The organism is Aeribacillus sp. FSL k6-2211, from assembly GCF_037966125.1.
Lineage (GTDB): Bacteria > Bacillota > Bacilli > Bacillales > Aeribacillaceae > Aeribacillus > Aeribacillus composti.
In genome coordinates, this window is record NZ_CP150190.1 from 2,579,522 (window position 1) to 2,694,864 (window position 115,343).

General features: G+C 39.6%; 111 protein-coding genes, 2 pseudogenes and 2 riboswitches (1 of these 115 cut by a window edge). Of the genes and pseudogenes, 18 read left to right on the plus strand and 95 right to left on the minus strand.

Features of this window, described 5'->3' with window-relative positions; translation table 11 throughout:
* Positions 1–158: 158 nt before the first annotated feature.
* From NSU19_RS12415 to NSU19_RS12450, 8 genes are all read right to left on the minus strand, one after another.
* On the minus strand, positions 159–1,127 hold the full coding sequence (locus NSU19_RS12415) for a YpdA family putative bacillithiol disulfide reductase (RefSeq protein ID WP_066247690.1): 969 nt from the start codon (positions 1,125–1,127) through the stop codon (positions 159–161).
* A gap of 90 nt (positions 1,128–1,217) precedes the next feature.
* Positions 1,218–2,474, minus strand: a complete 1,257-nt coding sequence (locus NSU19_RS12420; RefSeq protein ID WP_063388611.1) for a Glu/Leu/Phe/Val dehydrogenase — start codon at positions 2,472–2,474, stop codon at positions 1,218–1,220.
* 236 nt (positions 2,475–2,710) lie between these two features.
* The gene (locus NSU19_RS12425; RefSeq protein ID WP_063388612.1) at positions 2,711–3,292 is read right to left on the minus strand and encodes a genetic competence negative regulator; all 582 of its coding nucleotides are present in this window, start codon (positions 3,290–3,292) and stop codon (positions 2,711–2,713) included.
* 130 nt (positions 3,293–3,422) lie between these two features.
* Entirely contained in the window at positions 3,423–3,875 is a 453-nt protein-coding gene (locus tag NSU19_RS12430; protein ID WP_063388613.1) for a DUF2663 family protein, read from the minus strand.
* A gap of 70 nt (positions 3,876–3,945) precedes the next feature.
* Positions 3,946–4,596 carry a LysM peptidoglycan-binding domain-containing protein gene (locus tag NSU19_RS12435; protein WP_157728008.1) on the minus strand — a complete coding sequence of 217 codons (651 nt, stop codon included), beginning with the start codon at positions 4,594–4,596 and terminating at the stop codon, positions 3,946–3,948.
* Complete coding sequence (locus NSU19_RS12440) at positions 4,571–5,194, minus strand: CPBP family intramembrane glutamic endopeptidase (RefSeq protein ID WP_063388615.1); 624 nt, start codon at positions 5,192–5,194, stop codon at positions 4,571–4,573. Before NSU19_RS12440 ends, NSU19_RS12435 begins: the two co-directional genes overlap by 26 nt.
* Before the next feature lie 4 nt (positions 5,195–5,198).
* A complete protein-coding gene (locus NSU19_RS12445; protein WP_339196744.1) occupies positions 5,199–6,695 on the minus strand; it encodes an ATP-dependent DNA helicase RecQ in 1,497 nt (498 codons plus the stop codon).
* Positions 6,692–7,753, minus strand: coding sequence for a helix-turn-helix domain-containing protein (locus NSU19_RS12450; RefSeq protein WP_339196747.1), 1,062 nt, complete (start codon positions 7,751–7,753; stop codon positions 6,692–6,694). Before NSU19_RS12450 ends, NSU19_RS12445 begins: the two co-directional genes overlap by 4 nt.
* A gap of 274 nt (positions 7,754–8,027) precedes the next feature.
* Here NSU19_RS12450 and NSU19_RS12455 point away from each other — a divergent pair, with 274 nt between their 5' ends.
* Positions 8,028–8,276 (plus strand): ferredoxin, encoded by a 249-nt coding sequence (locus tag NSU19_RS12455; RefSeq protein ID WP_063388618.1) that lies wholly within the window; start codon positions 8,028–8,030, stop codon positions 8,274–8,276.
* A gap of 139 nt (positions 8,277–8,415) precedes the next feature.
* On the opposite strand, the gene NSU19_RS12460 is transcribed toward NSU19_RS12455, so the two are convergent.
* On the minus strand, positions 8,416–8,958 hold the full coding sequence (locus tag NSU19_RS12460; RefSeq protein ID WP_232515771.1) for an ECF transporter S component: 543 nt from the start codon (positions 8,956–8,958) through the stop codon (positions 8,416–8,418).
* Positions 8,959–9,154: 196 nt separating this feature from the next.
* Positions 9,155–9,306: riboswitch (FMN riboswitch) on the minus strand.
* Between the two features lie 141 nt (positions 9,307–9,447).
* Between NSU19_RS12460 and NSU19_RS12465 the strand changes: the two genes are divergently transcribed.
* A complete protein-coding gene (locus tag NSU19_RS12465; RefSeq protein WP_339196749.1) occupies positions 9,448–9,945 on the plus strand; it encodes an inorganic diphosphatase in 498 nt (165 codons plus the stop codon).
* A 170-nt stretch (positions 9,946–10,115) separates the two neighbouring features.
* Positions 10,116–11,687, plus strand: coding sequence for a phosphoglycerate dehydrogenase (gene serA / locus NSU19_RS12470; RefSeq protein WP_066247685.1), 1,572 nt, complete (start codon positions 10,116–10,118; stop codon positions 11,685–11,687).
* Here serA and NSU19_RS12475 read toward each other — a convergent pair.
* The 15 genes from NSU19_RS12475 to NSU19_RS12545 form a co-directional block, all read right to left on the minus strand.
* On the minus strand, positions 11,678–11,812 hold the full coding sequence (locus NSU19_RS12475; protein WP_261308724.1) for a hypothetical protein: 135 nt from the start codon (positions 11,810–11,812) through the stop codon (positions 11,678–11,680). The two genes, serA and NSU19_RS12475, sit on opposite strands and share 10 nt — an antisense overlap.
* Positions 11,813–11,896: 84 nt before the next feature.
* The gene (locus NSU19_RS12480) at positions 11,897–13,009 is read right to left on the minus strand and encodes a GerMN domain-containing protein (protein ID WP_339196752.1); all 1,113 of its coding nucleotides are present in this window, start codon (positions 13,007–13,009) and stop codon (positions 11,897–11,899) included.
* Positions 12,984–13,574: an RNA polymerase sigma factor SigX gene (gene sigX, locus NSU19_RS12485; protein WP_094246152.1), complete on the minus strand. Its 591-nt coding sequence runs from the start codon at positions 13,572–13,574 to the stop codon at positions 12,984–12,986. Before sigX ends, NSU19_RS12480 begins: the two co-directional genes overlap by 26 nt.
* Before the next feature lie 92 nt (positions 13,575–13,666).
* Positions 13,667–14,251, minus strand: coding sequence for a cob(I)yrinic acid a,c-diamide adenosyltransferase (locus NSU19_RS12490; RefSeq protein ID WP_339196754.1), 585 nt, complete (start codon positions 14,249–14,251; stop codon positions 13,667–13,669).
* Positions 14,252–14,301: 50 nt separating this feature from the next.
* Positions 14,302–16,068, minus strand: a complete 1,767-nt coding sequence (locus NSU19_RS12495; protein ID WP_339196757.1) for an ATP-binding protein — start codon at positions 16,066–16,068, stop codon at positions 14,302–14,304.
* On the minus strand, positions 16,065–16,787 hold the full coding sequence (locus tag NSU19_RS12500) for a response regulator transcription factor (RefSeq protein WP_066247683.1): 723 nt from the start codon (positions 16,785–16,787) through the stop codon (positions 16,065–16,067). The genes NSU19_RS12495 and NSU19_RS12500 overlap by 4 nt, the downstream gene beginning before the upstream one ends.
* Positions 16,788–16,878: 91 nt before the next feature.
* Positions 16,879–18,054 carry a c-type cytochrome biogenesis protein CcsB gene (gene ccsB / locus NSU19_RS12505; RefSeq protein WP_063388626.1) on the minus strand — a complete coding sequence of 392 codons (1,176 nt, stop codon included), beginning with the start codon at positions 18,052–18,054 and terminating at the stop codon, positions 16,879–16,881.
* Between the two features lie 24 nt (positions 18,055–18,078).
* Entirely contained in the window at positions 18,079–19,710 is a 1,632-nt protein-coding gene (locus NSU19_RS12510; protein WP_130157473.1) for a cytochrome c biogenesis protein ResB, read from the minus strand.
* 16 nt (positions 19,711–19,726) lie between these two features.
* A complete protein-coding gene (locus NSU19_RS12515) occupies positions 19,727–20,248 on the minus strand; it encodes a thiol-disulfide oxidoreductase ResA (RefSeq protein WP_063388628.1) in 522 nt (173 codons plus the stop codon).
* A gap of 171 nt (positions 20,249–20,419) precedes the next feature.
* Positions 20,420–21,157, minus strand: coding sequence for a pseudouridine synthase (locus NSU19_RS12520; protein WP_339196760.1), 738 nt, complete (start codon positions 21,155–21,157; stop codon positions 20,420–20,422).
* A gap of 99 nt (positions 21,158–21,256) precedes the next feature.
* Positions 21,257–21,787, minus strand: coding sequence for a spore maturation protein (locus NSU19_RS12525; RefSeq protein ID WP_063388630.1), 531 nt, complete (start codon positions 21,785–21,787; stop codon positions 21,257–21,259).
* A 2-nt stretch (positions 21,788–21,789) separates the two neighbouring features.
* On the minus strand, positions 21,790–22,380 hold the full coding sequence (locus NSU19_RS12530) for a nucleoside recognition domain-containing protein (RefSeq protein ID WP_063388631.1): 591 nt from the start codon (positions 22,378–22,380) through the stop codon (positions 21,790–21,792).
* A complete protein-coding gene (locus NSU19_RS12535; RefSeq protein ID WP_066247679.1) occupies positions 22,377–23,507 on the minus strand; it encodes a D-alanyl-D-alanine carboxypeptidase family protein in 1,131 nt (376 codons plus the stop codon). Before NSU19_RS12535 ends, NSU19_RS12530 begins: the two co-directional genes overlap by 4 nt.
* Before the next feature lie 124 nt (positions 23,508–23,631).
* On the minus strand, positions 23,632–24,216 hold the full coding sequence (gene scpB / locus NSU19_RS12540; RefSeq protein ID WP_327848146.1) for an SMC-Scp complex subunit ScpB: 585 nt from the start codon (positions 24,214–24,216) through the stop codon (positions 23,632–23,634).
* Positions 24,197–24,961, minus strand: a complete 765-nt coding sequence (locus NSU19_RS12545) for a segregation/condensation protein A (protein WP_063388634.1) — start codon at positions 24,959–24,961, stop codon at positions 24,197–24,199. Before NSU19_RS12545 ends, scpB begins: the two co-directional genes overlap by 20 nt.
* 184 nt (positions 24,962–25,145) lie before the next feature.
* On the opposite strand from NSU19_RS12545, the gene NSU19_RS12550 reads away from it, so the two are divergent.
* Positions 25,146–25,670, plus strand: coding sequence for a DUF309 domain-containing protein (locus NSU19_RS12550; RefSeq protein ID WP_311066290.1), 525 nt, complete (start codon positions 25,146–25,148; stop codon positions 25,668–25,670).
* Here the strand turns inward: NSU19_RS12550 and NSU19_RS12555 are convergent, their stop codons facing one another.
* The 6 genes from NSU19_RS12555 to NSU19_RS12580 all read right to left on the minus strand — a co-directional run bounded on the left by NSU19_RS12555 (position 25,671) and on the right by NSU19_RS12580 (position 30,732).
* Complete coding sequence (locus NSU19_RS12555; protein ID WP_063388636.1) at positions 25,671–26,039, minus strand: GNAT family N-acetyltransferase; 369 nt, start codon at positions 26,037–26,039, stop codon at positions 25,671–25,673.
* Between the two features lie 127 nt (positions 26,040–26,166).
* Positions 26,167–26,637, minus strand: coding sequence for a 6,7-dimethyl-8-ribityllumazine synthase (ribE, locus tag NSU19_RS12560; RefSeq protein ID WP_063388660.1), 471 nt, complete (start codon positions 26,635–26,637; stop codon positions 26,167–26,169).
* Positions 26,638–26,658: 21 nt separating this feature from the next.
* Complete coding sequence (locus NSU19_RS12565) at positions 26,659–27,852, minus strand: bifunctional 3,4-dihydroxy-2-butanone-4-phosphate synthase/GTP cyclohydrolase II (RefSeq protein WP_063388637.1); 1,194 nt, start codon at positions 27,850–27,852, stop codon at positions 26,659–26,661.
* 13 nt (positions 27,853–27,865) lie between these two features.
* The gene (gene ribE, locus NSU19_RS12570) at positions 27,866–28,510 is read right to left on the minus strand and encodes a riboflavin synthase (RefSeq protein WP_063388638.1); all 645 of its coding nucleotides are present in this window, start codon (positions 28,508–28,510) and stop codon (positions 27,866–27,868) included.
* Positions 28,483–29,598, minus strand: a complete 1,116-nt coding sequence (gene ribD / locus NSU19_RS12575) for a bifunctional diaminohydroxyphosphoribosylaminopyrimidine deaminase/5-amino-6-(5-phosphoribosylamino)uracil reductase RibD (protein ID WP_066247677.1) — start codon at positions 29,596–29,598, stop codon at positions 28,483–28,485. Before ribD ends, ribE (NSU19_RS12570) begins: the two co-directional genes overlap by 28 nt.
* Positions 29,599–29,750: 152 nt before the next feature.
* A riboswitch (FMN riboswitch) is annotated at positions 29,751–29,902 on the minus strand.
* A 392-nt stretch (positions 29,903–30,294) separates the two neighbouring features.
* A complete protein-coding gene (locus tag NSU19_RS12580; protein ID WP_063388640.1) occupies positions 30,295–30,732 on the minus strand; it encodes a peptidylprolyl isomerase in 438 nt (145 codons plus the stop codon).
* A 163-nt stretch (positions 30,733–30,895) separates the two neighbouring features.
* Here NSU19_RS12580 and NSU19_RS12585 point away from each other — a divergent pair, with 163 nt between their 5' ends.
* Positions 30,896–31,762, plus strand: coding sequence for a DUF1002 domain-containing protein (locus tag NSU19_RS12585; RefSeq protein ID WP_066247675.1), 867 nt, complete (start codon positions 30,896–30,898; stop codon positions 31,760–31,762).
* A gap of 43 nt (positions 31,763–31,805) precedes the next feature.
* Here the strand turns inward: NSU19_RS12585 and lysA are convergent, their stop codons facing one another.
* The 18 genes from lysA to NSU19_RS12675 form a co-directional block, all read right to left on the minus strand.
* The gene (gene lysA, locus NSU19_RS12590; protein ID WP_063388642.1) at positions 31,806–33,128 is read right to left on the minus strand and encodes a diaminopimelate decarboxylase; all 1,323 of its coding nucleotides are present in this window, start codon (positions 33,126–33,128) and stop codon (positions 31,806–31,808) included.
* A 74-nt stretch (positions 33,129–33,202) separates the two neighbouring features.
* A complete protein-coding gene (locus tag NSU19_RS12595) occupies positions 33,203–34,678 on the minus strand; it encodes a spore germination protein (protein WP_327855896.1) in 1,476 nt (491 codons plus the stop codon).
* 55 nt (positions 34,679–34,733) lie between these two features.
* The gene (spoVAD, locus tag NSU19_RS12600) at positions 34,734–35,741 is read right to left on the minus strand and encodes a stage V sporulation protein AD (RefSeq protein WP_066247704.1); all 1,008 of its coding nucleotides are present in this window, start codon (positions 35,739–35,741) and stop codon (positions 34,734–34,736) included.
* Positions 35,742–35,778: 37 nt separating this feature from the next.
* Positions 35,779–36,204 (minus strand): stage V sporulation protein AB, encoded by a 426-nt coding sequence (locus NSU19_RS12605; RefSeq protein WP_094246162.1) that lies wholly within the window; start codon positions 36,202–36,204, stop codon positions 35,779–35,781.
* On the minus strand, positions 36,191–36,808 hold the full coding sequence (locus NSU19_RS12610) for a stage V sporulation protein AA (RefSeq protein ID WP_063388643.1): 618 nt from the start codon (positions 36,806–36,808) through the stop codon (positions 36,191–36,193). The genes NSU19_RS12605 and NSU19_RS12610 overlap by 14 nt, the downstream gene beginning before the upstream one ends.
* Positions 36,809–36,909: 101 nt before the next feature.
* Entirely contained in the window at positions 36,910–37,668 is a 759-nt protein-coding gene (sigF, locus tag NSU19_RS12615) for an RNA polymerase sporulation sigma factor SigF (protein WP_063388329.1), read from the minus strand.
* A gap of 12 nt (positions 37,669–37,680) precedes the next feature.
* Positions 37,681–38,121 (minus strand): anti-sigma F factor, encoded by a 441-nt coding sequence (gene spoIIAB, locus NSU19_RS12620; RefSeq protein ID WP_063388330.1) that lies wholly within the window; start codon positions 38,119–38,121, stop codon positions 37,681–37,683.
* A complete protein-coding gene (spoIIAA, locus tag NSU19_RS12625; RefSeq protein ID WP_063388331.1) occupies positions 38,118–38,471 on the minus strand; it encodes an anti-sigma F factor antagonist in 354 nt (117 codons plus the stop codon). Before spoIIAA ends, spoIIAB begins: the two co-directional genes overlap by 4 nt.
* A 97-nt stretch (positions 38,472–38,568) precedes the next feature.
* Positions 38,569–39,735 (minus strand): D-alanyl-D-alanine carboxypeptidase family protein, encoded by a 1,167-nt coding sequence (locus NSU19_RS12630; RefSeq protein ID WP_063388332.1) that lies wholly within the window; start codon positions 39,733–39,735, stop codon positions 38,569–38,571.
* A gap of 181 nt (positions 39,736–39,916) precedes the next feature.
* Positions 39,917–41,221 carry a pyrimidine-nucleoside phosphorylase gene (locus NSU19_RS12635; RefSeq protein ID WP_339196766.1) on the minus strand — a complete coding sequence of 435 codons (1,305 nt, stop codon included), beginning with the start codon at positions 41,219–41,221 and terminating at the stop codon, positions 39,917–39,919.
* 15 nt (positions 41,222–41,236) lie between these two features.
* Positions 41,237–42,055, minus strand: a complete 819-nt coding sequence (locus tag NSU19_RS12640) for a purine-nucleoside phosphorylase (protein WP_339196768.1) — start codon at positions 42,053–42,055, stop codon at positions 41,237–41,239.
* A gap of 3 nt (positions 42,056–42,058) precedes the next feature.
* A complete protein-coding gene (gene deoB / locus NSU19_RS12645; protein WP_311066295.1) occupies positions 42,059–43,249 on the minus strand; it encodes a phosphopentomutase in 1,191 nt (396 codons plus the stop codon).
* A 99-nt stretch (positions 43,250–43,348) separates the two neighbouring features.
* Positions 43,349–44,242 (minus strand): site-specific tyrosine recombinase XerD, encoded by an 894-nt coding sequence (gene xerD, locus NSU19_RS12650; RefSeq protein ID WP_063388336.1) that lies wholly within the window; start codon positions 44,240–44,242, stop codon positions 43,349–43,351.
* Positions 44,243–44,248: 6 nt separating this feature from the next.
* Positions 44,249–44,476: a YqzK family protein gene (locus NSU19_RS12655; RefSeq protein WP_063388337.1), complete on the minus strand. Its 228-nt coding sequence runs from the start codon at positions 44,474–44,476 to the stop codon at positions 44,249–44,251.
* Between the two features lie 107 nt (positions 44,477–44,583).
* The gene (locus tag NSU19_RS12660) at positions 44,584–45,048 is read right to left on the minus strand and encodes a Fur family transcriptional regulator (protein ID WP_063388338.1); all 465 of its coding nucleotides are present in this window, start codon (positions 45,046–45,048) and stop codon (positions 44,584–44,586) included.
* A 111-nt stretch (positions 45,049–45,159) separates the two neighbouring features.
* Positions 45,160–45,798 (minus strand): stage II sporulation protein M, encoded by a 639-nt coding sequence (spoIIM, locus tag NSU19_RS12665; protein WP_066247667.1) that lies wholly within the window; start codon positions 45,796–45,798, stop codon positions 45,160–45,162.
* A gap of 96 nt (positions 45,799–45,894) precedes the next feature.
* Positions 45,895–47,064, minus strand: a complete 1,170-nt coding sequence (locus tag NSU19_RS12670; RefSeq protein ID WP_094246167.1) for a TIGR00375 family protein — start codon at positions 47,062–47,064, stop codon at positions 45,895–45,897.
* On the minus strand, positions 47,061–47,615 hold the full coding sequence (locus NSU19_RS12675) for an NUDIX hydrolase (RefSeq protein ID WP_063388341.1): 555 nt from the start codon (positions 47,613–47,615) through the stop codon (positions 47,061–47,063). Before NSU19_RS12675 ends, NSU19_RS12670 begins: the two co-directional genes overlap by 4 nt.
* A 78-nt stretch (positions 47,616–47,693) precedes the next feature.
* On the opposite strand from NSU19_RS12675, the gene mciZ reads away from it, so the two are divergent.
* Positions 47,694–47,873 carry a Z-ring formation inhibitor MciZ gene (gene mciZ / locus NSU19_RS12680; RefSeq protein WP_145976098.1) on the plus strand — a complete coding sequence of 60 codons (180 nt, stop codon included), beginning with the start codon at positions 47,694–47,696 and terminating at the stop codon, positions 47,871–47,873.
* A 5-nt stretch (positions 47,874–47,878) separates the two neighbouring features.
* Positions 47,879–48,799 (plus strand): aldo/keto reductase, encoded by a 921-nt coding sequence (locus NSU19_RS12685; protein WP_094246527.1) that lies wholly within the window; start codon positions 47,879–47,881, stop codon positions 48,797–48,799.
* A 264-nt stretch (positions 48,800–49,063) separates the two neighbouring features.
* On the opposite strand, the gene NSU19_RS12690 is transcribed toward NSU19_RS12685, so the two are convergent.
* Positions 49,064–49,669 (minus strand): TetR/AcrR family transcriptional regulator, encoded by a 606-nt coding sequence (locus NSU19_RS12690; RefSeq protein ID WP_066247661.1) that lies wholly within the window; start codon positions 49,667–49,669, stop codon positions 49,064–49,066.
* A 170-nt stretch (positions 49,670–49,839) separates the two neighbouring features.
* Here NSU19_RS12690 and cyoE point away from each other — a divergent pair, with 170 nt between their 5' ends.
* On the plus strand, positions 49,840–50,757 hold the full coding sequence (cyoE, locus tag NSU19_RS12695) for a heme o synthase (protein ID WP_063388344.1): 918 nt from the start codon (positions 49,840–49,842) through the stop codon (positions 50,755–50,757).
* Positions 50,758–51,115: 358 nt separating this feature from the next.
* Here cyoE and NSU19_RS12700 read toward each other — a convergent pair whose 3' ends face one another.
* The 4 genes and pseudogenes from NSU19_RS12700 to NSU19_RS12715 form a co-directional block, all read right to left on the minus strand.
* Positions 51,116–51,325, minus strand: a complete 210-nt coding sequence (locus NSU19_RS12700; RefSeq protein ID WP_130157802.1) for a DUF3886 domain-containing protein — start codon at positions 51,323–51,325, stop codon at positions 51,116–51,118.
* A 36-nt stretch (positions 51,326–51,361) separates the two neighbouring features.
* Complete coding sequence (locus NSU19_RS12705) at positions 51,362–51,604, minus strand: DUF2552 family protein (protein ID WP_063388346.1); 243 nt, start codon at positions 51,602–51,604, stop codon at positions 51,362–51,364.
* Between the two features lie 10 nt (positions 51,605–51,614).
* Positions 51,615–51,938 (minus strand): iron-sulfur cluster biosynthesis family protein, encoded by a 324-nt coding sequence (locus tag NSU19_RS12710; RefSeq protein ID WP_066247658.1) that lies wholly within the window; start codon positions 51,936–51,938, stop codon positions 51,615–51,617.
* Positions 51,939–52,147: 209 nt separating this feature from the next.
* A pseudogene (locus NSU19_RS12715) lies at positions 52,148–52,928 on the minus strand (class I SAM-dependent methyltransferase).
* A gap of 400 nt (positions 52,929–53,328) precedes the next feature.
* On the opposite strand from NSU19_RS12715, the gene NSU19_RS12720 reads away from it, so the two are divergent.
* Positions 53,329–53,700 carry an iron chaperone gene (locus NSU19_RS12720; RefSeq protein ID WP_130157796.1) on the plus strand — a complete coding sequence of 124 codons (372 nt, stop codon included), beginning with the start codon at positions 53,329–53,331 and terminating at the stop codon, positions 53,698–53,700.
* Between the two features lie 456 nt (positions 53,701–54,156).
* A protein-coding gene (locus NSU19_RS12725) for an IS3 family transposase (RefSeq protein ID WP_339196770.1) occupies positions 54,157–55,303 on the plus strand; the annotation gives its coding sequence in 2 pieces (ribosomal slippage) (positions 54,157–54,426 and positions 54,428–55,303; 1,146 coding nt in all).
* A 315-nt stretch (positions 55,304–55,618) separates the two neighbouring features.
* Here NSU19_RS12725 and NSU19_RS12730 read toward each other — a convergent pair.
* From NSU19_RS12730 to NSU19_RS12745, 4 genes are all read right to left on the minus strand, one after another.
* A complete protein-coding gene (locus NSU19_RS12730) occupies positions 55,619–55,948 on the minus strand; it encodes a YolD-like family protein (protein WP_066247653.1) in 330 nt (109 codons plus the stop codon).
* A 38-nt stretch (positions 55,949–55,986) separates the two neighbouring features.
* Positions 55,987–57,243, minus strand: coding sequence for a UV damage repair protein UvrX (locus tag NSU19_RS12735; protein WP_063388352.1), 1,257 nt, complete (start codon positions 57,241–57,243; stop codon positions 55,987–55,989).
* 339 nt (positions 57,244–57,582) lie between these two features.
* On the minus strand, positions 57,583–58,377 hold the full coding sequence (locus NSU19_RS12740) for an SDR family oxidoreductase (RefSeq protein ID WP_094246172.1): 795 nt from the start codon (positions 58,375–58,377) through the stop codon (positions 57,583–57,585).
* Positions 58,378–59,346: an MBL fold metallo-hydrolase gene (locus tag NSU19_RS12745; RefSeq protein ID WP_339193020.1), complete on the minus strand. Its 969-nt coding sequence runs from the start codon at positions 59,344–59,346 to the stop codon at positions 58,378–58,380.
* A gap of 325 nt (positions 59,347–59,671) precedes the next feature.
* Here NSU19_RS12745 and proC point away from each other — a divergent pair, with 325 nt between their 5' ends.
* Both proC and namA read left to right on the plus strand, forming a co-directional pair.
* Positions 59,672–60,508 carry a pyrroline-5-carboxylate reductase gene (gene proC, locus NSU19_RS12750; RefSeq protein ID WP_094246174.1) on the plus strand — a complete coding sequence of 279 codons (837 nt, stop codon included), beginning with the start codon at positions 59,672–59,674 and terminating at the stop codon, positions 60,506–60,508.
* Between the two features lie 129 nt (positions 60,509–60,637).
* Positions 60,638–61,663 carry an NADPH dehydrogenase NamA gene (gene namA, locus NSU19_RS12755; protein ID WP_339196772.1) on the plus strand — a complete coding sequence of 342 codons (1,026 nt, stop codon included), beginning with the start codon at positions 60,638–60,640 and terminating at the stop codon, positions 61,661–61,663.
* Positions 61,664–62,566: 903 nt separating this feature from the next.
* Here namA and rnz read toward each other — a convergent pair.
* Positions 62,567–63,496 carry a ribonuclease Z gene (rnz, locus tag NSU19_RS12760; RefSeq protein ID WP_130157788.1) on the minus strand — a complete coding sequence of 310 codons (930 nt, stop codon included), beginning with the start codon at positions 63,494–63,496 and terminating at the stop codon, positions 62,567–62,569.
* A gap of 177 nt (positions 63,497–63,673) precedes the next feature.
* Here rnz and zwf point away from each other — a divergent pair, with 177 nt between their 5' ends.
* Positions 63,674–65,149: a glucose-6-phosphate dehydrogenase gene (gene zwf, locus NSU19_RS12765; RefSeq protein WP_339193021.1), complete on the plus strand. Its 1,476-nt coding sequence runs from the start codon at positions 63,674–63,676 to the stop codon at positions 65,147–65,149.
* 85 nt (positions 65,150–65,234) lie between these two features.
* Here zwf and NSU19_RS12770 read toward each other — a convergent pair whose 3' ends face one another.
* The 8 genes from NSU19_RS12770 to shc form a co-directional block, all read right to left on the minus strand.
* Positions 65,235–65,507: an acylphosphatase gene (locus tag NSU19_RS12770; protein ID WP_094246179.1), complete on the minus strand. Its 273-nt coding sequence runs from the start codon at positions 65,505–65,507 to the stop codon at positions 65,235–65,237.
* 813 nt (positions 65,508–66,320) lie between these two features.
* A complete protein-coding gene (locus NSU19_RS12775) occupies positions 66,321–67,499 on the minus strand; it encodes a sugar ABC transporter permease (protein ID WP_327874122.1) in 1,179 nt (392 codons plus the stop codon).
* Entirely contained in the window at positions 67,500–68,999 is a 1,500-nt protein-coding gene (locus tag NSU19_RS12780) for a xylose ABC transporter ATP-binding protein (RefSeq protein WP_130157813.1), read from the minus strand. It lies immediately after the preceding gene.
* A 91-nt stretch (positions 69,000–69,090) separates the two neighbouring features.
* Entirely contained in the window at positions 69,091–70,179 is a 1,089-nt protein-coding gene (gene xylF / locus NSU19_RS12785; protein WP_066247637.1) for a D-xylose ABC transporter substrate-binding protein, read from the minus strand.
* Between the two features lie 221 nt (positions 70,180–70,400).
* A complete protein-coding gene (locus tag NSU19_RS12790) occupies positions 70,401–71,675 on the minus strand; it encodes a response regulator (RefSeq protein WP_066247636.1) in 1,275 nt (424 codons plus the stop codon).
* Positions 71,668–73,101, minus strand: coding sequence for a sensor histidine kinase (locus NSU19_RS12795; protein ID WP_144596820.1), 1,434 nt, complete (start codon positions 73,099–73,101; stop codon positions 71,668–71,670). Before NSU19_RS12795 ends, NSU19_RS12790 begins: the two co-directional genes overlap by 8 nt.
* A complete protein-coding gene (locus NSU19_RS12800; RefSeq protein WP_339196776.1) occupies positions 73,098–74,213 on the minus strand; it encodes a sugar-binding protein in 1,116 nt (371 codons plus the stop codon). The genes NSU19_RS12795 and NSU19_RS12800 overlap by 4 nt, the downstream gene beginning before the upstream one ends.
* A gap of 215 nt (positions 74,214–74,428) precedes the next feature.
* Positions 74,429–76,291 carry a squalene--hopene cyclase gene (gene shc / locus NSU19_RS12805; RefSeq protein WP_339196779.1) on the minus strand — a complete coding sequence of 621 codons (1,863 nt, stop codon included), beginning with the start codon at positions 76,289–76,291 and terminating at the stop codon, positions 74,429–74,431.
* 192 nt (positions 76,292–76,483) lie between these two features.
* Between shc and NSU19_RS12810 the strand changes: the two are divergent.
* Positions 76,484–77,532, plus strand: a pseudogene (locus tag NSU19_RS12810) (DUF2515 family protein).
* On the plus strand, positions 77,453–77,920 hold the full coding sequence (locus NSU19_RS12815; RefSeq protein ID WP_338420485.1) for a CBO0543 family protein: 468 nt from the start codon (positions 77,453–77,455) through the stop codon (positions 77,918–77,920). Before NSU19_RS12810 ends, NSU19_RS12815 begins: the two are co-directional and overlap by 80 nt.
* Positions 77,921–78,114: 194 nt before the next feature.
* On the opposite strand, the gene NSU19_RS12820 is transcribed toward NSU19_RS12815, so the two are convergent.
* The 7 genes from NSU19_RS12820 to gltB all read right to left on the minus strand — a co-directional run bounded on the left by NSU19_RS12820 (position 78,115) and on the right by gltB (position 90,627).
* Positions 78,115–78,786 (minus strand): ABC transporter ATP-binding protein, encoded by a 672-nt coding sequence (locus NSU19_RS12820; RefSeq protein ID WP_339196782.1) that lies wholly within the window; start codon positions 78,784–78,786, stop codon positions 78,115–78,117.
* A 297-nt stretch (positions 78,787–79,083) separates the two neighbouring features.
* Complete coding sequence (locus tag NSU19_RS12825) at positions 79,084–80,586, minus strand: hypothetical protein (protein ID WP_339196784.1); 1,503 nt, start codon at positions 80,584–80,586, stop codon at positions 79,084–79,086.
* Between the two features lie 161 nt (positions 80,587–80,747).
* Complete coding sequence (locus tag NSU19_RS12830) at positions 80,748–81,299, minus strand: hypothetical protein (protein WP_094246183.1); 552 nt, start codon at positions 81,297–81,299, stop codon at positions 80,748–80,750.
* 228 nt (positions 81,300–81,527) lie between these two features.
* Positions 81,528–82,940, minus strand: a complete 1,413-nt coding sequence (gene gndA, locus NSU19_RS12835) for an NADP-dependent phosphogluconate dehydrogenase (RefSeq protein ID WP_063388147.1) — start codon at positions 82,938–82,940, stop codon at positions 81,528–81,530.
* A gap of 110 nt (positions 82,941–83,050) precedes the next feature.
* Positions 83,051–84,274 carry a DNA polymerase IV gene (locus tag NSU19_RS12840; RefSeq protein ID WP_242009269.1) on the minus strand — a complete coding sequence of 408 codons (1,224 nt, stop codon included), beginning with the start codon at positions 84,272–84,274 and terminating at the stop codon, positions 83,051–83,053.
* A gap of 266 nt (positions 84,275–84,540) precedes the next feature.
* Complete coding sequence (locus NSU19_RS12845) at positions 84,541–86,022, minus strand: glutamate synthase subunit beta (RefSeq protein ID WP_144596811.1); 1,482 nt, start codon at positions 86,020–86,022, stop codon at positions 84,541–84,543.
* 45 nt (positions 86,023–86,067) lie between these two features.
* Positions 86,068–90,627: a glutamate synthase large subunit gene (gene gltB, locus NSU19_RS12850; protein ID WP_063388145.1), complete on the minus strand. Its 4,560-nt coding sequence runs from the start codon at positions 90,625–90,627 to the stop codon at positions 86,068–86,070.
* 128 nt (positions 90,628–90,755) lie between these two features.
* Here gltB and NSU19_RS12855 point away from each other — a divergent pair, with 128 nt between their 5' ends.
* Positions 90,756–91,658 carry a LysR family transcriptional regulator gene (locus NSU19_RS12855; protein ID WP_063388144.1) on the plus strand — a complete coding sequence of 301 codons (903 nt, stop codon included), beginning with the start codon at positions 90,756–90,758 and terminating at the stop codon, positions 91,656–91,658.
* Between the two features lie 194 nt (positions 91,659–91,852).
* Here the strand turns inward: NSU19_RS12855 and NSU19_RS12860 are convergent, their stop codons facing one another.
* Positions 91,853–92,974 (minus strand): tripeptidase T, encoded by a 1,122-nt coding sequence (locus NSU19_RS12860; RefSeq protein ID WP_339196787.1) that lies wholly within the window; start codon positions 92,972–92,974, stop codon positions 91,853–91,855.
* Between the two features lie 150 nt (positions 92,975–93,124).
* Between NSU19_RS12860 and prli42 the strand changes: the two genes are divergently transcribed.
* Complete coding sequence (gene prli42 / locus NSU19_RS12865) at positions 93,125–93,220, plus strand: stressosome-associated protein Prli42 (protein ID WP_153028099.1); 96 nt, start codon at positions 93,125–93,127, stop codon at positions 93,218–93,220.
* Positions 93,221–93,645: 425 nt separating this feature from the next.
* Here prli42 and NSU19_RS12870 read toward each other — a convergent pair whose 3' ends face one another.
* From NSU19_RS12870 to lpdA, 6 genes are all read right to left on the minus strand, one after another.
* A complete protein-coding gene (locus NSU19_RS12870; RefSeq protein WP_339196790.1) occupies positions 93,646–94,623 on the minus strand; it encodes an aromatic acid exporter family protein in 978 nt (325 codons plus the stop codon).
* A gap of 77 nt (positions 94,624–94,700) precedes the next feature.
* Positions 94,701–95,138 (minus strand): BrxA/BrxB family bacilliredoxin, encoded by a 438-nt coding sequence (locus tag NSU19_RS12875; RefSeq protein WP_063388141.1) that lies wholly within the window; start codon positions 95,136–95,138, stop codon positions 94,701–94,703.
* Positions 95,139–95,255: 117 nt separating this feature from the next.
* A complete protein-coding gene (locus tag NSU19_RS12880) occupies positions 95,256–96,491 on the minus strand; it encodes a dihydrolipoamide acetyltransferase family protein (protein ID WP_063388140.1) in 1,236 nt (411 codons plus the stop codon).
* A gap of 30 nt (positions 96,492–96,521) precedes the next feature.
* A complete protein-coding gene (locus NSU19_RS12885) occupies positions 96,522–97,505 on the minus strand; it encodes an alpha-ketoacid dehydrogenase subunit beta (RefSeq protein ID WP_063388139.1) in 984 nt (327 codons plus the stop codon).
* Positions 97,506–97,518: 13 nt separating this feature from the next.
* The gene (locus NSU19_RS12890) at positions 97,519–98,511 is read right to left on the minus strand and encodes a thiamine pyrophosphate-dependent dehydrogenase E1 component subunit alpha (protein WP_339196793.1); all 993 of its coding nucleotides are present in this window, start codon (positions 98,509–98,511) and stop codon (positions 97,519–97,521) included.
* Between the two features lie 17 nt (positions 98,512–98,528).
* A complete protein-coding gene (gene lpdA, locus NSU19_RS12895; RefSeq protein WP_339196796.1) occupies positions 98,529–99,950 on the minus strand; it encodes a dihydrolipoyl dehydrogenase in 1,422 nt (473 codons plus the stop codon).
* A gap of 211 nt (positions 99,951–100,161) precedes the next feature.
* Between lpdA and NSU19_RS12900 the strand changes: the two genes are divergently transcribed.
* Positions 100,162–100,410: a DUF2627 domain-containing protein gene (locus NSU19_RS12900; RefSeq protein WP_063388136.1), complete on the plus strand. Its 249-nt coding sequence runs from the start codon at positions 100,162–100,164 to the stop codon at positions 100,408–100,410.
* A 20-nt stretch (positions 100,411–100,430) separates the two neighbouring features.
* On the opposite strand, the gene spo0A is transcribed toward NSU19_RS12900, so the two are convergent.
* The 15 genes from spo0A to accB form a co-directional block, all read right to left on the minus strand.
* Positions 100,431–101,225, minus strand: a complete 795-nt coding sequence (spo0A, locus tag NSU19_RS12905) for a sporulation transcription factor Spo0A (protein ID WP_063388135.1) — start codon at positions 101,223–101,225, stop codon at positions 100,431–100,433.
* A gap of 382 nt (positions 101,226–101,607) precedes the next feature.
* Positions 101,608–102,897, minus strand: coding sequence for a SpoIVB peptidase (spoIVB, locus tag NSU19_RS12910; RefSeq protein WP_339196799.1), 1,290 nt, complete (start codon positions 102,895–102,897; stop codon positions 101,608–101,610).
* 115 nt (positions 102,898–103,012) lie between these two features.
* Positions 103,013–104,737 carry a DNA repair protein RecN gene (gene recN / locus NSU19_RS12915; RefSeq protein WP_339196802.1) on the minus strand — a complete coding sequence of 575 codons (1,725 nt, stop codon included), beginning with the start codon at positions 104,735–104,737 and terminating at the stop codon, positions 103,013–103,015.
* Positions 104,738–104,758: 21 nt separating this feature from the next.
* On the minus strand, positions 104,759–105,208 hold the full coding sequence (argR, locus tag NSU19_RS12920; protein WP_063388132.1) for a transcriptional regulator ArgR: 450 nt from the start codon (positions 105,206–105,208) through the stop codon (positions 104,759–104,761).
* A gap of 67 nt (positions 105,209–105,275) precedes the next feature.
* Positions 105,276–106,109, minus strand: coding sequence for a TlyA family RNA methyltransferase (locus tag NSU19_RS12925; protein ID WP_063388131.1), 834 nt, complete (start codon positions 106,107–106,109; stop codon positions 105,276–105,278).
* Positions 106,102–108,003 carry a 1-deoxy-D-xylulose-5-phosphate synthase gene (gene dxs, locus NSU19_RS12930; protein WP_339196806.1) on the minus strand — a complete coding sequence of 634 codons (1,902 nt, stop codon included), beginning with the start codon at positions 108,001–108,003 and terminating at the stop codon, positions 106,102–106,104. Before dxs ends, NSU19_RS12925 begins: the two co-directional genes overlap by 8 nt.
* Positions 108,004–108,013: 10 nt before the next feature.
* Positions 108,014–108,634, minus strand: coding sequence for a hypothetical protein (locus NSU19_RS12935; RefSeq protein ID WP_066247695.1), 621 nt, complete (start codon positions 108,632–108,634; stop codon positions 108,014–108,016).
* 763 nt (positions 108,635–109,397) lie between these two features.
* Positions 109,398–110,276 carry a polyprenyl synthetase family protein gene (locus tag NSU19_RS12940; protein WP_063388129.1) on the minus strand — a complete coding sequence of 293 codons (879 nt, stop codon included), beginning with the start codon at positions 110,274–110,276 and terminating at the stop codon, positions 109,398–109,400.
* The gene (locus tag NSU19_RS12945; protein WP_063388128.1) at positions 110,276–110,515 is read right to left on the minus strand and encodes an exodeoxyribonuclease VII small subunit; all 240 of its coding nucleotides are present in this window, start codon (positions 110,513–110,515) and stop codon (positions 110,276–110,278) included. Before NSU19_RS12945 ends, NSU19_RS12940 begins: the two co-directional genes overlap by 1 nt.
* Positions 110,512–111,858: an exodeoxyribonuclease VII large subunit gene (xseA, locus tag NSU19_RS12950; RefSeq protein ID WP_339196808.1), complete on the minus strand. Its 1,347-nt coding sequence runs from the start codon at positions 111,856–111,858 to the stop codon at positions 110,512–110,514. Before xseA ends, NSU19_RS12945 begins: the two co-directional genes overlap by 4 nt.
* A 22-nt stretch (positions 111,859–111,880) precedes the next feature.
* Positions 111,881–112,735: a bifunctional methylenetetrahydrofolate dehydrogenase/methenyltetrahydrofolate cyclohydrolase FolD gene (gene folD, locus NSU19_RS12955; RefSeq protein ID WP_339196811.1), complete on the minus strand. Its 855-nt coding sequence runs from the start codon at positions 112,733–112,735 to the stop codon at positions 111,881–111,883.
* A 10-nt stretch (positions 112,736–112,745) separates the two neighbouring features.
* Positions 112,746–113,144 (minus strand): transcription antitermination factor NusB, encoded by a 399-nt coding sequence (gene nusB / locus NSU19_RS12960; protein WP_063388125.1) that lies wholly within the window; start codon positions 113,142–113,144, stop codon positions 112,746–112,748.
* Positions 113,145–113,302: 158 nt separating this feature from the next.
* Complete coding sequence (locus NSU19_RS12965; RefSeq protein ID WP_063388124.1) at positions 113,303–113,704, minus strand: Asp23/Gls24 family envelope stress response protein; 402 nt, start codon at positions 113,702–113,704, stop codon at positions 113,303–113,305.
* Positions 113,705–113,721: 17 nt separating this feature from the next.
* Positions 113,722–115,071: an acetyl-CoA carboxylase biotin carboxylase subunit gene (accC, locus tag NSU19_RS12970; RefSeq protein WP_063388123.1), complete on the minus strand. Its 1,350-nt coding sequence runs from the start codon at positions 115,069–115,071 to the stop codon at positions 113,722–113,724.
* 10 nt (positions 115,072–115,081) lie between these two features.
* Positions 115,082–115,343 carry the 3' portion of an acetyl-CoA carboxylase biotin carboxyl carrier protein gene (gene accB, locus NSU19_RS12975; RefSeq protein WP_094246189.1) on the minus strand. Its footprint extends 230 nt past the window's final position, so the window shows 262 of its 492 coding nt (coding positions 231–492); its start codon lies off the right edge, out of view — the gene reads right to left on this strand; the stop codon is at positions 115,082–115,084.

Here is a 115,343-nt window from a genome sequence, read left to right on the forward strand (position 1 = left end):
CCATTAATGTGTTAGAAACGTTGATATATCGGTGTTTATGATTTTTTGTTTTCAATGGCGATTTGATTTCTGGACGGCCCCACAACTTATGAAAGCAACAAAATCAAGTAGAGAAAAACGGATTGTTTTTCTCTACTTGATTATTTTCGGGACATCCCCTATACTCTTTTGATAATTTCTTCTGCGATCAATTCCCCGTGAAATCTGCCGTTTTCGATAAAAATTTCATTCGCATCATTTCCAGCTGCGATGACACCGGCTATAAAAATCCCGTTTACATTCGTTTCCATTGTATCGGGATTGTAGTAAGGTCTGCCTGTCTGCTCATCAATAAGTACACCCATTTTTTTCAAAAAGTTATGATCTGGATGATAGCCAGTCATGGCAAAGACAAAATCACAAGGAATAGTTTTTTCTTCTGTTCCGTTCACAATATAACTAATAGAGTCATTTTTAATTTCTTTTACATCTGCCCGAAATTCCATTTTTATATAGCCTTTTTTGATAAGAGAATCAAATTCCGGCAATATCCAAGGCTTAATGCTTGAAGAATACCCGCTTCCTCGGTACAATACAGTTACTCTAGCCCCGGCTTTATAAAGCTCAAGCGCGGCATCAACACTTGAGTTTTTCCCGCCGATCACAACGACATCTTTATCAAAATATGGGTGAGCTTCTTTAAAATAATGGAAAACGTGGGGCAGATTTTCGCCTGGAACATTCATGTAATTTGGATTATCATAATAACCTGTAGCAATCACAACAAATGACGCACGATATTTTCCTTTTTCCGTCGTTACCATGAACGTTCCGTCCTGCTGCTTTTCTACCTTCTCTACTTTTTCATATGTATGAATGCGCAAATTTTTTCGCTTCACAACTTCCCGGTAGTAAGCAAGCGCTTGATTGCGGACAGGCTTTCGGTTTTCTGTGATAAATGGGACTCCGCCAATTTCAAGCCTGTCTGCTGTGCTGAAAAAGGTTTGATGTGTTGGAAAGCGATAAATGGAATCAACAATATTTCCTTTTTCAATAACTAAAGGATTTATTCCTTTTTCCTTCAATTCGATCGCAGCCGATAGTCCACATGGACCTCCGCCGACAATGATCACTTTTTCTTCTTGCATCATGATCACTCCTATAGCATTAAGCGGCTGGTGACAAAAGAAAAACTTCCCCTACATTATCATAGGGGAAACTGCAAAACGATGCAAATATTATACCCATCCGCGATATCTGCATGCTTCTGCCATTTTTCTTACGCCTACCATATATGCAGCAAGCCGCATATCTACTCTTCTGTTTTGCGCCGTTTCATATACAGTGTTAAATGCTTTCACCATCATTTTTTCCAATTTTTCTTCCACTTCTTCTTCAGACCAATAGTAGCCCTGATTATTTTGAACCCATTCGAAATAAGAAACCGTTACTCCTCCCGCGCTTGCCAATACGTCAGGCACGAGTAAAATTCCCCGGTCCGTTAAAATTTGAGTGGCTTCAACAGTTGTCGGACCGTTGGCTGCTTCTACGACAATTTGAGCCCGAATATTATGGGCATTTTCTTCTGTAATTTGGTTTTCAATCGCCGCAGGAACTAAAATTTCGCAATCAAGTTCTAACAATTCTTTATTAGTGATCGTATCATTAAACAATTTCGTAACAGTTCCGAAGCTGTCGCGCCGGTCTAATAAATAATCGATGTCTAGTCCGTCTGGATCGTACAGACCGCCGTATGCATCGGAAATACCTACAACTTTTGCTCCGGCATCATGCATAAATTTTGCTAAATAACCGCCTGCATTTCCAAATCCTTGGACAACGACCCTAGCCCCTTGTAAAGAAATTCCACGCTTCTTCGCTGCTTCGCGAATGCAAATGGTCACGCCTTTTGCCGTTGCCGATTCACGGCCATGTGAACCGCCGAGAACGAGAGGCTTGCCGGTAATAAATCCTGGCGAATTAAATTCATCAATCCGGCTGTATTCATCCATCATCCAAGCCATGATTTGCGAGTTCGTAAATACATCAGGTGCAGGTATATCTTTTGTAGGGCCAACAATTTGACTAATTGCCCGAACATATCCTCTGCTTAATCTTTCTAATTCCCTGAACGACATATCTCTTGGATCACAAACAATTCCACCTTTTCCACCACCGTAAGGCAAATCAATAATTCCGCATTTTAGACTCATCCAAATTGAAAGCGCTTTTACCTCGTTTTCAGTTACATTTGGATGGAAGCGAACGCCTCCTTTTGTAGGTCCTACAGAATCATTATGCTGCGCCCGGTAGCCAGTAAATATTTTAACAGAACCGTCATCCATGCGAACAGGTATTTTCACTGTCAGCATGCGAATCGGCTCTTTTAATAATTCATACACCTCTTCTGGATAACCTAGTTTTCCTAACGCTTTATGTATTACCTTTTGCGTAGCTTTTAGCACATCATGCTTGTCATTGCCTTCGGCTACCATAATAAGTAAACCTCCTATATGTTCTTTAATAATGAAAAGGAAAAGTCCACCTTTCATGACTTAGTATACACCTTCTATAAATTAATTCAATCATTAATTCATAGAAAATAAAGGGATACTGAATTTCTTGTTAAAAAAAGAAAGCGGCAAACCGCTTTGTTTTTTATCAAATAAAATACTAAATCTACGCAAAAAAAGCTGATAAAACATCGCTGAAAGGCGATGTTTTGTCAGCCTCAGGAAAAATAGTCATTCAAAAGACGAACAGCGTGATCCTTTATCAATAATTTTCCATATTCATGCAGTCTATGAGTTGTCATATGTGTCGGCGTTCCATATTCCGCTAAAATTGCAACAAGATGCTCCGTTTCAATCTTAGAGATGTCATCAAACAGCAGGTAGTATCGTCCCTGATATGAATATAGCGCGCCTTCTGTTATTTCGAAACGTTGAAGAACTTTTGCAAGATCGAGGACATCTTCGAAATTCAAAAACTCATACAATATATCTTGATGTTCATCCACTTTTACTTGCATTTCAATATAATCATCTAAAAATTCATCTTCAAGTTCTTCATCATTATTTTTGGAAACAATGATCACCATTCCCTGTGCTTTTAGTGAATAAACCTCGACCGCAATCGAACCGTTTGCATGAAAATCGAGTTCTTCACTTGCCTCATTGATCATTTCCCGGAAAAGCTGATGAACTTTTAAAGAGTTGTTCCATAGATCTTCTTTTGTTAAGCCGCGATCCGACAAATCATCTAGAGTCAGGAAAATTTTAATTTTATTATGATTAAGACGCTCGAGCCGCATCTTCTTCCCTCCTGCCGTCAATACATCATACGATATTGTATGTTGATTCTAAAAGATGGTTCTTTAGTTAGTAAACAGTTTACAATTACGAGGGGGTGAAGACAAGCATTTTTACTCACAAATCACATTTTTATTTCGTTTTATAATAGAGATTAATATCAAATTCTTTTTTCATAACAGAAAAAACCTTGTCGCGATTCATCCACTCTTCTTCGCTTTTCCAAAAATCAGTGCTTTTATCAATAATTTCCCATCTAAGCTCATGATATTCTTTTTCCGCTTTTTCTTCTTTCTTTTTAAAATAAACGGCTGTTGAATAGCTGAATGCAATCAGCAAAACGGCGAATAAGTGTGATGATTGAAAAAAATAGAATAAAACAAACAAAAGATCTGTTTCCAATCGTTGATATACGTTGAAATAAATAAACACTATAAAAATGATCACTTCCACAAATGTAATTATTTGCCAAACCAAACATTTCTGTTTATATGTTTCGAATTCTCTTTTACGCTCAATGAGCCCTTGCAGCATATGCTTGGTAGGTTGATCTGTATAGGGCAGATCTTTAATTTGCCTTTCCATTCGTTTAAAATCCCCCAAAGTTTTTTGTACAAGTTATGCATGATCTTTTTCAAATATGAAAATTTTTTAGTTATTGGGGATTATCTAAAGGGATTTTTAAAACTTGTCCGACATAAATGTTGGAATCTTGAAGATGATTCCATTCTCGAATAAGCTCTTCGCCATTTCGGCTTTTATAATACTTCATCGAGATTTTATACAGCGTTTCGTTCGGCTGGACAACATGAGTAATGATGCGTCTGTTCTCTTCCATGTTTCCATCGCTTTCATTTCCAGAAATTTCTTTTCGGGTTTCGTCTCTTGTGCTGTTGGAAGAGGATTGTTCTTCAGTCGTTGGAGAAGCTTCCTGTTCATTCTGATTTCCTTCTTCTTTGTCTGAGTTAGAGGAATTATTTTCTTCCACTCTCTCTTCTTGAACAGACTTCCCGCTATTATTTTTAATAATTACAGAGTCAAAATCTGAAAGATTTTCCCCGCTGCGGTTTGATTGATTTCGTTCTAAATAAGAAGTTAAAAATAAAACAACGACTGGCACTAATATAAAAAGAAAGACGAGAATACGCAAAAGCGGATAGTTCATTTTCTTTTTTTTCTTCCGCCTTTTTTTATGCACTTCACTCCGAGACGGATATGTCCCCGTTCTCTCTTTTATTTCATCAATCATTTTTTCCCTTAAACGCTCAGCTTGGTCATGTTCATACGGACTTGTCATCTTCTTCATCGTCCCTCCCATCGCCTTTACTATTTTTCAAATATTGAAAGCGAATTTGCACTGCCGATACAAAGTCGATAAGAAAATGAGCGAAAATTGTTGTTAAAATATTCTCAGTCAGTTCAAATATCACTCCGAGAAAAAAACTGACGAACAAAACCGTTGCAAATAACAGCCATTTTGAAAGATAACGAAAATGCATGAAGGCAAAGATCAAACTGGCGATAAACAGTCCGAAATGGGTTTGCAGAACCCCGCGAAACAATATTTCTTCCGCAAAAGCAACGATAAGGGTCATCCAAAAAATTTCCGGCAAGCTTCTGTTTTGAAACAGTTTTTCATTGATTCCTCCATCATCGTACCAGCTTTTTGGCGCCCATTTCATAATTACCAAATCAATGAGCAGAACGATAACTGTTGCAAGCAAGCCAACAGCTATCGTTTCCCAACTCAATTCCCATAATTGAAAAAAATCCTCCGCACGGTCAAAAAAAATGAACCCTAAAATAATCGATATAAGAAGAAATAGCGACTGAGTGACCATGAGATGAAATAAAAGCTCTCGATCGGTCATGTTCTTTATCAATTCTTCTTGTCTTTTAATCACGCCTTCACCCACTTTGACGAAACAGCCTTTTTAATTCTTGCTTCCAATCCCACTTTATCATTGGCTGGGATGAATGAATTTTTTTTCGGATAAAAAAACGATCGTTTATTCCGCAATTGTCGCAGCAAATCGAAACCTTTGTTGAAGGTTTTTCCTGAAAATAGCTTAAAATCATGTTCCGCCTGCATGCTTTTGCTCGTAAAAATGCTTCCATGTCGGCTAATTTTTTAAATTTCATTTTCATTCGATCTTCAATCTTGCTCCATACATAATTTACGATCTGATCAGTCGTCCAATGATACATGTTTTCATCCAACATTTGGAAATTATATTGTAAAAATCTCCTCTGTACATCAGACAAGCCGAAGCTGCTCCACTCTTCTTCTGTTAAATCAAAGCTTCCCTTTAACCGAATCGTTTTTACAATCAACTCAATCTCTTTTTTTTCAGGAAATTCAGAACGTATTATCGACCGGGGAAACTCCTCGTCACCCTTTGGTACAAGTGCAATTGCAATGCTTTGGTTTCCATCTCTTCCTGCCCGGCCTATTTCTTGTACGTATGATTCCATGTCAGCAGGATAATGGAAATGGATGACAAATCGAACGTCTTTTTTGTTTATTCCCATTCCAAAAGCATTTGTCGCCGTTATAACCGAAAGTTCGTCATTTAAAAATTGCTGTTGAATCAACATTCTATCTTCATATTCCATTCCGCCATGATAATAAGCCGCATTTGTCATTCCCTTTTGTTCAATCCATCTGGCAAGCTCTTCCGCCCACTTTCTTGTGGAGCAATAAATGATACCCGGCCCTTCTAACATTTTCAGCCATTCGGCTAATCGCTCCAATTTTTCCTCTTGGCTGCTTACGGCTTCAACATTAATGGCAACGTTTTGCCTGTCAATAGAATGAATATGAAATGTTGCATCGGTTAAATGCAAGCATTTCGCGATATCGTTCAGCACTTCTTTAGTGGCTGTGGCGGTCATCGCCAAACAAGGGGGAGAACCGATCATCTCCCTTACCTTTCCGAGCTTTAAATAGTCAGGCCGAAAATCATGTCCCCACTGTGAAATGCAATGCGCTTCATCGACGACAAATAAAGATATTTGGATTTGCGCCAATGCATCCAATAGCCTTTTTGATTTAAACATTTCAGGCGATAAAAATATAAATTTGTAACGGTGCAATTGCCGGAAAGCTTTTTCTTTTTCATATCGGGTTAAAAAGCTGTTTAATGCAATGACTCTTTTTTCTCCAAACATTTTCATCTGCTGTTCCTGGTCTTGCATGAGCGACAATAGCGGAGACACTATTAATACAGCACCTTGTAAACAATAGCCAGAAAGCTGATAGCACAATGATTTTCCACCGCCTGTCTGAAGCATGGCAACTACGTCATGTCCGCTAATAACATCTTCAATTATTTCCTTTTGGCCTGTTTTAAAGCTTGAATAACCGAATTTTTCCTTCAGCAAAGTAAAAAGATCTTTCGTCATTGCCATCTCCTTATTGCAGCCATTGCCAGCCGAATTTGAAAATAGCTGTATTGATCTTGAAGATATTCTTTAACTTTTTTCAGCTTGTTTGTTTGCAGCTTTTCAATCGCTTGCCCGATTTTGACCACATCTTCTTTGCTTACATAAGGTTCGAAGGCAAAATCGTGCATGTTTAAAGCAATCTCAACAATATGGTCCTCAATCGTATTTCTTTTAAGCTTTCGGACTGCTGCAATTTCATCAATGCCCAACCCCTCCGCCAACAAGCGGTACGTTTTTTCCGCCGATGCGGTTAGCGGGTGTTTTTTTATCAAATCTCTTAAAAGACCGAATAATATCGGATATTGATCAGAACGTTTTTGCAATTCGTTCACCATTTGAATGACGGCAGCTTGAAACATAAGCTTCAAATAAAAAGGATCTTCATTCGCAGCTGCTGCAAGCTGTTCAAAGGTGATTCCATTTTTTTTAAAGCCGGACAAACGATTGACAACTAAGATAGCTCCCTTTTCATCTAAACATTCAAGCAAACGGTTCATTTCCAAAAACGTTCGATTTCCGATATTTTTCTTTGTCTCTTTCATCTGTAATATGTATGTTTTGACAAAATGCAACAGCTGACCATTATTTGTTATAGGTAAAAATTTCGAATGGTTATAAACTAGATGGGAAACCGTTTGAACAAATAAAGATAAACGCTGCCAAAAAATTTTTCCTATATCATTGTAGGTGGCCCCATCCAGCTTATCAGGAAACGGTTTTTCTGACAAAAATTCTTGCAGCACCCGTTCGCCGTTCATTGTGACCATATAAAACTCGCCTTTTACTTGTTTGACATATGACAGCTGAACCAATCTGTTTAACAAGTGATTATATTCTTCAAGCTCGAGCTCACGGCAAATGCCAAATAAGTTCGATAAATGAAAAATAATGCTATCTTGAATCGTTTGAGAAGATTTTTTTCCTTTTAATAAATGAAAAACAGCTGCTTTCGATCGCTCGCATTTGAGCTGTTGAAAACAATAAAGGATGATTCCTTCCAAATAAGAGAGAGGCATTTGATCACCTTAAAAATTGAAACCTTCTGTTCAATCCTTATTTTATCAAAATTTATCCAATAATTGTCGAAAAATATATAATGAATGATTTGATTTAAGTAAGTTTATCGAAATACTATGACATTTCATCTTTTTTTATTGAAATGTTTAATATTCCATCTTACAATAATTATGTGGTATTCTGATTATTATATAAAACATTCTGAAGTGGAAGATAAATGTTTCTTTCTCTTTTATGACTTCTACTCATTTCATTTATACAGGAGGTTAGACAATGCCAAAATATACAATCGTTGACAAAGAAACATGCATTGCATGTGGTGCATGTGGGGCAGCAGCGCCAGATATTTATGATTATGACGACGAAGGAATCGCATACGTTATTCTAGATGATAACCAAGGGACGGTTGAAGTTCCAGAAGTTTTAGAAGATGATTTAATGGATGCTTTTGAAGGTTGCCCAACAGATTCCATTAAAATTGCCGATGAACCCTTTGACGGCGATCCTTTAAAATTTGAATAGCTGTTTCATCAGCTTTAAAAGAACAACCCCCACGGAAAAACGAATTTCTGTGGGGGTTTTGTGTATCATAATTCGGAGCACCGTGATGATGCGAAAACATCATAACGGCTGATCTCCGCTTTTTTGCTCGCATATAAATTTATGCATTTTGCACGTTAAATTTATGTTGAAGCCATTCTTTGATTCTGCCGTAAATCATTAAAAAGACAATGGCAATAATTGTTCCTTTAATGAGGTTAAAAGGCAAAATCCCGGCAATAATGACTTGCTTCACTTCTGCAATCGACATTTGCGGCATATTTAAAAACAGTGTATATGCCGGCAAAATGAAATAATAGTTCAATAAGCTCATGGCTACTGACATCGAAATGGTCCCGGCAGCTAAACCGAAAAGAACCCCTTTCATCGAACGAATTTTTTGAAACACGAATGCAAACGGCAAAAGGAAAAACAATCCAGCCAAGAAATTTGCCAACTGATCAATCGGAACTCCTGTCGCGCTTCCTTGAATGATGTAATGAAGCGTATTTTTAATCGCTTCTACAGCCAATCCTGCAATCGGCCCTAATAAAATCGTCGCCAGCATAGCAGGAATTTCGCTGAAATCAATTTTTAAAAATGCCGGAAGTCCCGGAAGCGGAAAGTTAAGAGCCATAAGCAAGTAGGAAATCCCGCTCAACATTCCTACAAAAACAAGTTTAAATGCCTTTGTTTTTAACACAGTCCTTCTCTCCTTTTCTTTCTGTGATCCATCTTGAAAAGAAGGAAGGGTCCATCTCCTGCTTCAATAAAAAAACCCTCTACATTGACGCAGAGGGAGAATTGTAAGCAGGTCAAAATAAACGTTTCAATGATCATATTTTTTGAAACGCCTGAACCCTCATCTTCTCCCATCCAGACTATACTGTCGGCTCTGGATTCTCACCAGATCCACCGTAAAGGAAAAACACCTTTACGGGTCACGGGCTAAAAAAGCTTAAAAGCTTTTATCACCGCCGGTCGGGAATTTCACCCTGCCCCGAAGATGAATCCATATTTTTTTATCTTCATTATATACAATAATAAAAAAAAAAGAAACTTATTTTATTTCATTGTCTTTTTTCTACAATTGCCAATATTTTTTACATCCTCTATAATAAAAAGGCATACATAATAAAGGAGGATTTTGTCGATGGCAAACAATAAAGTTGTCGAAGCTTTTATTGAAATTCCGACAGGAAGCCAAAACAAATATGAATATGACAAGGAAAAAGGCGTTTTTAAACTAGACCGAGTTCTTTATTCGCCTATGTTTTACCCTGCAGAGTACGGTTATTTAGAAAATACTTTAGCACTTGACGGAGATCCTCTTGACATTCTCGTAATCGTCACCAATCCGACTTTCCCTGGATGCGTCATAGAATCGCGTGTCATTGGCTATTTAAACATGATCGACAACGGTGAAGAAGATGCAAAATTAATCGGCGTTCCTGTAGATGATCCTCGTTTTGATCATGTTCAATCGATTGAAGATCTGCCGGAGCACAAATTAAAAGAAATTGCCCATTTCTTTGAACGTTACAAAGATTTGGAAGGAAAACGAACAGAGATCGGCAGCTGGGAAGGACCTGAAGCAGCGGCAAAACTAATTGACGAATGTATCGCACGATACAATGAATCTAACAATTAAACAAAAAAGAGAGCTGTTTCTTCAGAAGCAACTCTCTTTTTCCCTTTTTACACACAGTAAACGTTTTCAAACTGTAAAGTTTTGAACCTTGACAACATAGACCAGTTAAGATAAAATAATCAGAAATTTTGTTTTCATTTTTAATTCGTTCACTAGGGGGATCTTAGAAAATGTTTCATGTTCTTGTTTCTGACTCAATATCAAGCGATGGATTAGCACCATTATTGAACGATGAAAACATCAATGTCGTTCAGAAAAAAGTAAGTGAAGTTGACGACCTGGAAAAATATGATGCTCTGCTCGTCCGCAGTGCAACGAAAGTAACAGAAGAACTGCTTCAAAAAATGACAAATTTAAAAATTGTTGCAAGAGCAGGCGTCGGAGTCGATAATATCGATGTTGAAGCAGCGACAAAATACGGAGTTGTCGTGATTAATGCACCTGACGGAAATACGATTTCAACTGCCGAGCATACATTTGCCATGATGGCATCGCTTGTTCGTCATATTCCACAAGCAAATGTTTCCGTTAAATCAGGTGAATGGAACCGCTCCGCCTTTCTCGGTACTGAGCTATACGGCAAAAGCTTAGGAATCATCGGTTTAGGACGAATCGGCAGCGAAATTGCCAAAAGAGCAAAAGCTTTTGGAATGAACGTCTTAGTGTTTGATCCATTTTTAACAAAAGACCGGGCGCAAAAATTGGGAGTAAACAGCTGCAAGCTCGATGAAGTTTTAGCGCAAGCTGATATCATTACTGTTCATACACCATTGACAAAAGAAACAAGAGGTTTATTAGGAAAGGAAAATATCGGAAAAACGAAAAAAGGAGTTTATTTATTAAACTGCGCCCGGGGCGGCATCATCGATGAAGAAGCATTAATTCATTATTTAGAAATTGGACATGTGAAAGGCGTTGCTCTTGATGTATTTGAAGTCGAGCCTCCAGTAAATCGGAAGCTGCTTGATTTTGAACAGGTCATTGCTACACCGCATCTTGGAGCATCAACGAAAGAGGCCCAATTAAACGTTGCCTCTCAAGTTGCTGAAGAAGTATTAAAATTTTTAAATGGAAAACCTGTTACAAATTCTATTAATCTACCAACATTAACAAAAGATATATTTGACAAAATACAGCCGTTTTATAAATTGGCCAAAAAATTGGGTCAGCTTGCTTCTCAATACATGAAAGAACCTGTTCAACATATCGGAATCGTTTACGAAGGAACGGTTGCTGAACTCGAAACATCTTTTATTACGAAAGCATTTCTTGCTGGATTTTTAGGAGAACGGGTTGATTCAACTGTTAACGAAGTGAATGCTGGCCTCATCGCCAAAGAACGCGGCATCAGCTTCAGCGAAAAAATTGCTTCAAACGGTTCTGGATATGCAAATTGCATCGCTGTTCAAGTAGATGGAGATCATCGGACTTTTTCCGTAAAAGCAACGTATATTCCAAACTACGGTGAACGAATTGTTGATTTAAACGGTTTCGATATCGATTTTTACCCGGCAGGGGAAGTATTATATGTAGAACACATCGATAAACCAGGTGTTATTGGACGCGTCGGAAAAGTACTGGGCGACCATGGCGTAAACATCGCAACAATGCAGGTTGGACGTAAAAACATCGGCGGCGAAGCAATCATGGTTTTAACTTGTGATAAACTGATTGATGATCAGCTTATTGAAGCGTTAGTCCAGTTCGATGACATCGTTTCTGCCAAAACTATTCATTTATAATATTTAAAGGTGCTGGGAGGGCTTATCTCTCCTGGCTCCTCTGTTTTTAATCCTCCCAAAAACAAAAGACCGATGAAAAGCCCCATAATTAGGGCAATACCCAGCCTCCGCATTAAATCCAGCATCCGTTCATCCTCCTTTCCTCCTTTCGTACATTCTCAATATTTATGATGGTGTCTTTATGTTTAGACCTATTTCCGTTCCTTTTGCTATGCATCAACTTTCAGGTCAATAAAATTAGGCGAAAAAGGCACTTCCACCGGTTTTGAAATATCAATATTTCCGATTTTTTTCGCATCAAAGCCTTCGAACTTCACTTTCTTAAAGCCGAATTCTTTCGCTGTCATTAAAATCGCTTCCAGCATAACTTCAGTATGCTCTGTGTTTTTCATTTTTGAAGCATTTTCAAAAGTGACCGTAAGCAGCTCATCATCCTTTTTCAATTGCTTAATTTTAACGGAATTATTAATGGAAGGTTCAAGCCCGTCTTCCTTACCTTTTTGCATGGCATTCATTGCCTCTTCAATTGTTTCATATTCATTTTTTGATGGAACGAGCAAAGGATTGCTGCTATTTTTAGGAAAAAACAAGAAATAGGCTTTTTTCAGCAGCTTCTTTATTTGAAATTCGGAAACAAAATGCTCAGAAGGAACATGCTGCTTTTCATTTGTAAATAAGCGCACCTTTTTATAATTTTGCCACCGAAATGTTTCTTTTAATACTTCTTTAAAATTTTGTTCATTATGGAAACGGTCTTTTATATTCAATTTTTCAAAATTTATGATCACCTCGTCACTTCGGCTTTTGCTTTCATAAATGTCTGCATCTTGAAAGGCAAAAGCTGAAAGATTGAAACGTTTCACATCGATCTTGTTTAAGACGTCATTTATTTGCTTGACGGCAGGCTCGAATTGATTTCCTTTAAAGCTTAGAGGAACGACATGCTGTTTGCTTTCATCTAAAAGCCCTACTGTGATAATTTGTTCAGTTGAAGAATTTGGAACTATGGAACGATACTTCGGCGAAGCCTCCATCGTTTGACTTTCGGTTAAATGACTGTTTCCTGCGTTTTCGGCCTTTTTGTTGTATGAATATTGGGTTTGTTCATTTTTGCTGTTGCTTAGCGGAAAAACTACAAAAGTGACGGCTGCTGTCAAAGCAACAATCGAAGCTGATGGAACAATGAATTTCAATATTGTTCTTTTTCTTTTTTTCTCGGTAATATTGTTCCAAATCTCGAATGAACTGCGGGAATCTTCTACTTTTGGAAACTCGCTTATCCATTTTTTGATTTGTTCATCGCTCCACAGAGAGTTTTTCACTTGAAACTACCTCCTGTTCTGTCATAGCTCCCTGATCTTTCGTGACACCTTGTTCTTTCATAGCTTTATCTATATAATTTTTTAACACTTTTAAAGCCCGATGCTGGGTTGTTTTGACTTTGCTTTCCGTCCACCCCAACACCTCGGCTGTTTCTGCAACAGATAATTCTTTTATAAACCGTAAAATTAAAACGGTTCTTTGATTCACATTACAGTCATTCATTGCTTTGTATAGCATCTGTATTTCTTCTCGTTGTAAAGCTATTTCTTCCGGGAGGGGCTCTTGATCCGCAATTTGTGCTTGATCTAAATCAAATTTTTCCATTATTCGCTGACGGAGAGTTTTTTGCTTTCGAAAAAAATCAATCGCTACATGCCGAGCAATGGAAAATAACCATGTTTTTTCACTGCTTCGTCCTTCAAAGCTCGAGTATGATTTTAAAACTTTTATATACACTTCATGCACCAAATCTTCCGCTTGTTCCCGATCCTTCACCAAATAATATAAAAACTGAAAAATATCTTGATGATACTTTTCGTATAATCTTTGAAACGATTCATCCATGCACATACCCTCCGTTTAAAATATTTGTCGAAAGAGACGCATGACATGTTACAAACAAAAAAGAAAGGGTCTTATAAAAGAGACCCTCGGTGTCAATTTTTTTTGCTATTATTTGTCCGGAACACCTTCCCGCTTCGTTCGTATTCGACATCCTTCACGTTTAGGCGGTAATTTACAACCCGAGCAGCAGCAAATAAATAATCAGACAGACGGTTCATGTAAATGAGGACCGGATGATGAATTTTAACCTCTTTCATTAAAGAAACGATTAAACGCTCTGCTCTTCTGGCAACTGTTCTCGCAATATGTAAAACGCTGGCCGCCTCCGTTCCTCCGGGCAAAATAAATTTTTCTAATGCAGGAGCTTCTTCCACATAATGATCGATTCGTTCCTCTAAAAAACGGATCATATCCTCCGTCGTTTTAAACGGATGTTTTTGCTTTTCGTACACAACCGCTATGTCAGATCCGCAATCAAACAAATGATGCTGAATTTTTTCAAGCTCTTCGTAAATATCTTGAAACGCTTTATCTGTTAAAAACGTCCTTGCATAGCCTATGTAAGCGTTCAATTCATCAATCGTTCCGTAAGCTTCCACCCTTGGATCATCTTTATCGACGCGCGCACAAATAACGTTCGTCTGTCCTTGATCCCCTGTACGCGTATATAAATTCATTGCCAAACCTCCCTTCTGTTACGTGTGAAACAATAAAGATCGGCAAATTTTTACGATGTTTGCGGCAATAATACGGTAAATGTCGTTCCAACATTTAATTTGCTGTGAACTTGTATTACCCCTTTATGGGCATCAACAATATTTTTCGCAATGGCAAGCCCCAGACCCGTACCTGCTCTTCCACGCGTTCTCGCTTTGTCAGCTTTATAAAAGCGTTCAAACACAAACGGCAGATCTTCTTCACTGATTCCGCTTCCTGAGTCCTGAACATCTATTTTTAAACCATTGCTTTCTGAAATAATTACTTTTACAAATCCTTGTGCACTCGTATGGCGGATAGCATTGTCAATTAAATTGGTCAGTACTTGCTCAATGCGGTCCGGATCAAACGAAAAGGAATCCGTTTGAACATTCAGCAAATATTCGAGGTGAATCTGTTTTTCTTTTGCAATGCCTTGAAATTTGCGAATAATTTTTTCAATAAAAGGCTTCAATTTGACATCTTGTATATTTAAGGAAATATGTCCTGCCTCCATTCTGGCCAAATCCAATAAATCATTCACCAATCGGCCCATTCGCAATGATTCGTCATAAATAACCTGAACAATCTCCTTCCGCTCCTTTTCGCTTCCTGCAATGTCATCGCGAAGAGCTTCGCTGTATCCTTGCAGCATGGCAATAGGCGTCCGCAGCTCATGGGACACATTGGCAATAAAATCAATTCTTAATTTGTCGAGACGTCTTTCCTCCGTTATATCGCGCAAAACAACGACCGCTCCTCGAACACGATTTTGATTATAAAGAGAGCTCATGATCACTCCCCATGTTCTGCCTTGCAAAGTAATCTCTGTAACCTGCTCGCGGTGAGTCGTCGTCACTCGTTTAAACAGCTCTTCAATAGCCGGCGGAAGCTCATGTTCCTTTTTCGGATTCATCCCGTTTTCATAATACCATGCCTGCAAAAAACGTTCAGCAGGAGGATTTGTGACTAAAATCGTTCCATCGATATTTAACGTAATGACACCGTCGGCCATGCTGCTTAAAATGTTTGAAAGCTGTTCTTTTTCTTGCCGCAAAGCGTTAATATGAAATTTCACCTGCCGGCCCATTTGGTTAAAGGCAACAGCTAATTCACCAATTTCATCGCTTGTCAGCTTCGGAACTTTCGTATCAAATTTTCCATTCGCCACTTCAATTGCGACTTCTCTCATTTTTCGGAGCGGATAGGTAATGCGGGTTGATAAAAAAAATGCAAAAACGGTCGTTAATATAATAGCTATAAATGCTGCCATAAAAATATATTTAGTTGTTTGTTTTGTTGTTTCATTAATGGCAGACAAAGATTGTACGACAAATATCGCTCCAGATTGATAAGGCACTCCGACGATCATCATTTCATTGTTGAATTTATTGTGATCAATCGTTTGCGGAAAGCTTTTTACAAGGCTGATTTTTTCTTGATCTTCCAATACTTTTGACAGTTCTTTCTCACTGATGATTTCATTTAATGAATATTGAGCGACACCCGCCCCGTCATTTTGCTTTTGCCAATATGTTTTTCCACCATCAACGATATACACACTTGTTAGTTTATCAGAAAGTTCAGTTGCGATGGAGCCGGCTAATGGTGTATTTTGATGATTTTCCATAATAATGGCTGCTTTATTGGCAAGCTGGGTCAATTTTTGCTCGGCATCTTTTATATGATAATTTTCCATAAACTCGAGCAGCAAAATGGTTAAAATCGACAGAACCACTATCACAAGAAATAAAATGGTCATCCAAAGCTTGCCAACAACGCTTCTCCAAAATTTCATTCTTCAACGACCTCGAATTTATAGCCGACACCCCAAACAGTCACGATCATTTTGGCGGCTTCAGGCGAAACTTTGTTTAATTTTTCCCTAAGTCTTTTCACATGAGTGTCAACTGTTCGTAAATCTCCAAAAAATTCGTAATGCCATACTTCCTTCAGCAGCTTTTCCCGGTCGTATACTTTATCAGGAGTTTTTGCCAAAAAATAAAGCAGCTCGTACTCTTTCGGGGTTAAGTTGACTTCCTTGCCGTCGGCCGTCACGCGATGAGCATCATGATCGATTGTTAAGTGCGGGAAAACGATCACATTTTTCGCCGACGAATCGGTTTTTAAATAGCTTGTTTGTGACGCCCTTCTTAAAATCGCTTTCACACGCAAAACAACCTCTCTCGGGCTGAACGGTTTTACAATATAATCGTCCGCACCGACCTCAAACCCTTGAACACGGTTTACCTCCTCTCCTTTTGCTGTCAGCATAATGACAGGAGTGGCTTTCTTTTCTCTCAGCTGCTTGCATACTTCGATTCCGTCAATTCCGGGCATCATAATATCCAGAATAATCAAATCATAATCGGCACAAAGAGCCTTTTCAAGCGCTTCATCACCATTTTCCGCCTCATCTATTTGATAATTTTCCCTTTCTAAGTACATTTTCAAAAGCCTGCGAATTCTTTCTTCATCATCTACCACTAAAATCGTTACATCCTGGTTCTCTGACATATTTTATTCCTCCCTTGATCAGGTTAAAAAAGAGCTGACTCAAATGATAATGATCCAAATTCCAGCATGTATCATGAGTCAGCCAATCCGTTTATGCATATGAATGTAAACCAGCTATCACAAGGTTTACAAAAATTAAATTAAACATGATGATCGCAAATCCGATAACCGCAAGCCATGCTGATTTTTCTCCATGCCATCCTCTCGAAAGCCGTAAGTGAAGATATGCCGCGTAAAACAGCCAAGTGATCAATGCCCAAACCTCTTTCGGATCCCAGCCCCAAAATCGGGTCCAAGCGATCTGCGCCCAAATCATGGCAAATATTAAAGCACCTAGCGTAAATACTGGGAATCCAATCGCTACTGAACGGTAGCCAATTTCATCCACCACATCCAAATTTAAATTTTTCACTAAAGGCTGCAACGCTGCAGAAATACGCTTTCTCAATATTAGGCGGATCACTCCGTATAAAATCAGTCCTACAAATGTGGACCATAAAACAGTGTTCACCTTTCTGGCCGATAAAATCGCCGGCAATTCCACAAAGCCTGCAAGCCGATCTTTTGTCAACAATTCTCCTTCGTGCGGCGCAACGAGAGCAGGCAAATGAAATTCCATTTCCGCCTCTTGTCCATTTTTATCGATCCATTTAAACACTGATTCATAATCCATTGCTCGGAACACGGTTGTGACAATGACAAATGCAAGTGTTGTGACTAATACAAACATGACAAATTCAAGCCAAAACGTCTTTTTTGTTGCTTTTGATTGATCCACAACCTTTGTTAAATACAGGACTCCGGCTACAAAGCTGATCGCCAAAATAGCTTGTCCGGCAGCAGCTGTTGTTACATGGATTTTCAGCCAATCGCTTTGAAGAGCTGGTATTAAAGGGCTGATTTCTGTCGGAAACATGCTGGCATATGCAATCAATAAAAGTGCAACTGGCAATGTAAATAAGCCAAGTGCAGACAGCTTATAAATAAAATAAATAATGATAAATGCTCCTACTAGCATCATACCAAAGAATGTCGTGAATTCAAATAAGTTCGAAACCGGGGCATGTCCAGCAGCGATCCATCTCGTAACGAAGTATCCCAGTTGAGACAAAAAACCGAGGATCGCCGCCGCAATGCCTAATCGCGCCCATCTATTCGGTTTTTCATCCTTTCCTCTTTTGTCACGGATGGAACCGCCAAAAAAGAATGTTCCTATTAAATACAAAATAAACGCAATGTATAATAAAGTGCTGCTAAGTTCAGCCACAAACTTCCCCTCCTTCATGAGGTTCTATTCTTTTAATTGTTTTTGGTCAACAGGCTTTTGAATTTCAGTATCGCGCAAAATGATGTCCAATTCATTTTTTAATCCAAACCAGTTTTTGTTTGTATGCCCCGCCAGCATGATTTTGTCGTTATCCGCTTTCAGCCATATGCGGCGATGCTGCCAGTACAATCCTTGAATTAAGCCTATCATAAAAATGGCTCCGCCGACACCGAGCACCCATAAAGTTAAATCTTTTCTTACAACTAGACCCGTTAAGTTTTTCGTTTCAATTCCTGAAAATTTCATTTTGTATTTGTTATTCTCGTTAGGTTCAATCGTTTGCTGGATGGCAACGAAACTCGTTTCTCCCTTCGGTCTGTCAGGTGCAATCATTTTAAAAACAAATGCCGGGTTGTTTGGCACTCTCGACCGCGTGGCTGGATTGCCTTCGTCATCAAAATAAAAATCTGGAAGATAGCTAGCAATTTCAACAGCATAGCCGTTTCCTAAATCATATTTCTTTTCTGGATTTAAGAGGTCAATGACAACTTTCCCGAAGCTTTTCCCCGATTTTTTATCGATAAGATCAAACGTCATTTTATTTAACTCATTCAGCTTGTAATTCACTTGATAGACAGCATAAGAATCAAATTTCAACGGTTCGTTGACGCGAATGCTGAAGTCTTTTACCTCTTTTAATTTTGGTTCTTCACCCGGCAGGCTGTCTCCCTGCTTTTTATAAAGCGTCACATTTGATTGGAAGTTTTTAGCTACGCTTCCATCGCCGACACGGTCAATCGCTTCCTGAAACACATCTTTTTCTTTTTCCTTTTGATAAGTTTCCAAAATGAATTGATGATGCTTCAAATAATACTCGCCATTTGTCCCGGGTATTTCTTTCGTTTCCCCTTCTCTTAACCAGAGAACCTCATCCACATACATCCCCGGGAAAAAGCGGAGCATGGCTCCAATTAAAAAAATAATCAAACCGATATGATTGACATACGGACCCCATCTGGAAAATCGATTTTTCTCTGCCAAAATGTTTCCATTTTCTTCTCGAATGCGATAACGGCGCGCTGTTAAATTTTTTTTAACTTGTTCTACATTTTTTTCAATATTGTCCACATATGATTCGCTAAAAAGGCGCTGTCTTTTCAAAAAAGACTCGTGCCGAGACACACCTTGATTTTTCAAGGCACGATAAAGTGGAATAACCCGGTCAAGCGAGCAAATCACAAGCGATATTCCAATCGATGCGATCAAGGTCATATACCACCAAGAACCGTATAGGCGGTGGAAGCCTAATTGATAATAAAGCTGGCCTAAAATTCCATATTCATCTTTATAAAATTGCTCTGGCGTTACGTTGGAAGGTATGTACAATTCTTGCGGAAAAATCGTTCCGATTGCTGATGCGATCAGCGTTATCACAATCAGCCAGACTCCAACTTTAACAGAAGAGAAAAAATTCCATACTTTATCGACGATCGTTTTATTATATGTTTGAGAACGTCTGGCGCTTCCGTCATAACGCATATCATGAAGTTTTTCCGAATTGCCTTCGCCCTCTGCTGCCAAGGCCCGTCCGCAATTTTCACACAGCACAGTACCGAACGGATTTACATGACCGCATTCACATTTCACATGATTCATGTTGAAAACTCCCTAACTATGGTTTTATCATTTCCATGTAATCTCGAACTTCCCGTTCCGTCATTGGTGCAGTAATGATTTTGACAACCTTCCCGTTCTTATCGATGAGAAACGTAGTAGGCAGCGGATCTACATCATATGCATGAAGCACCTGCTGATTTTTGTCAATGACAATCGGGAAATTGAGTCCGTATTTTTCCGCAAATTTTTCCACTACTAATTTTGATTCGCCAACGTTGACAGCTAAAACTTCCACGCCTAAATTTTTATAGTGCTGATATTGTCTTTCAATGTAAGGCATTTCACGTTCACAAGGTTTGCACCACGTTCCCCAGAAATTGAGAAATACCCCTTTTCCTCTATAATCGGAAAATTGATGCTTTTTTCCTTCTAAATCAGTAAGAACAAAATCAGGCGCAGCTGATCCGACTTTCACTTTTTCTTTGCTCATAAAAAAATTTGAATAGAGTGTATATCCAAGAGCACCTAATAAAATAACAAGAATAATCGAGCGAGTAATGAGTCGCCTTTTTTTCATCGTGTGTACTCCCTTTGTTTTTCATTCGCTTGTTATTATATCATTGAATTTCCGTTCATTCAGAAAAATAATTTTGACGTTTATGTGACATAAAAACGTGTAAGCCCCTAAAGCAGTACATTGTTTGCAACGTTTTGTCGGTATAAATGCGAAAGCTTAACCGATTTTAGGCTAAACTCTCGCATGCTTGCCGTGCTGGGCCAGCGCCCGCAATCTCTTCACCTCGTGGGGAGTAATTTCGCGGAACGCACCCGGATGGAGCCCTTTTAAATCTAAAAATGCGTACCGTTCTCTTTTCAGCTTCAGCACAGGATAGCCGATTTTATCAAACATTCTTCTAATTTGCCGGTTTCTTCCTTCATGAATGGTAATTTCGATTATACACGTTTTTTTTCTTTTATCTAAAGAAAGCATTTTGACTTTTGCTGGTTTTGTCATTCCATCCTCCAGCATGATCCCTTGCTCCAGTTGTTTTAATTCTTTCCTTCCTGGAATTCCTTTAACTTTCGCTACATACACTTTATCAATTTCATATCGTGGATGCATTAACAAATTAGCAAAATCGCCATCGTTTGTCAGGATTAGAAGGCCTGAAGTATCATAATCAAGTCTGCCGACCGGAAAGATGCGCTGCTCAAAATCTCGAAAGTAATCGGTGACGACTTTTCTCCCTTTTTCATCTTTCACGCTCGAAATAACTCCCCTAGGCTTATAAAACAAAATATAAATCGGTTCTTCCCTTTCTACCGGAATCCCGTTTACCTCCACCTTGTCCTCGTCAGATACTTTTGTTCCGAGCTCTGTTACAACTTGTCCATTTACAGTAACTTTTCCGTCCAAAATTAATTGCTCCGCTTTTCTTCTTGAAGCAATTCCCGAACGCGCTATCACCTTTTGCAAACGTTCCATTGATCTCACCTCTCTAAAAATATTACCTTCTTTCGGTCTGGTTACACAAGATGAACGCATTTATTTTTTTGCAAATAAAAAAGCTAAGCTCATTAAAGCTTAACCGAAAAGGAGCGTAACAATTATTATGGAAGAAAGGATGGCTGCAAAATCCGCCAGCAGCCCAACCTTTATCGCATCGCCCATTCGCTTGATCCCAACAGCACCGAAATATACTGTAATGATATACAAAGTCGTGTCTGTGCTCCCTTGCATGGTGGCTGCCAGTCGGCCGATCAACGAATCCGCTCCATGCATTGAAATTAAATCGCTCATAATTCCTAACGAAGCTGTTCCAGAGATGGGCCGAATTAACGCTAGCGGAACAATTTCCGCCGGGACGTGGATAGCTTGAAACATCGGTTTTAACAGGTCCATAAAAAAATCGAGAGCCCCTGAAGCGCGAAAAACAGACACTGCCACGAGCATGCCGACAAGATACGGAATAATGGAAAAAGAAATTTCGATTCCTTCTTTTCCACCTTCAACAAACGCTTCATAAGTTGGAATGCGTTTAAAAGTCCCGTACAACAAAATAAAACCGATGATCAATGGGATCAGCCATATCGAAACAGCACTAATGAACACCATCGTTATTCTCCTTTTCTTTTTCGTAAATAGTAAAAATAGCGGTCAATCATAATAGCGGCTATGGTAGCAAAGAAAGTCGACAGAAGCGTTGGCACGACAATATCAGTCGGATTATGCGAACCGTATGTCATTCGTATAGAAATTACAGTTGTTGGAACAAGAGTCAATCCAGTTGTATTTAATGCTAGAAAGGTGATCATGCTTCTGGACGCCTGGTCTTTATTTTTGTTCAATTTTTTCAACTGCTCCATCGCCTTAATTCCCAACGGTGTAGCTGCGTTTCCTAGCCCAAACATATTGGCGAGCAAGTTTGACAGCATGTAGCCCATCGCAGGATGCTCAGGGGGAACATCAGGAAAAATTCTCCTCATCAGCGGTTTGAACAGATTCCCTAGCTTTTCTAACAGACCGCTTTTCTCAGCAATATTCATTAAGCCTAACCAAAATACAAGCACGCTGATGAAGCCAAAGGCAATGGTGACACCCTCTTTTGCACCTGAAAAGACGGCTTTATTCACTTCCTCCATTGTTCCGTTGAACATTGCAAATACGACGCCGATCAAAGTTAAGGCAACCCAAATAATATGAATCATGCGGAAACACCCAGCATATCAAAAAATAGATCGATCATCTTTCCAAACCAGCCATGCGGAGGCTCTACATCACCGTTTTCAAAATAGATCGGCACTTCTTCAATCGTTTCGCCATCGAGCAACACTCTCAATGTTCCTACTTTTTCTGGAACCTTTTCAGGATGGTTCTTCCACGAAGCCTTCGGTTTTGCTAGGAATAAACGGATGTTTATTTTGTTTTTTTCTTCCTCCATCAGCGGATAAACAATGTCGCGATTAATGAAGATGCGGTCTTTGTAAAACTTGTTGTCAATGGCAAGGTATCCTTCTTTTTTGATCGTCACTTGATCATATTCGCTGAACGCGCTGTTAAACATGGACATATGGTCGTTCCAATCATCGGGAGCATTTAGCGTAACAGCAATTAAATGTAAATCATCTTTTTCCGCAGTGGAGACTAATGTTCTATTTGCCCTCTTTGTGTACCCGGTTTTACCGCCTGTACAATATTCATATAAATTTAAAAGTTTGTTTTTATTTTTCCACTGAAATCCGTCTTTTTTATAAACTTTTGTTCCAAATATTTTGCGGAACGTTTCATTCTCCATGGCGTATTTCGTTAAAAGAGCCATATCATATGCGGTAGAATAGTGGTTTTCGTGATCATCCAAACCGTGCGGGTTGGCAAATTCAGTATTTGTCATGCCGATTTCCTTCGCCTTTTCGTTCATCATAAATACGAAACCATCTAAACTGCCTCCGACAAATTCAGCAATCGCCACCGCAGCGTCATTTCCGGACCTTAGCATAAGACCATAAACCAAATCTTCCAGCTTCACCTTTTGCTTTTGCTTAAGATATATGGAAGACCCTTCAGTTCGGACAGCGCGGTCACTGACAGTCACATTTTGATCCATTTTTCCTGATTCAATTGCTAAAATCGCCGTCATGATTTTCGTAATGCTTGCAATGCGCATTTTTTTATGTGGGTTTTTTTCAAAAAGGATCCGGCCGCTCTCCTGATCCATTAATATGGCGCTTTCTGCACTAACTTCAATCGTATGAGTTGCATGAGCTGTCGGGATAAAAAAATGGCCTATCAATATAAAAAGAATGAATACATTAATACGTGATGTCCATTTGTTCATTAATGCTTTCACGTCCCTTTATTCGATTCGTTTTGTACAAGTTTATGCAAAGAAGACAACCGTATGAACGGAATTTGAAAGAATGTGAAATAAAAATAAGTCTCAGACTGCCGCCTGAGACGACTTACAAGTTATTTAATTTTTCAAAGAATAAATCTGCCTCTTCTTGAATAAAATGCTCTTCATTCTCGATCTCTGTCAATGAAGGCAATTCTTCGATCGTTTTTAATCCGAAATATTCAAGAAACTCTTTTGTCGTTCCGTATAAAATAGCTCTTCCCGCTCCCTCTTCTCTGCCGACTTCTTGAATAAGCCCTTTCGCTGAAAGGGTCCGGATCGGCCTTTCTGACTTTACCCCTCTAATTTCTTCTATTTCAATCCGGGTAATCGGCTGTTTATAAGCGATAATGGCCAATGTTTCAAGCGCAGCCTGAGAGAGTGATTGGTTCATAGGAGTTTCCATCAGCCGCTTTAAATATGGTGCATGCTCCTTTTTGGTTGTGAGCTGGTAAACCCCTGCTACTTCTACAAGGTCGATCCCCCGTTCTTTTTTTTGGTATTCCTCTTTTAAATCTTCAATAATGCTTAAAACCGTTGCTTCGTCAATTTCAAGAACGGAAGTTAATTGCTTGATGGAAAGGCCTTCGTCCCCAGCCGCAAATAAGAGCCCTTCCAAAATGGATTTCCATTCAATAATCCCTAAACTCATGCAGCTTTTCACTCCCGTAAATATAAATTTCTGAAAAATTATGTTCTTGTTCTACATGAACGTATTCATTTTTCATCAGCTGAAGCAAAGCTAAAAAAGTCACGACCATATAATCCTTCCTGTCAGCTGGAAAGAAATCGTGAAACTCCTTTTTCTTTTTCGATGCCTTCAGCTCCATGATCATTTCCTTCATTCGTTTTTCGATCGGGATTTCTTCTTTTGCTACGGTTCGTTCGATTGGCTTTTCAATTTTTTTTCGTTTTAGCATTTTTTGAAAGGCAGCGATCATATCATAAACCGTTACGTTTCCTTTTTGCAAAATCGGCTCTTTTTCCTCCAAATATTCGCTCAAGTCGCTTGGAGGCTTCGTATAGACAAGCGCCCGTTCACTTTCCAGTTCTTTCAGCTTTACTGCCGCTTCTTTATATTTCTTGTATTCAATTAAACGGGTAACAAGCTCATCTCTCGGATCGGACTGCTCTTCTTCGATGATTTCCTCGTCTGACCACTCTTCCTCCTGTCTTGGAAGGAGCATTTTGCTTTTAATCGACAATAATGTGGCTGCCATCACTAAATATTCACTGGCAACATCCAGCTCAAGCTCCTGCATCGTGTGAATATATTCCATATACTGTTCTGTTATTTCGCTGACAGGGATATCATATATATCAATTTCTAAACGATGAATTAAATGCAAAAGCAAATCTAACGGACCTTCAAAAGCTTCTAACTTTACTAGATACATTATCTGATCATCACCCTCGATAAATGGCTAATTTTTAGTATAGACCAATAGAAAAATACATCCAATACTCTTTTTCAACAAAGCTCATTTTTGTTTATTTTTAAATCAGGCATGAATACTTTCTTTTTTGCAGCCATTTTCATAAACTATAACATATATAGTAGAAAAAAGGAGTTTTCTCAATATGTACCCACCTGAATATATTGAGTTTTTATATCATTTTCATTGTGACCGGGATTATTTTGAATGTCATGAAATTTTAGAAGAATTGTGGAAAAAAGATCCTAAAGAAGAGAGAAAACAAATCTGGGTCGGGCTTATACAAATTGCCGTTAGCTTTTATCATTACAGGAGAAAAAATTTCAATGGTGCTGAGCGGATGATGAAAAATGCTATTCGCATTTTAAAAAATGAAACGGCGTCTCTTAACAAACTCGGTTTGGATGATGAACAGCTCTTACATATTTTACAAGACACTTTTGGTCGAATTCAAAAAAGAGAACCATATAAAAGCATTCAGCTGCCGATTTTTGATCAAAACCTTTACGAAATTTGCTTAACAACGGCAAAGGAACGAGGAAAAACGTTCGGTGAGCCTAGCGATATTTCAAACGTTTTTTTAATACATAAACATAAAACAAGGGATCGAACGGACATCATTGAGGAGAGATTGAAAAATTGGCATAAAAAAAGAAAAAGAAGAGAGTGATCAGCTCTCTTCTTTTTCCAATTGTTCATGGTCGCATTTTTCAAAAAAGGATTGAATTTGTTCGCTAGGAATAACATGTTTATCTTTATATAGCTCTTTTACGGCATTGATCATTTTTTTGCCGATTCCTTCATGACGATGGGACGGGTTTACGCAAATATGCTGAATTTCCACTATTCCTTTATCTTTCAATTCAACTCCGATCACTCCGATAACATCTTCTTCCTTCCATAAGAAAAGCTGCCAATTTTCGTCATTTTCATACGTTTTCATCGTTTGCTGGAGCTGCTTTAAATCCTTTTCACTCGGCATAAAGGAAAGAAGCCCCATCGCAATTTTTTCAAAAGCTTTCTTATATCGAACTAACATGCTGGATCCCTCGTTAATATATAACATTCTTTCAAGAAAGATTTTATGGGCAACTGGTGTTGAATCCCATTTATCATATTGCTCTTAACATTATATACATTTTCTTATGAATTTTAAACTGTTTTCTTTAAAGTTGGGCGAGGGATTTGATTAAATTTGCCATTTCAATTGCCGATAGTGCTGCGTCCCAGCCTTTATTGCCCGCTTTCGTTCCTGCTCGTTCAATCGCTTGCTCGATATTTTCCGTCGTGACGACGCCAAATATTACCGGCACTCCTGTTTGCAGAGAAGCGTTCGCAATCCCTTTTGCCGCTTCATTGCATACGTAATCGTAATGCGTAGTAGATCCACGGATAACTGTTCCTAAGGCAATGACCGCATCGTATTTTTTGGACTCAGCCAGTTTTTTGGATACAAGCGGGATTTCAAAAGCCCCCGGAACCCATGCAACATCAATGTCGCTTTCCGAAACGCCGTGGCGGATGAGGGCATCGATTGCTCCGCTTAACAGCTTGCTTGTAATAAATTCATTAAATCTTGATACGACAATTCCGATTTTCAAATCTTTTCCGACTAAATGTCCTTCAATTTTGTTTATGCTCATTAGTATAACCTCCCGCTAAATATGAAGTAGATGTCCTAGTTTCGATTTTTTTGTTTTCAAATATTTTTCATTATCCTTGTTTGCCGGTATTTCAATTGGAACCCGCTCCAATATTTCAAGTCCGTATTCTTGCATTTCTTTCATTTTTCTCGGATTGTTTGTCATTAAACGAATAGACTTGGCTCCAATATCCTTCAGCATCTGTGCTGCAACAGCATATTCTCTTTGATCCGGCTGAAAGCCGAGCTCCTCATTTGCTTCGACCGTATCATAACCTTTTTCTTGAAGCTTATATGCTTTCAATTTATTTATTAGCCCGATCCCCCTGCCTTCTTGGCGCAAATAGAGCAAAATTCCGCTTCCTTCTTTTTCAATTTCACTCAATGCAGAATGAAGCTGCGGGCCGCAGTCGCATCTGTGAGAATGAAAGACGTCTCCTGTCAGGCATTCTGAATGGATTCTAACTAAAACGGGATGCTCCGGCTTAATTTCACCCTTCACCAGCGCAATATGCTCTTTTCCATCATACAAGCTGGTATAACCGATGGCTTTAAAACGGCCAAAACCTGTCGGAAGCTCGATTTCCACTTCTTTTTTGATTAATTCCTCCCGTTTTCTGCGGTATTGAATTAAATCTTGAATCGTGATCATTTTTAAATTGTATTGTTCCGCTATTTCTTTTAATTGAGGAACCCGAGCCATTGTTCCGTCTTCATTAATAATTTCGCAAATGACGCCAGCTGGAAAGCATCCTGCCAGCTTTGCCAAATCAACGGCTGCTTCCGTGTGGCCGGCTCTTTTTAATACTCCTTCGTTCTTTGCAATTAACGGGAAAACATGTCCGGGTCTTTTAAAATCCTCCGCCCTTGCATCCGGCTGAATGAGCGACTGAATCGTTTTAGCTCGCTCATATGCGCTGATTCCCGTCGTTGTTGTTTGATGATCGATGCTGACAGTAAACGCGGTTTGGTGCAAATCTGTATTTTCCGCTACCATAGGGTGAAGCTGCAAACGGTGCGCTAACGATTCCGTGATCGGCACACAGACGAGACCTTTTCCTTTTGAAATCATAAAATTGATCATTTCAGGGGTGGAAAACTCAGCTAGACCGACAAAATCTCCTTCGTTTTCCCGATTCTCATCATCCACGACAATGATCACTTTCCCCTGTTTTAAATCTGCGATGGCATCCTCAATGGAATGAAACATTATTCTATCACCTCTATTCACTGTAAAAACCGTGCTTTTGCAAAAAATCAACGGTAATTCCGGTTGGCGCCTCTTTGCGGACAAACTTTTCTAAATATTTCCCGATCAAATCACATTCAATATTGACCTTATCGCCAATCTCCTTTTCCCCAATAATTGTTTCTGAATATGTGTGAGGAATAATCGAAATCGTAAAGGTTTGTTCTGTTAAGCCAAAAATGGTTAAACTCGTTCCATCAACTGCAACTGAACCTTTTAATATCATGTAATAAAGCAAATCTTTAGGAGCTTTAATTTGATAATAAACAGCATTTTCCTTTCTTTCTTTTTTGACGATCGTGCCAACGCCATCAACATGTCCTGAAACGATGTGGCCGCCAAATCGGTCGCCAACAGCCATTGCCCTTTCCAAATTCACCTTTGATCCGGTTTTTAATGTACCTAATGTCGTTGCCGCCATCGTCTCAGGCATGACATCCACAGAAAAATAATTCGATTCAAAGTCGGTGACCGTTAAACAGACTCCGTTGACGGCAATGCTGTCGCCTATTTTTACATCTTGCAAAATGTTTTTTGCATAAATTTCTAAAATTACTGCTTGATTCGTTCCTTTTACTGATTTGATTTCCCCTATTTCTTCAATGATTCCAGTAAACAATCTTGTCCACCTCTTTTCGGAACGGAGACAATTTTCACATCTTCTCCTATTTTCGTAACGGACTGAATTTCAAATGAATGTGCCATCCTCATCTTTAATGCTTCATCGCCCATGACGGCTGATATTCCTTCAGGGTCTCCCAATATTTTGGGTGCAAAATACACGATTAATTCATTCACTGCTTCCGCTTTTAAAAATGAAGCATGGACTCTTGCTCCTCCTTCAACGAACAGGGAGGTGATGCCTCGCTCGCCTAATATTTTTAAAATATTTGGGATATTCCATTGATCATGTAAAGTCAACACTTCTATTCCTAATTTTTTCAGTTCCGCTTTTTTATTGAGATCCCCATCTTGGCAAATGACCCAAGTTTCTGCTTCCTTGTCAGTTATCACATTGGCATCCATCGGAATTCGCAGATGGGTATCTAAAATAATCCGTATCGGTGTTCGTTTGCGATCCGGCAGCCGACAAGTCAGACTTGGATTGTCTTTTATAATTGTATTAACACCCACTAAAATGCCGTCGTGTATTTCTCTGTAACGGTGCACATCCTGTCTTGCTTCCTCTCCGGTAATCCACTTGCTGTCACCTATTTTTGTAGCAATTTTCCCATCGAATGTTGCGGCATATTTTAATGTGACAAACGGAGTGTTTGTTTGAATGTAATGAAAGAAAACTTTGTTAAGTTCATGTCCATTTTTTTGCAATATCCCGGCTTCCACATCGATTCCAGCATCTTGCAAAGCTTTCACACCGCGTCCACTTACGAGAGGATTCGGATCCAAAGCAGCTACAACGACCCGTTTAATCCCTCTTTTGATAATAAGCTCAGAGCAGGGAGGAGTTTTGCCAAAATGGCTGCAAGGTTCAAGCGTGACGTACAGCGTTGCACCTTTTGCCTTTTCCCCAGCCATATTTAAAGCATGAACTTCCGCATGGGGTTCCCCAGCCTTTAAATGCGCTCCAAACCCGATCAGTTCCCCATCCTTCACAACGACCGCTCCCACCAACGGGTTAGGGCTCGTTTGGCCGATTGCTTGTTTCGCTAGCTGAAAGGCAAATTCCATCCATTTTTCGTCATTCATGAAGGACACACCTCCCTTTTGTTGATTTCAAAACAAAAGCCCCGGGTTTGTTCCCCCAGGGCTTGATGATCACTTTAACGAAAAGAAGGTATACTCAAATAAGAGTATAAAATCTGTTCTTTTTGAACAGTTTATACTCCTCACCTTCAAAAGTGATCCTTCTCCCATCCAGACTATACTGTCGGCTCTGGATTTTCACCAGATCCACCGCAAAGGCGTTCCGCCAATGCGGGTCACGGGCTAAAAAAGCTTAAAAGCTTTTATCACCGCCGGTCGGGAATTTCACCCTGCCCCGAAGGATGCATCATTCATTTTATGTTATTTTCAATGGGAAAAACGGCTGCTTCCTCTTGCTTCCCACCTTCCATTTTGAAGCATTCACGAGTTTTTGAAAAAGAAACAAAGCTGAAGAAAACAGCCAATTATTTTACTATTATCTCCCTTCAAACGGTCTTCTGTCAAGAAAGCAATCTTTGAACAATATGAAAAAGTGCCTTTTTATCGATTATTTCTCTCCTACACTTGACCGCATCTACAAAAATTATATTATCAACTAAAGCTGAGCGGTATTCAGCTAGTCAGCAATGAACATCCAATAGACGAGTCCCCAAATAATGCTCAATACAACAAGAACAATAAATAATATCCAGTTTTTCATTCTCATTTTGTACATCCCTTTCTATTTGAAAGAGGAATTTAATTTTCATACACTTCTACTTTTTTCATTACATCTCCGTTTTTCATGCTCAACACAGTTTCCATGCCTGAAGTTACTTGGCCAAAAACAGTATGAACTCCATCCAAGTGAGGCTGAGGTTCATGAACGATAAAAAATTGACAAGAGCCTGTATCCCTGCCTGCGTGAGCCATAGAAATGGCGCCGGTTACATGTTTATGTGGATTGCCATCTGTTTCGCATTTGATCGTATATCCTGCATTACCAGTGCCGTTGCCATTCGGACATCCGCCTTGGCTTACAAACCCTGGAATAACACGATGAAAAGTCAAACCGTCATAAAAGCCTGAATTCGCAAGTTTTTCAAAGTTCTTCACTGTATTTGGAGCTTCATTCGGAAAAAGCTCAAATTCAATTTTTTCTCCGTTTTCCATTAAAATGTAGCCTTTTTTGCTCATAAAACAGCTCCCTTTCATGAAAAAATTTTCTCTTTATTTTATCATAGAGTAAAACATAAAATACAGATGAAACGTTTTAGTATATATATACGTCTTAAATGGTTGAAAGTTTTTGCACTCTATATCATATATTCGAAGTCATGTTCGCTTAGGAGGTTAAGTGATGAAAAAAATCGTTTTATCCATATTACTTGCTATTGGGTTGGCAACACCAACTACTAGTTTTGCTGATTCTGTTGTTGGAGATGTTATTGTCACGTTAGGCAGCGATTTAACGGAGCAGCAAAAGCAGGATCTCTTAAAGGAAATGGGCGTACCAGATAACGTGCAAACGGTCACCGTGACAAACGAAGAGGAGCACAAATATTTGGGGGATTATATTCCGAAAGCGCAAATCGGTTCAAAAGCGATTTCTTCTTCCAAAATACAAATTGAGAAAAAGGGATCTGGTTTAGAAGTCCAAACAAACAACATAAACTGGGTCACGGATGAAATGTACTTAAATGCGCTCATGACAGCTGGTGTCAAAGATGCAAATGTTTATGTCACCGCGCCTTTTGAAGTTTCCGGAACAGCCGCTTTAACAGGGTTGATAAAAGCTTATGAAGTTTCGACTGATAAAGCGATCCCTGAAGACGTGAAACAGGTCGCCAACCAAGAGCTGGTGGAAACAGCAAAGCTTGGAGATAAGATTGGTGACGAAAATGCTTCGGCATTAATTGCAAAAGTAAAAGAACAGATGTCCGAAAACGGCGTTCCGAAAAATGACCAAGAGCTAAGAGAAATGATTGAACAAGCAGCAAAAGATTTGCAAATAAATCTTTCCGAAGATGATATAAACAATTTAATCCTCTTATTTAACAATATGATTAACGTCAATATCAATTGGGATGAAGTCGGAAACCAGCTTGACAAAGCAAAAGACAAAATTTCTAAATTTCTCGAATCCGAAGAAGGACAAAGCTTTTTGCAAAAATTGAAAGAATTCTTTTCTTCGATCATTGATGCCATCGCATCGTTTTTCCAATAATGAAAACGGCGTCTTCAACTAATGTTGAGACGCCGTTTTTCGTTTACGGTTGACCGACTTCCGCTTTTAAAGGCAAATCGAGACTAACTAAATCCTCGTATGTTTCCCTTTTGACGACAAGTCTCGCTTCGCCGTTTTCAACAAATACAACAGCAGGCCGAGCGATCCGGTTATAATTATTTGCCATAGAATATCCGTAAGCTCCCGTGCAAAAAACAGCTAATATATCGCCTGCTTTTACGGTAGGAAGGGATAAATCCCAAATGAGCATGTCCCCGCTTTCGCAGCATTTTCCTGCAATCGATACAGTCTCAGAACATTCGTCATTCATCCGGTTGGCAAGAGCCCCCTCGTATTTTGCCTGGTACAAAGCAGGCCGGATGTTGTCGCTCATGCCTCCGTCCACCGCAACATATTTGCGAATGTTAGGGACGACCTTTTGAGATCCTATCGAGTACAAGGTTGTTCCTGCATCCCCGACGAGAGAGCGTCCTGGCTCAATCCATATTTCAGGGAGAGGAATTTGAAGCTTCTCAGAGTGTCCTTTCACAACTTCCACCATTTTTTCAACATATACATTCATTGGCAGAGGATCGTCCTCTTTCGTATATCGAATTCCGAATCCTCCCCCTAAGTTTACAACTTTCGGAACAAACTGAAACTTTTCTTTCCAAATAGAAATTTTCCCAAAAATCTTTCCTGCTGCTAAAACAAATCCTTCAGTGCCAAAAATTTGCGAACCGATATGGCAATGGATTCCTAATAGCTGTAAATGCGATTGATTCTTTACAAGCTCAATCGCTTTTTCGATTTGACCATTATGAAGGTCGAATCCAAATTTCGAATCTTCCTGCCCGGTTGTAATGTAATCATGTGTATGTGCCTCGACGCCTGGTGTAACGCGAAGCAACACCGCAACTTTTTTATTCATTTGCCGGCAAAGAGAAGATAAAACATCAATTTCATAAAAATTATCAATCACAATGCAACCGATATTTGCCTCCAGAGCCATTGCAAGCTCGTCGATGCTTTTATTGTTTCCATGAAAATGAATTTTTTCCGGAGGAAATCCTGCTTTTAATGCCGTATACAGTTCACCGCCTGAAACGACATCAAGAGAAAGCCCTTCCTCATTTGCAAGCTGCACCATTGCAATGGAAGAAAAGGCTTTGCTTGCATAAGCAACTTGATATGGAACTCCTAATGATTCAAATGTATTTTTAAAAGAACGGGCTCGTTCGCGAATGAGTGCGACATCGTATACATATAACGGTGTCCCATACTGTTTGGCAAGTTCAACTGTATCGACACCGCCGATTTCTAAATGCCCTAACTGGTTGATTTTACTTGTTCCCTGTAAATACAAAGACTAGCCCCCGCTTTCGTGAACGTAAAAGTTAAAAATACATTACCATAAAACATTTTCTCTTTCAAATTTTTTTAAGGCTGCTTTTTTACGTTCTGCGGATGAACAATGCTTGGCCTTACTTTTATATGAGGCACCGACGACCTGACGATGATCTGCCAAAAGGCTTGAGGATTAAAAGGGATAAACGGCCATAAATAAGGCGTATTTAACGATCGAATGCTGGCAAGGAAAAGGATGAACAGTGTGCAGCCGATCACTAATCCGGGCACTTTAAAGATCACTACTAATAGCAGCAATACAAAACGAACGATTTTATTGGCTACGCTCAATTCATAGCTCGGGGTTGCAAAAGTACCGACCGCCGCAATGGAAACGTACAAAATAACTTCCGGCGAAAACAAACCGACATCGATGGCAATTTGTCCTATGAGAACTGCTGCAATTAAACCCATCGCCACTGAAAGAGCTGTCGGTGTATGAATGGCTGCCATTCTTAAAAGCTCAATCCCTATGTCAGCAAGAAAAATTTGAACAACAATCGGAATATTTTTTTCTTTGTTTGGTCCGATGTAAGATATAGCCTCCGGCAGTAAAGACGGCTGCACTACATACAGCATCCAAAGAGGAAGCAAATAAATAGAAGCTAGCATGCCAAAAAAGCGCACCCATCTGACAAACGTTCCGGCCGCTGGCGCCTGACGGTATTCTTCGGCGTGCTGAACATGGTGAAAAAAAGTAGTTGGCGTAATAATGACACTCGGGGACGTGTCAACAAGAATAATGACATGTCCTTCCAGCAAATGAACTGCAGCTACATCCGCTCTTTCTGTATAGCGGACAAGCGGAAACGGATTAAAGCCTTGCTTTACTAAAAATTCTTCAATTGTTTTATCTGCCATTGGAAGCCCGTCAATCTTTATCGTTTTTAACTCCTTTTTGATCACTTCAATTAATCCTGGATCCGCCACATCTTCCAAATACGCGATCGCAATGTCGGTTTTTGATCGCTCGCCGATTTTCATGATTTCATATCTCAGACGTTCGTCCCTTATTCTTCTCCGAATCAGTCCCGTGTTGACAACGATATTTTCCACAAAACCGTCACGTGCGCCGCGGATCACTTTTTCCGTATCCGGCTCTTCCGGCTGTCTTCCAGGATAGTTGCGGACATCGACAACAAAAGCAAAATCGCTGTCTTCGACAAAAAAAACGACTAAGCCTGACAACACTTGATCGACTGCTTCATCAAGCGTTTGAACCAATGTTACTTGCTGATGAACGAGACGGTTTTTGACAATTTCCTTTAAACGATTGGCTTCCGTTTCATGATCATTGATTTTCAAAAGCTCCTTGATCAGTTCGATGACATAAAGTGAATCGCAAAGTCCTGTCACATAATATAAATGCACTTGTTTTCCGAGAAGCATAAATTTGCGCACGCCTAAATCAAAGCTTGTTCCTAAGCCAATATGATCTCGAAAAAATTTTTCGGTATCTTGCAGTTTGGGAGAGATTTGACTTTTTTCTTGATCGGTTAATTTCGTCATGCTATCGAATCCTTTCTCTTCATCATTCATGTTCAGCTCACCTTTTCCCGCCTTTCTATCTCTGTCTTTCAAAAACTACTCCGTGAGCTATGGCCGGGATCGATTCGTTCAGCTTGATCATCGTTTTACTTAACAGAGCCCCGGTTGCCACCATCAATACTCGTTTTAAATTTCCTTTTTTCATTTCTTGGAATATGTGGCCGTAAGTTACAACTGCTGAACAAGCACATCCGCTCCCGCCGGCAAATGCTCTTTGTGCTGGATGAAAAATTAACAGCCCGCAATCTGAATGGTTGCCTCGGATGTCGTACCCATCCTCAAGCAATAATTCCTTCAGCTTCGGACTGCCGACTCCCGAAAGATCGCCGGTAAGAATTAAATCGTAGTCAGAAGGAGTCCGATTTAAATCACGAAAGTGCTGCTTAATTGTATCTGCAGCTGCCGGCGCCATTGCGGACCCCATATCATAAGGGTTTTTCCTGCCAACATCGATCACCTTGCCGATCGTTGCAGCCGTTATGGCAATCTCACTTTCGTCTTTGCTGATTAATACAGCACCTGCCCCTGTTACGGTTGTCGTCGCTGTTTCTGGTTTTTGTCCGCCGAAATTCGTTGGATGCCGAAACTGCTTTTCAGCTGCGCCATAATGGCTGCTTGTGGCAGCGATAATTTTGTTCGCGAACCCCCCATCGATCAGCGCGCATGCCGTAGCGACTGTTTCCATTGAAGTCGAACAGGCCCCGTACATACATAACAGCGGAATATTGAGCATTCTAGCTGTATAGTTCGATGTAGCATTTTGGTTCAATAAATCCCCCGCCAAAAACAAATCAATATCCTCTTCCTTTAATTCAGCTTTTTTTAAACAGCGGCTGATCGCCTGCTCCATTAAATTCCGCTCGGCCAATTCCCAAGACGGCGCACCGCAGTACATATCATCAAAATGAGCATCAAATGTTTCCTTAAGCGGTCCTTTCGCTTCCTTCGGCCCAACGACAGTTGCCGTTTTATTGACAAACAATTTATGCTGAAACACCCATGTTTGCTTTCCCGTTAACCGCATCATGCTATGTTTCCTCCGATCATATGACAAATTGCCTTTACAGACCAGCAAAATAAAGCCAATGAAACAAAGAGCCGCAAATTTTTCCTAAAACGATCGCCATCATCAACATAACGATTTTGTCATCAATGCCGATCCTTTTCGCTAATATCGGAAATACATTCAGCACTTCTGTTAATGCTGCTGCAAGCATTCCGACAAATATTCCGTAAAGGAGACCGATCGGGATAAACCAATAATGCGAAGCATGCAAATAGACGGGAGAGAGGCTGAACCAACCGCCGGACACGGCGCCAAGAATAACAGCCCATTCATACAAACGAATCCATTTTATTGTCTTCGTCAGCTGCATGAGTCTTGGAATGATTCCGAGAACAGATAAAAACGCAACAAATCCACACCCGACAGCCAAGCCCCCTGCAAACCCCGTAAACAAAAGCATGAACCATTTAATCATCATCATTTTTCACGCTTTCTTTGTTTTCGTTTATGGCGATGTATTGGTCGAGATCCATTTGATAATTAAAAATCTCGACTTCCAACGGACTCGGCTCTTCATTAAATTTCTTTTTAAAAACGTGATTAAAAAACAGAACCATTCCCAGCCCCAAACCGATGGAGTAGGGGATTTGCAAAATTAACGGCTTATCGATCTTATTGCCAGTGAAAAACTGATACAAATTGCGATGCATCCGCTGCATGCTGACATCTTCATGAAAGTTCATAATCGTTAAAGCCGATCCGACAAATAATAACAGCCATACAAGAAAAAAAAGGACGGGAGCAAATTTTTTTCGATGATTTTGAATTTCAACAATTGTTTGCGTCGGCCCAACAGGTTGGACATCAAGGGAAGGATCAATGGATTGGATTTTTTCTATGACGTTGATGACATCAATGACAACATATGTTTTATCTTTTGATTGAATTTGATGAATGATTTGATCCCCCATTTTGCTGATTAACGCTTCGTCTGCAATTATTTTCGCGATTTTGTTAAGCGTGATCCTTTCGTTCGGTTTTGCCTGAATACGATGCTTTAGACGCACATAAACCGTTTTATTCACGCCCTGTCACATCCTACTTTTTTCTAATAGTATGAAACGTTCGCCACTCCCTCATGCAAAATGATCAAGACCATTTATTTCCACAAAAAAAGACCAAAGAGCTATCCGCTCATTCGGTCTTTCATTTGCTTTAATATTTTCTTTTCCAGTCTGGACACCTGAACTTGTGAGATTCCTAACCGTTTTGCGACTTCCGACTGTGTTTGATCTTTATAATACCGCAAATAAACGATCAGCCGCTCCCGCTCGCCTAAATCGTTCATAGCATCTTTTAATGCTATTTGATCAAACCATTTTTGCTCATTTTGATCTGCAATTTGATCCAGCAATGTAATCGGATCGCCATCATTTTCATAAACCGTTTCATGGATGGAGGAAGGTGCACGTACAGCTTCTTGTGCAAGAACGATATCTTCAGGTGAAATATCTAAGTAGTCAGCGATCTCCCCTACTGTTGGCACCTTGCCAAGTGTTTTGGACAGTTCCTCTCTAGCCCGTCTAATTTTATTTCCGAGCTCTTTTAATGAACGGCTCACTTTTACTGTTCCGTCATCCCGGATGAATCGTTGAATTTCTCCTATAATCATCGGAACAGCATAAGTGGAAAATTTAACATCATACGACAAATCAAACTTATCGACCGATTTCACTAAGCCAATGCAGCCGATTTGAAATAGATCATCCGCCTCATAGCCTCGGTTTAAAAATCGCTGCACAACTGACCAAACGAGCCGCATGTTTTTTTGGATAAGCAAATCGCGGGCTGCCTGATCGCCTTGCTGGCTTCTTTTAATCAAATCCCTGACTTCCTGATCCTTCAATTGTCCATTCGAATGTTCGTTCTTGACCTCCACATCCATAAGCTAATCTCCTTAATTACATAAAGCTTTGCTTTTTGTAAGATGTTTTGTTAATCGAATGATTGTGCCTTTATTTTTTTCCGATTCTATTTTCACTTCATCCATAAAATTTTCCATGATGGTAAATCCCATTCCTGAACGCTCCAGCTCAGGCTTTGTTGTAAAAAGCGGCTGTCTAGCTTCTTCAATGTTGTCAATTCCTACCCCTTCATCTCGAATCGTCAAATGAACGATATGGTCCTCTAGCGTGCAGGAAATATACACAATACCGTCAGGATTATTTTCATAACCGTGAATGATCGCATTTGTCACAGCTTCGGAAACTACTGTTTTGATTTCGGTTAGTTCATCGATCGTCGGATCCAGCTGTGCGATAAAGGAAGCTACAGCTACTCTTGCAAATGATTCATTTTGACTTACAGCGGAAAATTGAAGCTTCATTTCGTTTTTCATGACGCCACCCCCAACGTTTGCAAAGCCGCTTTCTCTGTCTCGGCCAGATGAATAATTTTAAATAAACCTGACATGTCAAAAAGACGCTTTACACTCGGGGAGATGGCGCAAACAATCATTTCACCGCCGAGATGTTTTATTTGCTTATAACGCCCGAGAATCACTCCAAGTCCAGAGCTATCCATAAAAGTTAATTGTTCTAAATTTAATAAAATATGTTGAATAGAGTTATTTTCGATGGCATCATTGACTTTTTGCCGAAGTTCCTCTGCTGTATGGTGGTCGAGCTCCCCTGACAGACGTATCAATAACACGTTTTCTTTTACTTCAAGGTCAACCGCTAGACTCAAGATCATATTCCTCCTTCAACTATGATATTGAATCTTTCGAGTTGACCTTTCATATTTCCTGCCTGAAGACAAAACTAGTGGAATTTCGCCAAAAATATCATTTTTCGGCCTTCGTCCATTCGCCTAGAACCCTTTTGAACAGCTTCCACCAGCTCGCAACGCGAACATCTTGTTTAGCCACAAGCTTGCTTTCAGCAAAAACCTTTCCATTCTTTTTCAGCACGAGGGTTCCAAGCTCATCTCCTTTTTTCACTGGCGCTACCAGGTGGTTTTTAAACATAATTTCTTGTTTAATATCATCAATGCTTTCGCCCTTTTTGGTTATAATGGAAACAGGCTCCGAAGTAATCAGCTGTACATCTTTATCGCTTCCTTTGCTCAGTTTTGCTTTTGTCACCACTTCGTTTCGTTTAAACAGAGGATGGGTTTCATACTGGGAAAAGGCATAGTCTAACAGCTTCGTGATTTGAGCATTTCGATCTTTTGGCGTTTTAGCTCCAAATACAACAGCAATCACCCGCATATTCCCTTTTTTGGCTGTTGCCGTTAAACAGTATTTCGCTTCGTTTGTATAACCTGTTTTTACACCGTCAACTCCGTCGTAAAATTTCACAAGCCGATTTGTATTGACCAACCAAAATTTTTTGTCTGTTCCTTCTCGTAAATAATCCTCATATGTTCCCGTAAATTTCGTAATTTCTTCATATTTTAATAGCTCTTTGGCAATAACCGCCATGTCCTTTGCCGACGAATAATGTCCTTTTGCAGGTAATCCGGTCGAATTTTTAAAATGCGTATTTTTCAGTCCGAGCTCTTTCGCTTTTTGATTCATCATGGATACAAACTGTTCTTCTGATCCTGCAATTCTCTCCGCCATCGCGACAGACGCATCATTGCCGGAAGCAATCGCAATTCCTTTTAATAAATCTTCCACTGTCATTTCTTCCCCAGGCTCCAAAAAGATTTGCGATCCCCCCATGGATGCTGCATATTCGCTCGCTCTTACTTTTTCATCCATTTGAATCTTTCCTTTATCAAGAGCTTCCATAATAAGAAGAAGCGTCATGATTTTCGTCATACTGGCGGGCGGCAGCGGTGTATCTGAATTTTCTTCATATAGTACTTGACCTGTATCCCGCTCAATCAATATAGCCGATTTCACTCCATCTACTAGTTTGACATTTTTTTCTTCTGCCCACGCAGCCGTTGAAACCCCAAAAAAAAGAACAAATGTTGCCATGACAGACAGTAGTAATTGTTTCATCTCCACATCCTCCATTCCTCATATGTAACTGCAATCTAATCTAATGAAATGTAAAAGACTCTAAAAATGAAATGAGAATGAATTTTTACTGGTAAAATTATCTGTATAAAACCCATTTTTTCCAATTATTAAAAAGTTATACAAAAAAAGAATCGGGATTACCCGATTCTTTTTTTCTTTCCTAATTTGTTATTGTTTCATAAATAAGGACAGGCTTTTTTGTTTTGTTTTTCGAAATTTTAATGCTGTAGTATAAAGTTTGTTTTACCTTTTCAATATCTTGTTGATTGCTGTAAATTGTAACGAATGTTTCTCCCTTTTTTACGTAATCGCCTATTTTTTTATGGAGGATGAGGCCGACTGCCAAATCAATTGCAGCATCTTTCGTCGCTCTTCCGGCACCAAGCCACATGGCGGCAGTCCCGACTGCATCAGCTGCAATTTCGTTTACATAGCCTTCTTCTTTCGCCTTTAATTCGAATGTATACGAAGAATGCGGCAATTTTGATGGATCGTCCACAATTGAGGCATCTCCCCCTTGGGCAGAGACAAATGTTTTAAAAGTCTCTAAAGCTTTTCCTGAAGCAATGGATTGCTCGAGCAGTTTACGCGCTTTTTCTAAACTGTCTGCTTTTTCCGCCATATACACCATATAGCTGCCAAGCGTTAAACATAGTTCAGTTAAATCTTCAGGACCTTCACCTTTTAATGTATCAATCGCTTCTTGGACTTCAAGAGCGTTTCCGATGGCAAACCCTAACGGCTGACTCATATCGGAGATCACGGCAATCGTTTTTTTGCCGACGTTTTCCCCTATTTTCACCATCGCTTTTGCCAGTTTTTTTGATTCTTCTATATTTTTCATAAAAGCGCCCGATCCGGTTTTAACATCTAAAACAATGGCATCCGCTCCGGCAGCGATTTTTTTGCTCATGATGGAGCTGGCAATAAGAGGAATACTGTTAACCGTCGCTGTCACATCTCTTAATGCGTACAGTTTTTTATCAGCGGGAGTTAAATTCCCCGTTTGTCCAACGACTGCAATTTTATTTTGATTGACTAAACGGACAAACTGTCGATTGTCTATTTCAACATGAAACCCCGGGATCGATTCTAGTTTATCAATCGTTCCGCCGGTATGGCCAAGACCTCTTCCGCTCATCTTGGCAACAGGAACACCAGCTGAAGCCACAAGCGGCGCAAGCACCAACGTAGTTTTATCGCCAACTCCTCCGGTCGAATGCTTATCCACTTTTATTCCTTTAATTTCACTAAGATCGATCTTTTCTCCAGAATCAACCATCGCCATTGTGAGCTCCGCCATTTCCTCTTCCGTCATCCCTCTAAAAAAAACGGCCATGGCGAAAGCGCTCATTTGATAGTCCGGAATCTCCCCGGCCGTATATCCTTCAATGATATAACGGATTTCTTTTTTTGTGAGCGCTTTCCCATCCCGCTTCTTCTCTATTAAATCGACCATTCGCATGCAAATCACCTTTTTCTACATTTTGGCTACGATGGATTTTACTAGCGCTATAAAATCAGCCCGAACCATTTCCGCCGTTTTCATGACTTCTTCATGCGTCAAAGGCTGTTTTAAAATACCAGCCGCCATGTTCGTAATACATGAAATGCCAAGCACTTTCATTTTGACTTGATTCGCCACAATCACTTCTGGAACTGTTGACATGCCAACTGCGTCTCCCCCGATCGCTCTTAACATCCGTATTTCAGCCGGCGTTTCATAGGACGGTCCAGTATTGGCAACATAAACCCCCTCTTTTATTTCGATGCCAAGCTCTTTCGCTGCTTCTTTTGCCAGCTGGATTAGTCTGCTATCGTACGCTTCCGACATATCGGGAAAACGGTCGCCAAGCTCAGGGCTATGTTCGCCAATTAAAGGGTTTTGTCCCATGTTGTTAATATGATCGGTAATCAGCATTAAATCACCTGGCTGATATGACTGATTGATCCCTCCGGCTGCATTTGTCACAATTAAGGAATGAATACCCAGCGCCTTCATGACTCGCACAGGAAATGTCACTTGTTTTACACTATACCCTTCGTAAAAATGGAATCTGCCTTGCATGATCGCTACTGTTTTTCCATTTAGCTCCCCAATTACGAATTGGCCTTTATGCCCTTCAACAGTGGAAACCGGAAAATAAGGAATGCCGCTGTATGGAATGGTTACAGCATCCTCCACTTCTTCAGCGAGAACTCCTAAACCTGATCCTAGAACGAGACCGATCTCTGGAGTTTGTTTGCATTTATCTTTTAAAAATTGAGAGGCCCTTTCAACTTCTTCCACAATTGACATTGATCAATCCCCCTGCTTCAATTCTGTTAAAAAGCTTGTTCCGTAATTTGGCATTTGCACGCCGAAATTTTCTGCAATGGTTGCGCCTACATCTGCAAATGTTTCTCTGATTGGCAGTTCTTTTCCTTTTGTATAGGTTGAATTATAAACTAACAGCGGAACATATTCTCTAGTATGATCTGTACCGTGATGAAGAGGGTCGTTTCCATGGTCTGCTGTGATGATGAGCAGGTCTTCTTCCTTCATTTTTTCGAACACTTCAGGAAGACGAGCATCGAATTCCTCAAGCGCTTGTCCATACCCTTCAGGATCTCTTCTATGGCCGAATTTTGCATCAAAATCGACAAGGTTCAAAAAGGAAAGACCTGTAAAATCCCGGTCGAATGTTTGGATCAATTTGTCCAATCCATCCATATTCGACTTTGTCCGGATTGCATCTGTAATGCCTTCGCCGTCATAAATATCGGAAATTTTCCCAAGGGCAATTACATCAAATCCTCCGTCCTTCAACTCGTTCATAACTGTTCGGCCGAAAGGCTTTAAAGCATAGTCATGCCGGTTGGCAGTCCGTTCAAAATTCCCCGGCTCCCCGACAAACGGACGAGCTATAACGCGCCCAACCATGTACTTTTCATCCAAAGTCAGTTCGCGGGCAATTTGACAAATTTGATATAATTCGTTCAGAGGAATGACTTTTTCATGTGCAGCAATCTGTAAAACAGAGTCTGCCGACGTATAGACAATGATGGCTCCTGTTTTCATATGTTCTTTTCCAAGCTCTTCTATAATTGCCGTACCGCTTGCCGGCTTATTGCCAAGCACTTTTCGCCCGGTTCTTTTTTCAAGCTCCTCTATCAGTTCTTCTGGGAAGCCGTCTGGAAATACTTGAAAAGGAGAATCGATTTTTAACCCCATCAGCTCCCAATGACCAGTCATCGTATCTTTTCCTGCTGAAGCTTCTTTCATTTTTGTATAGAAGGCGAGCGGCTTGTCTGTCTTTGGAACACCTTTTATTTCACGTATATTCCCCAATCCGAGCTTCGCTAAATTCGGCAAATGCAAACCGCCGAGATGTTCAGCGATATGGCCAAGCGTGTCAGCACCTTTGTCGTTATAAAGCTCTGCATCCGGTGCTTCGCCGATTCCAACTGAATCCATTACAATTAAAAAGACGCGTTTATATGTATGCTGCATGTTAAATTCCTCCTGCCATTTTATAGCGGTGATGATTATATTTTTTCCTAATGCTTGCCGAAACAGACGAGCAACTTGATTTTTAGCATGACGATGGCATTAAGCACGGGGGTGGTACATTTTATATACATCTTTTAAACGTGTTTTTGTTACATGAGTATAAATTTGCGTGGTTGAAATATCAGCATGACCTAGCATTTCTTGCACCGCTCTTAGATCAGCGCCGTTTTCAAGCAGATGGGTGGCAAAGGAATGTCGCAATGTATGAGGAGTCAATTCTTTTTGTATTCCTGCTTTAACCGCAATCGATTTTAAATTTTTCCAAAATCCTTGGCGGGAAATTCTTTTTCCATGATGGTTTAAAAATAAGGCATCCGTTTTATGCTTCTGTCTTACAAGCTTTGGCCGGCCCTTTTCCAAATATTCCTCCAGCGCTTTTGTTGCTTTTTCTCCAATCGGAACGAGCCGTTCTTTTTTCCCTTTTCCGTAGCAGCGGATAAATCCCATAATCAAATGGACGTCTGAAAGATTCAAATGAACCATTTCACTCACCCGAATACCTGTCGCATATAAAAGTTCAAGCATTGCTTTATCTCTATATCCAATCGGTGAGGTCAGCTCAGGCGTTTCAAGAAGCCGCTCCACTTCCTCAAGAGACAGCACTTTCGGAAGCTTCCGTTCAATCTGCGGTGTTTCAATATGGACGGACGGGTCTTCATCCGCAGCTTTTTCCCTTAACAAAAATTGATGGAAAGCGCGGATTGAGGCGATATGCCGGGCGATTGTCTTGCTGGATTTCCCTTGATCTTTCAAAAAATGCAAATATTGCAAAATATGATAGCGTTGAATATTTTGCACTTCTTGAATATTCAGTTTTTCGTTCAAAAATTGCTTGTACGATTTCAAGTCTCGCTCATATGAAACGATCGTATTGTTCGCAAGTCCTCTCTCAACGGTCAAATAATGAATAAAATCTTGGATATGATCGTTCAATCTTCTCTACTCCCCGTTTAAATAAAAGAATATTAAGCGATTCAGCCAATTATCGTTCTGTTCTTCCACAACGCTTGTCACCTTTACGGCAGATCCTTCAGGCTCGTCATAGCGATGGTAATCTTGATATTCCAAGTTAACCCATATAATAGCATAGTAGAACAAAATCGTAAATCCTGTAAACAAGATAAAAATTTTAAGCATATTCTTTACGGTTTTCGTCCATTTTTCCATGTTCGTCCTCCACAAGGCCATATTTTCTTATATTTAAAGATATGACCGTCTGGACAATCTTTATACGTATATAATATAAAAAAACCTTTCCCCTCGCGGAAAAGGCTTTATTCTTTCTTGTTATCTTCTTTTTCTTTTTCCTGACAGCGGTGGCATATGCCGTGAAAAGTTAGACGATGATCTTTAATTTTAAACTTCCAATCTCGTTCGACAATTTTTTCAACATCTTCTAATAAATCTTCCTGAATCTCATCAACGGAACCGCATTCCATACATACGAGATGATGGTGAAAATGAGCGGCTCCTTCCCTGCGCAAATCATATCTGGAAACCCCGTCTCCAAAGTTTATTTTATCAACAATTTTCAGCTCAGTTAACAATTCCAGCGTTCTGTACACTGTTGCGAGCCCGATCTCAGGCGATTTTTCCTTAACGAGGAGGTAAACATCTTCGGCACTTAAATGATCCTCTTCATGTTCAAGCAAAACACGAACGGTTGCTTCCCTTTGCGGGGTTAATTTATAGCTTGAAGAATGCAACTGCTTTTTTATACGCTCTATGCGGTTTTCCATGACACTTTCCCTCCCTCGCCGCATTCCTCATATATTATAACAAAATAAAAGAAAGTGTCCAACTGAAATAATTTTAAATTAAAAAATAAAATTTATATTAAATAATAATTATTATTTATAAATAAAATCGATCGTCCCTCTCATCAGGATCGGGGAAACATATGCTTCTAACATTGCAGCGAGCAATATAACGGCGATCAAGCAAGAAAATGTGACTGCATAGCCTGCAAACATTCTAAACGGCTGATCGTGGAACTTTTTTACAAAAAGCTGTCTAATGAGCTTGAAGGAAAAAGAAATTGCCGATGCGCTCATAATAAGAAACACAGGTATCAGCAGCAAATTTTGCGGCAAAACGGAAACGAATGACAGCAAAAATCCGCCCCATTTCATTTGATTTACTAAAAATCCGACTGTAAATCCAACGACCATTCCTTTTAAAAATAACATGATAAAAATAATCGGCAGACCAATGATCGAAATGCCTAGAAGCCACATAAGCCCTACATATTTTGTATTGTGGAAAAAACTTTGCTTGAACATTTCAAACGAGCTGGCAAGTTTTCCGTCCGATACTTGTCCAAAAAACAGGTTTAAATAATAATACAGATCTTCTTTTTGCGTAATGCTCATGCTGTTTACGATGATTGCGCCAAAAATTACTCCCATTATGAACAATATAAGCACAAATAAATAGACGGTTGATTGATCTTTCAATTGTTTTAGTAAAAAACGCTGAATATTCTGCATATCCTATCCTCTCCTGTCTTTCTTTACTAGATTGTATGAGAGAACGGATGGTACATATTCGTATTTTTACTAGAAAAAAAGAAAAGGCGCGAAAATTTACGCACCTTCCACTTTTCCGTATTTTCCTCCTCCCCCTGATTGCACATAAAGGGTGCCTTCTCTTGCCGAGATGATGGAAGCGGCGATTTTTTCCGGAACCACTTCGACAAGATCGGCGTACGGAACTTTGTGTAAAATATTCATTTCCGTTCCAAAATAATGCTTTAATTTTTTTAATGTTTTAGGGCCAATGCCAGGCAGAAAAGCTAGCGGGACTTGATGAATATAAGGGGGCCTTTTCGGCGCATGATTTGTTTTATCCCCCAGTTCTTCAACCCGCTGTTTTACACCTTTTGTAATTTTTACTCCTCCGCATATTTGACAGCATCCCTCATCTGTCAAGCCTACTGTTTTTTGGCACGCTTCACAAAACGTTTCGTAATACTTTCCAAGTTTCGGGTTTAATCCGTAATTCGCCTCAATTTTTCTGTCGTTTTCTTTTTTGATCGCCATCACCAATTCCTGAAACGTCGGCGCTTTTAACAACAACTTCTGATATTCCCGCCCGATTTTTGGCAATGAATGGGCGTCTGAGTTCGTTAAAAATGGATAGGAAGCTAGTTCACGAATACGGCTTGCCATGTTAGTATCGCTGCTCAAACCGAGCTCGACCGCATCGATGAGTGTTTGATCAAAAACTTCTGTCAAGCTTCGCTGAACCCCTTTTCCGTACAAGCTTTTAAAAGGAGTAAAAATATGCGCCGGAATGAACAATCCGCCCAAGCTCTTCACTTTATGCTGAAGTCTTTTCCCTTCAACATATACCCGTTGAGAGCTTAAATGAATATTTTTTAAATGGGAGCTGAGCCAATGGGAAAATTCCTTCATCTTTTCTAAAGTCGGCATAAAGCATAGAACATGAATCGGCCCATTGCAATGTTCATCAAATATTTCAAGCTCCGTACCTAAAATAAGTGTCGAATTTTGATAGCGGACTCCCCCTTCCATTAATTCCTCATACTTTCCTCTTCTGATGCCATCTTCAATTTCCTTGATTACTTCGGGAACATGGCAATCAATGATGCCAATTATATCCATACCTTTGCTCTCAACTGCTTCAATAAAAATATTTTCAAGCGTCAGCGACTTGGCCCCCGTAATCTTTACCGGTTTTCCTGTATTTGTTCTGCCGATATGAATGTGCAAATCTGCGAAAAAAGCGTTCATATCTCCTCACTCAATTGTTTTAATGTTAAATATTGAACTGCATAAGCTGTTTTTGCATCGTAAATTTCTTTTTCTTCTATCAATTTTCTCGCTTCCTCAAGGGTTACTTCCAGCACCTCGACAAACTCGTCTTCATCCAAACTCGCTTTATTTTCCAGCTTTATCAATCCTTCAGCTAAATAAAGATGAACGAGTTCATCAGCAAAGCCCGGTGAAGTATAAAACGAAATGACATGTTTTAATGATTCACATCCATAGCCCGTTTCTTCTTCCAACTCTCTTCTTGCTGTGATTTCAGGTGACTCCCCTTTTTCAAGCTTGCCGGCAGGAATTTCCACAAGCTGGCGTTCTAAAGCTTTGCGATATTGTCTCACCATGACAATTTTCCCTTCATTTGTAATAGGGATCACGGCAACTGCACCAGGATGCTTCACGACTTCACGTTTCGCATTTTCCCCGTTTGGGAGACGGACATCTTCCACATATACATCAATAATCTTCCCTGAAAAAATTTTTTCCTTCGCAATCGTTTCCTCGTTTAAACGGTTCATATATTCAACTCCTGTTCTATTATCCAATCATTCTTCATACATTCTACCATAATTAAAAAGGAGGCGGAGCGATTGCTCATGTATCGGAATTATAACCGGGTCGTGATGATTGGAAAGCCGAAGGAAATTGCTTACAGCTTAAAGGAAGCCGCAAAACGATATAAAACAGTCTATGAATGGCTTCATCATGAATATGAAACATTTGCTTTTTCAAAAAGTTTATACTACTTTCAAATTAGAAGAGAAAAAGAGAGGTGATCTTTTTGAAAAAGCGCAGATTAGGAACATCCGAGCTGTATGTGAGCGAAATCGGTCTTGGATGCATGTCGCTTGGCCGCGACGAAAAGCATGCGCGTTCGCTGATTGACCAAGCGCTTGAATTGGGGATTAATTTTTTTGATACAGCAGATCTTTATGATCAAGGCCTGAATGAAGAATTTGTCGGAAGGGCTCTTAAATCGCGTCGAAACGATATCATTTTAGCAACAAAAGTAGGAAACCGGTTTGAAGTTGGCAAAGACGGATGGTGGTGGGATCCATCCAAGAAATACATAAAGGAAGAAGTGAAAGAAAGCCTCAGACGGCTGGGTACAGATTATATCGACTTATATCAGCTTCACGGAGGAACAATCGACGACCCGATCGATGAAACGATTGAAGCGTTCGAAGAGTTAAAGCAGGAAGGCGTCATCCGCTACTACGGCATTTCTTCGATTCGGCCGAACGTTATGAAAGAATGGTTGAAACGCTCCAATATCGTTTCAATCATGATGCAATACAGCCTTCTTGACCGGCGCCCAGAAGAATGGTTTCCTTTGATTCAGGAGCATAACGTTTCTGTTATTGCCAGAGGGCCGTTGGCTCAAGGCCTCTTGACAGAGCGCCCGCTCGAAAAAGCCTCTGAGCGCGTCAAGAACAATGGATATTTAGACTACACGTTCGATGAATTAAAAGAAGCTTTGCACAGCATCGATTCAGCATGCCCGGATCGCACTCGGACGGAAACAGCCGTAAAATATGTTCTTCATCAGCGTGTTGTAGCCTCCTGCATTGCCGGAGCGAGCAAGCAAGAGCAGCTGCTTGAAAATGTCCAAGCAGCGAAAGCAAAAGATCTGCTGGAAGAAGAGTACGAAGCGCTTATAAACGCAACAAAACAGTCTCTTTATACAATCCATCGCGATTAAAACAGGCGGGGACGATCCCCGCTTATTTATTTTCGGAATTCACATGACTGTTGAAAATTCAATTTAGCTATCCAGTTGATGTTCCTGCCGAAACGGATGGGATTCGCATGATCATGTTGCAATCTCAATGGCTAAACGATTGTTCATAGCACATAAACCGGATTTACAACTATATGTATCGGTTCATTGAACAGCGCCGTCCATTCCTATCTTGAAAAATTTTGGACTAATATATTTTGAAATCCGTTTAAGCTTGAATATTTTCTAATGAGGGGATCGAAGCAAATTTTGCAGTGCTTTTCCATATAAATGAAGAGGCACACGGTCTTCGCTAATATAATAAAATATCGCTAAACCGTTTTCTAACGAAAGAATAGTCCATGCTATTTCATCCGCAGATAGAGCAGAATCGTTATTCTCTTTCGACTTCAATTTTTCAATCGCCTTGGAAATTTGTTGTACCGCTTCCGTTATCATGTCAGACCATTTTCGGCGTACCGATTCTTCACGCATCGCATAAAGAAAAAATTCCATGTTAAGCATGCTCCACGTTCGATTTTTCTGCCTAACTGACAGGAAATATTCATCCATCGTTTCGATAAAATGTGAAAGCGAATGCTGTCCGTCTATGACTTGAAGAATGTTGTCCACATGCAATTGCATTTGTTGCTCCAAAATAGCTAAAAAGAGCTCTTCTTTGGAACGAAAATGGGCATATACCGCCCCTTTGCTAAATCCGGCATGTTCTGCAATTTTATCAACAGAAGCGCCGTGAAAGCCGAATCGAGCAAAGATTTCAACAGCTGACTCTAAAAGTAATTGCCGCGTTTCTTTTTTTCGCTCCTCTTGGGTTAATCTTCGTCTGACCAATTTGCTATCCTCCCTCTCTCTTGACAATCATACCATATAGCATTAACATACCAGATAGTATATAAATTCTAATCAGTATACAAATTATAATTTCTCATTATGCTGGACGCAACTATCAACAATGTCCTCCTAGATTTATAGATCATGAGTGAAAAAGGAAGAGGGGAAGAATGCGAAAAGAAGAAAGCCTTACTACACAGAAACCAACTTTGCCCCAAATTTTGGCTGAAACTTGTAAAATTGGAATTATTCAATCAAATCTCGTTCCGATGTTGGCTGGATTGACATTGGCATTGTATACGTATCAGATCAGCCTGTTTGAGAAATTGCCGGAAATGTTATTTGCTTTGATTGGATCGATTTTCGTAATGGGTGCAGCTGGAGCTTTTAACAACTTATATGACCGAGATATAGATTCTATCATGGAAAGGACGAAAAACAGACCGACTGTGACAGGAGCAATAAAGCCTAAAACAGTATTATGGCTTGGAATCTGTATGTCTATTTTAGGAATTGCAGCTCTTGCATTAACAACTCCTCTAGCAGCATTCCTAGGGTTTCTAGGTTTGTTTTTTTATGTTGTCCCATATACGATGTGGAGCAAGAGAAGAACAATTTATAATACGGAAATTGGCAGTATTTCTGGAGCAATGCCCCCTCTCATCGGATGGGCTGCTGTTCATCCGGACGTGACACATCCAGCCATTCTTGGTTTGTTTGTGATTTCAATTATTTGGCAAATGCCTCATTTTTATGCTATAGCTATTCGCAAGCACGATGAGTATAAGGCTGCGAAGGTTCCTATGCTCCCAGTTGTCAAAGGTGTTAAAAGAGCATATATACAAACGAATATTTATTTAATTATTTTAATTGCAGCAAGCTTTCTTTTTGGGCCTTTAAGCCTCGGTCTTATGCTAGTAGCCCTTCTTTTAAGCGTTCTGTGGCTTATGTTAAGCATTTTCGGCTATAAAAAAATGGATTCAGAGAAATGGGCAAAATCAATGTTTCTTTATTCTCTGTTTCATATGACAATCTTATTTTCAACTGTCATTATCTATTCTCTTGTGGGAATTCTTTTTCATTTATAAAAGAAAGTGTTTCTAAACAAATTCATGGCGGCATAATAAATGTTGGGAATTAAGGGGCTGTCCGATGAGTTCCTAAAATGAAGGATCGGGGAAAAATACTACTGTGAAGGACAAAAATAATCGAATAAAATTTGTAAATGTCCTTCATAGAGGCAATGAAGTCCAACAAGAAGCAATTGTATATGCTGAATGTCCGTCATACAACTTTTGAAGAACCTAATGAAGAAAAGTCCTTCATAAGACTTCTGGAGGATATAAACAAGACAGGAAAAATGGTCTATCCGATAAGTCCCTAAAATGAAGGGGCTCCAAAAAGTCAGTGAACCCTGACTTTTTGGACAGCCTCCTTTCCAGCTTTTTATTTAAAATCTTCCCATTTCAAGTCGCTTTCTGCGAGCAATTCAGCAAAGCTTTTCTGTTTTTCCCGCTTTTGTTCCTCTTTTCTTTTACGCTCCAATTCCAGTTTTTTTAATTTCTCCTTTTCTTCTTCAATTTGTTTTTTCATATCTATAAGCTTTTTCGCTTTTTCTTCGCCGATCTGATCTTTGAGATTCCATGCATCTTTCATGTTTTTTCCCTTCCTTTGACCAATGCATGCTCTTTTTTATCCTAATACATCGTGAATATTCTGCATGTTTTTTTCCATCCATGCAATTGCTTCATCGATCGTGGCAAACTCTTCCGCTTCAAACGTCATTTCATCTTGAATCAGCCACACATCCTTTTTTTCATATCCCATTCCTCCTACAGACCAATGCAGAAGGGTGTACGGATGATTGTCATGGAGAAAGGACACCCATGTTTTATTTAAAGCAATGTTCTTTAAAGAAGCTAGACGTTCCTTCAATTTTGTTCCCTCATTTCACAATGCAGCTCATTCTTGGATTGTAAATTTGCATTGGACTTTTGAGCATGAATATTTGTTTTTGCCCGTGATAATCGATTTGCAATTCATCATCTAAAAAAACAAGCTTTGATCGCTCCACGTACACCGGGACAAAATTTGTATCAATTTTCATATCATCCTCATCAAGATCTTTCACAAGCCAAAGAACAGTAACACCGCTCATGACACAGCCGCAGCCATCTGTATCATATTTCAGCTTTATATAGCGGTTTTCGTTCATTTCCAATATCTCTTTAAGCTTTGCTTTCGCTGCGTTTGTAAACGAAATGTTCATAGGCTAAAATCATCCTTTTTTAATTTTGCCTCCATTCTATCATATTTTAGCTCTCTCCGCTTATTGAAGCAGAATGAACATAACCGATTAACGTTTTTTAAACATTTATAGAGAAATATGGACAAACTATTAGCCGGGTTAGTTGAATAAAGCTGTTGTTTTTATTTGTGAGAAATCAGCGTTATTTTCACAAGCAAATGATGACACGTCTATTTTCTTCCAATCAATATCATTGCATTCCCTAATACTTTTTTGTTCAATAAAAGCTTTGGCAGTTTCATTACTTTAGCGAGTTTGTAGCTTTTCAATTCAGATACACCATGTTTCTTTAAGGAATTTAAGAGTTCTTTTTCATCCCCAAATATTTTTTCATCCATAAACAAATCTAAAAAGACAAATCCACCACCAGGTTTTAACACTCTTAATGCCTCTTTCATTACTTCTGTTTTATTTCTTTCATCTTTAACTTCATGAAATGTTAGACAACTTACAATTATATCGAATTCATCATTTTTAAAAGGCAGTTTTGTGGCACTTGCTTTCAGAAAATTTATTCGATCAGAAACCCCTTCAATTTCAGCGTTTCGTTGGCATTGATCTTTCGAATATTCCCAATCGTCGCCCCAATAATCAATTCCAGTTAATAGGGACTCAGGAAAAGCCTTTGCAAGTTTTATAATCAGTGAACCGCTGCCTTCCTATATCCAGTATTTTTCCTTGCCCATCCCAATTCACCTTGGCAACAATTAAGTCATGTATTTTTGACTGATAATTTCCCCCAAATGCTGCGAATTGGTAATAAGAATAAGAAAGGATAAATGTAATATAAATTAATGGTAACGCTATAATACCTGACAAAACTCGCAGATATAAATTAATAGGTAAGAATGTCAACAAAATGAATAAAAGTGAAAAAAGCAAAAAAATTAGTAGTTTATTCATTCGAATCCAAGTTTGATACCTAGCATTTGTTTTCAAGTTATCAGCCATCCTTAAATCATTAAACTGATTACCGTAGCAATTCGGTCATTGAATTGCTACGGCTCGTGTAGTTGACTAGCGAAAAGATACAGCATAAATTAAACTAATATTCATTTAATTTGGTGCTGTACCCTTTCCTTTCGTTTAAGTAAATTGTTTCACAATATCATGGTTTTATCAATCTTTATTATAATTTGCTTTAAATGATCGAACCTTTTTTAACTCTACATTCGGATGGAAAATTTCAAACTAATTTGCATTTTAAGCCATTTTGACTATTCAGGTTGTAAAATATATAGTGGAAATAGGTGTTGTTTAAGAACTTGTCTGAGCGGTTCTGTGAGGAGTTTTAACGACGAATGGGTTTGAGGAACTTCTCTGAACGATTTTTATTTTAGGAGGAAATAACATGGAAGTTTTTGCAAAATATTTAGCAGGTATCGATAACCCCGACCACCGCGACCGAACAGAGGAAATTTTGGCGTGGGTTGCTAATAAATTTCCAAATTTGAAACCGCAAATCAAGTGGAATACGCCAATGTTTACCGATCACGGCACATTTATCATCGGCTTTTCCACAGCGAAGCATCATTTGAGCGTTTCACCTGAAGAAAAGACAATGATGCATTTTGCCGATGAAATCGCCCAAGCTGGCTACAGCGCTACCAAAGGCTTGTTTCGAATTCCGTGGAATGAGCCGGTAAATTACGAGTTGCTGGAGAAAATGATTGAATTTAATATTCAGGATAAAGCAGACTGTTCAACTTTTTGGCGGAAATAGAATAGGATAGCCCTTAGAAAGCCTGTGAGGGCTTCTGAGAGGCTTTAAGAAGTTGATAGCTACAAAAACGCTTTTTCTTCATGCCCCAACACTCTTGTTGTGGACGCCCTGACACAGCTAATGTCAAAGTTTGGGGTGCGTCCTTTTTTAATAAGTGTAAATTATTACAGGAGCTAAGAAAATAATTCTCTTACTTATTCCAGAAAATGACCCTATAGTGGCAGAGTGAAACTTAATTGTTTTTTGTTAACCGTGAATGTCACTTATTCACTAACGGGTGCTTTTTTAGTGAAAGAAAAATTAATTGATTTTAAGATTGAGATCATGTTTTAGTTATTCCATTATAGGACGCCGATGGTAGAGTAGCAAAAAGCCCAATTTCTCAAATTTTTAGAAATTTATAATGCTCCCATAAGGTGAGACACATGAGCGTGATAAATAAGTTATAATGATACCATGAAAAAAAGAAACCGATATACCGCAGAATTTAAAGCTAAGGTGGTTCTTGAGGTGTTGCGTGAAGAGCAAACCGTCAATGAAATAGCCGCCAAATATGAATTAAGCCCAGTCATGGTCAGTCGTTGGAAAGCAGAATTTCTAGAACGATCCTCGATGGTCTTTGAAAAAGGCTCAAGCGAAGTGGATAAAATCCGTAAAGAATATGAGGCCAAACAAGAAAATTTAGAGAAATTGGTAGGTCAGTTAACGGTTGAAGTTGACTGGCTGAAAAAAAAATCTGGGCTCAAATAAGTCTGTTGACGAACGAAAGGCTATGGTCGAATTCAATCACCCATCGATCAGCATCAAGCGTCAGGCACAGTTATTAGGTATTCATCGTACTAGCGTGTATCGCCAATCAAAGGGGCAAACAGAAAGCTCAGAAAACATCATGCTCATGCACGAAATGGATATGCTTTATACAGCTCATCCCTACTTTGGCTACAGGCGCATGACTGCGAAACTTCGTGAGAAAGGATTTGATGTGAATCGTAAACGCGTACGCCGTCTCATGCGCCTTATGGGTATACAAGCTATTTACCCAAAACCCAACCTTAGTAAGAGGCTACATGCCAAGTACTGCCGACCTTACCTGCTCCGTGGATGGGAGATCACCCATCCGAACCATGTGTGGGGAGTGGATATCACCTACCTTCGTATGGGACGGGGCTTTATGTATCTGTTTACCATCATCGACTGGTTCAGCCGCAAAGTGATCGATTACGAGTTATCTAGTACGCTGGAGAAAGGATTTGTCATCAACTGTCTTAAACGGGCATTGCGTCATGGTAAGCCGGCCATCATCAATAGTGACCAGGGCAGCCATTTTACAAACGCTGACTATCTCGGGCTGTTGAAAGAGTATGGCATCCAGGTATCAATGGATGGCAAAGGACGAGCAACAGACAATAGTCGTACGGAACGATTCTTTAGAGCTTTAAAGTATGAATGTATCTATCTCAATGAATTCGAGAATCCTAAAGAGTTGCGAAAAGGCATTCGACGCTATGTTACGTTCTATAATACAGACCGACCTCACCAATCCTTGGACTATTTGACGCCAGCAACAGTGTACAAGCAACCTAAGATGGTTCAAGCATCCTAACCATCGAACGTGATGAGAGGCTTTATATGGAGAGACGGGCATGATAGGCTGTTTTAGCCATGCGATGTTATCTGTCCATCGCTCCAGCGCAAAAAATCGTGCCCGTAGAGGCTCCATGTCAAGCCTTTATCGCACACGCACCACATTCATAGCGAAAGGAGAGAATGGATAACTTAAATATTATCAATTTGTGTCTTGACAAAGGGGTGCATTACAATTGGGCTGTTAATTATCGTCATTTTCTAAGCGTTGTAAATCTGCATTTTCCTGACCTTACGCTACCCCTATTAAGTTTGTATTTCTAATGCTGTTTTCTTAGTATTGCTCAATTTCAATAATATCTCCTAATTTTAAAACATGTTTTTTAGTCAAGTAATCAACAATTCGTAATTCTCTTTTTAGCTGATCGATATAATGAATATTGCCGACAAGCTTCTTTATTTCACCTTTTTGATAATAGGTGAATTGTAGAGTAATGTTCTCTTCCATAGCCTCACAGATAACTTCATTAAATTCTTCATATTTTTGTTCATCTAAAACCGGTTTTTCGACTTTATCTAAACTTTCATTGTATTTCCTTAGTAATTTCACATGCTCGGGCAGCATCATAGCTGTCCATTTTATGCTTCCACGATCCTGAATCATTGTTTATCCCATCCTTTGCTTTCTTTTCTTCATATTCGTTACGCATAATGCCCGCCGATCAGCTTGTTGCGGTGAAGACTCGTTCCTGCCTTCGTATACGAAACAGCGCGCAGCAGTGCATTGGAGCCGTGCTTGTTCCGAATCGCATCCATTACATATCCTAAACGATGCTCTTTTATGCGGTTCGGCCTAAACAAATCAAGCTGCATGCCGCTGTCTTTTTCCACGTTGGAAAGAGAGATGGAAATTTTTCTGACTGTCTTCCCCTCATAAAAACGATCAAACAGCAAAAGGCAGGCTCGATAAAGATCCATCGTAATATTTGTTGAGACATCCATCGTTTTTGAACGGTAAAATCCTCCCCCGCCTTCCTTTTGGCTGTAGCCGATTCCAAGGCTGATTGTTCTCCCCGCCATCCGGTGTTCCCTCGCTCTTTTTGCCACTTCCTCGCACATTTCTAAGATGACGCATTTCACCTCTTCGGGGTCCGGATAGTCGCGAAGCAATATTTGATTTTTTCCAAAACTGATTTGCCCCAGCATAATCGGAGAGCCTATGTCGGAAAGATCTATTCCCCATGCGTGGTAATAAAGCTGATTCCCCATGACGCCGAACTTCTTTTCAAGGAGCTCTAACGGATAATTTGCGAGCTGACCGACTGTAAAAATTCCCATTCGATTTAACGTTTTTTCAAGTCTTGCCCCAATCCCCCACATCTTACGCAACGGCTTGATGCTCCACAGCTTCGTTTTGACATCATCATACGTCCATTCCGCTATACCTTTCTTTTTCGCCTCCAAATCTAGACAAAGCTTCGCCATCAATATGTTTGGACCGATCCCAACCGCGCATGGGAGAGAAAATTCATTTCGTAAATCTTCCACAATTTTTTCGGCCAGACTATGCGCATCCCCCCAAAGTCTTTCTGTTCCATCCGCAGTAATAAAACATTCATCTACGCTGTAAACATGGATGTTTTCTTTCGGAACATAGCGGTTCAGCAGCCGAGTAATTTCAGCAGAAATCCGTAAATACGTCGCCATTTTCGGAGTGATGAGGCGGATGCGGGGGTCGTTTGGAATTTGAAATAAGCGGGATCCGGTTTGAATTCCGAAATCTTCCTTCAGTTTTGGTGAAGCGGCCAATACAATGCTTCCTGTCCGCTCTTTGTCCCCAACGATAGCAATGTGGGCTGTTAAAGGATCAAGCCCAAGTATGACCGCCGCACAGCTCGCATAAAAGCTTTTCATATCGATGCATAATATATGCCGGTTTGGAAACGATTCATAATTCATTCCATCATCCCCTCATGAGAATGTATGTTCGGTTTTATTTTATTTTTATTGTATGGGAATATACGTTCGATTTCAATGGGAATTTGCGCCATTTTTCGCGGTACAAAAGAAGCATAACAACGAAGTACGGCATCGAAAAACAGATATTAAGCTTGGAAAGCTTATTCAAAATACAGCCGCGTTTTTTAGAAGATTTAAGTTGGAGACAAATCGGTGAAAGAGCTGAATTTTTTGTCAAAATAAAAAGACGCTTGACGCGCCTTTTCAGAAGTGAGAGCGGAGATTTTAGCGAAAAGTCCGCCTTCAGCTTTCTGTTCATTTCCTGCATCATGCTCCCGGTCATTTTTGCCGAAACAAATTTCCGGCAACTTTTTCAAATAGGGAGGGCATAAGACGATAAACAAGCCCGCCAAGCTCCATCCAAACAGGCATATTAATTTCCCGTTTATTTGTCAGCATCACGCTCACGATTTTTTGTGCAACAGCTTCCGGATTAAGCATCCAGCGTTGGACGTTTTTCACATAATCCCCTGACGTATCGGCAAGATTGAAAAAATCCGTTTCAATTGGACCCGGATTGACAGATGTTACAAAAATCCCGCGGTCCGCCACTTCCATCCGCAAGCTGTTCGTAAAGCCTAAAACAGCATGTTTTGTAGCAGAATAGATGCTTGATTTCGGAGTAGCTATTTTGCCAGCCTGAGAGGCGACATTAATAATATGCCCTTCCCGTTGGGCCAGCATCTTCGGAAGAACCAGCTTTGTCGCAGCAATTAATCCGAACACATTTACTTTAAACATTTGCTGCATCTCTTCGAATGTTGCTTCCTCTGCATTTCGAAAAATACCAAAACCAGCATTATTGACTAAAACATCCACTCGGTCAAAATTCTCTGTGATGTCCGTAAATACTTCGGAAACTGCGTCAAGGTCACTGACATCCAGTTCGTAATATGTACAAGAAATAGAGTGAGAGGCTTGAAGCTCATCCGAAAGTTTCTTGAGACGATCCTTCCTCCTAGCCAGCAAAACTAAATGTCCACCGCTTTCTGCAACGATCCTTGCGATTTTTTCCCCGATCCCGCTCGATGCCCCCGTAATAACTACCAATCGATCTTTAAGCCGCGAATTCATTTATTTGTCACCTCTTCGTTGCGCGGAAAAAAGTAAAACGCCATTTTCTATTCTTTTGTTAATTTTTCCATATTGTTCTAAATAATCAAGCTGAGCAACAGTTTCTGATATAGCAAATAAAAGCTCTTGTTGATAAGCAGACGGAAAAAGAAGCTTGCAAAGAGCAAACACCGTCATTTCCTGTTTTTCTAAATGCTTTAATACGGTGAGCGCGCGTTCATGCTGTTTGTCTAAACGGTTCCGAATCAACAGGTGAGGATCGAAAAATTCATCTTTATGACCCGGAAAGACAACAGAAATCGGAATATGCAAAAGCTTTTTCAAAGATTCATTATATTGCAGCTGAGGTTTTGGACGCTCTTTTCCTTCATACGGCATTTCAAGAACAGGATTGGAGGAAATGGTTTTCAGCAAATGATCGCCGCCGATCATTCGGCAGTCTTCCTCATTGTACAAAACGATATGGCTTTGGGCATGTCCAGGAGTCTCAATGACTGTAAACCCAGGCATCCCGTCTATTTCATCTCCTTCTTGAATGGAGGAGGTCAGCGGATGATTGCGTGGATATAAGGAAAGATCAAGATGATCTAAGTGTGACTTAAACGACTCTGGGACGGCAAACTGCTTCAACAATTCTAAAAAAAATTCCTTTTGCCGATCAAAAAAACGCACATCATGAGAAAGCCAAGGAGCAAGCAAACGATGGCCCAAAACACGAAGATCGCCATCAAAAAAATCGAGCAAACCGATATGGTCAGGATGATGGTGGGTAAGAATGACTTGCTCAATATCCTCAGGCACAAGCCCTATTTCCTTCAGCTTATGTTCAAAAACTCTCCACGCTTCCTCCGTTTTCATCCCTGCATCCACTAATGTCAATGCGTCCCCTTTTACAACATACACGTTCACATCTTTAATCGGATAAGGTATAGGGATCGTTATTTTATAAATTGCATCTTTGCTGAACATTTTTGCAAACCGCCTTTAATTTTTTAATATAACTTATTTTACACATGATAAATCAATTTGTCATTTTATTCAAATAATTCATAAGTATACTTGACAAGCCGTAGGAACTGATAAAAAATTAATTCTACAACGCTTTTAGAATTTAAGGCAGGGAAACATTTCATCATACAAGCCTATCCAAAGCATGCGCTTCTGTTGCTTAACAGATGAATAGTAAAACGTTTTCTCGCTACCTTTCCAACTGAATCTCTTCTCTTTTAAACTAAGTTTATAGGGAAGAAGTTCAAAAGAAACATATAAAACAATCAGGAAGGAGTCTCTTTTTATGTACAAGTTTGGATTTATCGGAGCCGGATCTATGGCGGAAGCTATTATATCCGGATTGATCAACGGGAACAAGTGCCGGAGAGAAGAGATCGTTGTGACAAACCGTTCCAATGAAAAGCGGCTCGAGGAGCTGCAAAAAACATACGGCGTCACGATGACAAAAGATAAAAAGCATTTGTTTGACAACACAAAAACGATTTTTTTCGCGATGAAGCCGAAGGACGTTGACGAGGCAGTAAAAACAGTCCGCGAATACGCAACAGAAAACCATCTTGTTATTTCCATGCTCGCAGGCGTTTCAACGAAAGCAATTGAAACATTATTCAACAAACGTATTCCCGTCATTCGAGCAATGCCGAATACGTCCGCTACCATCAGACAATCAGCAACCGCCTTGGCACAAGGACAATATGCAACGGATGGTGACCTGTCAGCAGCTGTTGAACTGTTTCAATTGATCGGAACAGTTGAAATTGTTGAAGAAGACAAGCTCGATGCCGTCACAGGACTGGCAGGAAGCGGACCAGCCTATATTTATTACATAGTAGAAGCAATGGAAAAAGCAGCAGAAGAAATCGGGTTAGAAAAGTCCATGGCGCGCTCCCTCATTGTTCAAACACTTTATGGGGCAGCATTAATGTTAAAAACGTCTGACAAAGAGCCGTCTACTCTAAGAAAAGAAATAATGAGCCCAGGCGGCACAACTGAAGCCGGCTTAAGCGTCTTAAACGATCATCACGTAGATGAAGCTATTATAAGCTGTGTGAAACGGGCAGTCGAACGGTCAAAAGAATTAAACAGCGCTTTGGAGGAAAAACTGGTGAACGAACAATAATCTGAAATCGGATTCGGGTTCAGCGAGCAATACTGAACCCCTTTTTTATATTTACCAAGCAGATCATATGACAAAAATAATCATAATTGCTAAAATTTCAAAGGAAATATTTAGGGAGGCGAATAAAAGATGAAAGACCGATTATTATTTTCTCCATTTACGATTAAAGATGTCACATTGAAAAATCGAATTGTCATGTCGCCGATGTGCATGTACTCAGCCGCAAATAAAAAAGGATTTCTTGAAGATTTTCATTTCACACATTACATTTCAAGAGCGGTGGGACAGGTGGGCCTCATCATTCTTGAAGCAACAGCTGTTACGCCGGAAGGCAGAATTTCTGAATTGGACCTCGGTATATGGGAAGATGACCATATTATAAAATTGGCTGAACTTGTGCAGCAAATCAAATCATACGGAGCGAAAACAGGTATCCAGCTTGCTCATGCAGGAAGAAAGTCAAATGTGAGCGGAGACATATTCGCCCCATCTTCAATTCCTTTTGATCAAAACAGCCGTACACCGAAAGAACTGACAAAAGAACAAATAAAAGAAACGGTTGAAAAATTTCAATTAGGAGCAAAACGAGCTAAGGACGCAGGCTTTGATATCATCGAAATCCATGCTGCCCACGGTTATCTCATTAACGAATTTTTATCTCCGCTATCAAACAAGCGCAATGATGAGTACGGAGGAAGCTTAGAGAACCGCTACCGGTTTTTAAAAGAGGTTATCCAAGCCGTAAGGAAAGTGTGGGAAGGCCCGTTGTTTGTTCGTGTTTCCGCCAGTGACTATGTTGAAGGCGGATCGACGATAAATGATTACGTACAAATTGCTAAATGGCTGAAAGAGGATGGTGTCGATTTGATTGATGTCAGCTCAGGAGGGCTTGTCCCGGCAAATATAGATGTTTATCCCGGGTACCAAGTGCCATTTAGCGAAAAAATCAGACAGGAAGCAAACATCAAAACAGGGGCAGTCGGCTTAATTACTTCACCTTTGCAGGCGGAAGAGATTTTAAAAAACAACCGGGCGGATCTTATTTTTGTCGCCCGCGAATTATTGAGAAATCCATATTGGCCTTACCATGCAGCTAATGAACTAAACGCAAAAATTGAATCGCCGACACAATATGAACGCGGATGGCGCATATAAATCGAGTAGGAGGGAGCGATTAACTCCCGTCCTCTCACACCACCGTACGTACGGTTCCGTATACGGCGGTTCAATTAAGATAATTGACGCAAGTCTTTATAACTTCCGTGAATAGCTGTTCTCTTTATGCCAGTGGTCACTCCACCCTCCAAGAGATCTCCCACGGGATTCACCGCTTCCTCCCTCAAGTGAGGTACTACGTTTTCTGTGTTCATCATGACTCACTGAATGCCAAGGGCTATTCTCTCTTAATTGTTCGGTCCTTCTTAGTTGTTCTAGACCAACTAATACTATGACCTCTGCTGACTTCTGACGGTTCAGCTATCTATCACTAGATAGGTTACCAAGGTTACTTGGCGTGCCAGCCAGACCTCCCCGGGTAAGAGTGTAATCTTTCCTTCCATCCATCTGCTTCATTTACTCTGTATCACCTTCGGCAGAAAGGGCTTTGTTTTGTCTTGCAAACTCACCCAGTGATACCTAGCCTCATATGAAGTTCGTGTTCCTCAGACCGGAAGTTTGCCGCTCGCTTCCTTCAGATTCCGCGTCACCACGGACACCCTTGCGTTAAGCTAACTGCTACTTCTGCCTTCGCAGCTCGGGACTTTCACCCTATAGATTACACCCATGCCGGGCGCACAAGAAGAAGCTGTCTCAAAAAAGCCTTTTGAGGCAGCTTTTGTTTGCATATTGCATTTTCCAAAGCATACTGTGAGTGTTGAATCAACATATAATTCTTTCATTGCCGCAACCGAAAAAATTTTGAAAGTTCAGAGATTCTGCAAGAATCATGTCGACGATTTTTTTGCCCGATTATAGGACTAAATATGCCTGTAGACGATTCTTTTATTCTATGTAAAAAAGGCGGCGAAAGTTTCATTTTTGGCATCCCCATACCATTTTCTACTTTTTAGGAATTGGGACACATAAAAAATCATGGGCAAGGCTTGCTTCTGGAAATACAGCCCTTGCTTCAGCAAGAAGCATTTGACAATCCTCTTCGCCTTGATATCGCGAGCTAATATGCGTCAGCCATAACGTTTTTGCGTTTGCCTCTAAAGCAATTTGCGCTGCTTGAACTGTTGTCGAATGAAAATAATTGTAGGCCAAAAGCTCTTCATCCTTTGCAAATGTCGCCTCATGCACTAAAACATCCGCATCCTTTGATAATTCGACGCTTTGCTTGCAATATCTTGTATCACCCAAAATCGAAACAATCCGTCCTTTTTTGACAGGACCTAAAAAATCTTTTCCATTCAAAACTCTTCCATCAGCAAGTTGGACTGTTTCGCCATTTTTTAATTTTTTGTATATAGGTCCAGGTTTTACTCCAATTTCTTTTAATCGATCCGCTAAAAGTGTTCCGGGCAGATCCTTCTCTATAATCCGATAACCGAATGAAGGGATGCCGTGCTCCAATTTCTTTACCTTAACGATGAATTGATCATCCTCAAAAACGGTTTCATCGTCAAATATTTCTTTTGTAATAAGCGGATATTTAAGATGAGTAAAGCTTAACTTCAAAGTTTGTTCCACAAATTCTTTAATGCCGGGAGGACCGTAAATTACGAGCGGGCTCTCGGCGCCATGAAAGGATCTTGTTCCTAACAAACCGGGAAGTCCGTATATATGATCACCATGCAAATGCGTAATAAAAATTTTTTCAATTTTTGCCGGTTTGATGTTCGTATATAAAATCCGGTGCTGTGTCGCCTCGCCGCAATCAAACAGCCAAATAGAACCGCGTTCTTCAAGCAATTCAAGCGCAATGGAAGACACATTTCGATGTTTGGCCGGCAGACCAGCACCTGTTCCTAAAAAATAAAGATTCAACGTTCGCTCCTCCAAATGTCTTTTTATCTGTTATTATAATACATTCATTCAATATTTAGCAGAAAAATCAGCAAATATTATTTGCGTTACAGTACGTTTACCTTTAAAATTAAATATTTGAACGGGTACATATTTTTAGCAAAATTTATAGCAAAACGATAAAGTGAGGTACGTTCAGTGAATACAATCCAGTTACCAAAAGCAATCATCATTATATTCGGAGCAACAGGAGATTTAGCAAAACGGAAATTATTCCCATCCATTTACCGTTTATATCAAAGCGGTAAGATCAGCGAAGAATTCGCGGTCGTTGGCGTGGCAAGAAGACCATGGACGAACGAAACGTTCAGAGAAAATGTTAAAGATTCCGTTGAAAATGCAGTTTCCGTCAACAGCGATCTAACATCCTTTACTTCGCATTTTTATTATCATCCGTTTGATGTATCGAACCAGTCTTCGTATCACAGCTTAAAAAGCTTACTTTCCGACTTGGATGAAAAATATCAAACGGAAGGGAACCGAGTCTTTTACTTGGCGATGGCGCCTGAATTTTTCGGAATCATCGCTAACAATTTAAAAGAGCACGGTTTAAAAGATACAAACGGATGGACAAGACTTGTCATTGAAAAGCCGTTCGGCCATGACCTAGCTTCCGCCCAAAAATTAAACGATGAAATCCGCACCGCATTCGATGAAGAGCAAATTTACCGAATCGACCACTATTTAGGAAAAGAAATGGTGCAAAATATTGAAGTCATTCGATTTGCCAATGCGCTTTTTGAACATTTATGGAATAACCGTTTTATTTCCAATATTCAAATTACTTCAAGCGAATCACTCGGCGTGGAAGACCGGGGCAACTATTATGAAACATCCGGTGCGCTCAGAGATATGGTGCAAAACCATATGCTGCAGATGGTGGCCTTGCTTGCGATGGAACCGCCAATTAAATTAACGACTGACGAAATTCGTTCCGAAAAAATTAAAGTGCTTCGTGCTTTACGGCCAATTCAGGAAAATGAAGTCGACAGCTATTTTGTAAGAGGCCAATATACAAAGGGAATAATTAATGGAAAAGAGGTTATCGGCTACCGAGAAGAAGCAAATGTAGATCCCGATTCCAATACAGAAACGTTTGTGGCCGGAAAGATTTTGATTGACAATTACCGTTGGGCAGGCGTTCCTTTTTACATTCGCACAGGAAAGCGGATGAAAGAAAAATCAACAAAAATTGTTGTCGAATTTAAAGATATTCCAATGAACCTATACTTTAAAAAGGAAAGCGACCGCGTTCCAAACTTGCTTGTCATCCATATCCAGCCTGATGAAGGGATTACGCTTCATCTCAATGCCAAAAAAGCGGGAGTAAGCTCAGAGGCTACACCAATTAAGCTTTCTTACAACAATAACGGCATCGACGGCATGAACACTCCGGAGGCATATGAAAGATTGCTATATGATTGCATGCAAGGCGATGCCACGAATTTTACCCACTGGGATGAAGTCGCCTTATCATGGGCATATGTTGATCCGATTTCAAATGCATGGTCCCGTAAAAAAGCAGCCTTCCCTAACTATGAGGCAGGCTCGATGGGTCCTAAAGAAGCGGATGAACTTCTTGCCAAAGACGGCTTCCATTGGTGGCCGATCTAATGACATTTTTCAATTTAAAAGTGTTGCCTTATTAAAACACCCCTTGTACAAATAGGGGTGTTTTATCATATTGATGCTTTAATGATTAATAACGAATATCAAACTTTTGAAAGCCTTCCACTTCATCATGTTCCGTTAATTGTATATTTTCAACTTTTGAAAAAGGACTACCTTTTTGAATAGAGGCAAGAAAGTTCTGTAAATTTTGCTCCTCTCCTTCTGCAACGATTTCAACCGTTCCGTCCATCTTGTTTCGAACCCAACCGGAAATTTGGTGCTCGACCGCTTTTGATTGCGTAAAATATCGAAACCCCACTCCTTGCACACGTCCTGAAACAATGATATGGTATTGCTTCATTTTTTCACTCCTTTCATAAATATTCTTCATTTCTATCTTAATTTATTTTTTACCGAATTTAGATATAAACGAAACGGTTTGTGAAAGAATTAATCAAAAAAGTGATAGTTAAAAAATATATCCAATAGAGGCTGTCTAAAAAGTCAAATCCTCATTGAAAAATATCAATCTATCAACATTTCTAAAACATTAAAAGAGCGTCTATAAGCCGAAAAACGACTTATTAAACATCCCCATCCAAATTATAGAAAGTAAAGTTCGTAGGGGGGAATTTACACAATAATTTGGACTTGACCAAAGAATTTTGCAAGTTAAAAAGATAGAAAATCAATATAAGATGGAAAAAATCCAATCACAACTAACGCCAACCGAATGAAAAATATTAGAGTTCATAGATAATACGTGAAATTGCAGATGAAATGTTCATTTCCATCCGAACGGTCAAAAACCATGTCAACAACATTTTAAAAAATGGAAGAAAAAAGCAGCAAAAAAATTAGGCTTATTTAAGAGGTAAGTTTAGTTATCGAACTTCTTAATTGCTTCTAGAATTACCTATAGGCTTTTTTATTTATGTGATTTTACATTTAATAAATCACATTCCGTCCTTAGTGATTTTCCTTCGTTGAAATACGATGCCTAAATGACCACAAGGATAGGAAATGAAATGAGGTTTATTCCAAGCTTTCCATAGTTTGATATAGTCTTCATAATTATATACAGCATACTGGTGCATTTTTTACCAATACAAATAGGGCTGAAACTATGAATGATATCCAAAGTTCAGCCCTTTTGTAGCAGATTTTTAACTACTTATTTTTTTTTACGGCTTGCAATATCTATCCAGACTGCTAGTACAAGAATACTTCCTTTCACAATGTACTGCCAATAGGTGTCCAACCCCATAAGGGACATTCCATTATCGAGCGATGTCATGACCATGGCCCCTATAATCGCACCAATAATCGTTCCAGATCCGCCCATTAAAGAGGTTCCGCCAATGACACATGCAGCGATAGCATCTAATTCATACATCTGGCCAGCCGAAATGGTAGCAGAAGAAAGACGAGCTGTTAACACAATTGCTGCAACGGCTGATAACAATCCGCTAAATACAAACAGCATCATCGTGCGACTTTTAATATTAATTCCTGATAAACGCGCAGCTTCTGAATTTCCGCCAATTGCATAAATATGACGGCCAAATGTTGTGTTATTCGCAATAAATGAAAAAATGACTGCCAAACCGATAACAAATATAATGGGAAACGGAATTCCTTTATAGCTGTTCATCGTGATGACGAATAAAACAATGAGTGAGCTAAGAAAAAGTATTTTCATGATTTCCAATGAAAGAGGCATTACTTCAAATCCATAATTTAAGCGAGTTTTTCGTTTTCTTATTGTTAAAATAACCAAAATGACTACTGCTAGTATGGCCAACACAATCCCAAACATATTTGTAAAATAGGCACTTCCAAGGGCAATAAAATTCGCATCAAAAATAGGAATGGTTGTTGATTTCGTTATTCCCATTAAGATGCCGCGAAATGCCATCATACCGCCTAAAGTGACAATAAATGCAGGAATTGCCTGATAGGCAACTAGCCAACCCTGAAGTAGGCCAACAATTGCACCAGCAACTAACGTGACAACAATGACAACAATCGTTGGCATTCCCATCCAGTTACTAAATATGGCAGCAATACCTCCTGTAAGGCCTACAATGGATCCGACAGATAAGTCAATGTGTCCGGCAACAATAACGAGGACCATTCCAATCGCTAAAATAGAAGTAACAGACATTTGAGTGAATAAATTTGAAAGGTTACGCGCTGTTAAGAATGTATCGTTCAAAATTCCAAAGAACAGCCAAATCGCAACTATGGCACCAATCATCGTATAAGCCCGTACGTCAATTTTTCCGATTATATCTTTCAACGACTTTTTTTTGACATTTGTCTTTTGTTGAGCCGTCACTTTTAATTCCATTTATTTCCCTCCTCCCGTTGCTGCTGACATAATTTTTTCTTGTGTGGCTTCTTCTTTCGTCAGCTCTTTCACAAATCTGCCTTCGTTCATGACCAGAATTCGATCGCTCATACCAAGTATTTCAGGCAACTCTGATGAGATCATAATGATTGCGACTCCTTCATTAACCAGCTGATTCATTAATTGATAAATCTCATATTTTGCCCCTACATCAATTCCCCGTGTAGGTTCATCTAAAATTAAAATTTTCGGCTTAGACATCAACCATTTGGCAATAACGACTTTTTGCTGATTCCCTCCCGATAATGCTCCAACTTTCGTTTCAAGAGATGCCGTTTTAGTTTTTAACTTCTGGACAAACTGTTGGCTTGATTTCATTTCTTCATTATGGTTCATAACGCCCCATTTGCTAATTTTTTTCAAACTGGCAAGAGTGGTATTTGTTTTCACATCCATACTTAAAACAAGACCAAAGCGTTTTCGATCCTCTGTCACTAATGCTATCCCTTCATTAATAGCATCTTGAACGTTGCGAATGTGAACCTTTTTACCTTCTATCCATACCTCGCCTTCCCGTTTTCCCTCATATGCTCCAAAAAGACTTGTGGCAAGCTCTGATCTACCAGACCCCATTAATCCAGCTATTCCAAGGATCTCTCCTTTTCTAAGTGAAAAGGAAATATTATCATTTACCTTCATTTTTGGCATGTCTGGATGCCAGACAGAATAGTTTTTCACTTCAAGAATCGTTTCTTTTGGAGTTCGTTCAGCTTGCGGATATCGTTCCGTTAATTCTCTGCCGACCATTAAAGAAATAATTTCATCCTCACTTGTTTCATCTTTGGATAGAGTTGCAATGGATTTTCCATCACGTAAGACGGTTATAGAATCAGCTAAACGAAAAACTTCAGGCATTTTGTGAGAAATGTAAATACATGTTACCCCTTTTTTTCTTAATTCCTCTAAAATTCCCATTAATATTTCGACTTCACTCTCTGTTAAGGCAGCTGTCGGTTCATCTAAAATCAATATCTTCGTATTTTTAGACAAAGCTTTGGCAATTTCCACAAGTTGTTGCTGCCCGATGCCAAGTGAATAGATTTTCGTTTGAGGAGCCACATTTAAACCTACTGCATTTAACCATTCGGATGACTCATAAAACAATTGATCCCATTGGATGACGCCATATTTTTTCGGTTCTGCTCCTAGAAAAATGTTCTCTCCAACTGTCAAATCTTTAACGAGTGCAAGTTCTTGGTGAATAATTGCAATCCCTGCCTTTTCTGCATCTTTAATATTGCGGAAATGTACAGGGGTTCCGTTTATACGAATCTCTCCTGAATATGTTCCAGTTGGATATAATCCACTTAATACTTTCATTAACGTCGATTTACCCGCTCCATTTTCACCACAGAGCGCATGAATTTCACCTTTTTTCACTTTAAATGTTACACGGTCTAATGCTTTCACTCCGGGAAACTCTTTTGTTATTTGATCCATCTCTAACGAATACAACCATCTTCCCTCCCATTCGCAGCATGATAGAATGAGAAAGGTCTGACTCTTTTGTAAGAGTCAGCCTTTATAACATTTAATTCTGTTTTGGCCATTGATCTTTTGGAACATTTTGATAGACATCTTCTAATTTGTGAAATCCATCTTTAATGACAGTATCTAGAACATTTTCTTTCGTTACAGCAATAGGATCGAGAAGGATAGATGGAACATCGATTTTACCGTTCGGTATTTTTTGATCTGTTTCGATTTTTTCTCCTTTTGCAACAGCTACAGCTATTTCAGCCGCTTTCGTGGCAATAGCATGAATTGGTTTATAAACCGTCATTGTTTGCGTTCCTTCCACGATGCGTTGCAGCGCAGCCAGCTCTGCATCTTGACCAGACACAGGGATTTTCCCTGCCAGTCCTTGAGCCGCTAATGCTTGAATGGCGCCGCCAGCTGTGCCATCATTTGCTGCTATAACTGCTTGAATATTATTTTTATTTGCTGTTAAAGCGTTTTCCATATTTTTCAATGCTTCTTCAGGCTTCCAGTCCTTTGAGAACTGATCATAAACAATCTTAATATCCCCTTTTTCTTCAAGCGGTTTTAACACATTCATAGCTCCTTCACGGAATAGGTGAGCATTATTATCTGTATCGGCACCACCGATGTATACATAGTTTCCAGTCGGTGCTTGCTTAACAATCTCTTTCGCCTGCATTTCCCCAACTCGAACATTGTCAAAAGATACATAGTAGTCTACATCTGCATTTTTAATCAGGCGGTCATACGAAATAACCTTAATTCCTTCTTTATGCGCTTTGTCAACAATAGCTGCTGTAGCTTCTGCATTATGTGGTACAACAACTAACACATCTACCCCTTCGGAAATTAATTGTTCTGCTTGATTCAATTGAGCGGCATCATCGCCATTAGCCGCAAGCGTTTTTACTTCTGCTCCTAATTCTTTTACCTTTGCTTCAAACAGGTCTTTATCGCGCTGCCAGCGCTCCTCCTTTAACGTATCCATTGAGAAACCAACCACAATTTTGTCGCCATCTTCTTTTGCTTGACTGCTTTTGTCCTCGCCTCCCGATGAAACAACGCCGCATCCTGTTAAAGCAGAAGCTAAAACAAGTGATGCAGCTGCCATCGATAAAGTTTTCCACCATTTCTTCATTTGAAACCCCCCTCGTAATGTTTACGCTTTCATTTTTAAGCCTATCACGCATATGAAAACGATTTCTTTCTTATTTCCTTCACTTTTTCGACTTATAAAGGGACATTTTTCACCTGTAAAAATTTTACTGACTACCAAAATAGGACTCTTTTAATATTTGTCAAAAAAGTGCTAAAAAAAGATCACCCCTCCTGCACGTATAGGAGAAGTGATCGAATTTATCATTTATTTTTCTGCAGTTGGTTTCGATACTCTTTTGGCGTCATTTTCGTAACTTTTTTAAAAACTCGACTAAAATAGTTAGGATCGTTATAACCAACATAATAAGAGATTTCTTTTACGTTAAGATGGTATTGTTTCATCAGTTCTTTCGCTTTTTCAATACGCATATGTGTTAAAAAATCAGAGAACGTTTGGCCCGTTTCCTGTTTAAATCGTTTACTAAAATAGTGTGGATGAAAATTCATCAATTGAGCGACTTCCTCTAGTGTAATATCTTCGTGAAAATGATCAGAAATAAATTGAAGTGCTATATCTAGTCCCTTCGTATTCTCTGAATTTAGTAAAGCTCGATTCTTTTCTTTCTTGTCTGAATCGTGTGCAGCCTCTACTTCTGAAATATGTTTTACCCGTCCAAAATACGGTTGAGATGTTACAGCCAGAAGAGCTTCTTGATATGACTTTTTAAAGCCTTGAATATCCTTTTGCAAAGTACCAATTCCTATTTTAATTTTTTTGTTTGTTCGTTTTTCGATTTCCTTCAACCATTTCATGGAAAGAGTAATCCATTGATTTCTCGTCATGTCCTGATCGGAAGGAAAAGAAAATATCGTCATACGATGATCGATTAAAGGACTGCATATACACTCTTGTTTATTTTTCATATACCTTTTGACAATTTGGTATAAATCTTGTTTCTCTTCCATCTTTATATCGGAAAATTCAATGACAAAGGCTACGCTAGTTCGGTGAGGGATTTTTAACAGAGAAAGCAATTCATCCACGTCTGTTTCTGATACTGCATCCATCATAATCATTAGGGCACATTCGGATTCACTAATTGAAAAAAGGTGTCCCAGCTTTTCTTTCATTTTCAGTTCCTTCTCACGATTTAGCAATTCTTCTTCTAATTCTGATATACATTTTTTCAACACAGAGACAATTTTCTCTTTTTTAGCTGGTTTTAAAATATAATCATTCACACCGAGTTCAATGGCTTCTTTTGCATAGGAAAAATAATCAAATGCAGTTAATATAATGATTTTAATCTTAGGATTTTGTTTTTTTATTTCTTCAATCGCCTCCAGTCCTTGAATACCAGGCATTTTTAAATCCATAAATATAATTTCCGGCTGATGCTTTTCCATCTGTTGTATCGCCAATCGGCCATTTTCAGCATGAAAAATTTGAAATTGATTGGGCAAACATTTTTGAATCATCAATTCTAACCCTTCACGCTCTAGAGGTTCATCATCTGCAATGAGAAGTTTATACATGCATCTTTTCCCCCCTTACTCTTGGTAATGACAACAAAATCGTGGTGCCGCGACCTTGCTTGCTTTTAATATCCACGATATCATGTACTTGGTAAAATAATCGCAAACGTCGAAACACATTTTCCATTCCTAATCCTGTTGAATGTCCTGTTGATTTTTTAATTGAAAAAGATGGTGACTCGAGTATTGTTTTCACAATCTTTTCATCCATCCCTACACCATTATCCGAAATTTTCACCAACACTCTTCCTTCTTTTTCTTTGACGCTTAACTCAATAACAGCTCCTGATTCCATTGATTCGATCCCGTGGACAAAAGCATTTTCAAGCAAAGGCTGAATCGTAAGTGCAGGTATTGATTGGTCTAAACAATGATTATCAATCTCCATTTGAAATGAAATACGGTCACGAAATCGTGCTTTTTGTATGGCAAAATACTCTTTTGCATTTTCAATTTCTTCACGCAGCATGACAGGTTCGTTTAATTTCCGCAAATTATATCGTAATAAATTGGAAGTAGAAATGGTTAGTTCACTCGTTTTTTCAGCTCCTTCAATATATGCAAGCTTTGAGATCACATTTAATGTGTTAAATAAAAAGTGCGGGTTAATTTGACTTTGAAGTGCTTTTAACTCTAATTCTCTCATTAATTTTTCTTTTTCTAGTATTTCCATATTTTTAGAGATTAATTTTCGTAAATTTTCAATCATCTGATTAAACACTTTTCCTAGTACCCCAACCTCATCATTTGGCTGGTATATCGGCACGTTCGTATTTAAGTCTCCCGCAGCGACTTGTTTAGCTGTTTGAACAAGCTGCTGAATGGGAATGACGATACTTCGAGACAGCCAGATAGCAAATACGATACTTAATGCTGTGGTTACAATAAACAAACTTCCTCCCCATTTATTCATATTTTCGTTAATTGCCAACATACTATTATACACAGGCTGGTATTCACTCAATTCCATGTCTACTAGTTGTTGGCTATCCTCCCGAATGAAAGAAGCAACTCTTTCTATTTCTTTGAATTGATCAGCTTGATCCAGAAATTTTTTTTCTTTTAAGTTTGTTAAAATAGCTTCTTCCAGTTGGAGAAAAGTATTGATCATATTTTTGTAATTATCAACTACTAAAGCATTACTGGCCGAATTGTTGCTTAAATTATTTTGCAGAGCTTCTAAATTAGCTTTATGTTTAATTAGCAAGTTAAGATTTTCTTTGTCTTGATATATGAGATAGCTGCTTAAATAGCGAAGATTTTCTTGAGTTTCATTGGAAATTTGTTTGTATAAGTAAATACGATGGACCATGAAGTCATAGCTCTTTTGAACTTTTTTTCCACTATCAAAAATAAAAAATGCTATAGTATTGAGTAAAATGACGAGCAATGGAATAAAGATAAACAATTTTGTCCGTATATTCACGGTGTTACCTCCATTTGTACGTTTGATGCATCTACTTTTTTGCTTGAAGTAAAATATACGTTTGGAATAGGTTGTCCTTGCAAATGCTTGGACATTAATTGAACAGCAATAAAACCCATTTCATATGGTTTTTGAATGATGGTTGCTGTAATCTCTCCTTTTTTTATTGCCAATAATGTTTCTTCGACGTCATCAAATCCAAAAATTTGAATATCGGATCGTTGCAAATTTTTCACAGCCACTGTCATACCAATTGCATCTAAAGCACTTGTCCCAACCATCACTGAAATATCGGGATATTTTCTTAACATAATATCAGCTTGAATGGACGCTTGTATTCTTGAAATATTGGATGCTTGGACTTCCACTACTTCTAACCTTGGATGTTGTTTAATAACTGACAAAAAACCATCTAGCCGCTCCTGTTGATTGTCAGATGATTCACTCCCAATAATAACCCCAATTTTATGCTGCCCTGTTGTCATATCTACCACGGTTTTCCCAAGCAATTGACCAGCTGCAAAATTGTCTGTCCCTATATAGGATAGACGACGGCTCGCTTTAGCATCTGTATCAATTGTGATAATTGGAATATTTTTGGATATTGCTTTATTAATGATTGGAGTAAATGCTTCTTCATCCAAACTTTGAACAATGATTCCATCTACTTTAGAAGCAATTGCTTTTTCTAATAGCTTAATCTGTTCTTCAATACTTGTTCGTAACGGAGCGACATATTCAACTTCTACTTGAAACTTTTTTGCAGCATCCTGAGCACCTTTTTCTACTTTCCGCCAGTATGGATTATCGAATTCTTGAGCAATAAGAATAAAATGCGGAGGTTCTTCATGTAGGGAAACCCTTTTGTCAAGAGCTTCCACTGTCTCTTCCATCTGCTTTGACGTCCATATAAATTGAATAAAAACATATAGAAACAAAATAATTAAGAATAAAAAAGTTAATGTCCATCTTTTGTTTGACATATATTTCACCTTTAGCTCAAATAAATTGTAACCGTTTACAGTTAATCCGATTAAATATTTTGATAATCTACAAGCCTTATATCTATTAATATTATTATAAACTAGTGCGATTTCCTTTTTATTTTTCATAAATTTCTCATGTATGACTCCTCATAGGGAAATAATTCATAGCTTTTGTCTTACACTGATCGCTTTTTCCCTTTAGGAGTCTCGCGAATTTCACTTTAAATGAGGATAGCTTTCCATTGAAACATCGTTCTACTATTTTTCGGTAAAAAGGTTAAAAATTAATTATCAAAAATGTTACGGCCGTAGCTTTTTGCGTACAAATTTCCATCCTCTAATCACCATTTCTTTACAAAATGAGCCAATGCCAGCAAAGGAAAAATATATTCATAGCTTGGATAATGAATGTAAAATCCGCCAGGTAAGCCTTGACCTTTTGGGTATGTGATTGTCCATGAATTTTCATCTTTTGAATTTAATAAATAGTTCACTGCTTGATTCATTTGTGGTGTAACCGTTTCTTCTGCCGCTACCAAAGCGTCTAATGCCCATGCGGTATGCACTCTAGTACTAGCTGGTAAAGGGATAAATTTTTTCTGTATATCACTTTTACAAGACTCTCCCCAGCCCCCATCGTCATTTTGAATGGAGTATAACCATTTCACAGCCTTTCGTACGGCAGGATGATCTCTTCTCACCTTTACTGCTATTAAGCCTGTTAATGCACACCATGATCCATAAATATAACAAATTCCCCATCGTCCATACCAAGAACCATCACTTCGTTGATTTTTTAAAAGCCACTTTACCCCTTGCTTTATAAACGTTTGATTGTAGCTTGATCGTGTAAAATTCCCTAAAAACTCCAACGTTCTTCCCGTTAAATCAGGCGTTGATGGGTCAAGAAGCATTTTTTCCCCGCCTTCTATCGGAAGCCAAGATAGCAATGACTTATTGACATTTTTTTCGAACGATCCCCAGCCTCCATCATCGTTTTGCATAGACAGGAGCCATTTCATTCCTCGATCCCAAAAGGAGCGATTATTTAATGCTTCTTTTCGCAACGCGCGTAAAGCCGCTGTTGTATCATCAATATCCGGATTCATCGTATTAATATTTGAAAATCCCCATCCCCCCGGTATTTGATACGGATTATGAACAGCCCAATCACCATATAGATAGTGCTGGCGAGAAAGCAAATATTGATTTGCTCTTTGAATAGCAGCTGACGCAGATGGCACACCAGCTTCTTGTAATGAATAGCTTAATAATGCCGTATTCCAAACAGTTGCCGTCGTGTATTGAATATGAGTATGTCCATCTATTGTTGTCTTCATTGACTTTAGCCCTTGAACAGCCCGAACAATAACTGGATGCTTTTTCGAATATCCTAGAGCCATCAGAGCAAAAATCATTAAAAATGTTGAACTAAAGTAGCTATAAAAGGTACCATCTTGTTCAATTCGATTTAACATATATTGTTCTGCTCGATGTAATGCCAATCGATGAAGCTCAAAAGGAATACCTACTAATTGTTTCATGCCGTCATATATAAACGAAAAAAAAGAACGCCATTCAGAAGAGTCCAAGTCCCAAAGGTCTTCAATTCTATGAACATATAAGTCTGATAAGTCAGGAGTATGCTTTGTCTTTATACTAAACTTGCGATCAGCAGCAATCAATATTGGTATTAAATTGGCTCTTGCATAAACGGAAAAGTCAAAAAAATTTACAGGAAAAGTAGTCGGAAATAAAATGAATTCGATCGGCAGATGAAAGGATTTAGGCCATTTGATTTGGTCCGTTAAAGCAAGCATGACTTTCGTAAACATATTTACTTTTCCAATGCCACCATGGTTTATGATAAACTTCCTAGCTAGTCGCATGTTTGTATTGTTTTGATCGATGAATCCCGAATAAAGTAAAGCATAGTATGCTTCAACTGTTGTGGATAGATTTCCCTTCTCTTCATCGTAAAACAGCTTCCATGCTCCGTTTCTCTCCTGTTTACTTAATATCCTGTCAACGAGTGATTGAATGAATTGTTCATCATGAATTTCCAATGTTCGTAATAAGATAATCATATAACAATCTGTGGCAATACCCGTTTCAAATGGGAAATCCCAAGCTCCGTCAAAATTTTGCCTCTTTAGGATTAATTCCGCCAATCGATTGATTTCAGCTTCAATTCGTTGTTTCATCCTATTCACCACCACTTCATGTAGTAAGTTTTAGCTTATTCCTATACATATTCAGCTTTTATGGAAGCTATTCGATGAGGGAGGAATAGGATGGTCTTTCCATGGTTGAACAACAATAAATTGATCGATCAACAGCTTTTGAAAATTAAGGAAGATCTCGTCGAAAAAATGAAATGTAACGTAAATCAGCCTATGCCTCCATTACAAACATGGGAACAAAACATCATTGATTCCATTGTGAACGTGACAAATACACTCAACACTAACAACGTAACTAGAACAGCTGCATATTTAAATTTTTATATCAGGCATCCAGACATCCATTGGGCGCTCTTAGGACATATGGTTTCCCGGAATGGAGGATGGCATATGACAGATTTAAAAGGAGACTTGTTAACAAGGCTAATATCAGAAAAGGAGCAAAAAAACTACTTTTTATTTTTAGAACGTGGAAATTGGTTAATCTTTCAAGATGTATTCCCGCAATTTTTACTTTATCACCACAGCTTGCGCATGAAACGAAACTTATTTTACCTCCTCCCCTATTTAAACGTATCAACATTTATGGAAACAATCTGGAATCACTATTGGGAAAACAGAAACTATTATCTACTGGCAATCGCAACGGTCATCAATGAACAAAACTATTTAGAAAAACATGTTATTCAAAATCATCATTTTCAAAAGACCGTATTAAACACGATTGGCTTCAAGCTTTATGATTTTTTGCGATTTAATCACATCATCTTTCCGTATGTTGAAAATGAAACAAAGCCTGCTTTAATCGGAGCGACGCTGCAGCATTTTGCATCGCTTCATGAACGAATTATGTTAGGTAAACGTTTATATTCTTTGCTTTTTCACCAAGAGAACGTTTTACAAGGAGTGCTGCGTTGGGCAAAAAAAATAAGCATACAGGTTCGAGAGCAGATTACTGGGGGCACCTCTTTCATCATGTGAAAGAATCATTGCCAGGCACAATCTATAAACGAAGGACAAAAAAGTGCGAGTTGAAAAAAGGAGAGCCGCGCATTTACAGCCCTCAATTAAAATTCGCTTGGGGAAATATCAAACACGAAGACGCGGACAGTGGAGATTGGTTCCATGATTGGAAGGTCATCCACTATTTAAAAGAAGAAACATTTTCAGGCGGGGATATTTATGAAGATTATTGTAAAACAATCGAAAAAATTGAACTTACCATCATGGCGAAAAAAGCAATTTTTCTTAGAAAGGAATAATATTGCTTTACTTGCTGCAACACTTTTTGCCTCTTTACTTGGAACATACTTAGATTTGATTTTTGTTGAATGCAGATTTTACGCCTTTCCAAAACGATTGTTCCCGAAAATCTTCTCTATTAACATCTTGTTTACGCTCGTCATTCTACCTATTATCACCGCCTCATTTTTAATCGTCATGCATAAAATCCGTCCTTTTGTTCGCCCAATCCTACTTTGCTTAATTGGTATTTTAGCCTGCATTTTTGAACAAGCGGCTGAACGAGCGGGCGTGTTTATCCATTCTTCTGATTGGAATCATTTCTATTCTTTTTTTGGATATATCCTTTTCTTTATAATTATATGGAGATTTTACAGCATACTGGTGAATTCTCCCCAAAACAATTAGGGCTGCAACGTTCAGCCCTTTTGAAGCTGTCGATTACGGGAAAAGAGGCTCCCAATAAAAGGATCAATGAGATCTTTCTGGAGAATGATAAATCGGTGATTTTTTCGGTCTTGACAATAATTGATGTTTTAAGCACGACAGCATAATTAACGGCATCGATTTTGAAATGGCTGAAGCATCTAGCAAAAATATTATTATATTTGATTTAACACATAATCTTCCAATTCGCTTTCGCTGTATTGATTGGCAACTTGATGAATTTTCCCGTTTTTCAGCAATAATATTTCATCGGCCAATTTATGGGCGATCGGGATCATATGCGTGGAAAGAAGAACAATATTTCCCCTTCTGGCATAAGAAACGAGCTTCTTATAAGTTTCAGCAATGTTAATCGGGTCTAAAGATACTAGCGGCTCATCCAACAGCAATACCTTCGGTTTTATTAAAAAAGCAACGGCTAAAGCCAGCTGGTGCTTCATTCCATGCGAATAATTGATGACCAGTTCGTGGATAAACGACTGAATTCCTTGTTCTTCACAAAACCTTTCCAATTCATCTTTCGACATATTCAAATGATAGATTTTTTGAATAAAATCTAAGTTGTCAAAGCCAGATAAAAAATCTAGAAAAATTGGCTTCTCTGAAACATAATGAACAAGCTCATTAAGCTTTTTGTTATCTTTTACTATAATCGTGCCGGAATCATAAGCTAGAATGCCGGACAAAATTTTCATCAATGTCGTTTTTCCCGCACCATTCCTCCCTAATAGACAATAGATATTATTTGGTTCTAATGTAAATTGAACTCCTTTTAATATTTCCATTTTCGCCCGATACGACTTTTTTAAATCCGCAACTTGAATCATCTTTTTCAACCCTACTTTATGTTAATTTTTAACATTCCCCTCTATATTTAAAGAGGAGACAACATAATCCCATTGTTGATTCTTAATTGAAGCTGACTGCAAGCCAACGCGACCGCTGTCTTCCCAGCCTATATAAAATGAAGCGAAATGTTGATAAGCTGTCCATGACCGATCGCTGTTGAACAAGCAGCAAAAATTAGCATAGTGAATAATGCGACAAAAATGGTGCGTTCATCAAATAGATTTTCGTAGAAGCAAATTGTTTAGGTAAATTCCAAGCACGCCATCATTCAAAAATCAATGAAATCGCTCATAAAAGAAGACCCTTATTCGATTGATTTTATGAAAAATTAAAAATAAAATTGTACAAACACAAATGAGACTTAGCATTTCTCCTAAAAATAAATTGTTTAAACCTATTAGACGCAGCAAGGATTTTATAGCAGCAACGAAGGCAAAAAAGAGAACGATTAAAATCCCGCCTAATTTTTCAAACGCTTTTTCGTCAATAAAATATTTTTCAAATTGATAAATAAACGTACAATAAATGATTAGACTGGAAAATATAAAGGCAAATCCTAATAAAATAAAGGATAATGCTGCCAGATCAGCAGATATCAACTTCGCAGAAATTAGTAAAATCACCACAATGAAGTATTGAACCCATAAAATATACGAAAACATAACAGACGTTTGAATGATCGAAAGTTTATGTCTTTTACAAAGCAAAATGATATTCGAATGATTATGATTCATGAATAGTGAAATAAATAGAAAAACTGTAAAAAGGGATATATCATTCACCTTTATAGGAAGAGATTCGACAAATAGAAACAGCAGAACAGTTAATGTATACGTCACGAAAAAATGGCTGTTGATGATCCCGTTTGATCTTATATAATTGAAAAAAATATATAATGACTTCTTTTTAGGCAAATGGTATTTAGAAAAAGATCGGATTATTTGCTTTTCAATGAATAAATAATCGCAGGCTTTATGAAAGAAAAACAAGCAAATTCCTATTAAAACAATGCCCAGCCAAAACAGCCATCCATGTATTCTCAACTCATATAAATTGACTTCGGTAGGGACAAATTTTATTACAAAATCCGCAAAATCTCCGTGAATAAAATAACGAACGGCAGAACCAACAAAAAATTCAAGATCTTCTTTTTTTCCATTGATGAATAAACAGAGAAGCAAATAAATGAAAGAAATAATGAACCGATTGCTTCCAAAGGGGTAGCTTCGCTTGAACACAAATAATAAAAATTTTATAAATGCCAGCACAAACCCATAGAAGAACAAAAATGAAAAGATTTGCAGAAGAAAAACAAAGCCTGCATAGGAGTTGTAATATGTCTGTACGATAAAAAAAGGCAATGACACGAGCAAAAGAAACAGCCATATTAAAAAGAAGCCTAAAAATTCATTAGTGATGATCAATTTCTTCTTTATGTCTGCTGAAAATCTGCTTTCAATTGCAAAATTGCGAATTTCATCGCTAACACCGCTTCCAGCCTGAATTATACACAGCTGCAAAATATATAAGATAATCAATAAATTCAATGTTTTTATGGGCAAGGAAATATGGTGAAACAAGATTTGGAATAAGACCGCAAGTACAAACCAGAATATATAAGCAGCCAAACATACAAAAACAGCATATCTTTTCAGTATTTGAAGGATCGGATTAAAAATATTAGACTTCAATCCAATTCCATCGCTTAAATAAAAAAGCCTGTTTATAAATACTTTGATGATTTTATTCGTTAATAAATAGCATAATTTTAAATACATGTCTTATCATACTCGCTTACACAAGTTTAGATCGGTTTTCTCGTGAATAAGGATGAATCATGTGATATTTTAAGAGTACTAAATTTTAAAAGCCGCTTTTAGTGCACCCTTTATAATAAACTGCATAACTTCATCCTGATGCCATATTAGAAAAGATCACGTCACATAATGTATTCTTCATCAAATACGTAACCTCCTAAAAATGTAAAAGCCAAATAGACGAATAAAGAAAAAATGGTGAAAAGGAGCGGCTTTTTCCAGCTTAAATTCGCCATTCTTTTCAATAGAATAAAAAGAGCAAAAAGACCTGAGAGTAAAAACGGATTGGCTACAATGAAAAAAATATTCGAAGTATCTCGGAACATAAACAATTGCCAAATAATCGATAGCGCTAAAAAAGAAGTGAAAATAAGATAAACTCTATAAAATAAAGAAAATTGTAAAGGAATTCTAAATAGAAATTTTACGAAAAAATGAGTAATGGAAGCTCCTACAAATAATTGCATTATGACTGATAATATAATAAACACGAGGACAATTCCGAAAATTGCATAAGCCGGCGCCCCTTCTTTTTTCAGCATGATTGGAATATTTTCCGCCTCTGAGCCCATCGATATATAGATGGACAGAATGATCGAAATGAACGACAATGTAAAAGCAATAAAAAACAATACATAGCTGGAAAATTTATTATCCTTTATCCATTGGATCATTTTTTATCACTCATCTCGCTTTTTAGCAAATGAATTATAAGTCTAGTTTTATATCTTAATGGAATATATAACCTTTATTTGAATTTATAGTAATTTATGTTGAAATTTTTATCAAGAAAAATTTTGTATTTTTCTTTTTCAAAATGAAAAATAGCAGAACGGTGCTCACGAGAAAGGAAAATCATGGCGAAATGAAAAAGCATCGGTTAAAACCGATGCTTTTTATCGTTATTTATTCAGCCAATCTGTATGGAAGATGCCTTCTTTGTCAACACGCTGATACGTATGAGCGCCGAAATAATCGCGCTGTGCTTGAATTAAGTTTGCCGGCAATGTTTCAGTGCGGTAGCTGTCATAATAAGCAAGAGCGGCAGAGAAGCACGGCACTGGAATTCCTCTTTCGATGGCAATCGCAATAACTTGTCGTAAAGCTCCCTGATAGCTTTCAACAATTTCTTTAAAATAAGGGTCCAACAGTAGGTTTGGAAGATCAGGGTCGCGATCGTAAGCGTCTTTGATTTTTTGCAAAAACGCTGCGCGGATGATGCAGCCGCCGCGGAAGATCATGGCAATATCGCCGTATTTTAAATTCCAATTATATTCTTCGCTTGCTGCTTTCATTTGCGCAAACCCTTGAGCATAAGAACAAATTTTACTCATGTACAGCGCTTTTCGAACGGCTTCAATGAGTTCTTCCTTGCTTCCTTCATAAGGCCGTACATTCGGTCCGCTCAACAGTTTGCTTGCTTTAACACGCTCTTCCTTCATGGCGGAAATAAAACGGGCAAATACTGATTCAGTAATGATCGGAAGAGGGATTCCTAAATCGAGCGCGTCTTGGCTTGTCCATTTTCCTGTTCCTTTTTGCCCGGCGGTGTCAAGAATGACATCGACAAGCGGTTTTCCTGTTTCTTCATCGATTTTTGTGAAAATATCTGCTGTAATTTCAATTAAATAGCTGTCGAGCTCTCCTTTATTCCATTCAGCAAACACTTCATGAAGCTCTTGAGCATTTAACCCAAGAACATGTTTTAAAATGAAGTAAGCTTCGGAAATTAATTGCATATCTCCGTATTCAATGCCGTTATGCACCATTTTTACGTAATGTCCTGCTCCATCTGGACCAATGTAGGTGGTGCACGGCTCACCATTTACCTTAGCGGCGATCGCTTCAAAAATTGGACGCACAAGCTCATGAGCCTCTTTTTGTCCTCCCGGCATGATGGAAGGGCCTTTTAAAGCTCCTTCTTCCCCGCCGGAAACCCCTGTGCCAATAAAATGGATGCCGCGTTCAGCGAGCTGTTTGCTGCGGCGTTGAGTATCTTTATAATATGTATTTCCGCCGTCAATTAAAATATCTCCTTCATCGAGATATGGAAGAAGCTGTTCAATAGTTGCATCAGTCGCAGCACCCGCTTTAACCATTAGTAAAATTTTTCGAGGCTTTTCAAGAGAATTGACAAATTCCTCTATACTATACGTTCCGACGATTTTTTTTCCTGCTGCTTCTTTTAGCATTTCGTCTGTTTTTTCTGAAGAACGGTTGTAGACAGAAACGCTGTAGCCTCTGCTTTCAATATTCAATGCTAAATTTTTTCCCATTACTGCTAATCCGATAACACCTATTTGCTGTTTTGACATATGAATACGTCCCTTTCTATTTCGAATAACTATTCTACAGAACTGAAAATACCATAATTAATAGATTGTTTTCAAGTCAAAGCCATATACAAAGTACAAGTTTAAAAAACTTATTTAAAGAAAAAATCTTTCCCGAAGCTCGAGCCGAAAGAATCAATCTCTTTATGCATGCTCAATCCTTTTTTGATAATTCCTTCTCCATATTTTTCAGACAATTTTTCTATCGCCTGATGGAGCGGTTCATTTTTCGCTTCTTCTTCAAAAGTAAATAGATCAAGCTGTTTAAAAGCATTTTTTTTGTGCATCACATCCTGCCCTGTTATGCCGAGCAGGCGCACAGGCTCGTTTTTCCACAGCTTTTGAAAAACAATCAAAGCATGCTGGAAAATTGTTCTTTCATCATCGGTTGGGTTTTCTAATTTCATACTTTTTGTTACAGTCGTCCGGTCTTTATAGCGAAGCATCACTGCAACTTTTGTCGCTACCGCCTCTTTTTTCTTCAATCGGAGACTTACCGATTTCGCCAAACTTTTTAGGGCATTCTTTAACTCTTCTTCATTTGTTTCATCTTCGGGCAGCGTCATCTGATTTCCGACGCTTTTAAAATCATAAACGGACGATGGATCAACCGGGCGATGGTCAATGCCGTTTGCTTTTTCTTTTAACCTTAATCCATTAATACCAATTATTTTTTCTAGTTGAACGTCGTTTCCTCTTGCAAGGTCACCGATTGTCCGAATTCCGATCTTCTTTAATTTTTCAGCTGTTTTCGCCCCTACGCCATGCATCTCTTCTACATCAAGAGGCCACAATTTCTCTTTAATATCCCTCTTCCTTAAAACCGTTATGCCTAAAGGCTTTTTCATATCAGAAGCTGTTTTAGCCAAAAATTTATTCGGGGCAATTCCGATGCTGGACGGCAGCTCCAACTCATCAAGAAGCCGCTGTTGAATTTCTTTTGCCAGATCGAGCGGATGTCTTGCGACGTCTGTGACATCCATATATCCTTCGTCTATAGAAACCGGCTCTACAATCGGTGTGTATGAACATAAAATCGCAAACATTGCTTTCGATGCTTTTCGATAACGATCAAAACGGGGCTTTTTGACAATTAAATTCGGGCAAAGCTTCTTTGCCTCCCATACTGGCATGGTCGTCTTTACCCCAAACGCTCTAGCTTCATAGCTGCAAGTCACAACAATTCCTTTCCTCTCCTCCGGGTTGCCGGCTATCGCAAGCGGCAGCCCTTTTAACGACGGATCAAAGGCAGCCTCAACAGATGCGTAAAAACTATTCATATCAATATGCAAAATAACGCGGCTCATACACATCACCCAATATCATTGTACCATACATAAATAAAAGAGGCTCCCTTGTTCTTTTGAATGGGCGGACAGAGCTGAATGAAGCTGGCATTTCTTGCTGCCTGCTATGCAAATGCTTTAAAAATAAAGGAAAGGGGGTGTCTAATAAGTCGTTTTTACGGCTTATTGACACCCCCATTAATGTTTTAGAAACGTTGATATATCGGTGTTTATGATTTTTTATTTTCAATGGCGATTGGACTTTCTAGACAGCCCCGGGATTTCAAAATATAATTTTAAGGTAAATTCGTCGCTCCCATTAAGAAGCGATCCACTTCCCTTGCGGCACCTCTTCCCTCATGAATCGCCCAGACAATCAAGCTCTGTCCTCTTCTTGCGTCACCTGCGGCAAATACGCCTTCTACATTTGTTGTAAATTTGCCGTACGGAGCGTTCACTTTCCTGTTTACCGTTTCAACGCCAAATTGCTTCAGAACAGGCTGTTCCGGCCCTTCAAAGCCGATTGCGATAAAGACTAAATCGCACGGCCATACTTTTTCTGTGCCGGGTATTTCTTTAAACACCGCATTGCCGTTTTCATCAAATGATTTTTCCATTTGAATCGTATGCAATTCTTTTACATTGCCATTTTCATCGCCGACAATTTTCTTTGTTTGGATGCAAAATTGACGAGGATCCTGTCCGAATTTGCTTTTGGCTTCCTCATATGCATAATCTAACGTAAAGACCAGCGGAGCTTGAGGCCATGGATTGCCTTCCGCCCGCTCCTTCGGCAAGGCTGGATGTTTACCAAATTGCACAACGCTTTTACACTTTTGCCGCAATGCTGTCGCTACACAGTCAGCACCTGTATCACCGCCGCCAATGACGATGACATGCTTATCTTTTGCATCAATAAACTTTTTGTCTGCAAAATTAGAATTGAGCAGGCTTTTCGTCGTTTCTGTTAAATAATCCATCGCAAAGTGCACGCCGTTTAATTCTCTTCCTTCAATCACAAGATCACGCTGCTTTTGCGCTCCTGTGCATAAAACAACAGCATCATATTGGGAGCGAAGCTCATCAGCGGTGATGTCTTTGCCTACTTCCGTATTAGTTATAAACGTAATTCCTTCTTCTTCTAAAAGACGCACTCTTCTTTCAACAATTTCCTTCTCAAGCTTCATATTCGGAATACCGTACATTAATAACCCGCCGATTCGATCAGCCCGCTCATAAACCGTAACGGAATGTCCCGCTTGGTTCAATTGATCCGCACATGCCAGACCGGCAGGACCTGACCCAACAATAGCGACTTTTTTACCTGTGCGCTTTTCAGGAATTCTCGGCTGAACCCATCCTTCGTCAAAGCCCTTATCGATTATTGCGCGCTCGATGCCTTTAATGGCAACAGCAGGATCTGAAATCGCAACCGTACAAGATCCTTCACACGGTGCAGGGCAAACCCTTCCGGTAAATTCAGGAAAATTATTTGTTTTTAAAAGACGGTCCAGCGCTTCCTTCCATTTACCTCTATAAACAAGATCATTCCATTCAGGGATTAAATTATGAATCGGACAACCTGATGTTAAGCCGTTAATCTCCATTCCCATATGACAGAAAGGAGTCCCGCAGTCCATGCAGCGGGCACCTTGTCTGGCAAGTGTTTCATTTGAAAACGGGAATGAATATTCCTTCCAATCATCAAGGCGGGAAAGCGGATCACGTTTTTTCTCTTCTTCTCGTACATACTCCATAAAACCTGTTGCTTTTCCCACGAGTCTCCCCCTCCTTTTCATCCATTCACTAGGTGTGCAATGAGGTTAATTTGCAACAGCCTGTAAAGCGAATGGTTCACCGGCGGTTGTTTTCTCATTCGCAACCGCTTCAAATGCTGCAAGTACAGCTTCTTCTTTCGTAAGACCTGAATTTTCCATTTTTTCAATCGTGCTGATCATTAGTTTGTAGTTTCTAGGTATCACTTTAATAAATCTTCCGACATACTCTTCCCAATGATCTAATATATGCCGGGCCTTTGGACTTTCTGTATATTGGAAATGCTTCGAAATCATGTCATATACAGTGCGGATTTCTTCTTCATCTTCAAGAGATTCAAATAACACTAATTCCTTATTGGCTGTTCGTTTGAATTTCTCCTGATCATCCGCCAATACGTAAGCAATGCCTCCGGACATACCAGCTGCAAAGTTTTTGCCGACAGATCCGAGAATGACAACACGTCCTCCGGTCATATATTCACAACCGTGATCGCCGACACCTTCAACAACAGCATTCACACCGCTGTTTCTTACACAAAATCTTTCGCCGGCTCGCCCTTGAATATATGCTTCACCGCTCGTTGCACCGTAGAACGCCACATTTCCAATAATGACATTGTCACTTGATGCAAAAGATGCTTCTTTCGGGTGACGGACAATTACTTTTCCGCCGGATAAGCCTTTTCCAATGTAATCATTGGCGTCGCCAGTAAGCGTCATCGTCATTCCTTTCGGTACAAACGCTGCAAAGCTTTGACCTGCTGAGCCGTAGAAATGAAGATTGATCGTATCTTCCGGCAGCCCCTCTTCGCCATATTGTTTTGCAATTTCGCTGCCTGTAATGGTTCCAACGACGCGGTTCACATTTTTAATGTTCAAATGGAGTTCAACTTTTTCTTTCCGTTTAATTGCCTCTTCAACTTTCGGCAATACTTCGTTCACGTCTAATGACTGGTCGATTTTATGGTTTTGCGGACGTGCAAATGTTCGCGGACCCTCCACTTGATAAAGCAAGCGGGATAGGTCAAGATGCTTTGCTTTCCAATGTTTTTTTGCACGGTCGCTAACCTTCAATACATCTACTCTTCCAACCATTTCATCAATAGTTCGGAATCCGAGGCTTGCCATGATTTCGCGAACTTCCTGCGCGATGAAATACATGAAATTAACAACATGCTCTGGCTTGCCCATAAATTTTTCACGAAGTTCAGGATTTTGCGTTGCCACTCCGACTGGACATGTATCAAGATGACATACACGCATCATGACACATCCTAGAACGACTAGAGGAGCGGTTGCAAAACCAAATTCTTCTGCCCCGAACAATGCCGCCATCACAACATCACGGCCTGTCATCAGCTTGCCGTCTGTTTCAAGAACGACTCGGTCACGCAATCCGTTGAGCATAAGCGTTTGATGTGTTTCACTAAGGCCGAGCTCCCACGGAAGTCCGGCATGCTTAATGCTCGTCTTTGGAGATGCCCCGGTACCGCCGTCATAGCCGCTGATTGTAATAACGTCCGCTGCACCTTTCGCAACTCCAGCAGCAATCGTTCCTACTCCAGCTTTTGAAACAAGCTTGACGCTGATTCGGGCATCTCTATTCGCGTTTTTCAAATCATGAATAAGCTGCGCCAAGTCTTCAATTGAATAAATGTCATGGTGCGGAGGCGGTGAAATCAATTCCACACCCGGTGTAGAGCCGCGAACTTTTCCGATCCAAGGATACACCTTTTTGCTTGGCAGCTGTCCGCCCTCACCTGGCTTTGCTCCTTGAGCCATTTTAATTTGCAGCTCGTCAGCATTGACTAAATAATGGATTTTCACGCCGAAGCGGCCGGAAGCTACTTGTTTTATGGCACTTCGCTTCAAATCTCCATTTTCATCTGGAACATAGCGGTTCGGATCTTCTCCACCTTCACCGCTGTTGCTTTTTCCACCGATGCGGTTCATCGCAACCGCCAATGCTTCATGCGCTTCCTTGCTTAAGGAACCGAAGGACATTGCTCCTGTTTTAAAGCGGCGTACGATCGATTCCACCGGCTCAACTTCTTCAATAGGAATCGGTTTTCTAGATTCATTGAATTCAAACAAGTTGCGCAAAAACGTCACTTGCTCTTCATTGGCCATCTTCGAGTATTCTTTAAATAACTTATAATCGTTTTTCCGGCATGCCCATTGCAGCGTATGGATCGTTTTCGGATTGAATGCATGGTGTTCTCCGTTTCTTCTCCATTGAAATTCACTGCCTGGATCGAGCGTTTCATCTCGATAAGTTGTTTTAAATCCTTGAGCATGACGCATTTTCGCTTCTTTTTCAATTTCTTTTAATCCGATTCCTCCAATTTGCGAGGCTGTTCCAGTGAAGTATTCCTCGATAACTTCTTCTCCAATGCCGACCGCTTCAAAAATTTGGGCTCCGCGGTAGCTTTGAATCGTAGAAATTCCCATTTTTGACATGACTTTGACGACCCCGTCTGTCACCGCTTTTTTAAATCTTTTTACTGCTTCTTTATATGAATATGGAATCGTTCCCTTTTGAACAGCATTTCGCACTGTTTCTAAAGCTAAATAAGGATTGACCGCATCTACACCATATCCTATTAGAGCCGCAAAATGGTGCACTTCTCTCGCTTCTCCGCATTCAACAATAATGCTTGCTTTCGTGCGGGTTCCTTTTTTCACCATATATTGATGCAGAGCGCTTCCGGCAAGCAGTGCTGGAATTGCTGCATATTCTTCATTTACTCCGCGATCTGATAAAACTAGAAGTGTAGCGCCGTTTTCCACCGCTTCATCAGCAGCTTGAAAGAGCTGATCTAATGCATTTTTCAAATCATCTTTAAACAAAGCCGGCAAAGTGACGCATTTAAATTCAGGATACGGATTATTTTTCAAAGCAGCGAGTTCTTCATTCGAAAGAATTGGAGATTCTAAGCGAATGCGTCGTGCTGCTGATGGATCAGGATCGAGAATATTTCCTTCTTTTCCTAACAGTGTCATCGTAGAAGTGACGATCGATTCACGAATCGCATCAATCGGAGGATTCGTTACTTGGGCAAACAATTGTTTAAAATAATTAAACAAGCTTTGCGGGCGATCTGACAGCACTGCAAGAGGAGTATCATTTCCCATTGCACCGATCGGATCTTTTCCATCGATCACCATTGCTGCAATTGTTTTTTCAACATCTTCATACGTATAACCAAACGCTTTTTGGAGTTTGGTTAGATCGTCAACCTTTTCAACATCTTCAGGAACATTGATGTCGAAAATAGAAATCATCTGATCATTGATCCACTGGCGATACGGTTTTTCTTTGGCGATTTCTTCTTTGATTTCCTGATCAGAAATGATTCTTCCTTCTTCCAAGTCAATCAACAGCATTTTTCCTGGACTCAGCCGGTCTTTATAAAGCACATTTTCCGGTTCAACATCAATCACACCGACTTCTGATGAGAAAATAATGTAATCATCTTTCGTCACATAGTAGCGGGCTGGTCTAAGTCCATTGCGGTCCAAAATAGCTCCGATCTGCTTTCCGTCTGTAAACGAGATGGCCGTTGGACCGTCCCACGGCTCCATAAAACAGCTGTGAAACTCATAAAATGCTTTCTTATCATCATCCATTTCATCATCCCAAAACCATGGTTCAGGAATAAGCATCATCGCCGCATGCGCCAGCTTTTTCCCTGCCAGCACAAAAAATTCAAAAGCGTTGTCTAAAATGGATGAATCGCTTCCGTTCATATCTAAAATAGGTGTGATTTTTGTCAAATCATCCCCGAAAACGTCTGAAACAAACAGCTTTTCCCTTGCAGCCATCCAATTCACATTGCCGCGCAATGTGTTGATCTCGCCATTATGGATTAAATATCTGTTTGGATGCGCTCTTTCCCAGCTTGGGAACGTATTGGTGCTGAATCGGGAGTGGACTAGAGCAAAAGCTGATTGAAATCTCTCGTCCTGCAAGTCTACATAAAATTCATCTAATTGTTCAGGCGTCAAGAGACCTTTATAAACAATTGTCCGGCTTGATAAACTTGCAAAATAAAATTCATTATTTTGAACAAGACGTTCTGCTTGTTTCCGAATAACATACAGCTTTCTCTCAAAAGTAAGCTCGTCTTGAATATCATCGCTCGCCCCAATAAATACTTGTCTGATGAAAGGTTTGCTCTCTTTTGCAAGCCAACCGATCTTTTCAGAATTTACCGGCACAGTTCTCCAACCTAATAATATTTGTCCTTCTTTTTCAATGATTTTGTTGATTTCTGTTTCATAATGTATCCGATCATGTTCACGACTCGGCAAAAAGACCATTCCGACTCCATATCGTCCTTTTTCTGGAAGATTCATTCGTCCGCAAGCAACTTTAAAATAATTGTGCGGAATTTGAACCATAATGCCTGCACCGTCTCCAGTTTTCGGATCGCTTCCTTGTCCGCCGCGGTGCTCCAATTGACAAAGCATGTGAAGGCCTTTTTTGACAATATCATGAGAAGGTTTCCCCTTCAGATGAGCATATAAACCGATCCCACATGCATCATGTTCAAATTCAGGACGATAGAGACCTTGTGCCTTTGGTAATCCTATCTGTTTCATCTCTTCTCCCCCATTCTCATGCCGATAAGTCTGTATGTATAATTGTAGTTTTCAAAAATAATATTAACAATATATAATTTAGATAATAATAATCTCATTTTGATATAAATTGCTTGGGGGTGAGTCAAATGGAACTGAGACAGCTTATATATTTTTGGGAGGTTGCGAAGCGGGAGCATGTTTCAGAAGCTGCTGAAGCCCTTCATGTCGCACAGTCGGCTATCAGCAGGCAAATAGCAAATTTAGAGGCGGAGCTCGGAGTGGAGCTTTTTGAAAGGGAAGGAAGGAATGTTAAGCTTACTCCAATTGGACGTCATTTTTTGCCCCATGTCGAGACGGCTTTAAAAGCGATCGAACACGCCAAACAGCAAATTGAAGAATTTTTGGATCCGGAAAGAGGAACAGTTAAAATCGGCTTTCCGACCAGCTTGGCAAGCCATACAATGCCGACTGTTATTTCCGCTTTTAAAGCAAAACACCCGAACGTTTCCTTTCATTTGCGACAAGGTTCTTATAAATATTTAATTGAAGCCGTCAAAAAAAGAGAAATCGATTTAGCTTTTCTCGGTCCTATTCCGACGGATGACAACGATGTGAAAGGGGATATTTTATTTACGGAATCCTTTGCAGCCCTTTTGCCGCACAATCATCCGCTTGCGCACAAAAAAAGCTTAGTGCTGACTGAATTGCGTAATGAACCGTTTGTGACGTTTCCAGAAGGTTATATTTTGCATAAAATCGTGCATGAAGCGTGTCAACAGGCTGGATTTTCCCCAATTATTTCATCGGAAGGGGAAGATTTAGATGCCATCAAAGGGCTCGTATCGGCAGAAATTGGCGTAACATTGCTGCCTGAAAGCACTTTTTATGAAACAATGCCTCGTTTTACGGTAAAAATTCCGATTGAAATGCCTCGTGTAAGCAGAAATGTCGGCATTATTATATCGAAAAATTACGAGCTGGCCCCGTCCGTTAAAGTGTTTTATCAATTTGCTAAAGAGTTTTTCTCAGTACTAGAAAAATATCAATAAAAAAGATGCTCTTCCAACACGACGCTGGAAGAGCGGAACGGCTGTCAATTCTTATTATAGAAGCCGGAGGTTGTAAAAACTATCAGAGGTCTTGCAGATGTTTTAGAGCTGTCAATTCTTATTATGAAGCCTAAGGCCTGGCACATCGGATCGTTTGCTGAGTGACAAGCTTCCGGCTTCAAATTTTCAAAGCTCTATTGGTTTGCTACCTCTTTTATAATGGCGACAACTAATTCTGCTGTTTTGACAAGCTCCTCGATCGGCATTTTTTCATTTGTTGTATGAATTTCCTCATAACCAACAGCAAGATTAACAGTCGGAATGCCGAAGCCAGCGATAATATTCGCATCGCTTCCGCCCCCGCTTTTTAACAATCTGCTCTCTCTGCCGATTGTTTTGATAGCTTTTTTAGCAATTTGAACGACCTTATCTTCATCGGTAAACGTAAATCCGGGATACATTACGTTAATATCCACTTCTGCTTTTGCTCCCATTTCGGCAGCTGCTGTTTCAAAAGCTTCCTTCATTTTTTGTACTTGCTGCTCCAATTTTTCAGGTACAAGTGAACGCGCTTCAGCTAAAATTTCAACGCGGTCGCATACGATATTTGTTTGCGTTCCCCCTTCAAAACGGCCGATATTTGCCGTTGTTTCTTCATCGATTCGGCCTAAAGGCATATTGGCAACTGCTTTTGCTGCAACCGTAATAGCGGAAATTCCTTTTTCTGGCGCAACCCCGGCATGAGCGGTTTTTCCGTGAATCGTCGCTTTAATTTTTGCATGTGTCGGCGCCGAAACAATAATGTCTCCAACTTTTCCGTCACTGTCCAATGCATACCCGTATTGCGCGGTAATCAGTTTTGAATCAAGCGCTTTTGCCCCAATTAAACCTGATTCTTCTCCAACCGTAATGACAAACTCGATTTTCCCGTGAGGAATGTTATTTTCTTTTAATACACGCACCGCTTCCAGCATTGCGGCAAGGCCCGCTTTATCATCAGCGCCTAAAATCGTTGTTCCGTCCGTCACAATATATCCGTTTTGTATAGAAGGTTTTACCCCTTTTCCAGGTACGACCGTATCCATATGAGAGGTAAAATAAATCGTATCAACGCCTTCTTTCGTCGCCTCTAGCGTACAAATTAAATTTCCTGCTCCATGTCCTGTTTTTTCAATTGATTCGTCTTCTATTACTTGTAGTCCAAGCTCGGTAAATTTTTGCTTTAATACATTTGCTATTTCCCGTTCAAATTTTGTTTCTGAATCAATTTTCACGAGTTCTAAAAATTCATTCACTAGCCGGTTTTCCTGAACCATTTTGTCTTTCCTCCTAATTATGTATTCATGTTTAGTGTAACCGATTTTGATTCCGCTTGTGAAATCAAAAAGAAGCTGTCGATGAAGGTTGTCCCCTCTAAAAAATCGTTGTACAATGTTTTATAAATCATGTATGTGGAGGGAATCATGATGACAAGCAAAAAAATGCAAAAGTGGGTTGTTTATATTATGTTAGGTTCATTGCTGATCACCTCAATTTTAACAGGCATCACTATGTGGCTTTAAAAATTCAACATGCACTTTTTACACCACATAGGCTGTTTGGTGAAAAACAATTTCTTTCAAATCGGTGCTTCCTCCTCTCGATTGCTCGTCCTCATACTACCTTTTGTTACATATTTTCCGATAAAGTCCATGAATTCCGCACATTCATTTTCGCAAAATCAATCTCGTCCGCTGCGGACTTTTGGCATCGTTGCCGCGAATTTTTTTACAGATCACGCTGATTTATTCCATAGCTGTTCACGAATATTTTCAGATCATGCGAACCGATATGGTGAACATTCTTAGCCGATTTTTTTCAGCAGACACGGTCCATTCTTCTGTTTGTATTTTGAAAAGTGCAGCTCGTAAAGGCGTTTCTTCTAAACATATGTATGAAAAAAGCATTGACACGATCTCTCGTTTTATTGTGCTCAATGACAAGAGCTTCATCCTTTTCCTTTTTTGGCGTCGGCAAGACCTTTAAACTGGCTTTTAATAATTAAATATTGCTCCATTTCATATAAAAAATGATAAAGCCTTGCTCTCGTTTCAAATTCCTTTCTTGTTTTCGGAAGCGGTGCCCTTTCCATCTCTTTTTTGATGTCATCTAGCTTTTTTAAAAATTTCTTTGCTGTATTTCCGGAATGAATGTTGTCTTTTAACTCTTCAATAAACTGTGCAATAAGGTGCGCTTGTTCTACGTTTGCGGTGATCATCGTGAACGTCGGCAGCACTCGTTCAATGATTTCTAATTGTTTTTCTCTCATTTTAAAATATGCATAATATTGGTCTTCATGTCTTAGCAAACGATTTTCTACATTTCGGAGCGCCAATCCTTTCCCTTTTTCAATGAGATCGGCTGTCTCAGGAATTTCTTTTCCATCCCACGTATAGTCGCCTTCTCTTAAAAAAGCTACAATTTTTTCAAAAATAACCGCAAAGTTTTTTTCTACTTCTTTTCGATAAACATTAAGGTCATTTTCCAGGCTCGGCATATACAGATTCATTAAGAGCGCTACTCCGATCCCTGTCACAATAATCAAAAGTTCGTTTTGAACAATATCCAGCGTTATTTGACCTGCTTCATATAAGTGCAAAATAATAACAGAGCTCGTTACAATGCCTTCTGTCGTTTTAAAAAGCACCATTGTCGGTATGAAAAAAAGCAACAGAAATCCAATGACAATTGGATGGTAACCAAAAATTTCAAAAAAAAGAAAAGAAAACATCATTCCCGTTATACAAGCAAAAAACCTGGACCAAGCGCTTTTCAATGATTTCTTTTTTGTTACTTGAATACAAAGAATCGCGATGATGCCGGTGGAAACAAAATGGTTTAAATCCATCAGCTGTGCTAAAAATATCGCTAGAGGAGCACCTATCGCTGTTTTTAACGTACGATAACCGATTTTAAATTTTCTCATTACTCATCACCATCATTTTCCTATTCTCTTTTCGAAATAAAAAAGGCGCCACATCTAAAAATGGCAGCCTTTTCTTTTTATACTTCGTCACAATATTGCTCGAATGCCTCTTGTAATTTTTGGACAACAGACATCGGCTCATGTCCTTCGATTTCATGGCGTTCAATCATGGTAACGAGCTTTCCATCCTTGAGCAGCGCAAAAGATGGAGAAGACGGCGGATAACCGGTAAAATAAGATCTAGCTCGTTCCGTAGCTTCTTTATCTTGACCTGCAAATACAGTCACTAATTGATCAGGACGTTTATCATAATGAAGCGCATGATATGCAGCCGGTCTTGCGATTCCTCCTGCACAGCCGCAAACAGAATTAACCATTACTAAAGTGGTTCCTTTTTTCGTTAAAGCTTCATCCACTTCTTCCGGTGTTTTCAATTCCGTATAGCCAGCGGCAACGATTTCCTCACGCGCTTGGCGAACTATGTCGTTCATGAAGAAATTAAAATCGATGCTCATTCATTCGCACCCCTTTCCCTTTTTTTCACCATTATATTGTTATCTTACAATAACAGCAATCTTTGAAGCAAATGTTAACCAATGTTGCTTAAGCATTATTTCTAATAACTCAAAGGACTAATATACGGATGTCGTTTCTTTCGAAATACCTTCTAATATTTGTTTTACTCTTTGCAAAAATCTTCCGCATACTACCCCATCTAATACTCTATGATCGAGAGAAAGGCAGAGATTCACCATATCGCGCACGGCGATCATTCCGTTTTTCATGACAACTAATCTTTTCACAATCGTTTCTACTTGCAGCAAAGCCGCTTGTGGATAGTTAATAATTCCCATTGATTGAATAGAGCCAAATGAACCTGTGTTGTTAACGGTAAATGTACCGCCTTCCATTTCCTTCGCTTCTATCGTTCCCGTTCTAACCTTTAAAGCAAGCTCGTTAATTTCTCGAGCAATTCCTTTAATGGATTTTTCATCAGCGTGTTTAATAACTGGTACATAAAGCGCATCATCTGTTGCAACAGCGATCGAAATATTAATGTCTTTCTTTTGAATAATTTTATCCCCCGCCCAAGTCGAATTCATTTGCGGATATTCTTTCAACGCTTCTGCAACGCTTTTCACAAAAAACGGGAAAAATGTTAAAGGAAAACCTTCTTTTGCTTTAAATTCTTCCTTGATCGAATTTCTTAATTCAACTAACCCAGTTACATCGACCTCAATCATCATCCAAGCATGGGGAATTTCTGTTTTGCTTCGCGCCATATTTTGAGCAATGGCTTTGCGCACCCCAGAAACAGGAATTTCAGTATCACCGGCTGTTTTAGGTGATTTATAGGATTTCGTTTCTTGGATCAAGGAGCCCTTTTTCGGTATATTACCTGCTTCAATCAGCTTCAACACATCTTTTCGGGTAATTCTTCCGAAAGCTCCCGTTCCGTTGACTTTTTCTAAATCAATATCATGTTCTTGAGCTAGCCGGAGCACTGCCGGAGAATACCTGTTTTTCATAGTCTTCTTTTCCGTTTCTTCTTTTTCAGCCGGCTGATGGTCATTAGCATAAAGACTGTCTTTTGGCTGAATGTTTTTTTCTTGTTCAACCGCCACAGCCTCCACTTCAATTCTGCAAATAACTTCGCCAACTTGGAGAGTATCTCCCTCCTCAGCTAAAAGCTCTTTAATTACACCTGTATATGATGAAGGAACTTCTGCATTTACTTTATCCGTCATAACTTCTGCAATGGGATCATATTTGTTGACCTTATCGCCGATGGAGACGAGCCACTTGCTGATTGTTCCTTCTGTCACGCTTTCTCCTAATTGAGGCATTTTCATTTCTTCGATTAGCACGTTGATTCCTCCTTGAGATTAGGGTCAACTTTAAAACTCTGCCAATTCTCTCATCGCTTTTTCAATTTTTTCTGCATTCATCATAAAAAATTTTTCCATTGTCGGTGCAAATGGCATCGCAGGTACATCCGGGCCTGCAAGCCGTTTAATTGGTGCATCAAGATCAAACAAACAATGCTCTGCAATAATGGCGGATACCTCGCTCATTACACTGCCTTCTTTATTATCCTCAGTCACGAGAAGCACCTTGCCGGTTTTTGAAGCGGCCTCAATAATAGCCTCCTGATCAAGCGGATATACCGTTCTTAAATCTAAAAGGTGGACAGAAATTCCATCTTTTTCTAATCGTTCAGCTGCCTGCAGAGCAAAATGAACGCACAATCCATATGTAATAACGGTAATGTCATCCCCTTCCAGCTTGACATCCGCCTTTCCAATCGGCAAAACATAATCATCTGCCGGAACTTCCCCTTTAATGAGCCTGTATGCCCGCTTATGTTCAAAAAATAAGACAGGATCATCATCGCGTATCGCTGCTTTTAATAATCCTTTTACGTCATACGGCGTAGAAGGTATGACAATTTTCAAACCAGGCTGGTTGGCAAATACCGCCTCAACAGACTGAGAATGGTATAAAGCACCGTGCACTCCTCCGCCAAACGGCGCCCGAATCGTAATCGGACAGTTCCAGTCATTGTTGGAGCGATACCGTATTTTCGCTGCTTCTGAAATAATTTGATTGACAGCCGGCATAATAAAATCAGCAAATTGTATTTCACAAACAGGGCGCATTCCGTACATGGCCGCTCCTATTCCAACGCCAGCGATAGCAGATTCAGCAAGGGGAGCATCGATTACCCTCTCTTCTCCAAACTGTTCATATAACCCTTGAGTCGCTTTAAAAACTCCTCCTTTTTTCCCGACATCTTCTCCTAGTAGAAATACTTTTTCATCTCGCTCCATTTCTTCACGAAGTGCAGCTGTAACTGCTTCGATATATGACATAATTGGCATCTTTTTTCCTCCTTCAGTTTCCATACACATGTTTCAGTGCATGTTCCGGAGCCGCATAAGGCGCATTTTCTGCATAATCAGTTGCTTCATCGATTACGCTTGCAATTTTCGTCTGCATATTTTGTTCCAATTCCTCTGTTAACAATCCAATTTCTTTTAAATAGGATGCAAACGTATAAATCGGATCTTTTTTCTTAGCTTCTTCGATTTCTTCTTTTGTCCGGTAGCTCCGATCATCATCATCGCTCGAATGGGGTGTAAGGCGGTGCACAAGCGCTTCAACCAATGTCGGTCCCTCTCCTCGGACAGCTCTTTCTCTCGCTTCCTTCACAACTTTATACACTTCAAGAGGATCGTTTCCATCTACAGTCACCCCGTGCATGCCGTACCCTGCTGCTCTGTCTGACACTTTTTCGCAAGCTAATTGCTTTTGAATCGGAACGCTGATGGCGTATTGGTTATTTTCACACATCAAAATGACAGGTAATTTATGTACTCCAGCAAAATTCGCCCCTTCATGAAAATCTCCTTGGTTCGAAGATCCTTCCCCAAAGGAAACAAATGTGACAAAATCCTTTTTATCGATTTTTCCTGCTAAGGCGATTCCAGCTGCATGAGGAACTTGAGTTGTAACAGGGGATGAACCAGTTACAATCCGATTTTTCTTTTGGCCGAAATGTCCTGGCATTTGCCTGCCCCCGGAATTCGGGTCTTCCGCTTTTGCAAATGCTGATAGCATTAATTCTTTCACGGTCATTCCAAAGTGCAGGACAACGCCTACATCACGGTAGTAAGGCAAGATATAATCCTTTGTTTTGTCCAAGGCAAAGGCTGCACCAACTTGAGCGCCTTCATGCCCTTGACATGAGATGACAAATGGGATTTTTCCTGCTCGGTTTAAAAGCCACATCCGTTCGTCCACTTTTCTTGCAAGAAGCATCGTTTCATACATGTTTAATACGTCCTGATCCGTTAAACCTAAAGACTGATGACGATTTTTGGGCATGACAAGACCTCCCTAGCTTATATATGTATTGCTTTGCCATTTACCGCAAGAGCCGCTTCCATTATCCCTTCTGACAATGTTGGATGGGCATGAATCGTACGGGAGAGTTCCCAGGAGCTTGCATCGAGAAAGCTTGCTAAACTTCCTTCAGAAATCAGCTCTGTTGCATTTGGTCCGATAATATGAATTCCTAAAAGATCATCGGTCTTTTCATCTGCGACAATTTTGACAAACCCTTGCGGTTCTCCATAAATGAGCGCTTTTCCAACTCCTTGAAAAGGAAATTTTCCGATTTTGACGGTATAGCCTTTTTCCCTCGCTTCTTGTTCTGTTAAACCGATACTTGCAGCTGCAGGATTCGAATAAATACATTTAGGGACTTTTTTGTAGTCAATTGGCAAAACATTCTCTCCTGCAATATGTTCTACGGCACGTATTCCTTCTTGCGATGCGACATGGGCAAGCTGAAGACCGCCGATGACATCACCGACTGCATAGATGTTTGATTCCTTTGTTTGATAAAACTCGTTTGTCACAATATAGCCATTATGGATTTCAATTTCGGTATTTTCCAATCCAATTCCTTCTGTGTTCCCTTTTCTCCCTATTGACAACAGCAGTTTTTCACTGTGCAAACTGATTTCTTGTCCATCCTGTTCGATGAACACTGTGATTCCGTTTTGTATTTCTGTTTTTTCAGGCAAAATCGATATATTCGTAAAAATGCGGACTCCTTTTTTCCTCATTAGCCGTTCCATTTCTTTACTTATTTCAATATCTTCTGACGGCAAAATTCGATCCGCCATTTCAAGGATCGTGACTTCAACTCCGAAATCAGAGAGCATAGATGCCCATTCCATTCCAATCACTCCGCCGCCCACAATGATAATAGATGAAGGAAGGCGTTGTAATTGCAATGCTTCATCTGACGTCAAAATAGTCTCGCCGTCAATCGTTAATCCAGGCAATTCACGAGGGCGCGATCCAGTTGCAATAATAACGTATTTCGGAAGTAAAATTTGGTTTTCCTCCCCGTTTTCCATCTCTACAGAAACTGTTCCCGGCTGCGGAGAAAAGATGGACGCACCTAAAATTCGTCCGATGCCATGAAACACATCGATCTTTCCCTTTTTGACTAATTGCCTGACCCCTTGATAAAGTTGAGAAACTATCTTTTCCTTCCGCTCCTGCACTTTATCAAAATTGACTTGAACATTGGACAGCTCGATTCCAAAGTCGCTGCTTTTTTTTGATTGAGCAAATATTTCAGCGCTTCGCAATAAAACTTTGCTCGGGATGCAGCCCGAATGCAAACAGGTCCCTCCAAGCTTTGATTTTTCAACAATAGCTGTTTTCATTCCGAGCTGGGATGCCCGGATCGCTGTAACATATCCTGCCGTTCCTCCTCCTAAAATCACTACATCATATTCTTTGGCCATGAAACTCTCCTTCCTTCATCTCTTCTATGTATGCTAAAAAACCGATTTTTAAAAATATTTATATAGAAAAGACGTATGCTCCTTGTCCATTCATCGTTAATAAAATGGCATATCTTCATCATAACATGTTTATTTGTATTGACAAATTGTAATATGATCGTAAAAATGAAATTGATTCGCTCTATTTTAACAGAAAGGGATATAAAGTCAAATGATAAGGCTTATTGCATTGTTGATTATGGTGATTCCAGGGATCCTGGCGGTTTACGGAATTAAATTAATGCGAGACATGCTTTTTGGCATTTTACAGCCCCCGTTTCCTTACTTATGGCTGCAATTTTTAATGGGTTTATTATTTTTCCTAGCAGGATTGTTCTTTATAGGAGGATTTATTTTGCACAGAGATAGAAAACGCAATCGAGTTCAGCCGCGTTTTCAGAAAAAAAGTAACCGCCGTTAGGCTCAGCGGTTACTTTTTTTTCAGGAGGCCTTATGCTCCAATCTCAATTTATCTGCCACCATTGCAATAAATTCCGAGTTCGTCGGTTTGGCTTTTGACATGCTGACTGTGTAGCCAAACAGCGATGAGATAGATTCAATGTTGCCGCGGCTCCATGCTACTTCAATAGCATGGCGGATAGCACGTTCCACACGGCTTGCCGTTGTGTTAAATTTTTTCGCAATATCTGGATAAAGCACTTTTGTAATCGATCCTAACAGCTCGATATCATTATAAACCATGGAAATCGCTTCTCTTAAATATAAATATCCTTTGATGTGCGCAGGAACCCCGATTTCATGAATAATGCTTGTAATACTAGCGTCTAGATTGTCATTTTTATTTTCAGAAACAGCAGAGCCAGATTTATGTAAAGATATATTTTTCATTAGAGGCGAAGGCTTTCCACTCACTTGACGAATATTTCCAGCCAGCTGTTCCATATCGAACGGTTTTAAAATAAAATAAGCAGCCCCTAGGTCGACCGCTTTTTTCGTTACATCCTCCTGGCCAAAAGCAGTTAACATGATTACGTTCGGCTTTTTCGCTTTGTTTAGCTCCTTGAGCTTTTGCAGTACTGCTAATCCATCTAAATGGGGCATAATGATATCCAAAACAAGGACGTCCGGGCTTTTTTCATTCAAAATATTTAAACATTCCTGACCATTGTAAGCAACGCCGATTACTTCCATATCCTCCTGGCTGGATAAATATTCATCCAAAAGGGCAACAAGCTCTCGATTATCATCAACGATACATACTTTAATTTTTTCCACACGCACTCCTCCCAATCCTCTTTACAAAATTATACATTGTTTGATCTACAAGATATTTTCGACAACTTTACAGAGAATCCTTTTCCTTTTTTAAAAAAAGTGAAAAATTATGTGTTTTTTCAAAGTTCTTCTTATTATGAATAAAGTTTTCGATTTCAAGCAAAATTCTCCTCTAACAAACATAAACAGCGTTTTTGTAATAAATATGTATGTCGAATTAAATAAGTTTATACATAAATTTTCGCTTGATTGAGCCAGTACACTTCCCTTGCTTTTAAAGCAAACAGCCCACTTCACAAAATTCCTTTATGTGAACGTGACGTTTTTCGCAAAAGGATTTATGTCAGATCGCTGCATCATGTAATAAGAAAAAGCGAGTGTGTTAACTCGCTTTTTGCTGCTTTTCGTCCATACTAATCCCTGCGTCTTGCAGCATCCATTCAATGTGAACACCGTAACCAGATGTCGGATCATTGACAAATACATGAGTCACAGCGCCAACCAGTTTTCCATCTTGAATGATTGGACTGCCGCTCATTCCTTGAACAATGCCTCCTGTTTTCTTAAGCAATTCCTTATCTGTCACTTTTATGACCATGCCTTTTGTTGCAGGAAACTTTTGATTAACGGTACTGACAATTTCTACATCAAATGCTTCCACTTTATTTTGATCTACCACTGTTAAAATTTGTGCAGGACCTTCTTTCACTTGATGTGAAAAAGCAACTGGTATCGGTTTGTCCATAATTCCGTTTTTCACTTCTTGATTCAGCCTGCCAAATATGCCGAATGGACTGTTTTTTGAAATAGAGCCGATCACTTCATGTTTTTCTGAAAATCTTGCTAATTTTTCACCTGGACTTCCGCCTCTTCCTTTTTCAATCGACGTTACCGTAGACCGGACAATTTTTCCGTTTTCAACCACAATCGGTTTTTTTGTATCCATATCTGATATAACGTGCCCAAGAGCACCGTATTTTTTTGATTTCGGATCATAAAACGTCATCGTTCCAATGCCTGCTGCAGAATCCCGTATATAGAGACCGATACGATACGTTTTGTCGCTTTTGTCTTTGACTGGTGTCAATTTCGTGTTGAGAACTTTGTTGTTGCGTTTTACTTCGATCGCTAAAGGGCGGCCTGTTCTTCCTGCTTCTTGTATAAATGGAATAATATCACTCATTTTTTCTATTTTTGTCCCATTAATTTTTGTTATCATATCGCCGACTTCTACACCTGCCGATTCACCCGGTGATTTTTTTCCGGCTTCAGTTTCAATTTGGTGAAAGCCGACTACTAAAACACCAAGTGTATTTAACTTAACACCGATCGATTGGCCTCCAGGAATTACCTTTAATTCCGGGAGAACTTTGACATTCACGTTTTTAACCGGCATGCCTTTTATTTCATAGAGAATTTGTCCATCTCCAGATTTCGTGCCTTTTAGCTGCAATTCGTCCCCGCTTTCCGACACTTTGAAAGCGTTTTGAACATCCTGAACTTGAGCTTGAGCTGGAATAACATTTTTTTCTATTGTATAAACGTCATGTTCAAAAATGGTGATTGTTTTCGGAATGTGTAAATATTGTCGCACCTCTTTTGAAAAGCCTAAACTGATTAAAGAAACAAGGAGAATCGTACCAATTATTTTTCTGATGTATTCTAAAGTCATTTCTTCACTCTCCTCGCTCCTAACCCACACCATATGACTATTTCACATGGCTACATCTAATAATTTTTCCTTGAGCGAGGTCATTTATAACTTTTTCTTAAAGAAATTATTTCCGCTAGGAGGATTTCACCGATATAGCCAGATCCAACAGCTCTTTTGCATGCTGCTTCGACAATTCCGTCACTTCTGCTCCAGCAATCATCCGGCCGATTTCTGCAATTTTTTCTTTTTCAGAAAGCGGAATAACCTTTGTTTTCGTTCTTCCCTCTTTGCTTACTTCCTTAGCAATTAATAGATGGTTGTCAGCCATCGCTGCAACTTGAGGAAGATGCGTGATGCATAGCACTTGAGAGTTAATCGACACCTGATAAATTTTTTCTCCGATCGCTTGGGCGACACGGCCGCTTACACCAGTATCCACCTCGTCAAATATGATGGAAGTAATTCCTTGATGCTTGGAAAAAATCGTTTTTAAGGCAAGCATGATTCTTGATAATTCCCCGCCGGAAGCAATTTTCGCAAGAGGCTTAAGAGGTTCGCCTGGATTGGTGGAAATGTAAAATTCCACAAAATCCATGCCGTCACTTCCAAATTTCGCTGGAATTCCATCGATCAAAGCGGAATCTTGGGCCTCTTTCTGCGAAAATTGAACCTTAAATGTAGTTTTATCCATGTACAGCTGTTTTAATTCAGATGTGATTTGAGCAGTTAGCTTGTTTGCGTATTTTTTTCTTATTGCTGTTAAATGTTGGGATTTTGTCAGCAGTTCTTCGACGACAGATTTAAGCTCATTTCTAAGCGTTTGAATATGGCTATCACGGTTTTCAATCGTATCGATCTCTTTTTCAATTTCATCTCTATATTGCAAAATGTCTTTGATTGTTTGCCCGTACTTTCGTTTTAACCGATGAATGACATGGAGGCGGTCCTCTATCATATTTAACCGATCAGGATTAAATTCCATGCGTTCTAATTCATTTCTAAGCTGAAACGTTAAATCCTCTACAACGTAAAAACTGTTCGACAGCGTTTCGGACATTTCTTTTAACTGTTTATTAAATTCTGCTGCTTCTTCTAAATGATTCATGGCAAGTCGTAAAAAATCAAGCCCGCGCTGCTCTCCCTGCAGCGATTCATAGCTATTTTTCAAGGCTTCATAAATTTTTTCAAAATTTAACATTTCCTGCCGTTCTTCCTGAAGCTTTATATCTTCATCCATTTTTAAATCGGCATCGTCAATTTCCTTTAATTGAAACTTCAATAAATCCAATCGATGCGCCATCTGCTGCTCATTTTCTGAAAGGGCTTTTAACCGCTTTGTTAAGTCCGTGTATTTTTTATAAAACTTTACGTATGCATCCTTTGCTTTTTTCACTTCTTCGCCGCCATATTCGTCGAGAAGATGAAGATGCTTTTGCTCGTCCATCAGCTCTTGATGATCGTGCTGTCCATGTATATCGACTAATGTGCTCCCAATATCCCGGAGAATTCCGATTGTGACAAGCTTTCCATTAATTCTGCAAATGCTTTTTCCGTTAGCGGAGATATTCCGGTTTAAAACAATCATGCCTTCACTAGCATCTATTCCTAATTCATGGCACTTTTTCAAGCACGGATGGTCCTCTTCTTCCAATATAAACAACCCTTCCAATTCAGCGCGCTTTTCACCGGCTCGGACAAATTCAGAAGAACCGCGTCCTCCTACAAGAAGAGATATTGCATCAATAATGATCGATTTCCCAGCACCTGTTTCTCCCGTCAGCACTGTCAGCCCTTTTTCAAAAGAAAGAGATAGGGATTCAATAATGGCAAAATTTTTAATCGACAATTCCGCTAACATCGCATTTTCACCCCAAACTTGTTAAAGCATGTCCAAAAATTTTTCCGTCAACGTTTTGGTGTCTTCATTCTTCCTGCATATAATTAAAATCGTGTCATCGCCGCAAATTGTCCCTAATATTTCTTCCCAGTCCAAATTATCAATTAATGCACCGATTGCATGAGCATTTCCCGGCATTGTTTTCATCACAAGCAAATGTCCGGCAGAATCGATTTTAACAAATGCATCCATCAATGCTCTTTTCAGCTTTTGATGGGGATTGAAGCGCTGATCTGCGGGCAGGCTGTATTTATAACGTCCATCAGATGTCGGAACCTTCACTAAATGGAGCTCTTTGATGTCGCGGGATACGGTTGCTTGGGTGACATTAAAACCTAAATTTTTCAGCATTTCAACTAGTTCATCCTGCGTTTCGATTTCGTAATTTGTGACAAGCTCTCTAATTTTAATAAGACGCTGTCCTTTTGTCATTAGCGACCACCCCTATTCTCTTTCCTGTTATGATATCTCATAGAAAAACAGGAATAACTTGTATTCGTTATCCCTGTCTCTTTATTTTTAACGTGGAATGAGCGTTTTTCACAATTTCTTCAATTGTTTCCGTAAATTTTATGTCACCTTTTTCTTTTGCCCCTCCCCAATACAAATGGAGCAAAAACTCTATATTCCCGTTGCTGCCAGTGATCGGAGAGTACGATAAATGTAAGCAATCAAATCCTTCACTGATTGCAAAGGCCGTTATGTCATGCAAAACTTCCTCATGAACCCGAGCATCCTTCACAATTCCTTTTTTCCCGACTTTTTCTTTTCCTGCTTCAAATTGCGGCTTAATTAGCGCTACGCATTCACCAGTGGGCACCAAAATGGTTTTTAAAACAGGGAGGATCAATTTTAAAGAGATAAACGATACATCAATGGTAGCAAATTCCGGAAGCCCCTTTTGAAAATCCTCCGGCTTTACATAACGGAAGTTTGTCCGTTCCATCACGATGACACGTTCATCTTGACGCAGCTTCCAATCCAATTGATTATACCCGACATCCACCGCATAACATAATTTTGCGCCGTTCTGCAAGGCGCAGTCGGTAAATCCTCCCGTAGAAGAGCCGACATCTACCATAATTTTTCCTGCCACACTGATTTCAAATTGTTTCAACGCCTTTTCCAGCTTTAAACCGCCTCTTGAAACATAAGGGATCGCATCTCCCTTTACAGTTAACGGGATGTCGCGATCAATTTTTTCGCCAGGCTTATCCAATCGTTTTTCATTTGAATAAACAAGCCCGGCCATAACGGCCCTTTTTGCTTTTTCTCTCGTTTCTGCAAGTCCTCTTTCTACAAGCAATACATCTAAACGTTCCTTTTTACCCATATTTGATTCCTTTTTCTTTTTTTGGTATTACTTCGAGCACATTTTTGATTATTCCTTCTTTTGTTAATCCAATCTCTTCTAACAGTTTTTCCACGCTTCCATGCTCGATAAAGCGATCTGGAATTCCCATTCTTTTCATTGTAAGATTTGTAAAGCCATGCTTTTCAGCAAATTCTAATACCGAGCTGCCAAAACCGCCTTCAAGAACTGCTTCCTCTACTGTTAAAATCGGTATTCCTTCGTTGAAAATCTCAAGAAGCATTTTCTCATCAAGCGGCTTTAAAAAGCGGGCATTGACGACTCGAACGGAAACATTATTTTTGGCAAGTGCTTTCGCTGCATCCAATGCCATTTTAATCGTCGTTCCAAATGTTAAAATGACAGCATCTTTACCTTGTAAAAGAACTTCCCACGTACCGATCGGAATTTCTTTCAGCTCAGGATCAAGAGGCACACCCAATCCTGTTCCTCTCGGATAGCGAAGAGCGATCGGCCCTTCATCGTACTTCAGAGCCGTATAAACCATATGCTGTCCTTCATTTTCGTCTTTCGCCATCATTAATACAATGTTTGGTATATGGCGCAAAAAAGCGATGTCAAATACTCCCTGATGGGTTTCTCCGTCAGCTCCGACGAGTCCTGCGCGGTCAATTCCGAAAAACACATTTAAGTTTTGTCGGCAAATGTCATGAACCATTTGGTCATAACCGCGCTGCAAAAAGGTTGAATAGATTGCCAAAAACGGCTTCATATTGGCAGCAGCAAGTCCTCCTGCAAGCGTCACCGCATGCTGCTCGGCAATACCGACATCAAACATTCTGTCCGGAAATTCTTCTCGGAATTTTTCAAGTTTCGAACCAACCGGCATGGCTGGTGTAATTGCAACAATTCTTTCATCGTTTCTCGCTAATTTTCGAACTGTTTCACTTACTAATTCACTCCAAGACGGAGCCGATATTTTCGGTTTAACAAAATCGCCTGTTTCAATTTTATACGGGCCTGTTCCATGCCATGTTCCAACCTTGTCTTTTTCGGCAGGCAAATAGCCCTTTCCTTTTTTCGTGATAACATGCAGCAAAACAGGGCCTTTTGTTTTTTGGGCATAACTAATGTTTTCCATCAATGCCTGAAAATCATGTCCGTCAATCGGTCCAAAATAGGTAAAGCCAAGCTCCTCAAAAAACATGCCCGAAACGAATAAATATTTCAGACTGTCTTTAAGCCGTTCTGCTGTTGAGGCAAGCTTTCCTCCGACAGCTGGAATTTTTTTCAACAAGTATTCCAACTCTTCTTTTACCCAGTGATATTTGCCTGTTGTTCTTAATCTTCCAAGTATATGATGAAGAGCACCGACGTTTGGAGCAATAGACATTTCATTATCGTTTAACACAACAATAATATCCTTTTGTTCATGGCCGATGTGATTCAATGCTTCAAGCGCCATGCCTCCGGTTAAAGCACCGTCGCCGATAATCGGCACAATATATTCATCCGTTCCTTTTAAATCGCGGGCAATAACCATTCCCATTGCCGCAGAAAGTGAAGTTGAACTGTGCCCCGTTTCCCAAACATCGTGCTCGCTTTCTGAACGCTTCGGAAAACCGGACAATCCTTTATACTGCCTCAACGTATCAAACTCTTTCGCCCTGCCTGTCAAAATTTTATGAACGTACGCCTGGTGACCTACATCCCAAATAAATTTATCTTTCGGGCTGTCAAACATTTTATGTAAAGATATTGTCAGCTCAACTACTCCTAAATTTGGTCCAATATGTCCGCCGGTCACTGACAGCTTTTCAATTAAAAATTGGCGAATTTCCGCGCTCAATTGCTCCAGTTCTTTTATTGAAAACTTTTTCAGAAATTTTGGATTTTCGATGGACAATAGATCCAAAACGGATCACTCACTTTCGCTTTTTAGATATGCTTGCTTTTTTATGATTCTTTCCTTTTTTCTCTTTCATCAAAACAATATTAAATCTTTTTTCAAAAAAATAAAATATCTTTCCGACATAAAAAATAATCGGAGTTGAAAAACGGATTGCAAACGCCTTTCCAAACGCTTTTCCTCCGACAGTAAGAGCAGCTACAATGCTTGTGAATACGATTGAAATCGTAAACTCAAGCGCCGAAGTTTGACGGTCGGCAAACGTCACCGCCAGCTGCACTACGACAACAGCCGAGGCTGTTCCGCTGATTATGCCGGAAATATCGCCAATAACATCGTTGCAAAAGTTCGAAAAGCGATCGGCATTTCGGATAATTTGAATGGCATGCTTGGCACCGCTCACACGCTTTGACGCCATCGCATGAAACGGAACCTCATCTGCTGATGTGGCAGCAATGCCGAGCATATCAAAAAAAATGCCGATTAAAACGATCACAAAAACGATCATCATACCGGCAGCCCATCCGACGCCTTCCAGGAGAACAGTTGATACAATTGAAAAAAGAGCCGCTAACACGAATGTGATAACGGCAATTCCTAAACTCCATCGTATTGAATATCGAATTAGCTCTTTCATCATGAAATGCATAACACCTGATTTCTATGTAAAAACTATATATAACGAAATGGAGTGGTCATATATAGAGTAAACATTACGGCTTAGGTCCAGTAGGTTTTCCCAGTCAAGTACCAGGCGTTGCCGCCCCGGCGGTTTCCCTTTAAACCTGACTTAGCGCTGTCGCCAAACGCTAGACTGGATTGCCACTTAGTCCGTACTACAATCCTCTATATATGTCATGTGAACAGTCTAGGAGTTTTCCTCAAACAGCCTTTAGCCGGTTCCTAGCCTCTTTTGCAGAGCCGATTTCATATGTCACATAAGAAACTCTTTCATTGGCCATATGAAAAAGTTCCTTGTTTCCATAATCCCCTCGGCCTCCACTCAAGGCAGGCTACGCTGTCCGCGCCTCATTGCACTATGAAGCGCGTAGACAGGTTCATACCCATTTTGCACATAAAATGGGCCTCCGCGGAAAGAGGGTCAACGCCCACATGCCATTGTGGATCGCCCTCTAACCTTAACCCCCAGCATCAACCCAAGGCTGGGCGCCTCAAGCCAACACCAGGAACTTCATCGATGTGCCCTTTAGCGGATTTTTAGGCCCGCCTTCAGAACCGGAGGGCTGACTAGAATACTGCACCACTCCATCATGTTTTCTGACAGAATTATATCATATAGGAGTGTTTTCCTCAACTTGTTGGAGAATGCACACATTCAAATGCGAATCCCGTTCCTCACATTTTGTCGACCCGTTGGAGGTGCACCGAATTTTCATCGTTTAATGTTCGCGCTCCCCAATTAAATCACAAAACGATAATAGAAGCTCATTGTTTATGGAACATGTTTGCAAAATAGCCTTTGATGTTTCAATATGCTCCGACAATTTTTCCTTTGCGCCTTCCAAAGACAGTACGGACAAATACGTTGTTTTTTTATTCTCTTCATCGGAACCAACAGGCTTTCCGATCTTTTCTTCGTCTCCTTCAACATCTAATATGTCATCTTTAATTTGGAAGGCAATGCCTATATGGTATGCGAATTCCTTTAATTTATTTATTTCTTCAATCGACGCCTCAGCAATGATGGCACCTGCAATAATACTGAAAGCCAGAAGCTTTGCTGTTTTATGCTCATGAATATATTCAAGCTGTTTTAAAGTTAATTGTTTGTTTTCTCCTTCCATGTCGGCAACTTGTCCGCCAACCATTCCTTCTGCACCAGCCGCCTTTGAAAGCTCTGAAATGAGCGTCAATTTTACGCGATCTGAAAGCTCTTCAGCATCAGCAATCAGCCGAAAGCTTTCAGTCAGTAATCCGTCACCTGCCAGCACGGCTATGGCTTCTCCATATACTTTATGATTGGTCGGCTTTCCTCTTCTAAAATCATCATTGTCCATGCATGGAAGGTCATCATGAATGAGCGAATACGTATGAATCAATTCCACCGCACATGCGACCGGGTAGCCAATTTTCTCTTCTTTTCCATACGAATGGAGAACGGCAAGCAAGAGCATAGGGCGCAGACGTTTCCCGCCGGCATTTAAGGAATAAAGCATCGATTCTTTAATAATTTTCGGGGCATTTAATCTTTCAATATATGTGGGAAGAACGGAATCAATGGCAGCTTTGCGCGTTTTTAAGTATTCCGGAAAAGACATCACTTTTGTTCTTCCTCCTGTGCTTGGAAAGGTTTGATCGTTCCATCTTCATCAAGAATAAAATCCAATTGCTTTTCAGCTTGCGTTAATTTTTCATGGCAAAGCTTTGAAAGCTTCATTCCTTCTTGAAAATATTGGATCGCCTGTTCTAATGGAACATCTCCGTCTTCTAATTTTAAAACAATTGCTTCCAGCTCTTTCATCGCTTCTTCAAACGTTAATTCTTTTTGATCATTCATGATCTTCTCTCCTCAATTTCAGATACTTCACAATGGATGGTCCCGTCCTGCAATTTAATTTGAATAAAATCCCCTTCAGCCGTTTGTTTTACGCTCTTTACCAGCTTATCTTGTTTATACACAAGGCTGTATCCACGTTCCATAATCTTTAATGGGCTGAGCGCATCAAGTTTAGAAGCTAATGCTTGAAAGCGATTCAGCTTCTGTTGAAATAAAGCTGTCATCTCGCGCAGCATTTTTTTGTCCAGATCCTTCATTCTTGTCTTCGCCCGCTCAATTTGGTCATATGGAAGTTCGTTTTTAAGACGATTCGTCAATAACAAGTATCGGTTCGTTTGATCGTTTAAGTAACGTTTTCCTGCTTTTTTAAACCGTTCGAATAAAATGTCCAGCTCCTGTTCTTTTTGCATATAAAGCTTTTTCGGATATTTGAATGCATATGAGTTGGTTAAGCGGAAAAGCTTGAGCTTTTCCTTTTTGATCCGTTCCTTTAAAGCGTTCGTCATTCTAATGTTCCGTTCTCGGATCTTTTCGATTAAATCCGTTATATTAGGAACAGCCAGCTCTGCTGCTCCGGTTGGAGTCGGCGCCCGAAGATCGGCGACAAAATCTGCGATTGTATAATCTGTTTCATGGCCTACAGCAGATATAACGGGTATTTTTGATTTAAAAATTTCCCTTGCCACCATCTCTTCATTGAAAGCCCACAACTCTTCAATCGATCCGCCTCCTCTTCCAACAATGAGGACATCGAAATAACCGAGGGAGTTGGCAAGCTGTATTTTATTCACAATCGATTTTCCCGCTTGTACACCTTGAACAATTGCGGGAATAACCACCACTTTTGCCACAGGGTATCTTCGTTTGATCGTTGTGATGATATCCCTGACGGCTGCACCTGTCGGCGATGTGATCACACCGATCGTCTTTGGAAAGGCAGGAATCGTTTTTTTATGCTTGACATCGAACAGCCCTTCTTGCTCCAATTTTTTTTTCAGCTGCTCGAATGCAAGATAAAGCCCCCCTACTCCATCAGGCTCCATTTCCTTTGCATAAATTTGGTATATTCCTCCGGGCTGGTAAATGGTAATTTCACCGCGTACCAATACGTTCATCCCGTCCTCTGGCCGAAATGGAAGAGAACGGTTAAAACTTGAAAACATAACCGCCTGTATTCTGGCATGCTCGTCCTTTAACGTAAAATAAATATGTCCGCTGTCATGAATTTTTACGTTTGATAATTCGCCTTTTACCCAAATATCGCGCAAATGTGGATCAACATCAAATTTTCGCTTAAGGTATTTTGTTAACGCCGAAACGGTTACAAATTTTTTGTTACTCATGAACAACTCCTTTAAAGCAAGTTTATGGACGTACCCGCTTCTTTGCGGATTTAACCGTATTATAAACCAGCATCGTAATCGTCATTGGACCTACTCCGCCGGGAACAGGAGTAATGGTGCTTGCTTTTTCTTTTGCCTCATCAAATTTTACATCGCCTACAAGTTTTCCGTTCTCAAGTCTATTGACGCCAACATCTATTACGACTGCACCTTCTTTAATATGATCAGCACCTATGAAATGAGGACGCCCGACAGCAACGATTAAAATATCTCCTTGGATCGTATGCTCCCGCAAATTTTTCGTTTTCGAATGGCAATATGTAACCGTTGCATTTTCGTTTAGAAGCAATTGTCCGACCGGTTTTCCGACAATATTGCTTCTGCCAACAACGACAACATGCTTTCCGGCAATTTCGATATTTGCAGATTTGATCATTTCAACAATTCCGGCCGGTGTGCACGGCAAAAACGCATCCTGTCCCGTCATCATGCGTCCAACATTAATCGGATGAAAGCCATCCACATCTTTTTCTGGAGAAATTTTTTCAATGACTGCTGTTTCATCAATATGGTCAGGTAACGGAAGCTGAACAAGAATTCCGTCATAACGATCGTCCTGATTATATTTTTCTATCACTTCAAGCAGTTCTTCTTGTGAAATCGACTCCTCCAAATGTTCCAGCTTAAAAGAAACACCGATTTCCTCCGAAGCTTTTTGCTTCCCCTTAATGTAAGAAAGGGAAGCAGGATTATTTCCAACTAAAATAATGGCAAGGCCGGGAGTTACCCCTTTTTCCTTTAATTGTTCCACTTCTTTTTTTAACTCGCTTCGCATTTCTTTTGCCAATTCTTTTCCGTCAATAATCGTCGCCACCATCTTTTTCCTCCTAAGCTTTTTTTTCTAACTCTTCTTTTATACTTGAGAGGACACCATTTACAAATTTGCTCGACTGAACATCTCCGAACATTTTAGCAAGTTCAATCGCTTCATCAATTGTTACATTGAACGGAATATCCGGTTCATATTTCATCTCATATACAGCTAAACGCAAAATGGCACGGTCAATGTTAGCCAATCTTTCCAATTTCCAATTGGTTAAATTCCTTTTTATCAATTCGTCAATTTCGTTTTGATGTTCAACCGTTCCGAGTACAAGCTTATTTAAAAATGGATCATGTTCATTACCGTCCAAAACATGATTGATGGCTTCCTCAGGAAGCGCTTCAGCCAAGTCAATTTGAAACAGTGCCTGCAATGCCTTTTTCCTAGCTGTTCTCCGTTTCATCTTTTTGCTCCTTTTTTCAAACTATGTCGAAATGTCATATATGAATCATATCATAACTGTCTCTTGTATCACATATGAAAGTTCATCCGAAAAGAAATTTCAGAATCTTTCTTATTATTCTTTATTTTAAACAAAAAAGGGGAGGATATCCTCCGCCTTTACATTTCCTCTTGAATTTCAGGCTCTTCCGTCTTCGTTTCAAACTGAATGCCCACTACATGAATGTTGATTTCGTTGATTTCAAGCGCCGTCATCGTTAAAAGCGTTTGACGAATGTTTTCTTGTACTTTCTGTGCAACAGCCGGAATGGAAACCCCGAAATTCATGACACAATATACATCAATGACAATGCCTTCTTCACCTAAGTCTACTTTTACGCCTTTACCATGATTTTTTTTGCCAAAGCGTTCAGCGACTCCTGAAGCGAAATTGCCGCGCATTTGGGCTACCCCTTCTATTTCAGATGCGGCAATTCCGGCGATGACTTCAATGACTTCCGGAGCGATTTCCACTTTTCCAAAGCTTGCTTCATGATTCATTTCCAATCCTGTATCTTTCAAATAGTACACCTCCAAAATTATGACATGATTTTATAATTTTCAAGAAATCTAGTGTTGAACTCCCCGCTGATAAATTTTTCATGATCCATTAATTTCAGGTGGAAAGGTATGGTTGTATGCACTCCTTCTATAACAAATTCACTTAAAGCTCTTTTCATTTTGGCTATCGCTTCTTCCCTTGTCGCTCCGTGTGTAATCAGCTTTGCGACCATTGAATCATAATATGGCGGAATGGAATAGCCAGGGTAGCAGGCAGAATCAATGCGGACACCCGGTCCGCCCGGAGGCAGGTACATTTCGATTTTACCAGCTGAAGGCATAAAATTCTTTTCCGGGTTTTCTGCGTTAATTCTACATTCGATCGCCCAGCCGTTAAATGTAATGTCTTTCTGTTCAAAGCTTAGTGGTTCGTTTGCTGCAATCTTGATCTGCTCTTTGATCAGGTCAATGCCTGTGACCATTTCAGTAACAGGATGCTCAACTTGAATGCGGGTATTCATTTCCATGAAATAAAATTGCTCATTTTTATAATCAAAAATGAATTCCACTGTACCTGCACCGGAATAACGCACCGCTTTGGCTGCTTTTACAGCCGCTTCCCCCATTTTATGTCGCATTTTATCAGATAGTGCAGGAGAAGGAGTTTCTTCCACCAGCTTTTGTAAGCGCCTTTGAATGCTGCAGTCCCTTTCACCTAAATGAACGACGTTTCCATGGTGATCGGCAAGAATTTGGATTTCAACATGGCGGAAATCTTCAATACATTTTTCAATGTAAACGCCTGGGTTTCCAAATGCTGTTTGCGCTTCCTGCTGAGTAATTTGGATCCCTTTCCGCAAGCTTTCTTCGTCATTCGCAACACGTATTCCTTTTCCTCCGCCTCCGGCGGCTGCTTTAATAATGACTGGATAACCGATTTGATTTGCGATCTCAACTGCTTCCTCTTCGCTTTTAATGATCCCTTTTGACCCAGGCACAATCGGAACACCCGCCTGCCGCATTGTTTCCCTAGCAACATCTTTTTTTCCCATTTTTGTGATTGCTTCTGGACTAGGGCCTACAAAAACAATGTTGCAATCATTGCAAAGCTCGGCGAAATCAGCGTTTTCTGCCAAAAATCCGTAGCCTGGATGAATGGCTTCTGATCCAGTCAGCGTCGCTACACTCACGATGTTCGTAAAGTTTAAATAGCTGTCTTTAGATGCAGTCGGTCCTATGCAATACGCTTCATCTGCAAGCTGAACATGCAAGGAGTCTTTATCCGCCTCAGAATATATGGCGACTGTTTCGATCCCTAATTCCTTGCAGGCGCGTATGATTCTTACTGCAATTTCTCCTCTGTTTGCTATCAGCAATTTTTTAAACATTTTCTTTCCCTCACTCTGGTTTTACAAGGAATAATGGTTGTCCGTATTCAACAAGCTGACCGTTCTCAACTAAAATGTCGACAATTTCGCCTTTTACTTCCGCTTCAATCTCATTAAATAATTTCATTGCCTCTACAATGCAAACAACGGTATTCTCTTTTACTTTTGATCCTATTGTAACATAAGGATCTGCATCTGGGTTTGGAGCAGCATAAAATGTGCCGACCATCGGCGAAGTAATTTTATGTAAATTTTCTGTTTCCTGCTCGCTT

Bases quoted from the DNA above. Each gene is read 5' to 3' on its own strand.
- NSU19_RS12415 (WP_066247690.1), bottom strand. From the start codon at position 1,127: ATGCAAGAAGAAAAAGTGATCATTGTCGGCGGAGGTCCATGTGGACTA.
- NSU19_RS12420 (WP_063388611.1), bottom strand. From the start codon at position 2,474: ATGGTAGCCGAAGGCAATGACAAGCATGATGTGCTAAAAGCTACGCAA.
- NSU19_RS12425 (WP_063388612.1), bottom strand. From the start codon at position 3,292: ATGCGGCTCGAGCGTCTTAATCATAATAAAATTAAAATTTTCCTGACT.
- NSU19_RS12430 (WP_063388613.1), bottom strand. From the start codon at position 3,875: ATGGAAAGGCAAATTAAAGATCTGCCCTATACAGATCAACCTACCAAG.
- NSU19_RS12435 (WP_157728008.1), bottom strand. From the start codon at position 4,596: ATGAAGAAGATGACAAGTCCGTATGAACATGACCAAGCTGAGCGTTTA.
- NSU19_RS12445 (WP_339196744.1), bottom strand. From the start codon at position 6,695: ATGACGAAAGATCTTTTTACTTTGCTGAAGGAAAAATTCGGTTATTCA.
- NSU19_RS12450 (WP_339196747.1), bottom strand. From the start codon at position 7,753: ATGCCTCTCTCTTATTTGGAAGGAATCATCCTTTATTGTTTTCAACAG.
- NSU19_RS12455 (WP_063388618.1), top strand. From the start codon at position 8,028: ATGCCAAAATATACAATCGTTGACAAAGAAACATGCATTGCATGTGGT.
- NSU19_RS12460 (WP_232515771.1), bottom strand. From the start codon at position 8,958: ATGTTGAGCGGGATTTCCTACTTGCTTATGGCTCTTAACTTTCCGCTT.
- NSU19_RS12465 (WP_339196749.1), top strand. From the start codon at position 9,448: ATGGCAAACAATAAAGTTGTCGAAGCTTTTATTGAAATTCCGACAGGA.
- serA (WP_066247685.1), top strand. From the start codon at position 10,116: ATGTTTCATGTTCTTGTTTCTGACTCAATATCAAGCGATGGATTAGCA.
- NSU19_RS12475 (WP_261308724.1), bottom strand. From the start codon at position 11,812: ATGCTGGATTTAATGCGGAGGCTGGGTATTGCCCTAATTATGGGGCTT.
- sigX (WP_094246152.1), bottom strand. From the start codon at position 13,574: ATGGATGAATCGTTTCAAAGATTATACGAAAAGTATCATCAAGATATT.
- NSU19_RS12490 (WP_339196754.1), bottom strand. From the start codon at position 14,251: ATGAATTTATATACGCGTACAGGGGATCAAGGACAGACGAACGTTATT.
- NSU19_RS12495 (WP_339196757.1), bottom strand. From the start codon at position 16,068: ATGAAATTTTGGAGAAGCGTTGTTGGCAAGCTTTGGATGACCATTTTA.
- NSU19_RS12500 (WP_066247683.1), bottom strand. From the start codon at position 16,787: ATGTCAGAGAACCAGGATGTAACGATTTTAGTGGTAGATGATGAAGAA.
- NSU19_RS12510 (WP_130157473.1), bottom strand. From the start codon at position 19,710: ATGAATCATGTGAAATGTGAATGCGGTCATGTAAATCCGTTCGGTACT.
- NSU19_RS12515 (WP_063388628.1), bottom strand. From the start codon at position 20,248: ATGAAAAAAAGGCGACTCATTACTCGCTCGATTATTCTTGTTATTTTA.
- NSU19_RS12520 (WP_339196760.1), bottom strand. From the start codon at position 21,157: ATGGAACGTTTGCAAAAGGTGATAGCGCGTTCGGGAATTGCTTCAAGA.
- NSU19_RS12525 (WP_063388630.1), bottom strand. From the start codon at position 21,787: ATGGTGTTCATTAGTGCTGTTTCGATATGGCTGATCCCATTGATCATC.
- NSU19_RS12530 (WP_063388631.1), bottom strand. From the start codon at position 22,380: ATGATTCATATTATTTGGGTTGCCTTAACTTTGATCGGCGTCGTATTT.
- NSU19_RS12535 (WP_066247679.1), bottom strand. From the start codon at position 23,507: ATGAACAAATGGACATCACGTATTAATGTATTCATTCTTTTTATATTG.
- scpB (WP_327848146.1), bottom strand. From the start codon at position 24,216: ATGAGTTTAGGGATTATTGAATGGAAATCCATTTTGGAAGGGCTCTTA.
- NSU19_RS12545 (WP_063388634.1), bottom strand. From the start codon at position 24,961: ATGTATCTAGTAAAGTTAGAAGCTTTTGAAGGTCCGTTAGATTTGCTT.
- NSU19_RS12550 (WP_311066290.1), top strand. From the start codon at position 25,146: ATGTACCCACCTGAATATATTGAGTTTTTATATCATTTTCATTGTGAC.
- NSU19_RS12555 (WP_063388636.1), bottom strand. From the start codon at position 26,039: ATGTTAGTTCGATATAAGAAAGCTTTTGAAAAAATTGCGATGGGGCTT.
- NSU19_RS12565 (WP_063388637.1), bottom strand. From the start codon at position 27,852: ATGTTTCATTCCATTGAGGATGCCATCGCAGATTTAAAACAGGGGAAA.
- ribD (WP_066247677.1), bottom strand. From the start codon at position 29,598: ATGAATGACGAAAAATGGATGGAATTTGCCTTTCAGCTAGCGAAACAA.
- NSU19_RS12580 (WP_063388640.1), bottom strand. From the start codon at position 30,732: ATGAGCAAAAAAGGCTACATTTTAATGGAAAACGGAGAAAAAATTGAA.
- NSU19_RS12585 (WP_066247675.1), top strand. From the start codon at position 30,896: ATGAAAAAAATCGTTTTATCCATATTACTTGCTATTGGGTTGGCAACA.
- NSU19_RS12595 (WP_327855896.1), bottom strand. From the start codon at position 34,678: ATGACGAAATTAACCGATCAAGAAAAAAGTCAAATCTCTCCCAAACTG.
- spoVAD (WP_066247704.1), bottom strand. From the start codon at position 35,741: ATGCGGTTAACGGGAAAGCAAACATGGGTGTTTCAGCATAAATTGTTT.
- NSU19_RS12605 (WP_094246162.1), bottom strand. From the start codon at position 36,204: ATGATGATGATTAAATGGTTCATGCTTTTGTTTACGGGGTTTGCAGGG.
- sigF (WP_063388329.1), bottom strand. From the start codon at position 37,668: ATGGATGTGGAGGTCAAGAACGAACATTCGAATGGACAATTGAAGGAT.
- spoIIAB (WP_063388330.1), bottom strand. From the start codon at position 38,121: ATGAAAAACGAAATGAAGCTTCAATTTTCCGCTGTAAGTCAAAATGAA.
- NSU19_RS12630 (WP_063388332.1), bottom strand. From the start codon at position 39,735: ATGAAACAATTACTACTGTCTGTCATGGCAACATTTGTTCTTTTTTTT.
- NSU19_RS12635 (WP_339196766.1), bottom strand. From the start codon at position 41,221: ATGCGAATGGTCGATTTAATAGAGAAGAAGCGGGATGGGAAAGCGCTC.
- NSU19_RS12640 (WP_339196768.1), bottom strand. From the start codon at position 42,055: ATGTCAATTGTGGAAGAAGTTGAAAGGGCCTCTCAATTTTTAAAAGAT.
- deoB (WP_311066295.1), bottom strand. From the start codon at position 43,249: ATGCAGCATACATATAAACGCGTCTTTTTAATTGTAATGGATTCAGTT.
- NSU19_RS12655 (WP_063388337.1), bottom strand. From the start codon at position 44,476: ATGGAAAAATGGACGAAAACCGTAAAGAATATGCTTAAAATTTTTATC.
- NSU19_RS12660 (WP_063388338.1), bottom strand. From the start codon at position 45,048: ATGGAAAACCGCATAGAGCGTATAAAAAAGCAGTTGCATTCTTCAAGC.
- spoIIM (WP_066247667.1), bottom strand. From the start codon at position 45,798: ATGCAGAATATTCAGCGTTTTTTACTAAAACAATTGAAAGATCAATCA.
- NSU19_RS12670 (WP_094246167.1), bottom strand. From the start codon at position 47,064: ATGAACGCTTTTTTCGCAGATTTGCACATTCATATCGGCAGAACAAAT.
- NSU19_RS12675 (WP_063388341.1), bottom strand. From the start codon at position 47,615: ATGAACCGTTTAAACGAGGAAACGATTGCGAAGGAAAAAATTTTTTCA.
- mciZ (WP_145976098.1), top strand. From the start codon at position 47,694: ATGTATCGGAATTATAACCGGGTCGTGATGATTGGAAAGCCGAAGGAA.
- cyoE (WP_063388344.1), top strand. From the start codon at position 49,840: ATGCGAAAAGAAGAAAGCCTTACTACACAGAAACCAACTTTGCCCCAA.
- NSU19_RS12700 (WP_130157802.1), bottom strand. From the start codon at position 51,325: ATGAAAGATGCATGGAATCTCAAAGATCAGATCGGCGAAGAAAAAGCG.
- NSU19_RS12710 (WP_066247658.1), bottom strand. From the start codon at position 51,938: ATGAACATTTCGTTTACAAACGCAGCGAAAGCAAAGCTTAAAGAGATA.
- NSU19_RS12720 (WP_130157796.1), top strand. From the start codon at position 53,329: ATGGAAGTTTTTGCAAAATATTTAGCAGGTATCGATAACCCCGACCAC.
- NSU19_RS12730 (WP_066247653.1), bottom strand. From the start codon at position 55,948: ATGATTCAGGATCGTGGAAGCATAAAATGGACAGCTATGATGCTGCCC.
- NSU19_RS12735 (WP_063388352.1), bottom strand. From the start codon at position 57,243: ATGAATTATGAATCGTTTCCAAACCGGCATATATTATGCATCGATATG.
- NSU19_RS12740 (WP_094246172.1), bottom strand. From the start codon at position 58,377: ATGAATTCGCGGCTTAAAGATCGATTGGTAGTTATTACGGGGGCATCG.
- NSU19_RS12745 (WP_339193020.1), bottom strand. From the start codon at position 59,346: ATGTTCAGCAAAGATGCAATTTATAAAATAACGATCCCTATACCTTAT.
- proC (WP_094246174.1), top strand. From the start codon at position 59,672: ATGTACAAGTTTGGATTTATCGGAGCCGGATCTATGGCGGAAGCTATT.
- namA (WP_339196772.1), top strand. From the start codon at position 60,638: ATGAAAGACCGATTATTATTTTCTCCATTTACGATTAAAGATGTCACA.
- NSU19_RS12770 (WP_094246179.1), bottom strand. From the start codon at position 65,507: ATGAAGCAATACCATATCATTGTTTCAGGACGTGTGCAAGGAGTGGGG.
- NSU19_RS12775 (WP_327874122.1), bottom strand. From the start codon at position 67,499: ATGGAATTAAAAGTGACGGCTCAACAAAAGACAAATGTCAAAAAAAAG.
- NSU19_RS12780 (WP_130157813.1), bottom strand. From the start codon at position 68,999: ATGGATCAAATAACAAAAGAGTTTCCCGGAGTGAAAGCATTAGACCGT.
- xylF (WP_066247637.1), bottom strand. From the start codon at position 70,179: ATGAAGAAATGGTGGAAAACTTTATCGATGGCAGCTGCATCACTTGTT.
- NSU19_RS12790 (WP_066247636.1), bottom strand. From the start codon at position 71,675: ATGTATAAACTTCTCATTGCAGATGATGAACCTCTAGAGCGTGAAGGG.
- NSU19_RS12800 (WP_339196776.1), bottom strand. From the start codon at position 74,213: ATGAAAAATAAAAAGGAAATCGCACTAGTTTATAATAATATTAATAGA.
- shc (WP_339196779.1), bottom strand. From the start codon at position 76,291: ATGAAACAACGAATTGAAGCTGAAATCAATCGATTGGCGGAATTAATC.
- NSU19_RS12815 (WP_338420485.1), top strand. From the start codon at position 77,453: ATGAAGATTATTGTAAAACAATCGAAAAAATTGAACTTACCATCATGG.
- NSU19_RS12820 (WP_339196782.1), bottom strand. From the start codon at position 78,786: ATGATTCAAGTTGCGGATTTAAAAAAGTCGTATCGGGCGAAAATGGAA.
- NSU19_RS12825 (WP_339196784.1), bottom strand. From the start codon at position 80,586: ATGTATTTAAAATTATGCTATTTATTAACGAATAAAATCATCAAAGTA.
- NSU19_RS12830 (WP_094246183.1), bottom strand. From the start codon at position 81,299: ATGATCCAATGGATAAAGGATAATAAATTTTCCAGCTATGTATTGTTT.
- gndA (WP_063388147.1), bottom strand. From the start codon at position 82,940: ATGTCAAAACAGCAAATAGGTGTTATCGGATTAGCAGTAATGGGAAAA.
- gltB (WP_063388145.1), bottom strand. From the start codon at position 90,627: ATGAAACAGATAGGATTACCAAAGGCACAAGGTCTCTATCGTCCTGAA.
- NSU19_RS12855 (WP_063388144.1), top strand. From the start codon at position 90,756: ATGGAACTGAGACAGCTTATATATTTTTGGGAGGTTGCGAAGCGGGAG.
- NSU19_RS12860 (WP_339196787.1), bottom strand. From the start codon at position 92,974: ATGGTTCAGGAAAACCGGCTAGTGAATGAATTTTTAGAACTCGTGAAA.
- prli42 (WP_153028099.1), top strand. From the start codon at position 93,125: ATGACAAGCAAAAAAATGCAAAAGTGGGTTGTTTATATTATGTTAGGT.
- NSU19_RS12870 (WP_339196790.1), bottom strand. From the start codon at position 94,623: ATGAGAAAATTTAAAATCGGTTATCGTACGTTAAAAACAGCGATAGGT.
- NSU19_RS12875 (WP_063388141.1), bottom strand. From the start codon at position 95,138: ATGAGCATCGATTTTAATTTCTTCATGAACGACATAGTTCGCCAAGCG.
- NSU19_RS12885 (WP_063388139.1), bottom strand. From the start codon at position 97,505: ATGCCAATTATGTCATATATCGAAGCAGTTACAGCTGCACTTCGTGAA.
- NSU19_RS12890 (WP_339196793.1), bottom strand. From the start codon at position 98,511: ATGCCCAAAAATCGTCATCAGTCTTTAGGTTTAACGGATCAGGACGTA.
- lpdA (WP_339196796.1), bottom strand. From the start codon at position 99,950: ATGGCCAAAGAATATGATGTAGTGATTTTAGGAGGAGGAACGGCAGGA.
- NSU19_RS12900 (WP_063388136.1), top strand. From the start codon at position 100,162: ATGATAAGGCTTATTGCATTGTTGATTATGGTGATTCCAGGGATCCTG.
- spoIVB (WP_339196799.1), bottom strand. From the start codon at position 102,897: ATGACTTTAGAATACATCAGAAAAATAATTGGTACGATTCTCCTTGTT.
- recN (WP_339196802.1), bottom strand. From the start codon at position 104,737: ATGTTAGCGGAATTGTCGATTAAAAATTTTGCCATTATTGAATCCCTA.
- argR (WP_063388132.1), bottom strand. From the start codon at position 105,208: ATGACAAAAGGACAGCGTCTTATTAAAATTAGAGAGCTTGTCACAAAT.
- NSU19_RS12925 (WP_063388131.1), bottom strand. From the start codon at position 106,109: ATGGGTAAAAAGGAACGTTTAGATGTATTGCTTGTAGAAAGAGGACTT.
- NSU19_RS12935 (WP_066247695.1), bottom strand. From the start codon at position 108,634: ATGAAAGAGCTAATTCGATATTCAATACGATGGAGTTTAGGAATTGCC.
- NSU19_RS12940 (WP_063388129.1), bottom strand. From the start codon at position 110,276: ATGTCTTTTCCGGAATACTTAAAAACGCGCAAAGCTGCCATTGATTCC.
- NSU19_RS12945 (WP_063388128.1), bottom strand. From the start codon at position 110,515: ATGAATGATCAAAAAGAATTAACGTTTGAAGAAGCGATGAAAGAGCTG.
- xseA (WP_339196808.1), bottom strand. From the start codon at position 111,858: ATGAGTAACAAAAAATTTGTAACCGTTTCGGCGTTAACAAAATACCTT.
- folD (WP_339196811.1), bottom strand. From the start codon at position 112,735: ATGGTGGCGACGATTATTGACGGAAAAGAATTGGCAAAAGAAATGCGA.
- nusB (WP_063388125.1), bottom strand. From the start codon at position 113,144: ATGAAACGGAGAACAGCTAGGAAAAAGGCATTGCAGGCACTGTTTCAA.
- accC (WP_063388123.1), bottom strand. From the start codon at position 115,071: ATGTTTAAAAAATTGCTGATAGCAAACAGAGGAGAAATTGCAGTAAGA.